The sequence below is a fragment of the Thiothrix nivea DSM 5205 genome, assembly GCF_000260135.1.
Taxonomy (GTDB): Bacteria; Pseudomonadota; Gammaproteobacteria; order Thiotrichales; family Thiotrichaceae; genus Thiothrix; species Thiothrix nivea.
Map to the genome: position 1 here is coordinate 3518693 of NZ_JH651384.1, position 115343 is coordinate 3634035.

Annotated in this window: 99 protein-coding genes, 1 tRNA gene, 2 rRNA genes, 1 other RNA gene and 4 pseudogenes (2 of these 107 running past the window's edge); 69 read left to right on the forward strand and 38 right to left on the reverse strand. The window is 54.8% G+C overall.

Annotation, left to right across the window (positions count from 1 at the left end; genetic code table 11):
- Both THINI_RS17660 and rrf read left to right on the forward strand, forming a co-directional pair.
- A 23S ribosomal RNA gene (locus THINI_RS17660) occupies positions 1–1120 on the forward strand; it begins 1709 nt to the left of the window's first position.
- A gap of 167 nt (positions 1121–1287) precedes the next feature.
- Positions 1288–1403 (forward strand): 5S ribosomal RNA (gene rrf / locus THINI_RS17665).
- 81 nt (positions 1404–1484) lie between these two features.
- Here the strand turns inward: rrf and THINI_RS23705 are convergent.
- From THINI_RS23705 to THINI_RS17695, 6 genes are all read right to left on the reverse strand, one after another.
- Entirely contained in the window at positions 1485–2309 is an 825-nt protein-coding gene (locus tag THINI_RS23705; protein ID WP_002709906.1) for a response regulator, read from the reverse strand.
- Positions 2310–2327: 18 nt separating this feature from the next.
- Entirely contained in the window at positions 2328–5264 is a 2937-nt protein-coding gene (locus THINI_RS17675; protein ID WP_002709907.1) for a hybrid sensor histidine kinase/response regulator, read from the reverse strand.
- Between the two features lie 4 nt (positions 5265–5268).
- Complete coding sequence (locus tag THINI_RS17680; RefSeq protein WP_245536641.1) at positions 5269–7032, reverse strand: methyl-accepting chemotaxis protein; 1764 nt, start codon at positions 7030–7032, stop codon at positions 5269–5271.
- Positions 7033–7114: 82 nt separating this feature from the next.
- Positions 7115–8374, reverse strand: a complete 1260-nt coding sequence (locus THINI_RS17685) for an ABC transporter substrate-binding protein (protein ID WP_002709909.1) — start codon at positions 8372–8374, stop codon at positions 7115–7117.
- 23 nt (positions 8375–8397) lie between these two features.
- Positions 8398–8871, reverse strand: coding sequence for a chemotaxis protein CheW (locus THINI_RS17690; protein ID WP_002709910.1), 474 nt, complete (start codon positions 8869–8871; stop codon positions 8398–8400).
- Positions 8872–8935: 64 nt separating this feature from the next.
- Positions 8936–9304 (reverse strand): response regulator, encoded by a 369-nt coding sequence (locus THINI_RS17695; RefSeq protein WP_002709911.1) that lies wholly within the window; start codon positions 9302–9304, stop codon positions 8936–8938.
- 221 nt (positions 9305–9525) lie between these two features.
- Between THINI_RS17695 and ffs the strand changes: the two genes are divergently transcribed.
- From ffs to THINI_RS17725, 7 genes are all read left to right on the forward strand, one after another.
- An RNA gene (gene ffs, locus THINI_RS24505) (signal recognition particle sRNA small type) lies at positions 9526–9622 on the forward strand.
- The gene (gene dnaX / locus THINI_RS17700; protein WP_342610114.1) at positions 9610–11361 is read left to right on the forward strand and encodes a DNA polymerase III subunit gamma/tau; all 1752 of its coding nucleotides are present in this window, start codon (positions 9610–9612) and stop codon (positions 11359–11361) included. The genes ffs and dnaX overlap by 13 nt, the downstream gene beginning before the upstream one ends.
- A 45-nt stretch (positions 11362–11406) precedes the next feature.
- Entirely contained in the window at positions 11407–11736 is a 330-nt protein-coding gene (locus THINI_RS17705; RefSeq protein ID WP_002709913.1) for a YbaB/EbfC family nucleoid-associated protein, read from the forward strand.
- A gap of 3 nt (positions 11737–11739) precedes the next feature.
- Positions 11740–12336 carry a recombination mediator RecR gene (gene recR, locus THINI_RS17710; RefSeq protein WP_002709914.1) on the forward strand — a complete coding sequence of 199 codons (597 nt, stop codon included), beginning with the start codon at positions 11740–11742 and terminating at the stop codon, positions 12334–12336.
- Entirely contained in the window at positions 12336–12680 is a 345-nt protein-coding gene (locus tag THINI_RS17715) for a histidine triad nucleotide-binding protein (protein ID WP_002709915.1), read from the forward strand. The genes recR and THINI_RS17715 overlap by 1 nt, the downstream gene beginning before the upstream one ends.
- Before the next feature lie 139 nt (positions 12681–12819).
- Entirely contained in the window at positions 12820–14508 is a 1689-nt protein-coding gene (locus tag THINI_RS17720; RefSeq protein ID WP_050988082.1) for a hypothetical protein, read from the forward strand.
- Positions 14508–15422, forward strand: a complete 915-nt coding sequence (locus THINI_RS17725) for an SMP-30/gluconolactonase/LRE family protein (protein WP_002709917.1) — start codon at positions 14508–14510, stop codon at positions 15420–15422. The genes THINI_RS17720 and THINI_RS17725 overlap by 1 nt, the downstream gene beginning before the upstream one ends.
- A 45-nt stretch (positions 15423–15467) precedes the next feature.
- On the opposite strand, the gene THINI_RS23710 is transcribed toward THINI_RS17725, so the two are convergent.
- Entirely contained in the window at positions 15468–17486 is a 2019-nt protein-coding gene (locus THINI_RS23710) for a choice-of-anchor L domain-containing protein (RefSeq protein WP_154724451.1), read from the reverse strand.
- A gap of 291 nt (positions 17487–17777) precedes the next feature.
- Between THINI_RS23710 and THINI_RS17735 the strand changes: the two genes are divergently transcribed.
- Entirely contained in the window at positions 17778–18860 is a 1083-nt protein-coding gene (locus tag THINI_RS17735; protein WP_040839547.1) for an SdrD B-like domain-containing protein, read from the forward strand.
- 19 nt (positions 18861–18879) lie between these two features.
- Here THINI_RS17735 and THINI_RS27385 read toward each other — a convergent pair.
- Positions 18880–20147, reverse strand: a pseudogene (locus THINI_RS27385) (ISAzo13 family transposase).
- Positions 20148–20368: 221 nt separating this feature from the next.
- Here THINI_RS27385 and THINI_RS17750 point away from each other — a divergent pair.
- The 3 genes from THINI_RS17750 (at position 20369) to THINI_RS17760 (ending at position 22808) form a co-directional block, all read left to right on the forward strand.
- A complete protein-coding gene (locus THINI_RS17750; RefSeq protein WP_040839551.1) occupies positions 20369–21190 on the forward strand; it encodes an SdrD B-like domain-containing protein in 822 nt (273 codons plus the stop codon).
- Between the two features lie 92 nt (positions 21191–21282).
- Positions 21283–21633, forward strand: a complete 351-nt coding sequence (locus THINI_RS25365) for a DUF11 domain-containing protein (RefSeq protein WP_281054680.1) — start codon at positions 21283–21285, stop codon at positions 21631–21633.
- A 260-nt stretch (positions 21634–21893) separates the two neighbouring features.
- Positions 21894–22808: an SdrD B-like domain-containing protein gene (locus tag THINI_RS17760; protein WP_040839554.1), complete on the forward strand. Its 915-nt coding sequence runs from the start codon at positions 21894–21896 to the stop codon at positions 22806–22808.
- On the opposite strand, the gene THINI_RS17765 is transcribed toward THINI_RS17760, so the two are convergent.
- Positions 22798–23676: an IS982 family transposase gene (locus THINI_RS17765; protein ID WP_002708892.1), complete on the reverse strand. Its 879-nt coding sequence runs from the start codon at positions 23674–23676 to the stop codon at positions 22798–22800. The genes THINI_RS17760 and THINI_RS17765 overlap by 11 nt on opposite strands.
- Positions 23677–23931: 255 nt before the next feature.
- Between THINI_RS17765 and THINI_RS26085 the strand changes: the two genes are divergently transcribed.
- From THINI_RS26085 to THINI_RS17790, 4 genes are all read left to right on the forward strand, one after another.
- Positions 23932–25356: an SdrD B-like domain-containing protein gene (locus THINI_RS26085; protein WP_081485879.1), complete on the forward strand. Its 1425-nt coding sequence runs from the start codon at positions 23932–23934 to the stop codon at positions 25354–25356.
- A gap of 238 nt (positions 25357–25594) precedes the next feature.
- A complete protein-coding gene (locus THINI_RS17780; protein WP_040839558.1) occupies positions 25595–27328 on the forward strand; it encodes a DUF11 domain-containing protein in 1734 nt (577 codons plus the stop codon).
- Between the two features lie 60 nt (positions 27329–27388).
- Positions 27389–28903 (forward strand): DUF11 domain-containing protein, encoded by a 1515-nt coding sequence (locus tag THINI_RS17785; protein WP_002709920.1) that lies wholly within the window; start codon positions 27389–27391, stop codon positions 28901–28903.
- 119 nt (positions 28904–29022) lie between these two features.
- On the forward strand, positions 29023–33417 hold the full coding sequence (locus THINI_RS17790) for an IPTL-CTERM sorting domain-containing protein (RefSeq protein ID WP_002709921.1): 4395 nt from the start codon (positions 29023–29025) through the stop codon (positions 33415–33417).
- A gap of 231 nt (positions 33418–33648) precedes the next feature.
- Here THINI_RS17790 and THINI_RS17795 read toward each other — a convergent pair whose 3' ends face one another.
- Positions 33649–33954: a hypothetical protein gene (locus THINI_RS17795; protein ID WP_002709922.1), complete on the reverse strand. Its 306-nt coding sequence runs from the start codon at positions 33952–33954 to the stop codon at positions 33649–33651.
- Between the two features lie 310 nt (positions 33955–34264).
- A complete protein-coding gene (locus THINI_RS17800; RefSeq protein ID WP_002709923.1) occupies positions 34265–34567 on the reverse strand; it encodes a hypothetical protein in 303 nt (100 codons plus the stop codon).
- Between the two features lie 365 nt (positions 34568–34932).
- Here THINI_RS17800 and mqo point away from each other — a divergent pair, with 365 nt between their 5' ends.
- From mqo to rraA, 3 genes are all read left to right on the forward strand, one after another.
- Positions 34933–36456 (forward strand): malate dehydrogenase (quinone), encoded by a 1524-nt coding sequence (mqo, locus tag THINI_RS17805; protein ID WP_002709924.1) that lies wholly within the window; start codon positions 34933–34935, stop codon positions 36454–36456.
- Positions 36457–36696: 240 nt separating this feature from the next.
- The gene (gene aceA, locus THINI_RS17810; protein WP_425358299.1) at positions 36697–38004 is read left to right on the forward strand and encodes an isocitrate lyase; all 1308 of its coding nucleotides are present in this window, start codon (positions 36697–36699) and stop codon (positions 38002–38004) included.
- A gap of 133 nt (positions 38005–38137) precedes the next feature.
- Positions 38138–38629: a ribonuclease E activity regulator RraA gene (gene rraA, locus THINI_RS17815; protein WP_002709926.1), complete on the forward strand. Its 492-nt coding sequence runs from the start codon at positions 38138–38140 to the stop codon at positions 38627–38629.
- Here rraA and THINI_RS17820 read toward each other — a convergent pair whose 3' ends face one another.
- From THINI_RS17820 to THINI_RS17840, 5 genes are all read right to left on the reverse strand, one after another.
- A complete protein-coding gene (locus THINI_RS17820; protein WP_002709927.1) occupies positions 38630–40219 on the reverse strand; it encodes a TRAP transporter large permease in 1590 nt (529 codons plus the stop codon).
- Positions 40216–40752, reverse strand: a complete 537-nt coding sequence (locus THINI_RS17825; RefSeq protein WP_002709928.1) for a TRAP transporter small permease subunit — start codon at positions 40750–40752, stop codon at positions 40216–40218. The genes THINI_RS17820 and THINI_RS17825 overlap by 4 nt, the downstream gene beginning before the upstream one ends.
- Positions 40753–41030: 278 nt before the next feature.
- Positions 41031–42086: an efflux RND transporter periplasmic adaptor subunit gene (locus THINI_RS17830; RefSeq protein ID WP_002709929.1), complete on the reverse strand. Its 1056-nt coding sequence runs from the start codon at positions 42084–42086 to the stop codon at positions 41031–41033.
- 125 nt (positions 42087–42211) lie between these two features.
- Positions 42212–42715, reverse strand: coding sequence for a helix-turn-helix transcriptional regulator (locus THINI_RS17835; RefSeq protein ID WP_002709930.1), 504 nt, complete (start codon positions 42713–42715; stop codon positions 42212–42214).
- 88 nt (positions 42716–42803) lie between these two features.
- Positions 42804–43355: a helix-turn-helix transcriptional regulator gene (locus THINI_RS17840; protein WP_002709931.1), complete on the reverse strand. Its 552-nt coding sequence runs from the start codon at positions 43353–43355 to the stop codon at positions 42804–42806.
- Between the two features lie 241 nt (positions 43356–43596).
- Between THINI_RS17840 and THINI_RS17845 the strand changes: the two genes are divergently transcribed.
- The 10 genes and pseudogenes from THINI_RS17845 (at position 43597) to THINI_RS23720 (ending at position 54249) form a co-directional block, all read left to right on the forward strand.
- Positions 43597–44787, forward strand: coding sequence for a hydrogenase small subunit (locus THINI_RS17845; RefSeq protein WP_002709932.1), 1191 nt, complete (start codon positions 43597–43599; stop codon positions 44785–44787).
- An 11-nt stretch (positions 44788–44798) separates the two neighbouring features.
- Positions 44799–45005: a hypothetical protein gene (locus tag THINI_RS17850; RefSeq protein ID WP_002709933.1), complete on the forward strand. Its 207-nt coding sequence runs from the start codon at positions 44799–44801 to the stop codon at positions 45003–45005.
- Between the two features lie 67 nt (positions 45006–45072).
- Positions 45073–45369, forward strand: coding sequence for a c-type cytochrome (locus tag THINI_RS17855; RefSeq protein WP_002709934.1), 297 nt, complete (start codon positions 45073–45075; stop codon positions 45367–45369).
- Positions 45370–45380: 11 nt separating this feature from the next.
- A complete protein-coding gene (locus THINI_RS17860) occupies positions 45381–46091 on the forward strand; it encodes an FAD-dependent oxidoreductase (RefSeq protein WP_050988083.1) in 711 nt (236 codons plus the stop codon).
- A 272-nt stretch (positions 46092–46363) separates the two neighbouring features.
- Positions 46364–47373: pseudogene (locus THINI_RS24520) on the forward strand (ISAzo13 family transposase).
- Entirely contained in the window at positions 47366–48133 is a 768-nt protein-coding gene (locus THINI_RS17875) for a DUF6502 family protein (protein ID WP_281054681.1), read from the forward strand. The pseudogene THINI_RS24520 and the gene THINI_RS17875 overlap by 8 nt, the downstream one beginning before the upstream one ends.
- Entirely contained in the window at positions 48123–49346 is a 1224-nt protein-coding gene (locus tag THINI_RS17880) for a DUF5666 domain-containing protein (RefSeq protein WP_002709935.1), read from the forward strand. Before THINI_RS17875 ends, THINI_RS17880 begins: the two co-directional genes overlap by 11 nt.
- A 99-nt stretch (positions 49347–49445) precedes the next feature.
- Complete coding sequence (locus THINI_RS26090) at positions 49446–49895, forward strand: c-type cytochrome (protein ID WP_002709936.1); 450 nt, start codon at positions 49446–49448, stop codon at positions 49893–49895.
- Positions 49895–51145, forward strand: coding sequence for an NAD(P)/FAD-dependent oxidoreductase (locus THINI_RS17890; RefSeq protein ID WP_002709937.1), 1251 nt, complete (start codon positions 49895–49897; stop codon positions 51143–51145). The genes THINI_RS26090 and THINI_RS17890 overlap by 1 nt, the downstream gene beginning before the upstream one ends.
- 146 nt (positions 51146–51291) lie before the next feature.
- Positions 51292–54249: a response regulator gene (locus THINI_RS23720; protein WP_081485880.1), complete on the forward strand. Its 2958-nt coding sequence runs from the start codon at positions 51292–51294 to the stop codon at positions 54247–54249.
- On the opposite strand, the gene THINI_RS17900 is transcribed toward THINI_RS23720, so the two are convergent.
- From THINI_RS17900 to THINI_RS17950, 13 genes are all read right to left on the reverse strand, one after another.
- The gene (locus THINI_RS17900) at positions 54241–57348 is read right to left on the reverse strand and encodes an efflux RND transporter permease subunit (protein WP_002709939.1); all 3108 of its coding nucleotides are present in this window, start codon (positions 57346–57348) and stop codon (positions 54241–54243) included. The genes THINI_RS23720 and THINI_RS17900 overlap by 9 nt on opposite strands.
- Before the next feature lie 10 nt (positions 57349–57358).
- Positions 57359–58549: an efflux RND transporter periplasmic adaptor subunit gene (locus tag THINI_RS17905; protein ID WP_002709940.1), complete on the reverse strand. Its 1191-nt coding sequence runs from the start codon at positions 58547–58549 to the stop codon at positions 57359–57361.
- An 86-nt stretch (positions 58550–58635) separates the two neighbouring features.
- On the reverse strand, positions 58636–58854 hold the full coding sequence (locus THINI_RS17910) for a hypothetical protein (RefSeq protein ID WP_040839570.1): 219 nt from the start codon (positions 58852–58854) through the stop codon (positions 58636–58638).
- 178 nt (positions 58855–59032) lie between these two features.
- Positions 59033–59356, reverse strand: a complete 324-nt coding sequence (locus tag THINI_RS17915) for an Hpt domain-containing protein (RefSeq protein ID WP_002709942.1) — start codon at positions 59354–59356, stop codon at positions 59033–59035.
- Between the two features lie 16 nt (positions 59357–59372).
- Complete coding sequence (locus THINI_RS17920; protein ID WP_002709943.1) at positions 59373–61181, reverse strand: response regulator; 1809 nt, start codon at positions 61179–61181, stop codon at positions 59373–59375.
- A 14-nt stretch (positions 61182–61195) separates the two neighbouring features.
- Positions 61196–63505 (reverse strand): hybrid sensor histidine kinase/response regulator, encoded by a 2310-nt coding sequence (locus tag THINI_RS17925; RefSeq protein ID WP_002709944.1) that lies wholly within the window; start codon positions 63503–63505, stop codon positions 61196–61198.
- Between the two features lie 15 nt (positions 63506–63520).
- Positions 63521–64366 carry an ethylbenzene dehydrogenase-related protein gene (locus THINI_RS17930; protein WP_002709945.1) on the reverse strand — a complete coding sequence of 282 codons (846 nt, stop codon included), beginning with the start codon at positions 64364–64366 and terminating at the stop codon, positions 63521–63523.
- A gap of 178 nt (positions 64367–64544) precedes the next feature.
- Positions 64545–64763, reverse strand: coding sequence for a hypothetical protein (locus THINI_RS26740; protein ID WP_002709946.1), 219 nt, complete (start codon positions 64761–64763; stop codon positions 64545–64547).
- A gap of 49 nt (positions 64764–64812) precedes the next feature.
- On the reverse strand, positions 64813–65850 hold the full coding sequence (locus tag THINI_RS17935; RefSeq protein WP_002709947.1) for a DEAD/DEAH box helicase family protein: 1038 nt from the start codon (positions 65848–65850) through the stop codon (positions 64813–64815).
- Positions 65847–66185 carry a CRISPR-associated endonuclease Cas1 gene (locus tag THINI_RS25790; RefSeq protein WP_002709948.1) on the reverse strand — a complete coding sequence of 113 codons (339 nt, stop codon included), beginning with the start codon at positions 66183–66185 and terminating at the stop codon, positions 65847–65849. The genes THINI_RS17935 and THINI_RS25790 overlap by 4 nt, the downstream gene beginning before the upstream one ends.
- Positions 66186–66450: 265 nt before the next feature.
- On the reverse strand, positions 66451–66705 hold the full coding sequence (locus THINI_RS17940) for a Txe/YoeB family addiction module toxin (RefSeq protein ID WP_002709949.1): 255 nt from the start codon (positions 66703–66705) through the stop codon (positions 66451–66453).
- Positions 66705–66962 (reverse strand): type II toxin-antitoxin system Phd/YefM family antitoxin, encoded by a 258-nt coding sequence (locus THINI_RS17945; protein ID WP_002709950.1) that lies wholly within the window; start codon positions 66960–66962, stop codon positions 66705–66707. The genes THINI_RS17940 and THINI_RS17945 overlap by 1 nt, the downstream gene beginning before the upstream one ends.
- 282 nt (positions 66963–67244) lie before the next feature.
- Positions 67245–67332 (reverse strand) — tRNA-Ser (locus THINI_RS17950).
- 202 nt (positions 67333–67534) lie between these two features.
- Between THINI_RS17950 and THINI_RS17955 the strand changes: the two genes are divergently transcribed.
- The 6 genes from THINI_RS17955 to THINI_RS17980 all read left to right on the forward strand — a co-directional run bounded on the left by THINI_RS17955 (position 67535) and on the right by THINI_RS17980 (position 74048).
- On the forward strand, positions 67535–68560 hold the full coding sequence (locus tag THINI_RS17955; protein ID WP_002709951.1) for a PilN domain-containing protein: 1026 nt from the start codon (positions 67535–67537) through the stop codon (positions 68558–68560).
- On the forward strand, positions 68550–69167 hold the full coding sequence (gene gspM / locus THINI_RS17960; RefSeq protein WP_002709952.1) for a type II secretion system protein GspM: 618 nt from the start codon (positions 68550–68552) through the stop codon (positions 69165–69167). Before THINI_RS17955 ends, gspM begins: the two co-directional genes overlap by 11 nt.
- On the forward strand, positions 69142–69939 hold the full coding sequence (locus tag THINI_RS17965; RefSeq protein WP_002709953.1) for a hypothetical protein: 798 nt from the start codon (positions 69142–69144) through the stop codon (positions 69937–69939). The genes gspM and THINI_RS17965 overlap by 26 nt, the downstream gene beginning before the upstream one ends.
- Before the next feature lie 123 nt (positions 69940–70062).
- Positions 70063–72330 (forward strand): type II secretion system secretin GspD, encoded by a 2268-nt coding sequence (gspD, locus tag THINI_RS17970; RefSeq protein WP_002709954.1) that lies wholly within the window; start codon positions 70063–70065, stop codon positions 72328–72330.
- Positions 72320–72712, forward strand: a complete 393-nt coding sequence (locus tag THINI_RS17975; protein WP_002709955.1) for a hypothetical protein — start codon at positions 72320–72322, stop codon at positions 72710–72712. Before gspD ends, THINI_RS17975 begins: the two co-directional genes overlap by 11 nt.
- A 136-nt stretch (positions 72713–72848) precedes the next feature.
- The gene (locus THINI_RS17980) at positions 72849–74048 is read left to right on the forward strand and encodes a hypothetical protein (RefSeq protein WP_002709956.1); all 1200 of its coding nucleotides are present in this window, start codon (positions 72849–72851) and stop codon (positions 74046–74048) included.
- A 3-nt stretch (positions 74049–74051) separates the two neighbouring features.
- Here the strand turns inward: THINI_RS17980 and THINI_RS17985 are convergent, their stop codons facing one another.
- A complete protein-coding gene (locus tag THINI_RS17985) occupies positions 74052–75095 on the reverse strand; it encodes an IS701 family transposase (protein ID WP_081485941.1) in 1044 nt (347 codons plus the stop codon).
- A 178-nt stretch (positions 75096–75273) separates the two neighbouring features.
- On the opposite strand from THINI_RS17985, the gene THINI_RS17990 reads away from it, so the two are divergent.
- The 22 genes and pseudogenes from THINI_RS17990 (at position 75274) to THINI_RS18095 (ending at position 96584) form a co-directional block, all read left to right on the forward strand.
- Positions 75274–75861 (forward strand): hypothetical protein, encoded by a 588-nt coding sequence (locus THINI_RS17990; RefSeq protein WP_002709957.1) that lies wholly within the window; start codon positions 75274–75276, stop codon positions 75859–75861.
- 259 nt (positions 75862–76120) lie between these two features.
- Positions 76121–76765, forward strand: a complete 645-nt coding sequence (locus THINI_RS17995; protein ID WP_169314644.1) for a peptidylprolyl isomerase — start codon at positions 76121–76123, stop codon at positions 76763–76765.
- A gap of 128 nt (positions 76766–76893) precedes the next feature.
- Positions 76894–77670 (forward strand): ABC transporter permease, encoded by a 777-nt coding sequence (locus tag THINI_RS18000; protein WP_040839576.1) that lies wholly within the window; start codon positions 76894–76896, stop codon positions 77668–77670.
- The gene (locus THINI_RS18005; RefSeq protein ID WP_002709960.1) at positions 77667–78938 is read left to right on the forward strand and encodes an ABC transporter ATP-binding protein; all 1272 of its coding nucleotides are present in this window, start codon (positions 77667–77669) and stop codon (positions 78936–78938) included. Before THINI_RS18000 ends, THINI_RS18005 begins: the two co-directional genes overlap by 4 nt.
- Positions 78922–79839, forward strand: coding sequence for a lysophospholipid acyltransferase family protein (locus tag THINI_RS18010; RefSeq protein WP_002709961.1), 918 nt, complete (start codon positions 78922–78924; stop codon positions 79837–79839). Before THINI_RS18005 ends, THINI_RS18010 begins: the two co-directional genes overlap by 17 nt.
- Positions 79823–80707: a class I SAM-dependent methyltransferase gene (locus tag THINI_RS18015; RefSeq protein WP_002709962.1), complete on the forward strand. Its 885-nt coding sequence runs from the start codon at positions 79823–79825 to the stop codon at positions 80705–80707. Before THINI_RS18010 ends, THINI_RS18015 begins: the two co-directional genes overlap by 17 nt.
- A 56-nt stretch (positions 80708–80763) precedes the next feature.
- Positions 80764–82104: a glycosyltransferase family 2 protein gene (locus tag THINI_RS23725; RefSeq protein ID WP_002709963.1), complete on the forward strand. Its 1341-nt coding sequence runs from the start codon at positions 80764–80766 to the stop codon at positions 82102–82104.
- Entirely contained in the window at positions 82089–84152 is a 2064-nt protein-coding gene (locus tag THINI_RS18025) for an HAD-IA family hydrolase (protein WP_002709964.1), read from the forward strand. Before THINI_RS23725 ends, THINI_RS18025 begins: the two co-directional genes overlap by 16 nt.
- An 18-nt stretch (positions 84153–84170) precedes the next feature.
- Positions 84171–84353, forward strand: coding sequence for a hypothetical protein (locus THINI_RS18030; RefSeq protein ID WP_002709965.1), 183 nt, complete (start codon positions 84171–84173; stop codon positions 84351–84353).
- Positions 84354–84355: 2 nt separating this feature from the next.
- Positions 84356–85258, forward strand: a complete 903-nt coding sequence (locus tag THINI_RS18035; protein WP_002709966.1) for a glycosyltransferase family 2 protein — start codon at positions 84356–84358, stop codon at positions 85256–85258.
- A 19-nt stretch (positions 85259–85277) separates the two neighbouring features.
- Positions 85278–86375: a glycosyltransferase family 2 protein gene (locus THINI_RS18040; protein WP_002709967.1), complete on the forward strand. Its 1098-nt coding sequence runs from the start codon at positions 85278–85280 to the stop codon at positions 86373–86375.
- Positions 86376–86672: 297 nt separating this feature from the next.
- Positions 86673–87101 carry a 50S ribosomal protein L13 gene (gene rplM / locus THINI_RS18045; RefSeq protein ID WP_040839578.1) on the forward strand — a complete coding sequence of 143 codons (429 nt, stop codon included), beginning with the start codon at positions 86673–86675 and terminating at the stop codon, positions 87099–87101.
- 16 nt (positions 87102–87117) lie between these two features.
- A complete protein-coding gene (gene rpsI / locus THINI_RS18050; protein WP_002709969.1) occupies positions 87118–87510 on the forward strand; it encodes a 30S ribosomal protein S9 in 393 nt (130 codons plus the stop codon).
- Between the two features lie 311 nt (positions 87511–87821).
- Positions 87822–88805: a porin gene (locus tag THINI_RS23730; protein ID WP_002709970.1), complete on the forward strand. Its 984-nt coding sequence runs from the start codon at positions 87822–87824 to the stop codon at positions 88803–88805.
- Between the two features lie 115 nt (positions 88806–88920).
- Positions 88921–89160 (forward strand): type II toxin-antitoxin system Phd/YefM family antitoxin, encoded by a 240-nt coding sequence (locus THINI_RS18060; RefSeq protein WP_002709971.1) that lies wholly within the window; start codon positions 88921–88923, stop codon positions 89158–89160.
- Between the two features lie 3 nt (positions 89161–89163).
- Positions 89164–89550, forward strand: coding sequence for a type II toxin-antitoxin system VapC family toxin (locus THINI_RS18065; protein WP_002709972.1), 387 nt, complete (start codon positions 89164–89166; stop codon positions 89548–89550).
- Positions 89550–90044 (forward strand): hypothetical protein, encoded by a 495-nt coding sequence (locus tag THINI_RS18070; RefSeq protein WP_002709973.1) that lies wholly within the window; start codon positions 89550–89552, stop codon positions 90042–90044. Before THINI_RS18065 ends, THINI_RS18070 begins: the two co-directional genes overlap by 1 nt.
- Positions 90045–90134: 90 nt before the next feature.
- Positions 90135–90604, forward strand: a pseudogene (locus tag THINI_RS18075) (transposase); the annotation flags it as partial.
- 27 nt (positions 90605–90631) lie between these two features.
- Positions 90632–91330: an IS701 family transposase gene (locus THINI_RS18080; protein WP_002709975.1), complete on the forward strand. Its 699-nt coding sequence runs from the start codon at positions 90632–90634 to the stop codon at positions 91328–91330.
- 43 nt (positions 91331–91373) lie between these two features.
- The gene (locus THINI_RS18085) at positions 91374–91952 is read left to right on the forward strand and encodes a Uma2 family endonuclease (protein WP_002709976.1); all 579 of its coding nucleotides are present in this window, start codon (positions 91374–91376) and stop codon (positions 91950–91952) included.
- An 85-nt stretch (positions 91953–92037) separates the two neighbouring features.
- Entirely contained in the window at positions 92038–95892 is a 3855-nt protein-coding gene (locus THINI_RS18090) for a DUF3683 domain-containing protein (protein ID WP_002709977.1), read from the forward strand.
- Between the two features lie 131 nt (positions 95893–96023).
- Positions 96024–96584, forward strand: coding sequence for a DUF2889 domain-containing protein (locus THINI_RS18095; protein WP_002709978.1), 561 nt, complete (start codon positions 96024–96026; stop codon positions 96582–96584).
- A 17-nt stretch (positions 96585–96601) separates the two neighbouring features.
- On the opposite strand, the gene THINI_RS18100 is transcribed toward THINI_RS18095, so the two are convergent.
- Positions 96602–97291 (reverse strand): response regulator transcription factor, encoded by a 690-nt coding sequence (locus THINI_RS18100; RefSeq protein ID WP_245536642.1) that lies wholly within the window; start codon positions 97289–97291, stop codon positions 96602–96604.
- 113 nt (positions 97292–97404) lie between these two features.
- On the opposite strand from THINI_RS18100, the gene THINI_RS18105 reads away from it, so the two are divergent.
- Positions 97405–98340, forward strand: a complete 936-nt coding sequence (locus THINI_RS18105) for an IS1595 family transposase (protein WP_002707056.1) — start codon at positions 97405–97407, stop codon at positions 98338–98340.
- Between the two features lie 28 nt (positions 98341–98368).
- On the opposite strand, the gene THINI_RS18110 is transcribed toward THINI_RS18105, so the two are convergent.
- The 7 genes and pseudogenes from THINI_RS18110 to THINI_RS18140 form a co-directional block, all read right to left on the reverse strand.
- Positions 98369–99772: an ATP-binding protein gene (locus THINI_RS18110; RefSeq protein ID WP_050988085.1), complete on the reverse strand. Its 1404-nt coding sequence runs from the start codon at positions 99770–99772 to the stop codon at positions 98369–98371.
- Between the two features lie 102 nt (positions 99773–99874).
- On the reverse strand, positions 99875–101509 hold the full coding sequence (gene tnpC / locus THINI_RS18115; RefSeq protein ID WP_002709980.1) for an IS66 family transposase: 1635 nt from the start codon (positions 101507–101509) through the stop codon (positions 99875–99877).
- A 35-nt stretch (positions 101510–101544) separates the two neighbouring features.
- Positions 101545–101913: an IS66 family insertion sequence element accessory protein TnpB gene (tnpB, locus tag THINI_RS18120; protein WP_002706841.1), complete on the reverse strand. Its 369-nt coding sequence runs from the start codon at positions 101911–101913 to the stop codon at positions 101545–101547.
- Positions 101913–102260, reverse strand: a complete 348-nt coding sequence (tnpA, locus tag THINI_RS18125) for an IS66 family insertion sequence element accessory protein TnpA (protein WP_002709981.1) — start codon at positions 102258–102260, stop codon at positions 101913–101915. The genes tnpB and tnpA overlap by 1 nt, the downstream gene beginning before the upstream one ends.
- A gap of 46 nt (positions 102261–102306) precedes the next feature.
- Positions 102307–103107 (reverse strand): annotated as a pseudogene (locus THINI_RS18130) (cache domain-containing protein); the annotation flags it as partial.
- A gap of 27 nt (positions 103108–103134) precedes the next feature.
- Positions 103135–104631, reverse strand: coding sequence for an IS66 family transposase (tnpC, locus tag THINI_RS18135; RefSeq protein WP_002707503.1), 1497 nt, complete (start codon positions 104629–104631; stop codon positions 103135–103137).
- Between the two features lie 77 nt (positions 104632–104708).
- Complete coding sequence (locus THINI_RS18140) at positions 104709–104921, reverse strand: hypothetical protein (RefSeq protein ID WP_154724454.1); 213 nt, start codon at positions 104919–104921, stop codon at positions 104709–104711.
- A 158-nt stretch (positions 104922–105079) separates the two neighbouring features.
- Here THINI_RS18140 and THINI_RS18145 point away from each other — a divergent pair, with 158 nt between their 5' ends.
- The 10 genes from THINI_RS18145 to THINI_RS18190 all read left to right on the forward strand — a co-directional run.
- Positions 105080–105856: an ABC transporter ATP-binding protein gene (locus tag THINI_RS18145; protein ID WP_002709983.1), complete on the forward strand. Its 777-nt coding sequence runs from the start codon at positions 105080–105082 to the stop codon at positions 105854–105856.
- Positions 105853–106572, forward strand: a complete 720-nt coding sequence (locus THINI_RS18150; RefSeq protein WP_002709984.1) for an ABC transporter ATP-binding protein — start codon at positions 105853–105855, stop codon at positions 106570–106572. The genes THINI_RS18145 and THINI_RS18150 overlap by 4 nt, the downstream gene beginning before the upstream one ends.
- Positions 106573–106603: 31 nt before the next feature.
- Entirely contained in the window at positions 106604–107815 is a 1212-nt protein-coding gene (locus THINI_RS18155) for an ABC transporter substrate-binding protein (protein ID WP_002709985.1), read from the forward strand.
- 63 nt (positions 107816–107878) lie between these two features.
- Entirely contained in the window at positions 107879–108766 is an 888-nt protein-coding gene (locus tag THINI_RS18160; protein WP_002709986.1) for a branched-chain amino acid ABC transporter permease, read from the forward strand.
- Positions 108767–108770: 4 nt separating this feature from the next.
- The gene (locus THINI_RS18165; protein WP_002709987.1) at positions 108771–109709 is read left to right on the forward strand and encodes a branched-chain amino acid ABC transporter permease; all 939 of its coding nucleotides are present in this window, start codon (positions 108771–108773) and stop codon (positions 109707–109709) included.
- 19 nt (positions 109710–109728) lie between these two features.
- Positions 109729–111372: an acyl-CoA synthetase gene (locus tag THINI_RS18170; RefSeq protein ID WP_002709988.1), complete on the forward strand. Its 1644-nt coding sequence runs from the start codon at positions 109729–109731 to the stop codon at positions 111370–111372.
- A gap of 122 nt (positions 111373–111494) precedes the next feature.
- Positions 111495–112247: an electron transfer flavoprotein subunit beta/FixA family protein gene (locus THINI_RS18175; protein ID WP_002709989.1), complete on the forward strand. Its 753-nt coding sequence runs from the start codon at positions 111495–111497 to the stop codon at positions 112245–112247.
- Positions 112248–112261: 14 nt separating this feature from the next.
- The gene (locus THINI_RS18180; RefSeq protein ID WP_002709990.1) at positions 112262–113191 is read left to right on the forward strand and encodes an electron transfer flavoprotein subunit alpha/FixB family protein; all 930 of its coding nucleotides are present in this window, start codon (positions 112262–112264) and stop codon (positions 113189–113191) included.
- A gap of 15 nt (positions 113192–113206) precedes the next feature.
- Positions 113207–114976, forward strand: a complete 1770-nt coding sequence (locus THINI_RS18185; protein ID WP_002709991.1) for an acyl-CoA dehydrogenase family protein — start codon at positions 113207–113209, stop codon at positions 114974–114976.
- 14 nt (positions 114977–114990) lie between these two features.
- Positions 114991–115343: the beginning of an electron transfer flavoprotein-ubiquinone oxidoreductase gene (locus THINI_RS18190; protein WP_002709992.1), read on the forward strand. 1306 nt of this gene lie beyond the right edge of the window; only the first 353 of its 1659 coding nucleotides appear in the window; it begins with the start codon at positions 114991–114993; its stop codon lies beyond the right edge, outside the window.

Sequence of the window (115343 nt, forward strand, 5' to 3'; positions counted from 1 at the left end):
AAAAACACAGCACTCTGCAAACACGAAAGTGGACGTATAGGGTGTGACGCCTGCCCGGTGCCGGAAGGTTAATTGATGGGGTTAGCTGCGAGGCGAAGCTCTTGATCGAAGCCCCGGTAAACGGCGGCCGTAACTATAACGGTCCTAAGGTAGCGAAATTCCTTGTCGGGTAAGTTCCGACCTGCACGAATGGCGTAACGATGGCGGCACTGTCTCCATCCGAGACTCAGTGAAATTGAAATCGCTGTGAAGATGCAGTGTACCCGCGGCTAGACGGAAAGACCCCGTGAACCTTTACTGCAGCTTTGCACTGAACATTGAACTTGCTTGTGTAGGATAGGTGGGAGGCTATGAACCAGGGACGCCAGTCCTTGTGGAGCCATCCTTGAAATACCACCCTGGCAATTTTGATGTTCTAACCTCGGCATAACAGTGCCAGGGACAGTGCATGGTGGGCAGTTTGACTGGGGCGGTCTCCTCCCAAAGAGTAACGGAGGAGCGCGAAGGTGTGCTAATCACGGTCGGAAATCGTGAGGATAGTGTAAAGGCATAAGCACGCTTGACTGCGAGACGGACAAGTCGAGCAGGTAGGAAACTAGGTCTTAGTGATCCGGTGGCTCTGAATGGAAGGGCCATCGCTCAACGGATAAAAGGTACTCCGGGATAACAGGCTGATTCCTCCCAAGAGTCCATATCGACGGGGGAGTTTGGCACCTCGATGTCGGCTCATCACATCCTGGGGCTGAAGCAGGTCCCAAGGGTATGGCTGTTCGCCATTTAAAGTGGTACGCGAGCTGGGTTCAGAACGTCGTGAGACAGTTCGGTCCCTATCTGCCGTGGGCGTTGGAGATTTGAGGGAAGCTGTCCTTAGTACGAGAGGACCGGGATGGACGAACCTCTGGTGTTCCTGTTGTCACGCCAGTGGCATTGCAGGGTAGCTATGTTCGGACGGGATAACCGCTGAAAGCATCTAAGCGGGAAGCCCCTCCCAAGATGAGATCTCCCTGGCTCCTAGAGAGCCCTAAAGGGTCGTTGGAGACTACGACGTTGATAGGCTGGGTGTGGAAGTGCAGCAATGTATGAAGCTAACCAGTACTAATTGCCCGTGAGGCTTGATCCTATAACCCGAAGCGGTCTGCTTTGGGGTCTGTAGTAGAACAGTATTAAAGTCCACAAAAGCGGAGTCAGCAAGAAGGCTGACGACGAAAGACACTTGCCTGAATGCTTTTCCGAATTGGGTGGTGGAGACCACAGTAGTGTATTCTCCACCGATACCCAGCCAGTTTGCCTGGTGTCCATAGAGCACTGGAACCACCTGATCCCATCCCGAACTCAGAAGTGAAACGGTGCATCGCCGATGGTAGTGTGGGGCCTCCCCATGTGAGAGTAGGTCAACGCCAGGCGCCCAAACCAAGCCCCGCTTGCAGTGACAATTGCAGGCGGGGCTTTTTTATGTTTGGCGTTTGGGGGTGAAAATGCCTGCATCAGCAGGCAAAGTTGGTCAGCCACTTGGATACCCGTTTCAGCGTTTGCTGGAACTGCTCATGTTTGACTGGTTTAGTCAGATAGGTTGATGCGCCAGCTATGACGCCCTGCACTTCATCCAAAGGGGATGTTTTACCGCTGAGCATGATGATTGGGGTTTTCTTCATGGTTTTGCGCGCCCGCATTTGTCGGCAGACTTCAAAACCATCAATGCCGGGCATGATGATGTCGAGAAAGATCAGGTCATATTGTTTCCAGGCTGATTTTTCCAGGGCTTCTTCGCCAGTTTCGGCAAATTCCGCCTTGATGTGGGCGTCGCGCAGCTCAATTTCCAGTTGTTTACGGATGGCTGCACTATCATCAACGACCAGCGCTGTGTAAGCATAGTCATCGGTTACAGTTTTTTCTTCTTTGGGGAGTGGGGCTTCTGGTTCTGGCGCTCGCTCTGGTTGTTGCGGGGGAGGAGCCGTATTGGTTTCCTCAGCGGTGTTTGGCAAGGGTATTTCTGCCGTCATAGGTTTTGATTTGAGGATTTGCGTGGCATCGTCAAGGGCGCGCATTACCCGGGTGACAAGCAGCGGGCGTTGCAGGAGCAAGTCACAAGGCAGGTTGCTGTCACCAATGCGGATGCTTACGGCATGATTGCTTGGCAGTTCGATATTATCTAGGCTGATCGCAATACGGGCATTGTCTAGATCAGCTTCAATGATGTAGTTTTTGCCTTGAGTGGCGCCGAAAGTGATGACACGCTGTATGATTGCCTGATCCTTGTCTGGTAACCCAAACAAATATATGCCGATGGCTTTCTGTTGTGCTGTTGGCATTGGTTTTTCTCCATGCGGTCAGGCAGCCAGTTGCGTCCTGAGCCATTTGTATAGTTGTGTTTGCAGGGTTTCTTGGTTGACTGGCTTGGTCAGATAGTCGTCAATGCCTGCTTCTTGCGCCATCTGCCTGTGTTTTTGGGTGCTGCGCGATGTGACCATGATAATCGGGATGTGGCGTTTTTCAGGCCAGATACGGATAGCTTGCGCCATTTCCAGACCGTTCATGCGCGGCATTTCCAGATCGGTTAGGATCAGTTGTATAGGCTGTTCGTGCAAATGTTGCAAGGCATTCAGGCCGTCAATGGCAGTAATGGGGTGATAGCCCATGTTCTCAAGCATCAAGCTGAGGGATTTACGGTTGCTAAGGGAATCATCAACAACCAGAATATGCGGGCGCTGTGGCGTGGTGTCATTGGCTGTTATGGTATTGCCCAAGGTGATAGTGCCATGCTCGAAATGACGCAACAGACGTAACAGATCCAGTACTGGCGCAACGCTCCCGTTGGCCAGGATGCACGCGCCACTGACGCCCTGTGTCAGGTTAAGCCAGGGCGTCAGGCTTTTGATGACAATGTCGCGTGGTGGCAGGATTTCATCAACATGTAGGGCATAAAGCTTGTGCTCGCTTTCAACCAGTAATAGCGAATGGCCTTTGCGCAAATCCGGCTTTTCTGTCTGCCAACCGAGTAAACGGGCCAGCTGGATGACTTCCAGCTTTTGCTCTTGATGGTGGATAAACCAGTTGTCGTTTTCCTGAATATGTTCGTGGTTCGCGGCATACAGCAGCTGATGGATGGTGTTGCCGGGAATAGCGACCAGCTTGCCCGCAGTGCGAACCAATAAGGCGTTAGTGGCCAGCAGGGTGATTGGAACCTGGACGCGGATGCTGGTGCCCTGACCAGGAATGCTGCTGATCTGGAGTAAGCCTTGCAGGTTTTCAACTGCGGATTGGACGACATCCATGCCGACACCGCGCCCGGAAATTTCGCTCACTTTGTCGCGGGTAGTAAAGCCGGGTTGGAGAATCAGGCGCAAAACATCTTCTTCACCAAGTGTTTGGCCTGCTGTGACTAGGCCACGCTCAATCGCCCGGGCGCGGATACGCTCGGTGTCAAGCCCTTGGCCATCATCACTCAGGGTCAGGTGGATCTGGCCGCCTTTTTGCTCAAAACGCAGCTCAATATGCCCTTCCTTGTCTTTGCCCAATGCCTTGCGTTCGTTCATCGCTTCTATGCCATGGTCGACAGCGTTGCGCAGCATGTGCAGGAGGGGCGCGGTCAGCCCTTGCAATATGTCAGTGTCGATTTGCAGGTTCTGGCCCTGGATGCTGATTTTGGCTGTCTTGCCAGTGCGGCGGCAGGTTTCACGCACGGTGCGTTCTACCCGCGCCACAATGGACTGGACGGGAACCAGGCGTGTGCGCAGGATGGCTTCACTCAATTGCCGCTGCAGGCGTTGTTGCCGGTAAATCTGTTCGGAAATCTGCCGGATTTGCTGTTGCAGGTTGTGGGTCAGCTCCCGGTTGTCAGCGACTGATTCGGTCAACAGGCTGGCGGCACTATGCAGGTCATTATAGGCTTCCATTTCCAGTTGGTCGAAACCGTCGGCATCCAGCCGTTTGGTATTGCTCGCGCTTAATGGCCGCGTTACCCGATTGGCGGATTGCTGGCCGATGGTTTCGCCTAATGTTTCCAGCATTTGCCGGATATGTTCATCCTGTTGTTGCAATTGTTTGCCAAATGCCAAGGTATGCTGGGCATGTTCAGCCACCTGGCTGGTGGAGGTGATTAGTTCTCCGGCAAGATTGAGCAGGCGCTGGACGGTTTCTATCGGTACGCTGAGGTGGGTGTTGCTGGTTGGGGGGCTGTGGCTGGTTTGCGGGGCGGGTTCGGCATTCTCGTCAGTTGCATTATCCTCTGCCAGGAAGTCTGGTGTTATAACAGGTATGGCTGGCGTGGGCTGATCTACCGTTGCTTCTGGTGTGGCAACAGGTTCTTGTTCGCCGGGTTGTTCGGTGGCAATCCGTTGTCCCCATGCGTCCATTTCCGCTAACAGAGTGGGGTATTCATCAGGTAGTGGCTTATGTTCCAGCAAGTGGTCAAACAGGGTGGCCAGGCAATCGGCAGCAGCTCCCAGGGTATCGCCCAGACCAGTGGGCAGGTGTCTGGCAATATTGAGATCCAGCAGGTCTTCCAGACGGTGGGTAAAGGAGGCAATGGCTTCAACCCCGACGACACCACTGGCGCCCTTGATCGTGTGTGCTAACCGGGAGGCGTGGCGCTTTTGCTCCGGCGTGCTGCTGCCGTTGGCAATCAAGTGGAGCAGGCGGGTGGCTTCGGTAACCTGGCCGGGCGTTTCTTGCAGGTAAGCGGCCAGCAGTTCGGGGTGGATGTCCGCATCCCAAGCCAGGGGATTTTCTGCTGCTTGCGGTGGCGGGGTGGCTGTGGCGTAATCTGCGCCAATGTCTGCCGGTTCCTGAGCTGGCGTTTCGGCGTGGAGTGCTTCAGTGTTTGGTGTTTCTGTGTTGCTTGCGTGGGGATTCTGGCGCAGGTTGAGCAGGAGTGTTTCCAGCATGGTGGGCGCAGGCGGTTCCGGCCAGTCTTCATGCAGTAATGCGGCGGTCAGTGTGGGGAGGTGCGTCGGCTCTTCCGGTTCACGCAGGGCAATGGCAGCCAGTTCCAGCCAGGTGAACAGTTGCCCGCCTTGCAGGAGTTCGAGGATGGCTTCCGGCAATGTTGCCTGGAAGCTGGCCAGCATCGTGTGCACCCATTCTACCGTTTGCTGCACGCCTTCCATGCCGTATATGGCGGCGGTCATGCTGAGGCGTTCGTATTCGGCAACAGCACTGGCTACTGTGGCGGTCATTTCTTCGGGGTCGTCAGCCAGTGGGTTGAGGCTGGAGAGTTGCAGTGCGACTTCTTCCAGCTCTTCGGCAAAGGCGATGGCGTCATCCATAAGCTTAGGCTTCCAGCTTGAAGACGTTGACCGATTTCACCAGGCGCTGGCCGTATTCCGCCATGTTTTGGGTCAGGCCGGTGAGGGAGAGCAGCTCTTTACCGGTGGATTGGGTGGCTTCCAGAATGCGTTCGGCGCGGGTTTGCAGGTTTTTGCTGATGGCAACCTGTTCGGCGGAGGAGGTGGCGATGCTTTCCACGGATGTAACCAGTTCGTTGGTGGCCTCCAGCGTGGCCTGCATTTGTTGGGCGGCTTCCTCTGCCAAGGTGGAGCCGTTGACAACCTGTTCGATGGTGTGTTCCATGGTGGCGATAGTGGTGTTGGCTTCTTGCTGGATGTTGCGCACTAGGGTGGAAATCTGGTTGGTGGAATCGCGCGAGTTTTCCGCCAGCCGCTGGATTTCTTCCGCAATCATGGAGAAGCCGCGCCCTGCTTCGCCTGCGGCGGTGGCTTGCATACTGGCGTTGAGCGCCAATACGGTGGTGCGCTCAGAGAGGTTGTTGATGACGTCGATGATCTGGCTGATTTCCTGGGAACGTTCGCCCAGCCGCTTGAGGCGTTTGCCGGTTTCCTGCACGGTGGTGCGGATACCGGACATGTTTTCCACCGTGCGGGCAACGGTTGCCTGGGCATGGCGGGTGGTGTCTGAGGTAGTGTCGGCAACCCGGTTGGCTTGTTGGGCGGACTGGGCAATAGTATCCAGCCGTTGCAGGATGGTGTCGAGCTGGGTGGCGGTTTCTTCGGCTTCGCTTTGCTCCAGCTGGGCGAGTTTGTTTACCTCCAAGGCGTAATGGTTAACATCCTGGGAGGTTTGCTCAACTGAAGTGGCGACTTCACGTACCTGTTTGAGTACGTCAGTGGTGTCTTCCGCCAACTGGTTGATGGCGTCTGCCAATGGGCCGGTAGCATCTTCGGTCACTTTGGCACGCACGGTCAGGTTGCGCTCGCTGAGGTCGAAAACGGCATCCAGCAAAGCACCAACCGATTGGTTGAGTTGTTGGTGATCGTGCTCAATTTTGGCTTCAGTCGTGATACGGTGTTCCACCATGCCATCGAAATTTTGCCCAAGTTCGGCTAGTTCATTTTTGCCTGTCAGCCCTACCCGAGCCTTGAGATCCCCATCGGAAATTCTGCGCATGGTGGACATGAGTTTGTTGATGGAGTCTGCGATGGATTTGTAGATGATGTACCCCAGTATCGCGCTGGCTAACGTACCTGCCAGTATCAATGCAACACTGATGGTCAGGAAGGATGAAACGCTTTTCTGTGCTGTAAGGAAGGCTTCTTCAGATTGTTTGATGTCACGTTCCACTTCCTTGTGGATAGTGTCACGTAGCGGCTTGGTGTCGGCTGCCAAGTCGTTTTGCAGATAGAGTTCCAGTTTGTTGCGGTCTTCTGTTTTGAGCAGTGCCGTGCCTCGTCCAATCGCTTCCAGCAACTTATCGACTTCAGCGAAGGCGGCGACTGTTTGTGGGTCACGGGCTTGAGATGTTTTGGCTTCTTTATAAGTAGGTAGAATGCTGCTGCTGATGTCGGCGGTCAGTTGGTTTAGTGTTTTCCGCCCATCTTCCCAGGTACGGCTGCCGATCTGTATTTCGTGCAGGAGTACGACATAATCACGCTGCATTCGCCGGATAATCTTGTTGCCTTTGTCGATGGCGACAACGCGGTTGTTGATGCCTTCCAGCGCGACCCTGTTTTGATTCAATGCGACGACGGCAAAAGCCCCAGTGATGAACAGGATGGCCAATGGTATGAGGATGAGCATATAAATGCGGCGCGCAACCGTCAGGTTACTTAGAAATGGGGCTCGTGGTGTTGCGGGGGTAGCCATAAAGTGTTTCCCTTGGTTAGTCCGTTGTCTTTTGTTTTGGGTTGAGCCAGCGTTGCCAACTGGAATCCTGCATGGCCTGCCATTTGGTGTCTGACAGGCTTGTCAGGACAACCAGGTCAGAACCCTGGTTGTCCTTGCTGAAATCCATATTCAATCCATCAAGGTTGAATTGTTGCCCCTTGAAGGTAGCCAGCAGGTTCCTGCGGGTGATGTCTTGCTCGGTGGTTTCCAGTTGCTGCAAACCGTGCACTATCAGTTTGCCTACGATATAGCCTTCTTGTGAAACATAACCATAGTTTTTGCCTAGCGCGGAGCGTGCCTCTTGTACGATTGGCAAGTCACTGTCTGACAATGGGACAACCTGGGTCATGATTACCTGGTCGTGGATATTGAACTTGTTCAGGACTTTTTGGAAATCATCTGCCCCAGTGAACGATACCGCGCTAAATATCCATGGCTCGGCTTTGCTGGAAGCATAGGCAATAAACCGGGCGATAGCTTCGTAAGTGCCGACGGTGACCACCAGTTTGCAAGCTACGCCGCTGCGTTGTTCCCAGGCTTTCAGGGAGTCGTAGCCATCACGGGCAATGAACGTGTTGCGGGTATAAGTGCCGACTGGCCCTATGTTGTTGCGGGCTGGCTCTGCCTCGTTGGCCTCAATGATCTTATCCAGCAGGGTTAGGGTATTTGCCATGTCATCATGGTTTTTCAAGGCTTCACGAATGCCGCTGACCCCCGCCATGCCGTAGGCGTCATTTTGCACATAAGCACAGACTTCAGTGGGGTTGATGCCATGTTTTAATGCCGCATCAATGACGGCCTTGGTTTCTTGCACATAACTTGCGCGGAAGTTGATAATGTCGCCTTGGCCAGGGCGCAACAGCCCGGCTCCCGTAAAAAAACCGACTGCCGGTATTTTTTGTTCAGCCAGTAAAGGCAGGACTGCGGCGGCAGTAGGTGTGCCGACATTGCCTGCGAACAGGAAAACCTTGTCGGCGGCCAGCTTTTGCGTTGCATCCAGAGCTTTTTCCGGGGTGTAGGAGTCATTCAGAACCTGGAAACGTAATTTGCGCCCTGCAACAGTCTGGTTTTGCAGGGCGGCTTCTATCCCTGCCTTCATGCCTTGCCCCAAACCGCTGGAGCGGCCTTCCAGATCCATTACGCCACCGATGATGATTTCCGAGCTGGTCACGCCATCTTCCGCGTAGCTGGTAGCAGTGCACAATAAGGCAAACAGCCCGACGGCCAAGAGTCGGTAACGGTTATAATTTTTCATGTATCCTCCCTGCATTGTGTTGTTTAGTTGGGATGTTTGTGCTGCTGTATTTGCCTCAACAATTTGCCATGGTCGGCTTTCAGCAGGGTCTGGCCACGGTGGTGCAGCGTATATGGAATCCAGCCAGGCAACGTAGCATCCTTGTGCTCTGTCAGGTCTTCCGCAGAAAGTTTCAGGTGGTTTGGGTAACCATCACAGGTCAACACGACGGGCGGAAAATGTGGATGCTGGAATAATAATAGCTGGCTAATGCCGGGCTTGGGGTTTCCCAGCACAACCTTGTGCATGTCGACAACCGGGTAAAGGTCGCCGCGCAAACTGACAAGGCCAGCACACCAAGCGGGCGCGAACGGAACCGGGTAGACAGCGGTGTCAGTCAGGATTTCAGCCAGTACCCCAGTTTCCATTAGGATCAGGTTGGGGCCTATGCGGTAACAGAAGCGGCTGCTGGCTAGGTCAGCCGTTGTCGGTGTCGTTTTTTGTTGTGTGCCTCCCACGCGGGTCTCCCTTGCCAGAATAAGGAATTTTTTCTAATGGTTTTTATCGTGCCTGATTGTACGCTTAAAGGGCAGCGATTTCCCGCAGCACATCCTCATCCTTGTAAGGTTTCACGATATAGGCATTCGCGCCAAGTTTCTGCGCCCATTGTTTGTCAACCGGGTTGGATTTACTGGAAATCATGATGACCGGTATGGCCTGGGTGGCCGGGTTGCGCTTCAAGGCACGGCAAGCTTGGTAACCATCGCCATCTTCCATGATGATGTCCAGCATGATCAGGTCAGGCAACTGGCTTTCCGCGAGGGACTTGGCTTCATTGCCGGATTGGGTGGGCACTACCTGGTAACCTGCTGTTTCCAGAATACGTGTCAGGTTGACACGCTCGGTTGCGGAATCATCGGCAATCAGGATTTTGCGTATTGCAGTCGACATGTTGTTCCTTTGGGAGTGAAGCGGCGGTAGCTGCTTGCAGTAAGTTTATTGTTTGTTTGGGGTTTTGCAAAAAATAACCGTCATCCACGTCTATAGTCAAATAGATTCTGTTGGGCAAACGGATTTCTGCAAACTGGTGGAAGATCATGGATAAATTGGCAAAGCTTGTCGACACCCGGCAATTCCGTCATAATCGCCCGTTCATTCGCAATGGTGGCCTGCGTTGGTCCTCCCGCGACGATAGGTGGTGAACCCCGTCAGGCCCGGAAGGGAGCAGCGGTAACTGCTGATTCGGGTGCCGGGATGTGGCTGGCGCAGGCTGCCACCCACTCAATAATGTCTATAATCACCCCATGAGTTATCAGGTACTTGCACGAAAATGGCGGCCACAGGACTTCCAGCAGATGGTTGGTCAGGCGCATGTGTTGCGTGCCCTGATGAATGCGCTGGAAGGTGACGAAGGCCATCAGCGCCTGCATCATGCCTACCTGTTCACCGGTACTCGTGGGGTGGGTAAAACCACGCTGGCGCGGATTTTCGCCAAATGTCTCAATTGTGAAACCGGGGTGACCGCCAAGCCCTGCGGGGAATGCCGCAGTTGCAAGGAAATCGCCGAAGGCCGTCACGTTGACCTGATCGAAGTCGACGCTGCTTCCCGTACCAAGGTTGAGGATACCCGTGATCTGCTGGATAACGTCCAGTACGCGCCGACCCGTGGCCGTTTCAAGATTTACCTGATTGACGAAGTGCACATGCTCTCCGGCCACAGTTTCAACGCGCTGTTGAAAACGCTGGAAGAGCCGCCACCACACGTCAAGTTCCTGTTTGCCACCACTGACCCGCAAAAACTGCCTGTCACCATTTTGTCGCGTTGCCTGCAATTCAACCTCAAACGGATGCCGGTTGACATGATCAGTGGGCACTTGGCCAATGTGCTGGAACAGGAAAACATTCCCTTCAGCGACAGTGCCCTGCGCCTGCTGGCGCGGGCGGCGGATGGCAGTATGCGCGACGCCCTCAGCCTCACTGACCAGGCAATCGTTGCCGGTGGTGGGGCAGTCAGCGAAGATGATGTGCAAGACATGCTCGGCTTGTTGCCGCACGAGCACCTGGTTAGCCTGCTGCAATCCGTGGCTGATGATGACGGTAAGCGGATGCTGGAAACCGTCACACAGATGGCGCAACTGACCACCGATTTCACCATGGCGGCAGACAGCCTGATTGCTCTGCTGCACAGCGTGGCAGTCCAGCAGGTTGTGGCGGGCGAAGAAGTGGATGCCGATGTAGCGGCGCTGGCGAAACTGCTTTCCCCGGCGGATGTACAGCTTTACTACCAGATGGCACTGCATGGGCGACGTGATTTGCCGCTGGCCCCTAACCCGCGTAGCGGCTTTGAAATGATGCTGTTGCGAATGCTGGCTTTCCGGATAGATGATGGCAAGGCGGCGCAAGCTTCTTCCAACTCGGCACAGGTCGAGAAAAAAAAAATTCTGATTGAAACATCTGCTTCAGAACAAGAAACTCCACCTAAAAAAGAAACCCCTCCTAACCTCCCCTTATCAGGAGAGGAACCGGGCGGCACTTCGCCTCTTGCCCCCTCCCCTGATAAGGTGAGGGTTGGGGAGGGGTTTCTTTCAGAAGGTAGAGGGGGGATTTCCCCCTCTACCAACGACTGGCACAACATCCTCCCCCAGCTAAACCTTTCAGGCATGGCGCTACCACTTGCGCAACACTGCCTGCTCGAAAGCATCGGGGAAGGGCAGATTACCCTGCTGCTGGATGAAAGCGGTTCCTCCCTGCAAAGCCCCCGTGCCGAAACCCAGCTGGCAGACGCGCTGGCCAAGCATTACGGGCGTGAACTGAAACTGTCATTCAAAGCCACTGCGTTGAAGGAGGAAACCCCGGAAAAACGCAGTATCCGCGAAGCTGCCGAAAAACAGGCCGCCGCAGAAGTGGCAATCAGAAACGATCCTTTCGTGCAACAACTACAGGAAGCCTTCGGTGCAACCATAGTGCCCGGCAGCATTCGCCCACGCACAGAAAACGACAAACTGTAGTACACTGCACAAAATCGAAAACACAATATTGAGGTAATACACATCATGATGGGTAAAGGCGGAATCGGCAACCTGATGAAGCAGGCGCAAAAGATGCAGGAAAACATGCAGAAAGCGCAGGCAGAGATTGCCGCCATGGAAATTACCGGCCAGTCCGGCGGCGGGCTGGTGTCAGTCATTATCAACGGCAAGCACGAGTGCAAGCGCGTCAGCATCGATCCCAGCCTGTTTGAAGACGACAAGGATATGATCGAAGATTTGGTAACAGCCGCTTTCAACGATGCTGTACACAAAGTGGAAGAAGCCTCCCGCGAACGCATGGCCGACGTGACTGCCGGAATGCCGATGCCGCCTGGCTTCAAGATGCCATTCTGATTTATGTCCGAGTCTTCGCTGCTCAGGGAACTGGTCGAAGCCTTGCGCTGCCTGCCAGGGGTAGGTGCACGCACTGCCCAGCGGATGGCCTTCCACCTGCTGGAACATGACCGGCGCAGCGGCGAACGGCTGGCGGAGGTGATGGGGCGGGCGATGCGCGACATCCGCCATTGCTCCCGCTGCCGTACCCTGACCGAAAATGAAACCTGCCGCATCTGTTCCAACCCGGGCAGGCAACGGGAACTGCTGTGCGTGGTGGAACACCCCTCCGACGTAGTGGCGGTGGAACAAGCCACCGGCTATCGCGGTTACTACTTCGTATTGGGCGGGCGTTTGTCGCCACTGGATGGCATCGGCCCCGAAGACATCGGCCTCGACTTGCTGGAAGCGCGGCTGGATGAAGATGAGGTGCAAGAGGTCATCCTCGCCACCAACCCAACTGTGGAAGGCGAAGTCACAGCCCATTACATCAGCGAACTGGCGGCTAGGCGTAATATTCCGGCATCACGTATCGCGCATGGCGTACCGGTCGGCAGCGAACTCGAATATGTCGATAGCGGAACCCTTTCCCACGCATTTGAAGGACGGAGAAAATACTGATGAGCAACTGCTTGTTCTGCCGTATCGTGGCAGGTGAAATTCCGGCGAAGATTGCCTATGAAGACGACGATGTGTTGGCTTTCCATGACATCAACCCGCAAGCGCCGCTGCACGTACTGATTATTCCCCGCAAGCATATTGCCACCATCAACGACCTGGCAACAGATGATGCGGAACTGGTGGGCAGGCTGTATCTGGCGGCAAAAAAGATTGCGGCGGAAGCCGGGTATGCGGAAGAGGGCTATCGTGTGGTGATGAATTGTGGGGCGGATGCAGGGCAGACGGTTTTCCACATTCACCTGCATTTGCTGGCGGGGCGGCATCTGACCTGGCCACCGGGTTAGGAAAGTTTGCTTCCAGACCAGGCAAGTTAAGTATCTCAAGGGCTAAGTAATGAAAATCCGATCAGGCATAGGGCTATGCCTCATTTCTTTGTGGCTGATAGGCTGCGGTGATGATAAGTCTGCATCAGTGACTCTTCCTGTGACCGACAAATACGCTGATACCAGTGCGCTGGCAAAGCCGGTAGCGGCTGAGGATTTGCGCAACAAGGTTCCAGAACTGGCGGCCTATTGGCAAAAGGTGCAACAGGCGTTGCAGGCCGACCCACCGGTATTGTTGCTGGATGACAAGGAGCTGACCAACCTACAAGCGCAACAGGCGCAAAAGCTGGCAGTGGCCAATCCCCAATTCCTGCAATTCACCCGCGATGAGCAGACCGGCGAAGCCCTGCGCAACGAAATTATGGCGGTGCGCAAGGCGCTGCCTGCCGATTTCAACGGCAATGCCGGGGCGTGCGCGCAGCTGGAATGCTGGCGGGTGGAGATGTACAGCCACTTCCATAATGCTTCCACCATTGCGTTTGTGGATGTGGCAGGGCAACGGGTGTTGGGCGTTAGCCGCCAGAATTTCGCCCAGCCGGATTTACCCGGGCATCTGGTGGAACTGGCGGCGAAAATCGCCAGCGCTTCACCGGAAATCCAAGCCATTTTGCAAGACCGTGACCGCCAGCCGGATAAGAAAGAATTCAAGACCGCCTTGCAGGACTCGATGTGCGAACGCTCCCACCACCTGTGCGTTGCTCCGACCTATGTGTTTGAAAACGATGCGTTGTGGGCAATTGTGGATCTGACCGAGGGCAAGCTGGTCGGTTCGCGCTGGACAGACCTCGGCACCAGTGGCCCGCGCACGGTAGTGACAGAGCGCAGTCTGGAAAACGAAACCACTTTCCGCAACTTCTGCGAAAAGGTCAATTCACTCGCACAGGATGGTTGGTCGATGGATTACGTCATCACCGGTTCGGATGGTTTGCAACTGACCAACGTCAAATTCAACGCCAAACCGGTGCTGAAGAATGCCAAGCTGCTGGACTGGCATGTCAGTTATTCCACGCGCGAAGGGTTTGGTTACAGCGACGCGATTGGTTGCCCGCTGTTCAGTGCGGCGGTGGTGATTGCCTATGATGGGCCAAAAACTGAGCCAATAGTGACGGACGGGCAGGAAGTGGGCTTTTCGGTGACGCAGGATTTCCGTCAGCCGCCTTGGCCGACGCCGTGTAATTACCGCTATGTGCAACGGTTTGAATTCTACAAGGATGGCCGTTTCCGCGTGGCGCAGGCCGATTTCGGGCGTGGCTGCGGCACCGATGGCACGTACCGTCCGGTGGTGAGGATTGATCTGGAAACTGGCACGGGGCAAACCGTGGCGGAGTGGGATGGTAGCCAGTGGCAAACCTGGGACAAGGAACAATGGCGTTTGCAGGATGATGCCAAGCTGACGTCAGATGGCTACCAGTACAAGGTTGTGGGCAAGGATGGTGCAGGCTACTACATCGAGCCGGGTAATGCGCAGTTTAGTGATGGTGGGCGTGGTGACCATGCTTTTACCTATTTCAGCGCCTACAAACCGGAAGAAGGCGAGCAGGATACGGTGACGCTGGGTTCCTGCTGCAACAAAGATTATAAGCAGGGGCCGGAGCAATTCATCGAGCCTGCCGAGCCGTTACAGGGCAAGGATGTGGTGTTGTGGTACGTGCCGCAGATGAAGAACGATGGCAACCCCGGCAGCGAATATTGCTGGGCGGATACGCGCGTCAAGGATGGCGTGCAGCATATCGAGGTATGGCCATGCTGGTCGGGGCCGATGTTCGTACCGGTAAAGGAGGGCGGGTAATGCGCAAGTTAACCGTCATGCTCACAGCAGCGGCATGGCTGACTGCCTGCGGTGGGCCTGATATGGGTAATTTCCAGCCGGGGATCGCCAACGCCTGTCAGGCCATGCCGCCGTTCATTGCCAAAACCGGCATCGGTGCACCGGTGGCGATTGATACCCTGCAACGTGGTTACACCGGTTTGCGTTTGCTGAATCCACAGGCGGGCAAAACATGGCAGCACCCTAGTTGGGACGATGCTGGGCATGTAGGTGCATTTGCGCGGGATGGCGCGGGCAATATTTACATCGCGCCCACGCCGGAAGTGAGTCTTGCGGAAAACCCGCCAGCATTGCAAAACCGTATTTACCGGGTGGATGCCCAGACAGGGGAAATGGCCTTGTGGCTGGAATTACCCGCAGTGGCTCCGCCGTCGCCTGCCAACCCGTTTGGTACGATGGGGCTGTTTTACGACTGTGATACCGACAGTTTGTACGCCAGTTCGCTGGCAGGCTCGACCCCACGGCAGGCAAACGGGCGTATTTACCGCATCCGGGTGGCGGATAAAACCGTAGCTGACCAGATGGACAATACCGATGCCATCGGGGTTGGGGTTTTCAACGGGGTAAAGCATAAGCGGCTTTATTTCGGCGCGGCGCGTTCCTCGGATGTCTATTCGGTGGCGCTGGATGCTAACGGGGACTTTACGGATGACATGCGTCATGAGTTCGCACTGGCAACCTTACCTGATGGCAATACCACCAGCGTGCGCCGTTTCGAGTTCGCCAACCGGCAGGGGCAGTATGTGATGCAGGCTAAGGAACTGGAATTCGGTTTCCGTCTGCCTGCTGAGAACAACCCGCACAAGCGGGTTTACCTGTTCACCTATCAGGCGGGGCAGGATAGCTGGCAGTTTGCTGCTATAGCGCCGGAGTGATGATGGGCGTGATCGAAGCCTGGTAAACAGGGTAGTGGCATTGGTTCATTCAGGAAGGCTACCATTGATAATATAATTGGCTGCACCGTTCCCATTGTCTGGATACTGCAAAACGTTGGCACGTAACAGATTGACATCATTGTCGGGGCCGCTGTAAATATTCATGCCATCCATGTTGAGATCCCCGTCGAGGTAGCCTTTTAGCCGGAGATTGCTGTTGCCCAAAATGTTTTCAGGGTGACTTAGTATCGCCCCCAGTATGGCATTAAGGTCATTGCCTGAACCGCTGGCGATAACGCTATTGTTACTGTTCACATCACCTGCCCAGAGTAGGGCGGCATGACTTTCCAGCAGGCGGGAATGTTTGCCGCTGACAGCGGTTTCCGGCAGTGTAAAGTCAACCGTTGTAGCGGTATTTGATAGCTGTAGCGGTGTTGCCGTCATAATGCCCAGATGGTTACGGTGGCGCAGGGTAACGTAGTAACGGCCTTCCTCGACATTCGGGATATGTAATGTGGTTTCATTCGTTTGCGGCTCGGCTACGTCACCATCACGCTGTATCAGGGCTACGCTTGCTGCTACCCGGATGGCAGGGTTGGTTTGCTCTCGCAGCTCCAACAGTACCCAATCGGTCGGGGCGTCATTGTCTTCCAACGCTGCTACAGCCGGGCTCAGCATTTCTGTGCCATTATGACCTAGCAAGGCGTAAGGTTGGGTTTGGGGGAGTAAACCCTGTTGCCGCAGTTTGTCCTGCATCAGTCCGCTTGCGTTGTCGTAGGGCCCTTGTAGTAGACCCCGTACTTTCAAGGTGACGTGTGGTGCTTCTGATGGTGTCAGGGTGACAGAGGCGGTATCGTCTTCGTTGGGGAAAGTAGCCTTGTTGAAAGGGGTGGAGTCTGGATCTTCATGGTCTGAATACAGGATTTCAGCAGAGGCTGTGTAGCTGGCCTCCTGGCCAATCTGCACGTTGAACGTAATGGATGTACTGGCAAGCGCACCGATGGGGCCTGTACTCCAAACATGGGTGGCAGGGTTATAGCTGCCTTCCCCGTCTTGGTTCAGGATGCTAATGCCTGCTGGCCATTCCAGCAGGGTTTGTACCTGTTCGACATCCGATGTGGTTGAGGTATTGGTGAGTGTGTAGGTGATGGCTACTGTGCCATTTTTTACCGGAGCCATGTTGCTGGCAACCGTGGTCAGTTCCAGATCCACGGGATGCGAGTCCGTGCTGTTCAGCCATTTGAAAAATGTGCCGGAGTCATAATTGCCGTCGCCACTGTCGGCAAGGGCCAGTTTGACATGATAGGTTTCTCCAGCGGTCAGCCCCGCCAACGGGGCTGTTATGGGCTTGGTGAATCCGTCCAACTGTAAATTGGCGTTGCCTGAGCCATTACCGTTATCATTGAAATAGGCACTATTGCCCAGGGTGCAGGCTGTGCCGTCTGCACGTATGCCAGCTGTGCCGTTGTTCACGTGATTTATTGTAATGGCATCTGAAGTGCCGGGAATAAAAGCTGCATTGCGGGTGCTGAAACCGGGGCCGGATACAAAGAGGCCGAAGCCGTCATTAAACTGGCTACACACATATTCCGGGTATTCTTCTGAACCAAACGACAAGACAAAGTTAAGCGTATCCCCGGTAGGAATCAGATCAAACTCGATAATGACCGGGTCGAATTTTGCATAAGGGCTTATGGAGACCAGATCCTGGTCAACATAGGGAGGGTCGGGTGTGACCCCAGAATAATCGGGCACACTATTTGGCCCCAGGAGTGAAGTCAGGCTGCCGGTTGTCATGAAAATGCCATCAGGAATGCCGATTACGGGGCCTTTACCGGCGGAGTCCAGCCCTCCGTTGAAAGTGCCGTATTGGTGGCCGGTAAGGCCTTTAGTGATTTTTATATTGCTGAGCGTCAGGCCAGGGCCTTGCAGGGCTGCCTGAAGTTCTGCAAGCGTTGCTGATTTGTGTAAGGTCAGTTGGGCGTGTGCGGTGGCCGTGCAAAAAAATAAGAAAAAAATTGGTAGCCATTTTAATACTGATTTATGGGGTTGCAGTATGCCCATGTTGTTCATTCCGGCTTGTCCCTATCGTTTTTATTATTTGAGCTTTTGTCATGTTGTATTGCTAATGATCCAATAAAATGCAGGAATCGAAAAGCTGGCCTGATAATCGGTAGGCGCAGGGTTCTGCTGCTTTACAATACAATTGATAACACCACTCTTCATTTTCTTGTTGTTTGGGTCAAGGGGGGATGGTAGGATTCGCAATCCTAACATTATGATAAAAAATATTAATAACAAATAAATTATTATTGCCAATAATTAACAGCAATAAAACAAATCGGATCAATATAAATGAAAGTACAGCCAACGCAATGGAGCCATTTGGGGCTTGGTGTCCTGCTATTCGCATCACAAGTTGTCAATGCGGATATTTCTGGTAAGGTTTTCCGTGATTTCAACGTCAACGGTGTAGTGGATGCCAATGAGCCGGGTGAAGCAGATGTCGTTATCAAGGCATTTGCGCCGGACGGTACAGAAGCTGCTTCCACCAATTCAGATACGGTCGGTTCCTATGTATTGGCGCTGGCAGGCGGCACAGAGTATCGCCTTGAATTTTCCTGGAGCAATAATGCCCTTAAACCGGGTGCGGGTGGCGGTACTTCTGTACAGTTTGTGCAAGATGGCACAAGCAATGTCGACTTTGCGCTGAGCAATCCGGCGCAGACCATCGCGCCCGGTGCAGTCCCACAGATTGTAACCGCAGTACACAGTGGCAGCATTCATTTTGGTGATGAATTTGTCTTGGCCACAATCCCAGAATCAGCGGGCTCTACCAGTTCGACCAGCATGAATGCCTATATGACGCCAGCTCCGACCGTTTCGGCGAAGGAAACGGAAATTGGTGCAATCTGGGGTGTGGCGCATGACCGTTTACATCAGCGGCTATTGGCTGGGGCATTTATCAAACGTTTTACACGTCTGGTAGGCAATCCGACCACCATTTACAGCGTTCCGGAAAATGGTGGCGTACCGAGTGTTTGGATCACGCTGGATAGTGCGCGGACTGACCCGCATGGGGCAGCGCCAGACTGGAGCCGGGATTTTGATGTTATCCCAAGCGTCGGTAAAGAGGGTCTGGGCGATGTCGATATGGCTGAAGATGGTAAAACGGTTTATACCATTGACCTGAAAACACGTGAATTGGTCAGCATTCCTGTCAATGCCGATGGGAGTGCCGGAACTCCTGAGCGTATTGCATTGCCGACAACCGTGGGGAATTGTACCGATAGCAATGATTTACGCCCTATGGGTTTGGGGGTGCGTGACGGTAAAGTTTATGTAGGGAGCGTGTGTACGGCTGAATCGACAGTCAGTGGCTTGCCGATTGACAGCACTGCGGCGCGCAAGGGTGACCCTGGGAAATTGTGGGCTTAGGTGATTTACCTCAAAGACATTACCCAAAAACAGGGCGAATCAGAATGTCCCATTTTGGTAAAGCAGCATTTCTTTCCAGCCTCGCCTCAACAGCCTCCATAGCTTTTTTGCTGAGGGTCACACCCTTCTCATAAACCTTGTGGCTGAATTCGACCATGGGGTTGATGCCTTTCCAGGTCATGGTTTTTGCCCATTCCAGCAGGGTTTCGGCATCCTTGAGCTGGGTGCCGTTCCAGTGTTGTTCCAGAATCCCCCAGCAGCGTTCAATCGGGTTGTACTTGCTGTGGTAAGGCGGGTAGTACAGCAGGTGGACTGTCTTACCGGTATGGTTGGCGAATTCCACCATGCGCTTGAGGAATTGCGTCCTGATCCCGCTGCTTTCCGGGCCATTGTCCGCTTTGATCTGGATGCACTGGCAGGCGTCCTTGTCAGCAGAAGGCATCTGTTCCCATACCCGGCACAGGGAATCCACGATGAAGTCACTGGTTTTGCTGGAACTGCCGAAGGTCAGGTAAACCTGCCCACTGTCCTCATCCAGTACGCCAAAAGGGATGTATTTCTCTTTGCAGCCCATCTCATGGTCAGCGGCTTTATTGTCACCCCGTGTTTTCCCGCCCCGTGAGTAGTCACCGATGTTGACGGTCGCCTTGCAGTCCATGCTCAGGCGTTTGACCGCCCCATCGGCAAACTGCCCATCGTTGGCCTGGATATTGGCGAAGATGGCGTCGGTTTCTGGAATTTTTTTTGCGGCTTGGCTTTCTCCACCTTGCGCAGGCGGTAGCCATTCCGGTTGAGTATCCGCGCCATGGTGCTGGGGGCGGGCACTTGTCCACCGCTGAAACCCATGGCCTGTAACTGCCGGATGGCTTCCGCCGCCGTCAGGCGGGTGTAGGCGATGCTGCTGCGGAATGTCGGGTCTTGCTGGCTATGTGCTTCCGCCAGCGCCAGCAAGGCGGCTGCCGCTTCCGGCTGGGTTTCCTCCCAGCGCTTCTGGCCACAATACGCCGCCTGCGCACCCACGCAAACCATGCCGCTGCGCTGTTCCTCCAAACCCAACTGCACCCCCTCCCGACCCCAGCCAAAACACCTTTCAGTCTGGCGGGCGTTGCCTGCACAATATTTCCGGCTCATGTCCGCCTGGAACGCACGGCGGGTGCTGCCAGACATTTTCGAGGCCGCCAGTTTCAGGTCGGCTATCTGGGATTCACTCAGGATCGGGTTAGCTGTTTGGGGTTCGGGGGGCATGGGGATAGGGACTCCGCTTGTCGATAAGACAAGTGTAGCCATTGCGGGGGAATCTTTCAGGGAAATCCCCTTATGTCCAGGTATGGGATGGCGCGACTGCTTTTTCTCCTGTTGTGGACTTCGCGCTCAATTATCCCCGTGGCTGTCTGAATAACGGCGGTATGGGCAATTGTACTACTTACGGTAATGCTGCCTGGCAGGCATGGACACCTGCTTATCCATTCAGTAATTGGAGCACGCATGCTAATGGCTATCCCCAGCCGATGCTGTCCGATATTGAGTTCACCCCTGAAGGTGACATGGTATTGGGTTTTGCTGACCGTTTCGGGCACATGGATGGCAGCTATGCGGTAGAACCCCCATCAGCTGCTTTCAGCAGCCAAGAATTGACGATTTCGGGTGATGTCCTGCACGCTTGCAAGACGGGCGACAGCACCTGGGTAATGGAAAAGATGATCTCCGGTGAAGCTGCCTGCAGTACGGCAGGGAAGGGTTATGATGCAAACAAGCAAAACACGATTGACGAATATTACTTTGAAGATGACATGGGTACGATTGCGCCGGGTAACCACGCTGATGTCGGCGATGGTGGTCTCGGGGTCGTTTTAGGGTCAGGAACCATTATTTCCAGTGTGATGGATCCGGCCCGTAATGCGCCCTGGAATAGTGACGGTAAAGATCCATGGCAATCGCATGGCTTGCACTGGTATGACGGCATGACCGGGGCTTTTGATAAAGGTTACGTATTGGTTGACCAAGGCCAGCCCAATGATCAGCCTGTGTGGGGTAAGGGTAATGGTTTGGGTGATGTTGAGGTTTTATACCCGCCTGCTCCGGTCGAAATCGGTAACCGGGTATGGCTGGATAACGATGGTGATGGTATCCAGGATGCCGGTGAGGCGGGGATTCCCAATGTAACGGTCAAGCTGCTTTCCGGCTCTGGCGAAATTGCATCGGCAGTCACCGCAGCTGATGGCACGTACTATTTTTCCAATGGGCGGGAACCTCGACGGCCAGCCGGGTTTACGGTATTACCCAGTTGCAGCCCAATGCGGATTATACGGTTCGTTTCCCGACAGCTGTGACAGTTTCGGGGACAGATTACCAACTGACCAATGCTAATGCCGGAGGGAACAACCTGCTGGATTCAAATGCCCCGGCTTCTGGTGATGTCTTGGTGAGTACAAATGATATTCCGGCTCCGGGGGTAAACAACCATTCCTTCGATGTTGGGTATAAGAGTGCCCCTGTTGCCACGGCAGATTTGTCTCTGAGCAAAACGGTTATGCCCACAAGCGCCAACCGTGGCGATACGGTGGTGTATACCCTGACAGTAACCAACGACGGGCCAGATGCGGCTACTGACGTGAAGATAACAGACAAACTTCCGGTCGGACTGACTTTCGTTTCCCATAATGGGGCCGGCCCTGGCGTGTATGACGATGGTTCGGGCGTGTGGGATGTCGGTACGGTCGAAGTTGGTGGGGCGAATGCTGTGAGCTTGCAGATCACGGCAACAGTCGATTGATGCCTAACAATAATGTTGAAAACTCAATAGTGAAAAATTGTGGTAATAAAGGCAGGGCTGCGGGCAACATTAAACCGTTGAAAGTAATTATTCATGTGGCGCTATAGTTTTATGATGAGTTTTCTAACCACTCTTCGGTTTTTTCTTGTTCAGTTAACAGGCAAATGATACGATTTTTACGATATAAAATATAAAAAGAACTACATGGTATTCTACTTAGGTGGCAATAATAACAATGGGTTAGGTAAATGAGAACAATAATGCAATCAAAAAAGTGGGGGCATTTGGGTTTGGGTATCCTGCTTCTTTCCTCGCAAGCTGCCCACGCAGATATTTCCGGCAAGGTTTTCCGCGACTTCAACTCAAATGGTGTGTTTGATACCGGGGCGAGCTTTAATGAAGTGGGTATGGCGGGTGTTACCGTCAAGGCATTTGCTGCTAGTGATCCTGTTAGCACGCCGACATCAACTGCAACGTCCGGGGTAAATGGTAGCTATACCCTTACGGGGCTGACTGGTGGAGCCAGTTATCGTCTGGAATTCTCCTGGGCAGAAAGTTGGCTTAAACCCGGTGTTGCAAGTGGTACGACGGTGCAGTTTGTGCAGGATGGTATCAGTAACGCAGATATGGCAGTCAATAACCCTGCGCAATACTGTCAGGCTAATCCTGAAGTGGCGACCACCCGCATGATTCCTGATGACAAGGTGGATAAGCCAACGGTGCTGAGTTTTGACTACGATAGTACGGGCGATGATCGTAGTACGCTGACTGAATTGGCACATGGTTCTGATCATATAGGCTCTACCTGGGGTGTGGCTTACCGCCGTGACACCAAAAAACTCTACGTCTCTTCGGTATTGCGTCGTCATACCTCTGAAGGTTCATTGGGTTTTGGGGGTATTTATGAACTGGATGCAAGCAATTCGGCAGCTGCCCCCGTCAACTGGCTATCAATAACAAGTGCCGGTTCCATGACTAATCCGCGGGGTATTCCCGGTGATGGTAGCCCCAGTCATGATGTTGAGGCTTATCAAAAGCTTGGAAAAATGTCTCTGGGTGACATCGATATTTCTGAAGATGGCAAAACCTTGTATGTCATGAACCTGAATACCCGTTCTCTGGTTCCGGTCGATATTGATACCAAACCTGAGTTTTGCATAAACCTTATGCCGTGAGCATGACTTCTTCCATTGCCCATTTCAAGGACGGCTTTTTGGGTTGCCACGTATAGGCAATCAGGCCACAAATCAGATTGACCATGAAGTTGGCGATGCTGCGATGCCGGGTATGCTCAATCTGTGAGATATTTTTCAGTTGGTCGTTGACTGTCTCAATCAGCGCCCGCTTACGCAATAGCAGCTTGTCTTCCAGGGGCAGCAGTTGGTTCTTCATGTTTTTGCGTACCCGTGTGATCAGTTGCAAACCTTGTTCCATCAGGGTTTCAAACAACTTTTTGGAAATGTAGCCCTTGTCACCGAACAGTTTGCCCACCAGTCCGCGCGCCAGTTTGGGGACGGGCGCGCGGTCATCGGTATTGGCGGGTGTTATCTGGAAAGCCAACAACTCCCCCCGGTCGTTGATGACCAGATGCAGTTTGAAACCGTAAAACCAGCCCGTTGAGGTTTTGCCGCGTTTCGCCACCTTTTTGAACACTTTGTGGCTGTGGATACGGCGGTTGTGGCATACCGCAATGGAAGTGGCGTCCACAAAACTGATCCCGGTTTGCTCGCCACGCCGCCCCATCAGGTAAACACACAACGGGATCAAGGCGGTCGGTGTCAGGTAAACAAACCGGGAGTAGCTGACCAGTTCCGGGAAGGCCGAATGCAGCTTGTCCCGCTGGTACAGGTAGTAATGCTTGAAACAGCGGTAGCTGGAGCGGTGGAAATACACCAGGATCGTCATGATTTCACTTAGCGCCAGCTGCTGTGTACGCTGGCGCTGGCGTTCACCGCTGGCCAGTTGGCGGCGGTTCCACTCCGGCACGAACTGCTGGCAAAAATCGTCTATGTCGCAGAATAATTCCAGTAAGCTGTCTTCCATGGCTTCCGTTCCTTTGGCTGTTTGGTGGTGTGGTTATCTCAAACATACCATGGGGACGGAAGCCTGCCCCGCTTAAGCAAAACTCAGGTTACCAAAACTCAGGGAACGCCTATCCCAGTTGGTGATCCAGGTTGTGCTGCTGCCGACGATATACGGCCTTGGGCGGTCAAGGTACAGGACGGTGAAGTCTACGTTGGCGTGGTTTGTTCCAACGAAAGTGTTGGCAGCATTACCTCAGCGTTTAAAGCTTACGTCATGAAACTGTCAGGCAGTAGTTTTACCTCCGTTGCCAGTATGGCGCTTGATTATGAAAAGGATTGGGCAGAATTTGGAGAATACCCAAACGAGGATTCTTGTGAATCCCATCGCGGATGGTTCCCATGGACTTCCGACACGGCTGCATTTACCAGTTTTGCTGGGTGTCGTACTGATTATCCTAATGTAGCGGTTCATCCTCAGCCGATTTTAAGTGACATTGAGTTTGATGTGGACGGTTCCATTATTCTTGGTTTGCTGGATCGTTTTTCTATGCAAACAGGTGCTGGCAATTATGCGCCGGATGCAGCCAATAACGATACTTATGGGGCATCTGCAGGTGGTGATATTCGGCGAATTTGCAACGTTAATGGAGCTTACGTTGCAGAGGGAGGGGCTGGCTGTGCCTTTAATGGTGGGCAGACTCTTAGCCTGAATAATGAGTTTTATGTTGGCGATCATATCCTTTACAGCTGGGATGGTCAGGTTTCCAGTATTGAGTCAGCGAATTCCGAAACATCATTGGGAAGTCTTGCTTTAAAACCGGGTAGTGGTGAAGTGCTCTTGAATGTCTACGACCCGGTCGATGATTTGACGGGCAGTGATACCCGCTGGGGAACCAATGGCACCAAATGGTTGAGCAATACTACCGGTGAAATGCGTGATGTATTTGAAATTATCAGTATATCGGATACAGACTTTGGCAAAGTGTCCGGCTTGGGGGATCTGGAACTGATGTGTGACCAGCCTCCAGTCGAAATCGGCAACCGTATCTGGCGTGATACCGATGAAGATGGCATTCAGGATGCTGATGAAGCGGGTATCGATGGCGTTGAAGTCACGCTGACCTGTGGTGCTGACACGGCTACGGTTACAACAGCCAATGGCGGCCAGTACCTATTCTCCAGTGCCAGCAACGCCACTTTCCTGGAATCCGGCAAGACCTGCACCATCGTGGTCGCCAGCGGGCAAACACCGCTGGATGGCCTGGCTGTCACCACTCAGGACGCGGATGGTGTGACGGACAACAATGCCGCCACGGATTTGCGTGACTCTGATGCTAATGGGGCCGGGCAGATCGTCATTACCCTTGATGGTGTCGGCGCGAATAATCATACATTGGATATTGGTTACAGAACGGCTCCGGCGGCATCGGCTGATGTGTCTTTGACCAAGACGGTTCAGCCGACTGCCAGCAATCGCGGCGATACAGTGACCTATACCCTGACAGTGACCAATGCCGGGCCGGATACGGCAACGGGCGTGGTGGTAACTGACAAGCTTCCTGCTGGCCTGATGTTCGTTTCCCATAACGGCGCCAGCCCTGGAGTGTATGACGCCTTAACAGGCGAGTGGAATGTCGGTACGGTCGAAGTTGGTGAAGCGAATGCTGTTACCTTGCAGATCACGGTAACGGTCAATTGATGACGGTGACATTGCAGTGAAAATGCAGAAAATGCCAAATCGAGTGTATGGTCTACCGTTCTTCGGTTACTTATGTTCGTTTGACCATTTTGGTGGTAAGATTTTCCCCAGTTTGCGATTGAAGAAAAATAGTATTGCTTCCACCATGCAATAGCGCGGTCACTGCACCGGTTAAAATTATAAAAACAATACGAATCGGAGATTCCTGATGAGGGACGTTTCTTTATATAAGAGAGAAATGCCGCGCGCCAAAAAGCTGGCGCTGGTTGTTAGTGTGTGTGGCCTGTTGGCATCGCTAATGGTTTCTGCCGCAGAAACTGTCAGCACCAGTTGTGCGCCGGTCATGACGCCCATCATGGTTAACGGTGATCGTACACACGCTGATGTCGCCAGTCGTGTAGCGGTTCTTGGCTTTGACTACGATGAACGCGGGACTGCAACGCCGCCGTCAACCCAACTGGAGCTGGCGACAGCCGCTGAAGTCGGCACGACCTGGGGAACAGCCTATAATTCTGTTACCAAAAAATATTATGTGTCCGCCTTTTTGCGCCGTCATGCGGATATCTCGCCAGGTGGTCTGGGCGCGATTTACGAGATTGATGTCAGTGATGTTTCAGATTCCGCTTCCATTGGCGAACCCGTCTTGTGGATGGATCTGAACTCGGCAACACACCTGGGGGCCGGTGCTACCTTGTTTCCTTCTGAAACTGCCGCCAATCGTGGGCTGACCGGGCCGAATGACCCCAGTCGCGATATTTGGGCCTATGAAAAAGTCGGGCGTCACGGTCTGGCCGGTCTGGAGCTTTCTGATGATGGAACCACCCTGTACGCGGTTGACATGACGAATCGCCAGTTACTGGTGATTGATGTGGCAAGCAAGTCGGTCAGTGCGCGCTACCCGATAACCGACCCCGGCTGTGCGGGCGGAGCGGGGGATGTGCGTCCTTTCGGTGTGGATTACCTCAATGGCGAGGTTTATGTCGGCGTGACCTGTTCCGGTGAAACCAATCAGTCGGATTCTGAGGTTAACTCCTATGTCAGCAAGCTGGACGGAGGTGGCTTTACTCCGGTGGTTAGCGATGTACTGCAAAAATCCGATATCAGCTGGCTGATTACCTATTGGCAGGATGACCCCATGTTCGGTGCTGCTTGTGACGGCAATAACAATGCGCCGAGCAAGTCTACACCAATCATTACGAACATGGAGCTGGATGAAAACGGCAATATGCTGATCGGTGTTTCCAGCATTCATGGGTTCCGTTTCGGCTGGGCAAATTACTATCCTACCGATACCTGTAATGACCTGGATGACTGGACGAATTTTGGTTACCTGATCAGGGCGACGCCATCAGCCTCAGGTTGGACACGCGAATCAGACCCGACGGATGAAAACACCGGCTTTTTTGGTTGGGGCGTCAATAATGGCGACGGTCATAACCGCAGTTACATCGGGGGGCTGGCGGTCACGGATTGCTCCGGGCAGGAAGTGGCGATAGCCAATATTCAGGATCCCATCAGCCCGGTCAAAGGGGGAGTGCGTTTTGTGCGTACTGCCGATGGTCAGCAGGAAGCGGCCACCAATAACGGCGATACGGATACGGATACCCGAACCAACAGCAGCAAGCGTTTGTATGGTGTCGAGTGGGGCAAGTCATCCGGCCTGGGCGATATTGAATATCTGCATCCTGCACCGGCTCTTGAGGTGGATGTGCAGCTATCCAAAACGGTATCGCCGAAGTCAGCCAAATCAGGTGATACGGTGGTTTACACCCTGACAGTTACCAACGCCGGGCCTGATGCCGCAACAGGCGTGGTGGTGACGGACAAGCTTCCTGATGGTCTGATATTCGTCTCCCATGACGGAGCCAGCCCGGGAGTGTATGACGCCGAAACAGGCGAGTGGAATGTCGGTACGGTCGAAGTTGGTGCAGCGAATGCTGTTATCTTGCAGATCACGGCAACAGTCAAATGATGACTAACAACAATGTTTAAAACACGATAACGAAAACCTGAAACAAAGAGAGTGATAACAATGACAAAAACAACCAATATCAAGGCTATGTTGCTGACTTTCTGCGCTGTTGGCGTACTGGCGGCAGCAAACCAATCCTGGGCTGCTGGTGATATTGCCAACTGTGCGCAAGTAACTGCTACTACCGAGACTGATGTAGACTCCACCCCTGATAACAAAGCAGATACAGCCGCTATTCTGGCGGCAGTAACGGGCGCTACCAATGAAGACGATGAGTCCTGCGCCGTCCTGACAGTCGAATCCATCTACGACTTCGGTGATGCGCCCGATGATTACGGGACTACCGGCGCAACCGCAGCCAAGCATGAAATTATCCCTGGCCTGAAACTGGGCGGCACTGTTGATTTTGAAACCGATGGCCAACCTGGTGTCGATGCTGATGGCGATGGTATTGATGAAGACGGCGTAACCGGCTTTACCAACCTGCAAGATGGCTCGGCAGTGACACTGCAAGTGACTGCGACCAATACCACGGGTAGTGATGCAACAGTGGGCTGCTGGATTGATTACAACAACGACCAGGCATTCGATTCCTCCGAATACGCTGAAGCAAATGTCCCAACCGGTAGCGATGGCACAACGCCTATTCCTGTTGCCATGCCAGCAGTTCCGGCTAATGCCAGCACCACCATGCCGAACGGCACTTATGCCCGCTGTCGTCTGACCACCGACACCATGGATGGCACCAACGCAACTGGCTTGCTGTCTGACGGTGAGGTGGAAGACTACAAAGTCACCTTTGCAGCCCAACCAGTCTTCGACCTGGCATTGGTCAAACGTGTATCCACTAGCCAGACCATGCCAATTAAACGTGGCGATACCGTTACCTTCACCATTGAAGTGATCAACCAGGGCAATGTTGAAGCCAAGGATGTTGTGGTAAGCGATTACATCCCGACTGGACTGACGTTGGCTGATACCAACTGGACTGCCAGTGGCAATACTGCAACCCTGGTTACCGCTATCCCGTTAATTGCTGCTGGCGCTTCCGAGACTGTCACAATCAGCTTCACGGTCGCAGAGTCTGCAATGGCTGGTGAATTGACCAATGCTGCGGAAATCAGCTCAGCCAAGGACGGCAATGGCGACCCGGCCACTGACGTGGATTCCGTCCTGAATGCAAACCCAGGCGATAACACTGTGGTTAAGGATGATGAAATCAACGAAAACGGAACCGTCCCCGGTGAAGACGATGATGCCAATGATGAAGCCAAGATCACGGTTGTTGTTGACCCTGAAGTTGACATCAACTTGGTCAAAACAGTCACTGACATGAGTGGCAGCCCGATTACCACCATCCGCCGTGGTGAACAGGTGAAGTATGTCCTGACCGTGACCAACGACGGCCCTGACATTGCTACCGGTGTTGTTGTCAAGGATGTGTTGCCAGCAACCCTGCAATACGATTCTGACGATGGCGCGGGCGCGTATACAGGTGGTATCTGGACAGTAGGTGAAGTGACCGTTGGCGCAGCCGGCAGCAAAATGCTGACCATTACGGCAACTGTCAAGTAACCTGCCTCTCTCTTGCCAGAAAAATGGCTGGCGGCATCCATAGGGGATGCCGCCAGTTTCAGGATGGGAAACAAGCGAAAGCGAGTCAATAAAAATTATAATTCCCCAAGGTATCAAGCATGAAAATAACAAAGCTTTCTGTATGCGTGTCGATGGTCGGGTTACTGGCTACGCTACCTGCCGCGTATGCAAACGAAATCATCACTAACTGTACGCAGGTCACTGCGACAGGTGAAGGTGATCTGGACTCCACCCCGAACAACATGGTTGGCGAGACCGTTGCGGAAGATGACGAGTCCTGCGCCAAGGTGATGATTCCTTTTGATTACGGCGATGCGCCGGATCCCGCCTACCAAACCCTGGACGCTAGCGGCGGCGCACGCCATCAGTTGGGGACGGATGTTTTCCTCGGCCAGTGTGTTGACGGCGACAGCGGCCTGCTGCAAGGTGGCGCAACCGCCGATGACGCCGATGCAGGCTCCCCGGTCTATGGCACTTGCGCTACGGCGAGTGACGAAGATGGTGTCACCTTCGGCGAGTTGCGCGTCGGCGAAACCGGCGCTACGGTCGAAGTCATTGCCAGTAAGGACTGTAAACTCAATGCCTGGGTCGACTGGAACGTCGATGGCAATTGGGGTGGCACTGCCGAACAGGTGTTCCTTAACCAGCAATTGACGGCAGGCACCAACAGCCTGACGCTGAATGTACCGGCCTTTGCCGTGCTGGGCGATACCTACGCCCGCTTCCGTTGTTCAACCGTCGGTAATGACGGCATCGGCGGCGAAGCGGCTGATGGTGAAGTGGAAGACTACAAGGTCAGCATTCTGGAAGCGATTCCGGTCACGCCAGTTTCTGTTGGCAACACCATCTGGATTGACGCCAACGAAAACGGCTTGCAGGATGAAGGTGAAAGCCCACTGGCTGGCGCCACCGTCACTCTGCTGGACAAAGACGGCAACCCGGTCAAGAACCTGGACGGCAACAACGTCACCGCCATCACCACGGTGGCCGACGGCAAATACCTGTTCGATAACCTGCCGGAAGGTGATTACATCGTGCGGGTTACCCCACCATCTGGCTACCAGGTTACTAGCGGCGGCGCGGACGTGGATGGCAACCCGGCCAACGACGACAGCAACTGTGCCGTGGTTGGCAGCAATATCCAAACCCAACCCTTCACTCTGACAGCGGGGATGGAGCCGGACGTTGGTGCAGACGGCGACGGCACGGATAGTAACCTGACGGTTGACTGCGGCTTCTACCAGCCACCGGAACCGACCCACAGCATCGGTAACCGCGTCTGGGTTGATGCCAACAACAATGGCCTGGCGGACGTTGGTGAAAACCCGGCGATTGCTGGCATCACACTGGAACTCAAGGGTTCTGACGGTTCAGCCATTGCTTCCGCCCAGACTGACGCAGAAGGGCGTTACCTGTTCAGCGGCCTGAGCGCTGGCTCCTATCAGGTCTGCGTGGCCGCCAACAACTTTGCTACCGGCGCATTGCTGGAAGGTTACACCGCCAGTACCGGCGGCAATGTGACAGACGCCAACACTGACATCGACGGCGACGACAACGGTACGGACGATACCAGCGTTGGCTTGTGTACCAACCTGGTTGTCCTGAACGATCAGGAACCGCTCGACGAAATGACTGCGACCGGTAATGACGGTGATGATGGCGTCGGCACTGATGACAACCGCTCCAACCTGACAGTCGACTTCGGCATCGTGCCACCTGCACCGGCCACGCCAGTCTCCGTCGGTGACTATATCTGGGTTGATGCCAACGAAAATGGTTTGCAGGATGAAGGCGACGGTCTGCTGTCGGGCGCAACAGTCGCCCTGTTGGACAAAGACGGCAACCCGGTCAAGGATCTGGACGGCAATACCGTAACCGCAGTCACCACCGGTGCGGATGGCAAGTACCTGTTCCGCAACCTGCCGGAAGGCGATTACATCGTGCGTGTTGCCCCACCAGCTGGTTACCAGGTGACTACTGGCGGTGCGGATGTGGACGACAACCCGGCCAACGACGACAACAATTGCGCCGTGGTCGGCAGCAATATCCAAACCCTGCCATTTACCCTGACGGCGAGCATGGAACCTGATGTAGCCGCAGACGGTGACGGCACAAACAGCAACCTGACGGTTGACTGTGGTTTCTACCAGCCACCAGCACCAACCCACAGTATTGGCAATATGGTTTGGGTGGATAACGGCGCGGGCAAAGCTGCCAATGCCAACAACGGCACCAGGGATGCAGGCGAAGCGACAGTAAAGGATGGCGTAGTTATGGAACTGCTGGACAAGGACGGCATAGTCATCCGCGAAGTGCAAACCAGTGACGGCTACTACCTGTTCAGCGGTCTGGAAGCTGGTGATTACCGCGTGTGCGTTGCCCACGGCAACTTTGACCTGGGGCTGTTAGCCGGTTACACAGCCAGTAGCGGTGGTGACGAAGCCGACGTAAACAGCAATGGCGACAACAACGACAACGGTGACAACGATACCCAGAATGGTCTGTGTTCCAATGTCATTACCCTGAACGACCAGGAGCCAACCGGTGAAACCCCAACTGCCAGCGGTATTGCCGGTGATGATGGCCAGGGTACGGAAGACGCCCGTTCCAACCTGACAGTTGACTTTGGTGTCATTCCGCCAGTCATACCGGTTTCCGTCGGTGACAGCATCTGGATTGATGCCAACAAGAATGGCGTGAAGGATACCAGTGAAACGGCACTGTCAGGCGCTACCGTCATCTTGCTGGACAAGGATGGCAACCCGGCCAAGGATCTGGATGGCAACAACGTTACTACGGTTACGACCGGTATGGATGGCAAATACCTGTTCGATAACCTGTCGGAAGGTGGTTACATCGTGCGGGTTACGCCACCATCCGGCTACCAGGTTACTACCGGTGGCGCGGATGTGGATGACAACCCGGCCAACAACGACAACAACTGTGCCGTGGTCGGTAACAATGTCCAGACCGCGCCCTTTACCCTGACGGGGGGTATGGAACCTGACGTGGCCGCAGACGGTAATGGCAAGGATAGCAACCTGACGGTTGACTGCGGCTTCTTCCAGCCACCCGCACCGACCCACAGTATCGGTAACATGGTCTGGGTTGATAATGGTAATGGCCAATTCGATGATGGCGAAGTTCGCCCCAGCGGTGTCAAGGTCGAGCTGCATGACAAGGATGGCAACCTGCTATCCAGTACCCTGACCGCAGGTGGTTACTACCTGTTCAGTGGGCTGGATGCTGGCTCCTATCAGGTCTGCGTGGCTGCCAGCAACTTTGATGCAGGTGGTGTCCTGGTGGGTCATACCCCCAGCACGGCCAGTGATGAAACCGATGCCAACAGCGATGGTGACGGCAACGACAACGGTGACAACACGATTGCTGATGGCCTGTGCTCCAACCTTGTTGTCCTGGATGACAAGGAGCCGAAAGGTGAATTCCCGACTGCCATTGGCACTGCCGGTGATGATGGGCAGGGCACGGATGATGCCTTGTCCAACCTGACCGTCGACTTCGCGGTACTGGCTCCTACACCGCTTGCAGTCGGTAACCGTATCTGGTTGGACAGCAACGGTAATGGCGTCCAGGATGCCGATGAGCCGGGTCTGGCCGGGGCAACGGTAACGCTGAAAGACAGCGCCGGTAATGCGGTGGTCGATGTCGACGGCAACAATGTTGCGCCGCAGACCACGGGCGCGGATGGCCTGTACCGTTTCGACAAGTTGCTGGAAGGCGAGTACATCGTGTCTATCAACGCACCAATCGGTTACTCCCCAACAACCGGTGGCCTGGATGTGGACAGTGACGCCAGCGACAAGGACAGCAACTGCCGCATCAACTCGGTCAGCGGAGTGTTTGACACCCTGCCATTCAACCTGAAGGCAGGAACTGAGCCAGACACCAGTGCCGACGGGGATGATACCAACGGTAATATGACGGTTGACTGTGGCATGGTACGCCCGCTCAAGCTGGGCAGCCGTATCTGGCTTGACCTGGATGGCGATGGTTCACAGGATGAGGGTGAACCAGGCATAGCGGGCGCGACTGTTACGCTGCTAACTGCGGATGGCAACCCCGTAACCGATATTTTCGGCAACCCGGTTCAGCCTATGGTGACGGATGCAGATGGTAACTACGCTTTCGGTAACCTGCGTGAAGGTTCCTATGTGCTAAAAGTGACGCCGCCTGCGGGTTACATGCCAACAGTCCTGGCGCAGGATCCAAACGATGATGACAGCACTGACAGCAATGGCTTCATGGATGCCGAAGGGAACCTCATTACCCAGCCGATTAGCTTGACGCCGGGTGCAGAACCGGATGAAGGCGGCTATGCAAACCTGACGGTTGGCTTCGGTCTGGTTCCACGTGTGACGGATGAAATCCCGCCCATGCAGGTTCCAACCCTCAGCCAGTGGGGCATGGCGATCCTGAGCATGTTGCTGGCGGCAGTAGGGTTCTCCCGCCGTCGCCGCGATGACCAGGGTTGATGCCTGATCCTGCATGAAACTGGATATGGCCGGTTCTTGTGACCGGCCTTTTTCTTTGTGGAAGTTGCAGGCAAGCAAAAGGCGGGCTTAGTTGCCCGCCTTTTTCCAATATTCTGGGAGCTGGCGACAGGAAAGCCCAAACCTGCCGCCGTTAAATTCCGCTTACCAGCCCTTAACCATAAGCGGAATTTGCTCCGTTTTTTTATTAAACTGTTTTATGGGTTTAATGTTTTAAAAACCCGTGCGTTCATGCGTCCCAAACGTATGTGATGGTAGCCGTACCCGCAGCAGTGACGAAGCAGTAGGGACTGAAATGGCCCCATGCGCTACGTTTTCACTAGGGGTAATAATGTAATCCGGCACACCGCACAACGTGTCACTGTTGGCATGAAACGGGTGGCCGATCTCATCCATGGCTTCAAACACCGTGAAGTAAGAATGCTGGTGGCGTTCGGACTGGAAGCGCGCATTGCGGCACGCTTCCGCAAAAGTTCTATGTGTTGAGTGATATGTTCCGTCCAGAAAAACTTTGAACATGATGAAGTGACTCCTGTTTGCCGTTCATGTTGTCATGGGTAAAGAGTATGTTATTCAGACAGCCTCAAGATGTGACGGAAAGCACACATTAAAATACTCGACAGTTAAAAATATTTATTAAATTTATCTTTTTACTTATGGTTTATAGGGATTTTAATTGTTGCAGAATAAAAAAAAGCGGAGGTGGAACCTCCGCTTTCAGGTTTGTCTTTATGGCTCCCAATGTTAGCCCATACGCTGGGTGCTTAAAGACTGTCGATTAGCGGGTCAGCCCACCCGCTTTAGCCCTTGATGCTTATTGTTTTGTTGTTTAGTGTCCCCGAATAGGTTTGCCTGATGCGGCAATCAGGCTTGCAAGTTTGGCAAGCCCGGCTTTCCGTCCGGTATCTGTTTGCATGGTGACAACGTGGGGCGCGATGATGTAATCAGGCACACCCTGTAACGTTGCCCGTTCGCCATCCAGTAACATCATTTCTTCGCCCTCATCACCAGCCTCGAATACTGTGTAATAAGACTGTTGGTGCTTCACTGCCTGTTGGCGCGCGTAGCGGCAAGCACTGGTAAATGTTTGGTGTGTGGAATCATACACACCATCCAGATATACGTTGAACATTGTTAGCTCCTGTTATTAGTCCCTGTGTGCAAACAGAATATGCAAAAAAAAGTGGGCAGAATGTGATGGCGGACACACTTCATTCTTTTTGTGTGGAAAAATTTTTATTGGCTATTTTTCGTTCTTATTAGGGTTATCATTATTTCCAACTATCATTATTAATTAAACTAATAAATAAGAAGAGCCTGGCTGGCAAGCCTCAACTTGACTAAAATGTTGCGATGCCGCATTCTTCTTCGCTTGCTGTAACGTTTTTTGCAAAATTGTCGACAATCGTGCAAAAATCTTATACGAATGGGTAGAAATCAAAGCCTTTCCCGTTCTATTATTCTGCTTTTGTCAATACCTTGATGATAAAGGATTATATGGCTGTGAAGAATGTAAACGTGTTGCTGGTTGGGGGCGGTATCATGAGTGCTACCCTTGGAGTGTTGTTAAAACAGCTTGACCCATTGTTGACAATTAGCTTGGTAGAAAAGCTGAATGATGTCGCTGAAGAAAGCACCTCTGGCTGGAACAACGCAGGCACTGGTCACGCGGCCTATTGCGAACTCAACTATACGCCAGAAAAGCAGGACGGCAGCATCGACGCCAGCAAGGCTTTTGCCATCAATGAATCCTTTGAACGCACCTTGCAATTCTGGGCCTGGCTGGTACGTCAGCAGGCATTGCCACAACCCTCAAGCTTCATTAACCCGACGCCACACCTAAGCTTCGTCTGGGGGGAAAAGAACGTTGCGTTCCTGCGCAAGCGTTTTGCCGCCATTGGCGATCACCCCATGTTTGCGGGGATGGAATACAGTGAGGATCTTGAGGTCTTGCGCGAATGGATACCACTGGTCATGGAAGGGCGTGACCCAACCCAACCAGTGGCGGGAACCCGCATCAAGCACGGGACGGATGTCAATTTCGGTTCCCTGAGCCGCAGCATGGTCGGCTATCTGCAAGCCCAGGATAATGTTGACTTGTTGCTCAAGCATTCTGTACAGGAGCTGGAAAAACAGTCGGATGGCAAATGGCGGGTGACGGTGCGGGAAGCAGGTTCGTTTACCAGCAAATACATCATTGCCGATTTTGTCTTCCTCGGTGCAGGCGGTGGTGCTTTGCCACTGTTGCAAAAATCCGGCATCGCCGAAAGTGTCGGTTATGGTGGTTTCCCGGTCAGCGGCCAGTGGCTGGTATGCAAAAAGCCCGAAATCGTCAAGCAGCATCTGGCCAAGGTGTATGGCAAGGCATCCATCGGCGCGCCGCCCATGTCTGTGCCGCATCTGGACACCCGTATCATTGATGGGGAAAAAGCCTTGCTGTTCGGGCCATTCGCGGGTTTCACCACCAAATTCCTTAAGCAGGGGTCGTTCCTGGATCTGTTTGCCTCCATCCGCCCCAACAACTTGTGGCCAATGCTCAAGGTCGGTTTGGGCAGTTTCGACCTGATCCGCTACCTGGTTACCGAAGTGATGCAAAATCATGCCGACCGCATGAATGCCCTGCGCGAGTATTTCCCCAATGCCAGGGATGAGGATTGGACGCTGGCAACGGCGGGCCAACGGGTGCAAATCATCAAGAAAGACCCGCAAAAGGGCGGTAAGCTGGAATTTGGTACCGAAGTGATCAGCGCTGCCGATGGCTCATTGGCGGCACTGCTGGGGGCGTCACCCGGTGCTTCCGTCACCGTAACTGCCATGTTGCAAGTGCTGGAAAAGTGCTTCCCTCAGCAAATGGCTACACCTGAGTGGAAGGCTCGGCTCAAGGACATGATCCCCTCCTACGGCGAGTCACTGGTGGATAATGTGAGTCTGCTCAAACAGATACGTCATGACACATTGTCGACATTAGGTCTGCTGGAAGCGGAAAAAGCCCCCCGAACACCTGTGCAGGCTATGGCTTAACTATTGATTCAGACAATAGTGACAATTGAATTAATTTTATTGTCGACACTTTGGCTGTCGAATACCATCAGAAAGACAGCAATCACGAAAATTGTTGACACATAATCGAGAGATTCGCAATAGCGGACACGAGAGAGGAAGGCAGGCTATCGACAGATAGCTCGTAGGCAATAGCCTGAAGCATTTTATTTTACCGGTTTCGTTCACTTTTATCTGACTCTGAGGAGACTTTACATGACTATGACTCGTGAAGCGCAAATTGCAGCACTGAAAAAAGACTGGGCAGAAAACCCACGTTGGGCAAACGTCAAGCGCGGTTACACTGCGGAAGACGTAGTGCGTCTGCGCGGTTCCCTCCAGCCTGAATACACGCTGGCCAAGCGTGGCGCAGAAAAGCTGTGGGAAAAAATCAACGGCGGCGCGAAAAAGGGTTATGTAAACGCATTCGGCGCAATCACTGCTGGCCAAGCCATGCAGCAGGCCAAGGCTGGTCTGGAAGCTGTTTACCTGTCCGGCTGGCAGGTTGCTGCTGACGGCAACACGTCCGAAACCATGTACCCTGACCAATCCCTGTATGCGTACAACTCCGTACCTACCATGGTTCGTCGCATCAACAACACGTTCCAGCGTGCTGATGAAATCCAGTGGTCTAAGGGCGTCAACCCTGGCGACGAAAACTTCATCGACTACTTCCTGCCTATCGTGGCTGACGCGGAAGCCGGTTTCGGCGGCGTGCTGAACGCATTCGAACTGATGAAGAACATGATCTCTGCCGGTGCAGCAGGCGTTCACTTTGAAGACCAGCTGGCTGCGGTCAAGAAGTGCGGCCACATGGGCGGTAAAGTGCTGGTTCCAACCAACGAAGCAGTTGAAAAGCTGATCGCTGCACGTTTCGCGGCTGACGTGATGGGTGTTCCTACCATCGTTCTGGCACGTACTGACGCTGAAGCGGCCAACCTGCTGACCTCCGACCACGACGCCAACGACAAGACTTTCCTGACCGGCGAGCGTACTGCTGAAGGCTTCTACCGCGTCAAGAACGGTCTGGAACAGGCTATCAGCCGTGGTATCGCTTACGCACCATACGCTGACCTGGTCTGGTGTGAAACCGGTACGCCTGACATCGGCTTCGCGCGTGAATTCGCCCAAGCGGTACAGGCTGCGTGCCCTGGCCAGATCCTGTCTTACAACTGCTCGCCTTCCTTCAACTGGAAGAAGAACCTGTCTGATTCCCAGATTGCTTCCTTCCAGGAAGAGCTGTCCGCGCTGGGCTACAAGTACCAGTTCATCACCCTGGCTGGTATCCACGTCAACTGGTACAACACCTTCCAGTTCGCGCACGCTTACGCTCGCGGTGAAGGCATGAAGCACTACGTCAACATGGTTCAGGAACCTGAATTCGCTGCCCGTGAGCAAGGTTACACCTTCGTATCTCACCAGCAGGAAGTGGGTGCTGGCTACTTCGACGACGTTACCACTGTCATCCAGGGTGGTGCTTCTTCCGTAACTGCACTGACTGGTTCTACCGAAGAAGAGCAGTTCCACTAAGCAGAAAGACCCTCACCCCAACCCCTCTCCCGGAGGGAGAGGGGCTTAAGATGTCCTCCCTTTTCTTGCTCCCCCTCTACCTCTGGGAGAGGGGGCTGGGGGGTGAGGGTTCCCCCTTCCAGGAGCATTCCTCATGCAAGATTTCAAAACAGCTGACCTGCTGGACGCCAACGAAGACAAACCCCTGCAAATTGTGCAGCCGGGTTTCAGCAACTACGGTGGCCGCAACAAGTTTTCCGGCGAAATCGTTACCATCAAGATTTATGAAGACAACTCACTGGTGCGTGAGCTGGTTGCCGAAGATGGCAAGGGCAAGGTGCTGGTCGTTGATGGTGGTGGTTCCACCCGTTGCGCGCTGCTGGGCGACATGTTGGCGGAAAAAGCAGTCAAGAACGGTTGGAATGGCATTCTGGTCTACGGCCTGATCCGCGATTCCGTTGACATCGGCCAGATGGATCTTGGCGTGAAATCACTGGGCACGTTGCCGCTGAAGAGCGTCAAGCGTGGCGTGGGTCTGCGTAATGAAGTGGTGCGTTTCCATGACGTGACGTTCACGCCGGGGCATTACCTGTATTCCGATGAGGACGGGATTATCGTGTCTCCCGTCCCCTTGCTCGGTGAATAATCACTTGTCCAGTTGAAACTGGATTTCGCCACTCGGTGGTTTGGTAGGCTCCTGCGGTTTGGTGGGGGCTTGCCCATCCAGTTGGAACTGGATTTCGCTGCCGCCGGAACCTGAAACCGGTGCATCATTCTCAATCGTGAAATTGATTTCCTGCCCTTGCTGCATCGGTGCATGACCCTTGTCCAGAAATGCCGTCACCAATCCCGGCGAGAACATCACAATCAGGGTCATGATCATTTGCAGGATCACCCACGGGATCGAACCCCAGTAAATGTCGCTGCTTTTCACTTCCTTGGGCGCAACCCCGCGCAGATAGAACAGTGCAAACCCGAACGGCGGGTGCATGAAGGAAGTCTGGATATTCACGCTCAAGGTAATGCCGAACCAGATCAATGCCCCTGTGGCTGCGGCCTGCTCATTCCCATTCATGCTTGCCAGCAGAACCGGTGCCAGGATTTTCTGGGCAACAGGAGCCAGCAGTGGCACCAGAATGAACACGATCTCAAAAAAGTCGATGAAAAACGCCAGGAAGAAAATGAACAGGTTAACGATCAGCAGGAAGCTCATCCAGCCGCCGGGCAAATCGGAAAACAGGTGTTCCACCCAGAAACCGCCATCCACACCCTGAAACACTACCGAAAATGTGGTCGCGCCGATCAGGATGAACACCACCATCGACGTGATGCGGGCAGTATTTTTGTAAGCCTGCTGGATCAGGCCCCACCATTCCGCCGTGCCGCCCAGTTGCTTGCGGCGCAGGAAGGATAGCAGCACTGCGCCCATTGCTCCCATTGCGCCGGATTCGGTCGGGGTAGCAATGCCTAGCATGATGGTTCCCAGCACCAGGAAAATCAGTACGGCGGTAGGGATGATGCCGCGCAATGCCTTTTTCCATAGTGCCGCCCCTTTCAGCGTAATCTGGTCTTCGGGGATGCCGGGCAGCCAGTCCGGCTTGATACGGGTAAGGAAAAACGTGTACAGCATGAACAGGCTGATCTGCATCGCCGCCGGAATCCATGCGCCCAGATACATGTTGCCCACATCGGCGCTAGCGGTCGGCGTTTTCAACTGATCGGCAAGAATGATCAGCACCAGCGACGGCGGCACAATCTGCGCAATGGTGCCTGAAGCGGCCAACACCCCGGTGGTGTAACGCATGTTGTAGCCGTAACGGATCATCACCGGCATGGCGATCATCGCCATCGCAATCACCTGTGCTGCCACTGTGCCGGTAATCGCGCCCAGCACAAAGCTCACCAGAATGACCGAATAGCCAAGTCCGCCACGCACCCGCCCGAACAATTGCCCCATCGAATCGAGCATGTCCTCGGCCAGTCGGCTGCGTTCCAGTACTGCGCCCATGAAGGTGAAAAACGGTATCGCCAGCAATAACTCGTTGCCAATGACATTGCCAAAAATACGCTGTGGGATGGCTTGCAGGAATGCCTCGGTGAAAAAGCCCATTTCAATCGAAATGACGCCAAAAAACAGCCCAACCGCCATCAGCGAAAACGCGACCGGGAAGCCGACGAGCAAAAATAGCACCAGTCCGGCAAACATCAGGGGTGGCATGTATTCCACTGGAATCATTGCTCCGGCCTCTCGTAATGGGTATCTAGCTGCACATCACCATGCAGGGCGGCAAAACGTTTGATCAGCTCTGACACGCCTTGCAACATCAGCATGAAAAAGCCCAGCGGCAGTATAAACTTGATCGGGTAACGGGGCAGGCCGCCCGCATTACTGGAATGTTCGAGGATGTCCCATGACGGCAGGAACAGGGTCTTCCACGATAGCCACGCAAACAGGGTGCAGGCAGGCAGCAGGAAAAACACCAGCCCGAAAATGTCGATCCACAAGCGGGCGCGGTCGGATACATGCCCGTAAATCAGGTCGACCCGCACATGCCCGTTTTGCCGCAGGGTGTAGGAAGCGCCCAGCATCACGGCAGCGCCAAACAAATACCATTGCAGTTCCAACGGCCAGTTATCGCTGAGGGAAAAACCGTAGCGCAACAAAGCATTGCCTGCACTGACCACGCAGGCCAATAGGATCAGCACGTTGGCAATGCGCCCGAACCAGCCATTGAGGGTGTCAATGGCGTGGGAGAGGGTTAGTAGCATAGTGAAATTATCCTTGCTTTGAGGTGCGGAAGCTACGCGCTGATGAATAGGGGGGCTTGCCAAGGTAGGCAATCCAGGCGTTGGTGTCCAGTGGACACATCAGCCTAACTCCCGTCTATCTTCAAATGTCCCTATGTGACTCACGTATCAACTTGCCTTCCCAGCAAACCTGCCAATGCTGCTAATGGGGAGGCTGTGAATGCCATATATGATAGCGCAAATACATGACATGTCAGAATCCCTCTAAACAGTAACAAATCTCGGATATTTGAAGCGGCTTACTCCCCGCCTTCCTGCCATTTGGCCTTGAGCGCGGCCACGCCCTTGACGGCGACCTTGCTGCCGGGGTCAAGGCCGGAAACGCTGGCATCTTCGCCGCTCTGCTTGAGTACCTTGATCGGGGTGGGGATGAAGCCTTCTGCGGTTTCCACAAATACATGCGCACTGTCCCCAACCCAGGCAAGGCTGCTGGCGGGAACGTGCTGGGTGGAACCCTGCTGCTGAGCTTGACCGAGAATTTTCACTTTCACTGACTGGCCGGGGTGCAGGATGGTGTCCGGCTGGTTGAGGTCGGCGCGTACCAGCATGTTCTGGGAAGCATCCAGCGCCGCTTTGAGGATGGTGATTTCGCCCTTGAGGCCGGTGTCAGCAACTTCAACCTGCTGGCCGGGGCTGAGTTGGTGGGCCTTTTCGGGCGAAAGGGGAATTTCCAGCCCCAGTTTGAGCAGGTTGCCGATCTTGACCAGTGCTTCGGGGGCTTCGACCCGTTGGCCGGGTTCGACCATGGTTTCCACCACCCAGCCGTCGATGGGGGAGGTCAGGGTGATTTCGGTGTTTTCATCGTCGGGTTTTGCACCCAGCAAGCGGATAGTGGCTGCCGTTGCCTCCACGTCGGCTTTGGCCAGCGCGACTTCATTCTGGGTTATTAGCCAGGTATTTTTTGCGATCAGCCCCTGGTCTGCCAGTTTCTGGTCACGGGCGGCATTACCCGCCGCCAGTTTGTATTTCAGGTTGGCTTGCACGTATTGCCGCCGCGCTTCCACCAGATCGGGGGAGGACAGGCTGACCAGTGGATCGCCAGCCTTAATGGCTTCACCGGATTGGTGGCGCAGGCTGGTGACCAGTCCGTCGGCGGGCGCGCCCAGCACCCGGACACTATCCGGCGGCAGGATGACCCTGGCGGTGGCTTCCATACCCAAGCCTTCAGCGCCGGAGGATACCGGGGCGGATTCGATTCCCATGGCGGCGCGTTGCTCGGGTGGTATGGGCAGCAGGTCGGCGGCCTGGACGAGGGCGGGCAGGGAGATTAAAAGTACAAGCAGTGTTTTGATCATGGGGCTGATGAACTCTTGGTGCATGATATTTAAAATATGCAACCGAGTTTATTAGCTTTTGCTAATGAAATGCAGGCGGCAAAGGGTCAGTAAAGCGGGTTTTAGGGCATTTGCCCTACCGTTGGTCAGCCGAGAAAGTCCTCAAAAAACCATCCCGCGAACTCATGCCGTCCGTTGAGGCCGGATTTGCGGTAAACGGCAATGGCCTGCTGGCGCACCGTCTTTTCCTTGGTGTTACGGATACTGGCGATTTCCTCAAAGCTTAGACCCTTGAGCAATAACAGGGCGATTTCCTTTTCGGTGGGGCTGAGTTCCCATTCGTCCAGTTGTTGGTGAATAAGTTCCAGATAACCTTTGCCTGCCTGTTGCAGTTTCTGGTGCAGGTCGGAAATGCGGGTGTGCGAATGGTTGAGCTGTTGGCTTAGGGTATCGATTTCCCGGCGTTTGCGCTGGTTTTCCCATAACAGGTAACCGACGCCAACGAAGGAAATCAGTACCACCATGGCATCAACACTCATGTGCAAGATGTTGCGGTCGGCTTTCTGTATGTCGAGCGCAAAACCGTAAGTATGTAGGACGGCTACGATGAGCAGTAGGGCGATGATGAAGAGTTCTTTGCTGTGAAACATGCGGTGCTGGTGTTCATGGCCTGATGATAATTAGGAATTCTAGGTAATCCGGCAGGGCTTGGCCATGAAAAGGGTCAATCGGGGGCGCTTATTGCAGGAAATCTTCGAAGAACCAGGCGGCGAACTCATGTCGCCCGTTGAGGCCGGATTTGCGGTAGATGGCGGTGGCTTGTTGACGGACGGTTTTTTCCTTGGTATCGCGCACGTTGGCGATTTCCTCGAAACTCAAGCCTTTCAGCAACAGCAACGCCACTTCCTTTTCACTGGGGGTGAAATCCCAGGCACCCAGTTGTTCCTGGATGACTTCGCCGTATTGGCGGCTGGCCTGTAACCGTTTGTTGTCGAGTTCGGACAGGCTGGCACGGGTTTCATCCAGCGTCTCACGGGTGGCGGAGAGGTCGGCGCGGGTGGTTTTCAGTTGCTTTGCCAAGGTATCAATTTCGCGGCGGCGCTGGCGGACTTCCCTGATCAGGTAACTGATGCCGGAGAGTGACACCAGGATAATCAGTGCTTCAAGCACCAGATGCAACTGGTTGTGGTCGTCTTCCTGCATGTCATGGTAGAAGTCGATGCCGTTCAGGAAGGTGATGCATACCAACAGGATAACGAATAGGGATTCCTTGCTGCGAAACATGCTCATGGTTCTTTGGTCTGTATTGTAAATCTCCAGTTCAGTTCGACAGTGTAGGCAAGTTCCCTCCTGTTATCCATGCTTGCTTCACTTCAGAATACCCTGCCGTCACGCAACGCCCCTTGCCAGGAACTGACGCATATCAAGTTTTTGTGCTTTTTTCAGTTTGGTTTCATGGTTTCGTTTTAAATTTCAGGTATGAAGATGGGAAGAAGAAAGACGCAGAGATCTTCTGCGTAGGAGTGGGATCATGGAAAGTGCAGGCGTTGCAGCTTATGTTTCCCGAAAAAAAGTGACCCGGCGTGCATTCCTGAAATACTGTGCGCTGATGGCTGCGGTGCTGGCCTTGCCGCCCAGCGCCATTCCTGCCATGGTGGAAAAACTTCAGCAGGGGTTACGGCCTGCCGTCATCTGGCTTTCTTTTCAGGAATGTACCGGATGCACGGAATCCCTGACCCGCTCATACGCCCCCAGCATCGAAGCCCTGATGTTTGATTACCTTTCCCTGGATTACCACCACACCTTGCAGGCTGCGGCAGGGGAAGCAGCGGAAGCCGCCAGGTTGGAAACAATGCGGAAGTTTGCCGGTCAGTACCTGCTGATTGTCGATGGCTCAATACCTGCTGCCGATAATGGCGTTTACTCCACCATGGCGGGCAGAACCAATCTGGATGTCTTGCGGGAATGCGCTGCTGAAGCCGCAGTGATTATTGCTGTTGGCAGTTGCGCCGCGTTTGGCGGGCTGGCTGCCGCTGCCCCCAATCCCACCGGAGCCAAAAGTGTGGAAGCTCTGATGGCGGAGGGGCGGATTTCCAGGAAACCGTTGGTTAACCTACCGGGTTGCCCGCCGCTACCGCTGGCTATCAGCGGTGTGCTGGCGCATTTCCTCACCTTTGGGCGCTTGCCTGATCTGGATGATTTGAAGCGGCCACTCAGCATTTACGGCAATACCGTACATGACCGTTGTTCCCGTTACCGTTATTATCAGGACGAAAAGTTTGCGGAACATTTCGGCGATGAAGGCCACCGCAAAGGCTGGTGTCTGTACAAACTGGGCTGTAAGGGGCCGGTTACCCACAATGCCTGTTTCATCCACAAGTGGAACCAGGGAACCAGCTCCCCGGTTGAAGCGGGTCACCCCTGCCTGGGGTGTTCCGAGCCGGGTTTCTGGGACAAGGGCGGGTTTTACCGGAGTCTGGATGCTGAGGCCATCTCTTACTCACCAGTTGCCGAATCGCCTGATGAAGCCATTGAAGCTGGGCGGCAGCTTTATGAAGACAATTGCATCTATTGCCATTCGGCTGACCCGACCGGTTTTAAAACAGTGCCAGACAAGGTTCCCGAGGTATTGCGTGCCGGAACGGTGCGCGCCCACCGGAGCTTCCAATTTTCTGACGATCAGCTCGACATCCTGGGGAAATACCTGAATTCACAACAGTAGGGGTGATAGCCATGCAGTCAGGCCGGAAACATTTACCTTTGTTTGTCATGTCCGTGGTGTTGTTGTCTGTCGCTGTTGCGGACGATGGTGCTGTTGTCACCGTTGCTCTGCCCAAGGCGGAGGTCTTTAAGATTTCAGTCAAACTGACACGGCATCCGGCAAATATCTCATATAAAAAGTATTTGACTTCAATCAATGTGATGTATGCTGATATGTGATGCAAGCAAGTAATGAAACCCCAATAAGTTTGCAGACAATACAATAATCAAACGGGAGAATTCCCCAATGAAACACCTGTTGATCCCGGCAGCATTCGTGTCACTGCTGCTACCCGCTTTTGCTGCGGCAAATTCCGCTACCCTTGGCCACCCCGGTCGCACGCTCGCTGCCAACTGCTTCCAATGCCACGGTACGGATGGTTCCGGCCTCGAACATCTGGCAGGCAAAAGCCGCTCCAGCATCGCCAACGAAATGCTGGAAATGCAGTTTAAATCCCCTGGCAAGGAGATCATGAATGTCCACGCCATGGCCTATACCGACGAAGAAATCGCGCTGATTGCCGATTACTTTTCCAAACAATAAGGGGTAGGCAGATGATGGATCGTAGAAAATTTCTGACTCAACTGGGTGTCGGCGCTTTGGGTATGGCTCTGTCAGGCTCATCGCTGGCTGAAGATGGCCGTAAACCGAAAAGTAGCAAATCAGGCGGCAAAACTACCACAACAGCCAGTGCTGCCATGATGCCGGGCAACACCGGTGCCAATGGCCGGGTTGTCGTTATTGGTGGTGGCATGGCGGGTACGACGGTTGCCAAATACCTGCGACTGTGGGGTGGAACCGGCGTTGAGGTAACGCTGGTTGAGCCCAATTCCACCTATTATTCCAATATCTTCAGCAACATGGTGCTGACCGGCGAACGTAGCCTCAGCCAGTTGTCTTTTCAGTACAACGCACTGGCCAGCAAATACGGCGTCAAATGGGTTGCCAAATCGGTGGCGGCCATTGACCCGGTGAGTCAGGCGGTCATGCTGGATGATGGCAATTCACTGCTGTATGACCGCTTGGTGATTGCGCCGGGTATCGAGTTCGACAGCTTGCCGATGTCCGGCACGGCTTCCGCGCAGGCAAAGGTGGTACATGCCTGGAAGGCCGGGGCGCAAACCACTTCCCTGAAAAACCAGCTTGCGGCCATGACCAGCAAGGATACCTTTATCCTGACGATTCCGGCCAAGCCTTACCGTTGCCCACCGGGGCCGTATGAGCGCGCCTGCGTGGTAGCCGATTACCTTAGGGGATTTCCCTGAAAGATTCCCCCGCAATGGCTACACTTGTCTTATCGACAAGCGGAGTCCCTATCCCCATGCCCCCCGAACCCCAAACAGCTAACCCGATCCTGAGTGAATCCCAGATAGCCGACCTGAAACTGGCGGCCTCGAAAATGTCTGGCAGCACCCGCCGTGCGTTCCAGGCGGACATGAGCCGGAAATATTGTGCAGGCAACGCCCGCCAGACTGAAAGGTGTTTTGGCTGGGGTCGGGAGGGGGTGCAGTTGGGTTTGGAGGAACAGCGCAGCGGCATGGTTTGCGTGGGTGCGCAGGCGGCGTATTGTGGCCAGAAGCGCTGGGAGGAAACCCAGCCGGAAGCGGCAGCCGCCTTGCTGGCGCTGGCGGAAGCACATAGCCAGCAAGACCCGACATTCCGCAGCAGCATCGCCTACACCCGCCTGACGGCGGCGGAAGCCATCCGGCAGTTACAGGCCATGGGTTTCAGCGGTGGACAAGTGCCCGCCCCCAGCACCATGGCGCGGATACTCAACCGGAATGGCTACCGCCTGCGCAAGGTGGAGAAAGCCAAGCCGCAAAAAAAATTCCAGAAACCGACGCCATCTTCGCCAATATCCAGGCCAACGATGGGCAGTTTGCCGATGGGGCGGTCAAACGCCTGAGCATGGACTGCAAGGCGACCGTCAACATCGGTGACTACTCACGGGGCGGGAAAACACGGGGTGACAATAAAGCCGCTGACCATGAGATGGGCTGCAAAGAGAAATACATCCCTTTTGGCGTACTGGATGAGGACAGTGGGCAGGTTTACCTGACCTTCGGCAGTTCCAGCAAAACCAGTGACTTCATCGTGGATTCCCTGTGCCGGGTATGGGAACAGATGCCTTCTGCTGACAAGGACGCCTGCCAGTGCATCCAGATCAAAGCGGACAATGGCCCGGAAAGCAGCGGGATCAGGACGCAATTCCTCAAGCGCATGGTGGAATTCGCCAACCATACCGGTAAGACAGTCCACCTGCTGTACTACCCGCCTTACCACAGCAAGTACAACCCGATTGAACGCTGCTGGGGGATTCTGGAACAACACTGGAACGGCACCCAGCTCAAGGATGCCGAAACCCTGCTGGAATGGGCAAAAACCATGACCTGGAAAGGCATCAACCCCATGGTCGAATTCAGTCGCAAGGTTTATGAGAAGGGTGTGACCCTCAGCAAAAAAGCTATGGAGGCTGTTGAGGCGAGGCTGGAAAGAAATGCTGCTTTACCAAAATGGGACATTCTGATTCGCCCTGTTTTTGGGTAATGTCTTTGAGGTAAATCACCTAAAGCAGATTTATGTGGAAGTATCAGAAGACCTACTGAAAGCCAGCGGAGAACGCCCGACAACCTCGCGTATTGCCATTGCCACCGGCCTGACGCGCAAGGAAGTCGCCCAATTGCGGCAGGGAGCGGACGAAAATGACCTGATGATGCCTACCGGCAGTTACAACCGAGGGTCACGGGTTATGACTGGCTGGTTACAGGATACCGAATTCCTGGGGGCGGATGGCAAGCCTGCCGTTCTGCCCATACAAGGGGAAACAGGCAGTTTTGCCGCCCTGGTCAGCCGTTACAGCGGCGACATGCCTTACCGGGCGATGTTGCGTGAAATGGAACGGGTCGGGGTTGTTTCCGCCGACGATGATTACGTGCAACTACTGGGGGGTGGTTACATCCCACACGGTGATGAAGATGAAAAGCTGGGCATTTTGGGGACAGATGTTTCCGCCCTGATTACCACCATTGACCACAATCTGAAGGTAACAGACCGTCAGCAGCTGCATTTCCAGCGCAAGGTCAGCTACGACAACCTGCCGCTTGAAGCCTTGCCTGCCTTCAAGGCAATGGTCAGCCAAGATGGGATGGATTTGCTCATCAAGTTCAACCAGTGGCTGGTTACGCAAGACAGGGATAGCAATCCGCAGGTCAAGGGAAGTGGGCAGATGCGTGCAGGCGTGGGCATTTACTATTTTGAAGAGCCTGTCAGCGCACAGGTGGGTAAAGGAAAAACGGATGAAGATTAGAACCCTGTTTGTCACCCTGTTTCTGGGCATGTTGCTGTCAGCGTGTGGTGCTGGCGTCTTGCAACTTGCTAACGGCGGGATTGGCGGAACCGGTATTTCAGCCGGATCCATCACTGCATTTGGCAGTATTTTCGTCAATGGGGTGGAATACGAGGTGGATCAGGCCACCTTTACCCGTAACGGCCTGATGGCTGGTGGGCAGGGCGAATTCAATGTTGGTGAATACGTCACCGTCAAGGGAACAGTGAACCCTGATGGCATCACCGGTACAGCGACCGAAGTGGCATTCAGCAGCGAATTGAATGGCACGGTGACTGGCGCATCCACCGATGGCGTCAACATACAGGTGCTGGGGCAGGCAGTGCGCACCAATGCGCTGACCGTGTTGTCAGGCTTCAAACAGTTGATAGACCTGCTGGCAGGCAATGTGGTGGAGGTTTCCGGCGTGCGCGATGCACAAGGAGTACTGGTCGCTTCCAGCATCCGGCTGGAGCAGGGCAACTACCTGCCGGGTGACACGCAGGCGCTGAAAGGCCCGATTCTGCAAGTCGATACCCAGCGTAGCACTGTGCTGATCGGTGGTTTGACGGTGGATTATTCCGGTGCCGCACTGCTTGGTTTCACGGCTAGTGAGCCTGAAGTTGGGCAGTATGTCCGTGTCAGGAGCGTGCAGGCGGTTGCTGGGGCACAGTTGGTTGCATCCGAGCTGGAACTGCAAAGTGCTGGCTGGCAGTTTGAGGAAGGTGAAAAACTGGAACTGGAGGGCGTGGTGACCCGGTTTGCTTCTGTCAACGATTTTGCCGTCAACGGTGTTCCGGTTGTTGTCAATGCAGGTACGCAGTTCGAGCACGGTTCCGCCAGTCAGCTTGCCCTGAATGCGCTGGTCGAAGTCGATGGGCAAATCAATGCCAGCGGCGCAATCGTAGCCGAGGAAGTTTCCATCAAGGAATCCATTTCCAGCGGGATTGATGAGCTGAGCGGCGCGATTACGGCAATCAACCCATCCGCACAGGAATTTACCTTGGCGGGCGTCACCATCATCGTTGACAGCTCGACCATCTGGGAAGATGAAAGCGCTTATGGCGTCAGGCAGATGAATTTCACCTACTTGCAAATGGGGGATTTTGTGGAGGTGGATGTCAAACCGCTGGATAACGGCAAGCTGCTGGCGTTGCGGATCAAGCGCGAAGACGGGGAAGACGAAGACGACTGATCCGCATGTAAGGTTTTAAAGATACCCCGGTGTTGCGACCACCGGGGCATGAACGACTTACCCAGCGTTTGGGTAAGCACTTGGTAAAAGGAGATAGCGATGAAAGCTAGTATAAACATTCCCTTGGCGGTTGTGCTAGGGGTGGTGCTCAGCGCCTGTGGCGGCTCTGCCACCAGTAGCAGTGGGGACTATGATTCCGGCACAACGGGAACAGGAACCACAATTTCTACCAGCACCGGCACGACGGGGACTACAACCACCACAACGGGCAGCGGCACTGCCCCCGCCATCAATGCCCCGGACGGCGCACGCCTGTTGGCCTCGCAATGTTTCCAGTGCCACGGCACCAATGGCAGTTCCGCCAGCGGTATTGAAAGCATTACCGGTGAAAGCTCGGCAGAACTGGTCAGTGAAATGCTGGAAATGAAATACAGCACCGATGTGGACATCATGCATTACCAGGCCAAAGGTTATAGCGAAGACCAGATCCGCTCGCTGTCAGCCTATCTTGCCGCACTGCCCAGAAGCGCCAACGGAGGGAATGACTAATGGCTAATCTAAATCGCCGTCAATTTTTGCAAACCCTGGGGCTGGCTTCGGCGGCCACGGCTGCTGCCGCGTTTCCGGGGGTTATCAAGGCCGCCACCGGTCGTCCACAGGTGGTGGTGATCGGTGGCGGGTTTGCCGGGGCAACAGTAGCCAAGTATCTGCGCTACTGGTCGAATACTGTCGATGTGACCCTGGTGGAACCCAACACGACGTATTATTCCCCCATCCTTAGCAATCTGGTGTTGAACAACCAGCGTAACCTGGGGCAGATCAGCTTCAGTTATAGCACCTTGGCGCAGAAGTATGGCATCCAGGTCATCCATGACTGGGTGGACAGCATCAATGCCCCCAACCAGTCGGTGCAACTGCGCAACGGCACGACCCTGAATTACGACCGGCTGGTGATTGCACCGGGGATCGAGTTCATGGATGTGCCGGGGCTGGACAGCAACAAGGTTCCCCATGCGTGGAAAGCGGGGGCGCAAACCACCTTGCTGCAACAGCAACTGGCGGCTATGCCTGTGGGCGGCAGTTTCGTCATCACCATTCCGGCTACCCCTTACCGTTGCCCGCCGGGGCCGTATGAACGCGCCTGCGTGGTGGCGGACTGGCTGCGCACCAACAAGCCCGGTTCCAAAGTGACCGTGCTGGACGCTAACCCGGCGATCGTGGTTGAGCCGACCATTTTCGGCAATGCGTTTGCCAGCTATGGGGTGGAGTACGTGCCGAATGCCGTGTTGCAAAGCGTGGATTCCGACCAGCGCGTGGCGAAAACCAATCTGGGTGACTTCAAGGCTGATGTGCTGAACGTGATCCCGCCGCAACAGGCCGGGGCTATCGTCCTGCAATCCGGGCTGGCGAATGTGGGTGGGCGCTGGGCAGGGGTGAATCCGCTGAGTTACGAATCCACCGCCGTGCCCAACATCCACATCATTGGCGACTCGCAAGGCACCGGGCAACCCAAGGCCGGGCATATTGCCAATGCGGAAGCCAAAGTGTGCGCGGATGCAATTTTGCGCCTACTGTCCGGCAGCCAGCCTTATGCCGCACCTGTCACCAATTCGGCCTGTTACAGCCCGATTTCGGCCAGCACGGCTTCGTGGCTGACGGCGGTGTATGCCTATGATCAGGCCAGCGGCGCAATGAAGCTGGTGCCGGAATCGTTTGGCGCGGCAGCAGCGCCTTCCAGCAAAAATTACAGCCGTATGTTTGACTGGACGACCAATTTGTTCAATGACACGTTTGCTTGAGGTGTTGTTCCCCTGAGGCTTGTTGTAGCCACCGTTCGCGGTGGCTTTTTTCTGTCGGTGCTTTTCCATTGCGATATGGTCAGAACCCTGTCGCGGTTGTATAATTTTATTTAATCAATTTATAACTATAAAGAATTACAGGGATCATGATGAGCATATCCACTTCCCCGGTTTCGGATCAGGCGGACACCGACCAGACACTCATGGCGCTGGTAAACAAGTACAAGGCTATCGTTACCGCCATGAGCGATCTGGTATTTGTGCTGGATGCGGATGACCACATTATTGATGCGCACTGCCCCTCGCAACATGCATTGGCATTGCCAACAGAAAGCATTGTGGGCAAAAGTTTCCATACCTTGATACCTGCCGCAGAATTGCACCATGCTTGCGCGGCAGCAGTCCGCAACAGTGGGAAAAACCGCCGTTATGAATATTCCCGGCTGCTGGAAGGCAAGGAACACTGGTTTTCGGTGTCGCTCAACCTGCATGATGACGGGCACAGCGTCATTGCCGACATCCGCGACATTACCCAGCGCAAATTTCAGGAACGGGAAGCCCAGGAGCAAAACCGGCTGTTCAGGATCATCACGGAAAACATGCAGGATTACATCGGCGTGTTGGGGTTGGATATGCGCCCTATCTATGCAACGCCCGCCCTGTTCAAACGCCTGGGTTATTCAGCGGATGAATTCAACACGCTGGCGTATGAAAAGCTCATGTGCCCCGACTCATACGCGCGTTTCCTGCATCTGGCGGAAGAGCACCTCTCCCCGCAACGGCTGGCAGACCCGCACTGCGACATCAGGTTTGACATTACCCTGAAAATTATCCGCAAGGATGGCAGTACCTACTGGTGCCACAGTGACAATCAGCTGATCCGCGATGCCGAAGGCCGCCCGGAGTATATCCTGGAAGTTGGCCGCGACATCACCGCCCGCAAGCAGGCCGAAGACATGCTGCTGCGTAAGGACAAGCTGCTGCAATCGGTAGCCGCCGCCGTGCAAACCCTGTTGTCGGAACCGGATATTGAAATAGCGGTGCAACAGGCAATCGCTTCGGTAGGTCAGGCGACGGGTCAGGATCGGGTATACCTGTTTGAATACCATCAAGACCCGGCCAGCGGCGAAAACCTGATGAGCCAGCGCTATGAATGGGCGGGTGAGGGCGTCAGTATCCAGCTTGACAACCCGGCATTGCAGAACCTGTCGTTTGACCAGCTATTCCCGCGCTGGTACGGGCTACTCTCGCAAGGCAAGGTGGTGGCAGGGCGGGTAGCCGAATTCCCCGCCAGTGAACGCGCCATCCTGGAGCCGCAGGAGATCCTCTCCCTGATTGTGCTGCCGGTGAATGCAGGCGGAAACTTCTGGGGTTTCATCGGCTTTGACAACTGCCACGAACATTACCCGTGGGGGACGGAAGACCGCGCCATCCTGCAATCCCTGGCTGCGTCTTTCGGTTCCGCCATCATGCGCCACCGTTCGGAAGCCATTCTGCGTGACACCAATGCGCGGCTGGAACAGGCCACCGAACGCGCCAATGCCGCCAGCAAGGCCAAGAGCCTGTTCCTGGCCAACATGAGCCATGAAATCCGCACGCCGATGAATGCCATCACCGGCCTCAGCCACCTTGCGCTCAACACCAGCCTGAACCAGCAACAGCGCGATTACATCAACCAGATCCAGAGCGCTTCCCAGTCACTGTTGCGCATCATCAACGACATCCTCGACTTCTCCAAGATCGAAGCAGGCAAAATGGTGCTCGAACAAGCGCCCTTCCTGCTGGAAGACGTGCTCGGCAGCGCCATGATCCTGCAACGGCAACGCGCCGGGGACAAGGGCATCGAATTGCTGCTGGAACTGCGCAATACCTCGCTGGTCGGCGATAGCGGCAGTTTTGCCGGGGATGCGCTGCGTCTGGAGCAAATCCTCACCAATCTGCTCACCAACGCGATCAAATTCACTGACGCAGGCGGTCATGTGCTGGTGTGGGCGGATGTGCTGGAAAACACGCCCGCCCGTTGCCGCCTGCAACTCTGCGTCGAAGACAGTGGTATCGGCATGAGCGAGGAAACCATGCAGGGGCTGTTCCAGGAATTCACCCAGGCGGACGATTCCACCACCCGGCGGTATGGCGGAACCGGCCTCGGCCTGAGCATCGTCAAGCGCCTGCTGGATCTGATGGGCGGCAGCATCCGCGTCAGCAGCGAGCCGGGTCAGGGTTCCCGTTTCAGCATCGACTTGCCGCTGGTGCGCACGCAACAGACCATTATCCGCCAGCCGCTGCACAACCTGCACGTCTACAAAGCGTTGGTGGTGGATGATCACGCCCCCGCGCGCGCTGCCATGCAGCGTATGCTGATGCATTTCAACATCCAGAGCCTTGCCGCCAGCAGCGGCGAGGCAGCCCTCGACATCCTCCGCCAGGGCGGGGCGATTGACTTCATCTTTACCGACTGGATAATGCCCGGCCTGCGTGGTGAAAAACTGATGACAGCATTCAGGGAACTGCCGCAGGCACAGCAGGCGTCCATCGTGGTGGTATCCGCCTATGACAACAGCGAAATTCATGAGCTGTGCAGCCAGCAGCAGGTCGATTATTTCCTGTCGAAACCGGTTCTGCCCCGTGATATGGAAAAGTTCCTGCGCCAACGGGGCAAACGCAACCATGCCAAAACGCCGACGGCAGAGGACGCCGCTTCCCCGCTGAAGGGTTTGCGCATTCTGGTGGTGGAAGACAACCCCATCAACCAGCTGATTGCTTCAGAAATGCTGGCCCAGTTCGGCGCGCAGGTGGATGTTGCCGATAACGGCCAGGAAGGCGTCGACAAAATCACCGCCAACCCGGATGACATCCCCTTCGATGTGGTGTTGATGGACATCCAGATGCCGCTGATGGATGGCTATGCAGCCACCCGCGCCATCCGCAAACTGCCGCGTTTCCGGGAGCTACCCATCATTGCCCTAACCGCCAACGCCATGGTCGAAGAAAAGGAACACTGCCTGAGTGCGGGCATGAATGCCCACGTCGCCAAGCCGTTCCAGCCGGAAGAGCTGCTGCAAACCGTGCTGGAACTGCACTGCGGACATGCAGCCTTAGCTTGATGTGTGGCGGGATTTCCAGATCAGGTAAACCGCCGGAACCACCAGCAACGACAGCAGCGGCGCTGTCACCATGCCTCCCACCATCGGTGCGGCGATGCGCTGCATTACGTCGGAACCCGTACCACTGCCCAGCATGATCGGCACCAGACCGGCGACAATCACTGCCACCGTCATGGCTTTGGGGCGCACCCGCATCACCGCTCCCTCGAAAATGGCGTCACGCAAATCGGCCAGCGCGAGTTTTCCATCTGCCTGATGCCGTTTCCACGCATTGTCGAGGTAAACCAGCATAATCACACCAAATTCCGCCGCCACACCCGCCAGTGCAATAAAACCGACCGCAACAGCAACCGAGAAGTTGAAGCCCAGCCACCACACGAACCAGATGCCACCCGCCAGTGCAAATGGCAGCGACAGCATGACCACCAGCGCTTCCACCATGCTGCGGAAGGTCATGTACAGCAGCACGAAAATGATCAACAGGGTGGCAGGCACCGCCAGCAGCAGCTTGTCTTTCACCCGCAGCAAATACTCGTACTGCCCCGCCCACGCAATGCTGTAACCGGCTGGTAGCTTGATGTCTTCCGCCACTTTCGCCTGCGCAGCCTTGAGATAGGAACCAAGGTCAACGCCGCGAATATCGACGAATGTCCAGCCATTCAACCGCGCATTCTCGGTCTTGATTATCGGCGGGCCTTCCGTGACCTTGAAATCGGCCACCTTGCCCAGCGGAATCTGTGCGCCGGATGGTGTTACCAGTGGCAATTCCTTCAGCTTGTCGATGTCATCACGCAGGTAACGCGGGTAACGCAGATTGATGGGGTAACGTTCCAGCCCTTCCACGGTCTGGGTGACATTACTGCCCCCAACCGCCGAACTGATCAGGGTCTGAATGTCAGCGATGTTGAGGCCGTAACGCGCGGCGGCTTCACGCCTGGGGGTGATTTCAATGTAGCGCCCGCCGGAAACACGTTCGGAAATGACCGAGGCGGTACCTTCCACATCCTTCAGCACGCTTTCCAGTTGCGCGCCGATTTTTTCGATCTGCTGCAAGTCGGGGCCGGAAACTTTCACCCCAACCGGTGTTTTGATACCGGTTGCCAGCATGTCGATGCGGGTCTTGATCGGTTGTACCCAGGCGTTGGTCAGACCCGGAAACTTCACGGTTTTATCCAGTTCCTCGATCAGCTTTTTCAGGGTCATGCCTTCCCGCCATTCAGACTTGGGCTTGAGCAGGATGGTGGTTTCAATCATGGTCAGCGGCGCAGGGTCAGTAGCGGTTTCGGCACGCCCGACCTTACCGAATACACGCTCAACTTCCGGCAGCGTCTTGATCAGGCGGTCGGTCTGGATCAGCAGTTCCTGCGCCTTGCCGATGGAAACACCCGGCAGCGTGGTGGGCATATACAGCAGGTCGCCTTCTTCCAGTTCCGGCATGAATTCGGAACCGATGTGTTGCAGCGGGTAATACGCTGAAGCTGTCAGCGCTACCGCCACCAACAGCGTCAACCACGGCTTCCAGAGACAGGCACGCAGTAACGGGCGATACAGCCAGATCAGTACTCGGGTCAGCGGGTTACTGGTTTCCTTGGGCAATTTGCCACGGATGAAATAGCCCATCAGCACCGGAATCAGCGTGACAGACAAGCCCGCGGCTGCGGCCATCGCGTAGGTTTTGGTGAAAGCGAGTGGTGCAAACAGACGGCCTTCCTGCGCTTCCAGCATGAAGACCGGAATAAAACTGAGAGTGATGATAAGCAGGGAGAAGAACAGGGCGGGGCCGACTTCACTGGCGGATTGGGCGATGGTTTCCCAGTGATCATGCCCTGCCTCCTTCCGCTCCAGATGCTTGTGTGCATTCTCAATCATCACAATCGCCGCATCCACCATCGCGCCGATGGCAATCGCAATACCGCCCAGTGACATGATGTTGGCGTTGATACCTTGTTGGTGCATGACGGTGAAGGCAATCAGCACACCCAGCGGCAAACTGACGATAGCAACAAAGGCCGAACGCAGATGGAACAGGAACACCAGACACACCAGCGCCACCACCGCGAATTCCTCCAGCAGTTTGTGGCCAAGGTTTTCCACCGCGCGATCAATCAGGCCGGAACGGTCGTAGGTCGGGATGATTTCCACACCTTCCGGTAAGCCTTTTTTCAATTCTTCCAGTTTGGTTTTGACGTTGGTTATCACTTCACGGGCGTTTTCGCCGTAACGCATGACGACAATGCCGCCGACCACTTCGCCTTCACCATCGAGTTCAGCGATACCCCGGCGCATTTGCGGGCCGATGCGCACAGAGGCAATATCACGCAGCAATACCGGCACACCGCTTTGCTTGTCGACCATGATCGGGATGGTTTCGATGTCCTCAACTTTGCTCAGATAGCCTTTGGAACGCACCATGTATTCGGCTTCGCCCAGTTCCAGTACCGAGCCACCCGCTTCCTGATTGCCGTTCTGGATGGCCATTTTCACTTCACCCAGCGTCAGGCCGTAGGCACGCAGGCGTTGCGGGTCGACCACCACCTGATACTGCTTGACCATGCCTCCGACCGTGGCGATTTCCGACACCCCCGACACGGTTTGCAGTTCATACTTGAGGAACCAGTCCTGCAAACTGCGTAACTGGGCAATATCGTGCTTGCCGGTCTTGTCGATCAGCGCGTATTCGTAGACCCAACCAACACCTGTAGCATCTGGCCCCAAGCGCGGCTCTACCCCGGAGGGTAATTGGCTGGCCGCTTGACTCAGGTATTCCAGCACCCGTGAACGCGCCCAGTAGATGTCGGTATCATCCTCAAACAGCACATACACATACGAGTCACCAAACATGGAATAGCCACGCACCACGGTAGTTTTGGGCACGGAAAGCATGGTGGTGGTAATCGGATATGTGATCTGATCCTCCACCACCTGCGGAGCCTGCCCAGGGTAGCTGGTTTTGATGATCACCTGTACATCGGACAGGTCAGGAATCGCATCCAGCGGCGTGCGCAGGGTGGAAACCACGCCCCACGCCGCCAGCAGCAAGGTTGCTATCAGCACCAGAAAACGGTTCTGGATGGAGGCGCGAATAATCACTGTCAACATGGCGACCTCCTTATTCCGCGCTCATACGGCGGAAGCTGGCTTGCAGGTTGCTTTCGGAGTCGAGCAAGAACTGGCCGGACACGACGATTTCATCACCTGCCTGCAAGCCGTCCAGCACTTCTACGTAATCGCCGGATTTCAGGCCGGTGGTAATAGAAACGGGTACATATTCACCTTCTGCCAGCATTTTCACCACCCGCGCACCGTCCTCGGCGGGAATGATGGCCTCTTTCGGAATCGCCAACGCCTTGCGGGTGGCATCGTAAATACGTACATCGACGAACATGTTGGGTTTGAGTTTGGCGTCCTTGAGGTCAAACTTGATGCGGGCTTTGAGGGTACGGGTCTGGCCGACCAGATCAGGGTAAATGTAATCGACCTTGCCTTCCCAGGTATGGCGGGGCAACGCATCGGTGCGGATTTCGGCCATGTTGCCGACTTTCACCGCATCCATCTGCTGGTCGAACACGTCCACCAGCACCCACACGGAATCGAGGTTGGTGACGGTGTAAAGCTCGGTTTCGGGGCCGATGTACATGCCCTCGCGCGCGCCGATATTGGTGATGACGCCATCCTGCGGAGCCAGCACCGGCACGCGACGGATGGCTTCGCCGCTGCTGCGCAGTTTGCTGATGAGGCTTTCCGGTACATCCAGCAGGCGCAGCTTGTTTTCAGCGGTGGCCAACAAGGATTTCTGCCCGGCTTCCGACATCAGGTGGGCGGTACGTTTGGCGACCAGCAGCTCATGTTGCGCTTCCAGAATGTCGGGGGAATAATATTCCAGCAGCACTTCGCCCTTTTTCACCGGATCACCGGCGGCGCGGGCGTTAAGCACTTCCACCCAGCCTTTGGAACGGGCGTGGACATGTTCCAGTGCATCTTCGTTGTAGTTGATGTAACCGACTGTGTTGGTGATGCGCGCCATGCGCCGTTCACCTGCCTTGGCGGTGCGGATGCCCATGCTTTGCGCAGTGCTGGGGCTGACCTGTACGGCGGGTGTGCCAGCGGGCGTATCCTGGCTGGCGTGGTCGTGGTGTTCCTGAAGTACCAGATCCATGCCGCAAATGGGGCATTTGCCCGGCTCGTGCGCTGTGATCTGCGGGTGCATCGGGCACATGTAAAGTTCTTCTGCGGCAAACGCTGCTGGTGTGCCGGACAGCAATAAGCCCAGCACGAATATCAAGGACAGAATGGTTTTCATCGGTTTACCTGTCGATCTTGCAATCTTCACCTCCCCCTTTGCAAAAGGGGGAACGAGGGGGATTTCGGGCGCAAGCCCTCTACCGGTCAGGCAATCGGTGGGCGAATGATGGTTTCGTGGCGCTCGGCCAGCGGGGTGGGAATGGCAATCTCGGGCGCAAAATGCGGCGCAGGCTGCAACAGCGGGATTTCCGGCAGGCTCAACACAAACTGGCTGTGCTGGAACTGGTCGCAGTGGCAATCACCGTTCTTGGCGGTTTGATCTGCGCCGGAAGCGTGGTGACAGTGTTGCTTGTCCATTTTCATGTGATCGCAGCAGTGGTGCGCGGGCATAGGTTGTGTGGACGAGGCTGTTTTCAGGTGACAACAAACCGTACTTGCTGACCATACAGGGAGGGCAGCCATCAACAGAATCAGGAATGTCACCAGATGTTTTCGCATTTAGCCACTGTAGCAGCATCGCTACTGTTTGGGAATGGCGGGGTTACGCGGCTTCCTGCAAGGCTTCCAGGGTCATGGGGTAGAGCCGTTCCAGTCCTTCCACCATGTCGCTGACGCCTTCCGGGTCATTGCTTTCGCCCTTGTGCTGGAGTTGCTTGCAGATTTCGGCCATGTGTTCAGCGCCCAGGCTGGCGCAGGAGCCTTTCAGTTTGTGGGCGGCCTTGCCCATGCTTGGCAGGTCGCCACTGTCTGCCGTTTGGCGGATTTCGGCCAGCAGGGCAGGGGTAGTGTCGCCAAACATGCTGATCAGGCGCGGCAGGATGACGGCAGGCAGGTGTTGCAAGGTTTCATGGGCTAACAGTTTCATGGTTTTTCTCGTTTTTTTACGGATTTTTATGGGCGGGGAAACAGCGCTGCAAGGCTGCCGCGACTGTTTCCGGGAGTATGGGTTTGCTGATGTAGTCGTTCATGCCCGCATTCAGGCATTCCTGACGGTCGCCTGCCATGGCGTTGGCAGTCATGGCGATGATGACGGGTTGGCGCTCGGGCAGGAAGTTGGCGCGGATGCGGCGGGTGGCTTCCAGCCCGTCCAGTTCCGGCATTTGCATGTCCATGAAGATGACATCGTAATGGCGTTGTTGCAGTGCCCGAAGCGCCAGCAGGCCATTTTCCACCACATCGGCTGTGTAGGCCAGCTCTTCCAGGATGGCGGTAGCAACAACCTGGTTGATGGGGTTGTCTTCCGCCAGCAGGATGGCAAGCGGCAGGCGTTCACCTGGCTTGATGCGGGAACATTCGGGGCGGGTGGCTGCCAGGCTGGCTTCGCCCAGGGCGGTCATCAGGCTGTCGAACAGGCGGCTGCGGGTAATGGGTTTGGTCAGGTAAAGGTTGTACAGTTCCCGCACGCTTTCCTTGGGATGCCGGTCATTGGGCGGGGCAATCAGGATCATGGGCAATTCCTGTTTGCTGAAGCGTTTGCGGATGTATTTGCCCAGTTCCAGCGGTGCGTCACCCGGCAGGTTGCTTTCGATCAAGGCAAGGTCGTAGGGTTGGCCGACCGCAATCCGGCTGATGGCGTCAGCACTGGTGTGCACGGCGTCGGTGGATGCGCCCCAACCACGGCAGAAATCCCTGAGTGCCTGGCAACTGGCGGGGTTGTTTTCAACAATCAGGATGCGCTTGTCAGCAATGCCGGGAATGTTTTTCAGCAGGTAGGGCTTGAGCGTGCCATTGGCCTTGCGGGTCTTGATGGTGAAATGGAAGCGGCTACCAATGCCGAGGGTGCTTTCCACCCAGATACGCCCGTCCATCATGTCGATCAGGTGGCGGGAAATGGCCAGACCGAGGCCGGTACCTTCATGGCGTTGTACCTGTTTTTCATCCACGCGGCTGAACTGTTCGAAAATGCTGTCAAGGCGGTTGGGTGGGATGCCGGGGCCGGTGTCATTGATCTGGAATTCCAGTTCGTATTCATCGCCATGATGGCTGCGGCTGATGACAAAAATGGTCACTTCGCCGCTGTCGGTGAACTTGATGGCGTTGCCGATCAGATTGGTGAGGATTTGCCGCAGGCGCACCATGTCCCCTTCGATGAAGTCGGGGATGGAGGAGCCGACGGCGAAAGCCAGCTCCAGGTTTTTTTCCAGCGCTTTGGCGTGCAACAGGTTGAGGATGTCCTCAATGGCGGCGCGCAGGTCGAAAGCTTCCCGCTTGAGGTCAAGCTTGCCTGCTTCGATCTTGGAGAAGTCGAGCACGTCATTGATCACGGTCAGCAGGTGTTCGCCGCTGAGGTGGATGCTTTCCACGAACTCGGATTGTTTTTTGCTCATGGGGGTGTTCATCAACAAACGGGTCATGCCGATGACGCCATTCATGGGGGTGCGGATTTCGTGGCTCATGGTGGCAAGGAAACGCGCCTTGGTTTTGACGGCTTCCTCGGCAACGTGTTGGGCTGTTTTGGCTTTGTTGATAATGCCCCCCATCGTCTGCAACTGTCTGGCAAAGCGGTAGCGGGTGATGGTAAGGGAGATGTTTGCCCCTAATATGCCCCATGGCAACCAATTACTGATAACAGACGGGAATGCTCGTGGTTGCAGCAAGGCAAACGCCATTGTTGTCAGCGTTACCAGCATTAGCCCGTCCAGGATACAGGTCAGGAGACAGATCCGGCTGGTGTGGCGGAATATATTCATGGCGGCTACTTGCTCTACACCCGCTCGGGCTGCCGTGGCAGGCTGGGCAGTGAGCGTTGCAGGGCGGTTTCGATCGCTTCCGGCAGGATCGGTTTGCTGATGTAATCGTTCATCCCGGCGTTTAGGCATTGTTGCCGGTCGCCTTCCATGGCGTTGGCGGTCATGGCGATGATGACGGGCTGGCGTGCGGGCGGGAATTCGGCGCGGATGCGGCGGGTGGCTTCCAGCCCGTCCATTTCCGGCATTTGCATGTCCATGAAAATGACATCGAAGGGCTTCTTGCGCAGGGCTTCCAGCGCTTGCAGGCCGTTTTCGGCAATTTCCGCCTTGTAGGCCATTTCGTCGAGGATGGACGCAGCCACGATCTGGTTGATGGGGTTGTCTTCCGCCAGCAGGATGGCCAGTGGCAGGCGCTCGCCGAGTTTGAGGCGGGATTGTTCCGGGCGAGCGGTGACGAGGTTGAGTTCCCCCATCACGGTCATCAGGCTGTCGAACAGGCGGCTGCGGGTAATGGGTTTGCTCAGGTAAAGGTTGAAAATTTCCCGCACGCTCTCCTTGGGGTGCGCGTCATTGGGGGGGGCGATCAGGATCAGCGGGAATTCGTGCTTGCTGTAGCGCGTGCGCACGTATTTACCGAAATCCAGCGCGGAAGCATTCGGCAGGTTGCTGTCCACCAGGCCGATGTCGAAGGCATGGCCGCTGGCTATGGCCGCGATGGCTTCGCTGCTGGTGCAGTATGCCCTGACCGTGGCTCCCCAGCCGGTGCAGAAATCCCGTAGCGCCTGATGGTTGGCCGGGTTGTTTTCAACAATTAGGATGCGTTTGCCGACAATTTCCGGAATGTCGGGGTGCAGGAAGGGTTTGAGCTTGCCTTCGCCCTTGCGTGCGCGGATGGTGAAGTGGAAGCGGCTGCCAACGCCCAGGGTGCTTTCTGCCCAGATACGCCCGTCCATCATTTCCACCAGGCGGCGGGAAATGGCCAGCCCCAGACCGGTGCCTTCGCCGCGCCGTGTCAGGGCGTTGTCGGCCTGGCTGAACTGCTCGAAGATGCTTTCCAGCCGCTCTTCCGGGATGCCGGAGCCAGTATCGTTGATCTGGAATTCGAGTTCGTATTCGTCGCCATGATGGCTGCGCGGCATGACAAACACGGTGATTTCACCGCTGTCAGTAAACTTGATGGCGTTGCCGATCAGGTTGGTGAGGATTTGCCGCAGGCGCACCACGTCGCCCTCGATGAACAGCGGGATGGTGGGGCCGACGGCGTAAGCCAGTTCCAGGTTTTTTTCCAGCGCCTTGGAAGTGAGCAGATTGAGCACGTCTTCGATGCAGGCGCGCAGTTCCAGCGGTTCGTGTTTGAGGTCGAGCTTGCCTGCTTCGATCTTGGAAAAGTCCAGCACGTCGTTGATGACGGTCAGCAGGTGTTCGCCGCTGAGGTGGATGCTTTCGACAAATTCAAGCTGTTTCTTGTTCATGGGCGTGTTCATCAGCAGGCGGGTCATGCCGATGACGCCATTCATGGGGGTGCGGATTTCGTGGCTCATGGTGGCGAGGAAACGCGCCTTGGTTTTCACCGCGTCTTCCGCTACGGCTTGGGCGTGCTGCGCCTTAAGGATCAGTTGCTTGAAGTTGCCGGAGAAGTAGAAACGGCTGACCAGCAGACCCGCAATCAGCAAAGCCGTTACCCACGAAGCGCGTTGCTTGATGGTTTCCAGCCGTGTTGCCATCTGGGCGGTGCTGTTGCTGGTGGCGTCGATGGAGTGCTGGATGGTGCTGACAACTTGCTGCGCGGCTGCGTCGTCCAGTGACTCCAGGGTTTCCATCAGTTCGCGGGCGTCACGGGCAGTGTCATGGGCATCGCGCGCCAGTTGCTGCCAGTGCCCGGGTGACAGGGTGTCCAGTTCATCGGCAAGTCCGGCCATGATGCCGGTCAGTTCTTCCAGTTGTTCCCTGAGTGCTTCACCCGCGTTGGCAGGCCAGACGGCTGTCAGGTTTTGGTATTCTGCCAGCAGTTCGGTGGATAATTCGTGCAGGTGGGGTAGTTGTTCCCGGTCACTGTTGGGGTTGTTGGCAAATTTGAAAAAGGCTTCGTCCAGGAGGTCGTAGGCTTCACGCTGGGCATCAATCCGCGTTTCCAGCTCGATTTGCTGAAGGAAAGAGGCTTTGGCGTCCTGTAACGCTGCGGTAGCTTCTTGCTGGTGTTGCCGCGCCTTGCTGGAAACGTCACTGAGGCTGAACCATAACAGCATGGCAATCACCCCCAGCATGATGCTCAGCAGGGCGGCGTCAATCAGTTGCAGCCAGCGCAGGTTGGTAAAAATACGCATGTCGGTAGGGCGTGCCTAGAATTTGAAAAGAAGCGTGCCGGAGGTGAAGTGGCGCTCATTGTCATCATGGTCAAATACCGCAATGGCTGCCTTGATGCTGGAACCCTGGATCAGTTTGGCGTCGTCGGCGTACTGCGTGTCCAGCTTGCGGCTTTGTTCCAGATGCCATTTGCCGTCTTTCCAGATGCCTTTGGCCTTGACATCATCCATGCTGGCTTGCATGACCGCCCGGGGCAGGTATTTGGGCATCAGATCCTGCTGCTTCTTGAAATAGCGCTTGGTTTCATACGGCTCTTCGCCCGCGTCGCTGGGGCGCTGGATGTAGAGGCTGGAGCCATCCGGCAGTTCGGCCTTGTAGGATTCCTGCATCGGTTGCTTGCTGATGATGGTCATCTTGTCGTGGGCAATGCCAATCGGGTTGGTGCGGCCTGCTTTCCAGTTCCACATGTCGGCCTTGAATTCCTTGCCGGAAAACCAGTTGGCGTCGTAATCGCCTTCCATAGCCCACTCAATGGCGAAACGGTCTTCGCGTTGCGGGCCTTCCACGTATTTCTGCTGGGCTTCATCCCATACGTGCGGTTTGTGCTGGGTATCTTCCGTGCTGTCGTCCCATTCGCTGTAGAGGAACACTTCGTCACCGAATATACCGGCTTTCAGGAATACGGTTTTGGTTTGTTCCGGATGGTTCAGGTAAGTAAGGGGGATGTCGACGCCTGCGACATCCCTCCAGTCATCCGCTGAACCGTCAATTTGCGGGGCGGCCTTGAGTTTACCGACAGTGATGGTTTGCATGTCAGCGTGGGCGGAAAGCGGTAGCCCACAGCAAAGGGTGATGGCTATTCCTGGCAGGTAGCGTGTCATGCGCTTGTTCCTCGTTAGTATTGTTGTGATTGTCCAGCAGCGCTTGTGCTTGTTAGTTCTTTGATATTACCATTAGTTAATATTATTGTGAATAAAATCTGGATGCTTGTACCAACCGGATTCTTTACGCCTGAACGCATACAAAAAATAAAAGTGACAATCTACACGATCACCTTGCTCACATCCCCCAAATACCCAAAGACCTTTCGCCCCGGTTTACTTGCCGCTGCCAGATTTTTTCATCCCATGACACATCCGGACGGCGGTCGAAAATAACCAGATGGGCTTCATCCGCGCCGCATTGGTCGGCATAACCAGCCGTTTGTTCCACGCCTTCGGCAATCGTGCTGTCCAACGATTTGTGCAGGATTTTCAGCTCCAGCACGATGCGTTGCACTTCACCGTAAAAACCTTGCGCCTCATCAAGTGGCCATTCGATAAACAGGTCAGGTGCTGTAAGTCAACTCGCGGGGAATGACTTCGCGGTAAATACGGTTGGCAATTTCCATCACCGGAAAACGCCGGATCAGCCCCAAATCCTCCACATACAACAGATCATCGCTAGGCATGTCGCCCGTTGCCAGCGCGTTACCTGCCAGCAAACGGCTGATGACGGCATGTACCCTCGGCTCACGCAGCTTGTCAGCCAATTGGTCAAGGTGCGTGGCGCGTGAATAAATCAGGCGTTCGCGGGCGGCACGGTACTGTTCCAGGGTTATCGGGGTGCTGCGGTCACGGGCGGCCTTGTCTTTCCACGTCAGCTCATGCCCCATCGCATTGACGAGCCAGGGCTGGCCGTGCGTGTCTTCCCACAATTCAGGGAAAATGGCAGGGTCGAAAACCTGCCCGGTTTCAGCGATATGCTGGGCGTACAGTGCTTCCGTTTCTGCCTGACTAAAACTGCCCATGCGCAAGGATTCCGCCTTGATGTTGAAAGCGCTACCACCGGTAATGATTTCGTTGTGGCTGGTGTGGATGCGGTAATCACGCACATCGCGCACCCCGCACAAGATCACGCTTTGCGCAAACGGTACACCGGGGCGGCCAATGTAACCATCGCGCAACTGGCGCAACAAGGAAATCAGCGTATCCCCCACCAGCGCATCCACTTCATCAATCATCAGCACGATAGGCTTGTCATTATCCTTCGCCCAACGGCTGAGCAACTCCCGAAATGCACCAAATTCTGCGTGAATTTCCCAGACGGATTCGCGCCACTCACGCAAACGTACATCCTTGAGGCGGTTGGCCGCGCCTTCCACCAGGCTGCCAACAATCGCTTTCATGCCACCGGCAACATCGTTGCGCGCCGCTTGCGCGGACTCTACGCCCATGTATAGCGCGGTGTATTCCCCTGATTGGTTCAGTACATCCATCATCGCCAGCAATGTTGAGGTTTTCCCGGTCTGGCGGGGCGCGTGCAGTACGAAAGACTTCTCTGCCGCAATCAGGTAACGGATTTCTTCCCAATCGAGCCGGGTCATGGGGTCAATGCAGTAATGTTTATCAGGGTGGACGGGGCCTGTCGTGTTGAAATGTCTGGGCATAAGGAGCTACCGGGCTTGCGATGCGTACAGTATAGTCGATTCCAGTGCAGCCCCCCAGTCCATCCCCACTCCGAATCCTCCCCATCCCCAACCCCTTCCCCCGCAAGGATGGCCCATTCCCGATAAAACAGCGGTCTGGCCGCCTTGCTCAAACGACAGCCTTCCGTTTCCCGGTAGTAAAAGCTTTCCGGGGTCAGCTCCGCCAGCCGGTTGGTGGCAAACAGGTCGACACTGCTACGGAAGATTTCCAGCACATCCAGCGCCAGCCACACGCTGCTCTCCACCAGCGGGTTGTGCCGTAAATCACCAGCATCTCCAGCAGGTTGATAGAAACTGCAAGTCCCTAAATCTGCATCCAGCCAAGTGCCTATAAGGGTTGGGTGCAGGTGTGGTAGTGCATATTTTCACGCCCTTTAATTCCCGTAGGTGCGGAGGGGGGGTAGTGTGCGGCTCGGGTGCTTAGAAAGGTTCCAGGCGGATGCAAAAAGCCGGGGCTTGCCCGGCTCTGGTGGTGTGGGTGGTGGGTCAGGCTACGCCCTAATAGTGATAACGGCATTGGGCAATATACAGATGGTCACTTTCCACTTTGTAAACTATCCGGTGTTCTTCGGTAATGCGCCGTGACCAATACCCAGCCCACTGGTGTTTAAGGGGTTCGGGCTTGCCCACGCCTTTAAACGGATTGCGCTTCATGTCTTTGATCAGGTCATTAACCCGCTTCAGTATTTTTCGGTCGGTTTGCTGCCAGTGCAGGTAATCATCCCTGGCATCATCAGCCCAACATAGCAGCATCATTCCACCTCCACGATGTCATGCACTACGCCCCGCCCTGCTTCCAGTTGGGCAATTGCCCTGTTCAGGCGTTCGGCATTTTTCGGGCTTGCTGCAAGGTGTGCGGTTTCCACATAAGCGTTGTATTCATCCAGGGAGATCAGCACTGCCGCCGTGCCGTTCTGCCGGGTAATCAGCAGTGGTACACGGTCTTGCTCCACCTTGTCCAAGGCGCTCGACAAGTTTTTTCTAAAAGCTGAATAACTGATTGCTTCCATTGTTCACATCCTGATTTTGTTGGCGAGTACAAGTTATTGTACCCACTTTCAGGCCGTGAATGTGTTCAGGTTTTCTTCTGCTGCATCAGCCTTTCGGTGCTTGCTGTGAATTCAGCATTGTTTGTATCCTCTTGACGGTGGGTCATGGATACAAACTCTAGTACAAACATTTCGATGGGATGGTATGGCAGGTTATGGGAGGGTGTGACAGCAAAAAGCCCTTACAGATTGCGGCCTGTAAGGGCTTTTTGGGAGTTCATGACACATCATGGAACTGAATAATGGCGGAAAGGAAGGGATTCGAACCCTTGATACGTTGCCGTATACACACTTTCCAGGCGTGCTCCTTCGACCACTCGGACACCTTTCCGCAGTTGCTTTGCCGTGGCAAAAACAAGGGCGCAATCGTAACGCAGGAGCGGTGGCTTGTAAACTGTGTATCCAGACATTTCTGGCGAGTACATTTGGTCGGGTTGTATTCGACACCTGTAGTCGGGTAGGTTAGGATCGGCAGTGGGGTTTACCATACAAAAATAATAGCCATGTCATTTATTCCGAAATTTCAAACATTCATGCGCTGGTGGGGCGAAGGTTTATACGAAAGCCTACCCAATTCGGTGCGCAAACTGTTCCGTGCCGAATTGCCGCGGCTGGTATTGCAGGTTCGTGATGGCCAACAGGCTGATGCCCTGTGGGTGCAGGATGGTAAGCCACAGCAGCGGGGTAGCCTTTCCTTGCAGGACGCAAGCCAGCACTTGCCAACACTGTTGCCGGAACAGGCTAGAAACAAGCCCTATCAGGTAGAACTGCGGCTGGGCAAAGGCCAGGTCTTGCACTTGCAACACTACTTTCCGGAAGCCGTCAGGGAAAACCTGCAACAGGTGGTGGGCTATCAGCTGGATCGCTTGACGCCATTTACGGCGGAAAATGCCTGTTTTGACGCGCGGGTAGTCCAGCACGAAAGGAACCGCAAGGAGGTGTTGGCGGATATTTATGTGCTGCCCCGACATGTCGTGGAGCGCCTGGAGGGGCAGTTACAGGCTCTGGGTGGCAAGGGGATGCAGATCCTGTCCGTCGATGGCGCTCATCCGGATATCAACCTGACCGCTTCCCAGGATGCGCGGCAAGCGCAGGGCTGGTCGATGATCCCGTTGTATTTCTTTCTGGCGGCACTGGTGCTGTCGTTGCTGGTTCCGCTGGGCTACAAATACCGGCGGCTGGGGCAGGTCGAAACGGCGCTGGCTGATTTGCGCCAGTCCACGGCGGAGCAACTGGCGGTACGTGACAAGTTGCTGGAAGCCGAAGATGCCCTGAAATTTCTGGAAGACAAGCGTCGGACTTCCCCGGTAGCCCTGGATGTGGTGGAAAAGCTTTCTACCGACATCCCCGAGCATACCTGGCTGGAACGCCTGGGCATCCAGGGGGGCAAGCTGGAAATCCGCGGCGAATCCGGCAAAGCACTAACCTTGATCGACACCCTGGAAGAAGCGCCGGAGTTCTCGAATGTGCGCTTCAAATCGCCCGTTACCCGCAACAAGGAAAATGGCCGCGACCGATTCCACATTGAAGCCACCCTGGAGGTTCCCCATGCTGAATGAAGCCGTGTGGCGGCAACACCAGAAACTGTTGTCATGGGGGTTACTGGCCTTGTTGCTGGTGGTGGTGGTTTTCCTGTTCATTATCCCGCTGGCGCAAAAATCGCTGGAGTTGAGTGAGCAGATTGACAATGGCTACCAGCAATTGTCCCGTTTCCGGCAGATGACGGTGGCGACACCGGAATTTATGGCGGAATACGAACGGGTGCGGCAGAACGGGCTGGACAAGCTGTTTTACCCGGCAGGCATGACGTCTGCCCAGGTAGCCAAGGAATTGCAGAAACACCTGGCCACGGTCATCACCCGCGACAATGGTGTATTGATTAGCTCCGAAGTCATGGATGATCAACCGGATGAAGCCGAAGAACAGAATTCCGTGTACCAGCAGGTCATGGTCAAGGCGCTTTTCCAGGGCGACCCGGAATTGTTGCGCGAAGTGTTGCACCAGGCATACCGGGCGCGTCCGCTGATTTTCGTGGAAAGCCTGGACATCAAGCCGGTGGAGGGTGATGCAGGTGGCCAGCAACAGCTGGTCAAGGCCGAAGTACAGATTTCAACCTATTGGCGCGGTGGGGAGGTAAAGAATGATCAACCTGACGAAACTGATTAACCCACCGATCCAGCCCCTGTTATGGGGCAGTGGCATGGTCATGCTGGCGCTGGGTACGTGGAGTATCCTCAGCTTGAAAATGCTGGATGAAAATGGTGCGAGCCAGGCCACTGACATCAGCGTGAAAATTCCGGATGCCAGCGTGCTGGATACGCCTAACCTGAATGCCTACCCACAGATGGTGCAGGCTCCCTTGTTCTGGGAAAGCCGCAAGCTGTTTGTGCCGGAACCGGTCACGCCGGAACCGCAAATCGTCACGCCGGTTGACACTACCTTGCCGCAAGGCCGCCTGATCGGGATTATTGATGTGGAAGGCAGTCTGTTTGGCATCATGGAAAATGCTGCGGGTGGCAGTGTCCGTCTACGGGTAGGGGATTCGTGGGGAGCCTGGAAAGTTACCGGCATTGACCCCGACCGCTTGCTGCTGGAAGTGGGCAACCAGCGTCAGGATATCCCTTTGGTGGCGGATTTTGCTGCTCCCCAGGAGAATCCGCGGGTGGTGCAAGCGCGGGCAGCAGCAGCCCAACAAAAAGCCCACCAGCAGGCGCAGCGTCAGCAACAGGCAATGCCTGCTGGCCAAGCGCAACCGTTTGCCAATGCCGTTGCGCCAGCAGCAACAGCAGGTTTGCCGTTCCCTGCTGATGCGGAAAAGCAGCCGCCAGCACTGTCGGTCAATGAGGCTCTAGAGGCTCGCCAGCGCCTGATGGCGGCGCGCTGGGGAGCCTTGACAGGAGAAGACGCGGCAGCCGCCCAGCCGCCCACCAGTCAATAATTTCAATCTATCCGATGAAGTGCACTTCTTATTATCGTAATAAACTATTACTATGAACCAAACGTCTGGTGATTTCTGGTAATCAGGCGGCTAAATAAAAAAAATAAGAAATGGGGTTTGCTTGTGAATTACAGGGACAGCATTATAGGGCTGGTGAGTGTAGCGGTATTGATGTCCGCCTGCACTTCCATCAAAGGTAGCCCGGGATACCGCAGCAATATCAAAAACAAAGGCTTCCAGCGCAGCGATGCAATCAGGGAGCTGGAACCTGCTGCGGTTGGATTATCACGCCCGGTACTGCATCCAACGGATGACGGTGGCATTCAAGCGGTTGGCTATCGGGAAGAAACACCACCCGCGACGCCAGCGTGGGATTCCATGCCAAGCGGCTCGGTCACTACCCCCCAAGACGACAAAGATGTGGAACTGATCTTGGGTAGCCAACAATATTACCGTTCTGACATTGCGGCTCCCAGCACCCGGAGCGGCAAATCATCCGGCGAAGCTGGCGTGGCACTGAATTTTGAACGCGCCAGTATCCGCGAAGTCGTCAAGGTTGTGCTTGGCGACATCCTCAAGGAAACCTATACGGTAGAGCCGGGTGTGGAAGGCGAAGTCACCATCAACTCGACCGACCCGATTCCGCGCGAAAGCCTGATCCCGACACTTGAATCCCTGCTGCAATCACAGGGTGCGGTGCTTTACCGCGATGACACCGGCAATTACCGGGTGGCTGCCCGCGCCAACCTCAAGGGGCGGGGCATGATGCCGTCCACCGGCGGTAAAATCAAACCCGGCTACAGTATGCAGGTTGTGACCTTGCGTTACATACCTGTCACCGAAATGCAGAAAATCCTGGAGCCAATTGCCAGCCCCGATGCGTTTGTGCGGGTTGACCCGAACCGCAACATGATGGTGTTGGCCGGAACCAGTTCCGAACTCGCCAACCTGATGGCTACTATCAATACCTTTGATGTCAATGTGCTGAAAGGCATGTCGGTGGGCATTTATCGCCTGAAAAACGTGGAAGTGTCGGTCGTCGCCAAAAACCTCGACGCCCTGTTTGGGGAAAGCGGCAACAGCCCCATGGCTGGTATGATCAAGATCATGCCGATCGAGCACATGAATAGCATCATGATCATTTCCGCCAACCCGGATTACCTGCGCGACATGAAGGACTGGGTAGACCGCTTCGACCAAGTAAGCCAGACGGCAGGGCAGCAGTTGTTCGTGTATCAGGTGCAGAATGGCGATGCCGAACATTTGGCGGACATGCTCAACCAGATTTTTGGTGGCAAGAAGAGCAGCAGTAGCAATGGGGCATTGCCTGGCAGTAATACCTCCAGCCTTGCGCCAGGTCTGGATGCCGCCACTGTCGGTGCTGATGGCAAGCCGGTGGCAGATCCGGTCAAAACCATGCTGGGGGGTTCCGATGGCGGCGTCACCATCAACCCGGATGCAGAAGTGCGTATCGTCGCTGACAAGATCAATAATTCCTTGATGATTATGTCGAATGAGGATGCCTACAGGCAGATCCTGGAGTCGCTCAAGCGCATCGACGTGATGCCTATGCAGGTGCAGGTGGAAGCTTCCATCATGGAAGTGACCCTGACGGACGGCCTTGAGTATGGCTTGCAATGGTACTTCAAGAACAATGGCAATGCCTTTGGCGCGAACGGTTTGGGTGGTTTGAGTTCCGGTAGCAACGGTTACACAACACCGGGTGGCTTCTCTTTCTCGGCCACGCTGGGGGCCGACCGGGTGATGGGGGCGCTGAATGCATTGGCGCGCCAGTCCAAGGTTCGGGTACTGTCTTCACCATCGATCCTGGTACTGGATAACCAGACGGCTTCCATCAAGGTGGGGGATCAGCAGCCAGTCTTTACCGGTAGCCTCTCCACCCCGAATGGTAATGGCACTAGCCTGACTACGGCTACCACCGTGCAGTACAAGGACACAGGCGTATCCTTGCAGGTCACGCCGCACGTGAATACCAACGGCTTGGTGAAGATGGACATCCAGCAGGACATCACCGACGTGGGTGAAGTTGATTCCGCCACCGGTAACCGCAGCTTCCTGCAACGCAACATCAAGAGCAATGTGGCGGTCAAGAGCGGCGAAACCATCGTGCTGGGCGGCCTGATCCGCGACAACAACACCGAGGGGCGCAATGGCGTGCCGGGTCTGAGCAATGTGCCCGTTGTGGGCAGCCTGTTCAGTGGTAACAGCAAAGGTGGTAAGCGTACCGAACTGCTGGTGCTGATCACGCCAACGGCCATCAAGGATCAGCGCGATCTGGTCAAGACTGGCGAAGAAATGCGTGACCGTATGCGCCGCCTGATGGATGGCGACAAATTCTTTCCACAATTGAGAGGGCAATATGTTGAATAACAAGTTTTTCGGTGTGCTACTAACCGCTTCCCTGCTGACGGCCTGCGGTTCTGGTGAAGATGTGTTGGGCAAGGCGGCGGAAGGGCGTTGGAATGCTTTGATCAGTGGGGATATGCAAGCCGCTTATCAGTACTACACCAAGGCTTTCCAGGAAACTACCCCACTGGATATGTTCAAGCACAAGGTACATAGCGGCTTATGGAAAAAAGCCGAGGTCACCAAGGTGACCTGTACTGAGCCTGGCAAACGCTGCGATGTGGACGTGGAAGTCACGGCAGCAATCAGGATGAGAGGGTTAAAGGAACCCATGGAAAGCAGCGCGACCTTGCACGAGGTCTGGGTCAAGGATGGTTGGTTTTCAGATTGGCGGTACGTGAATTGACGAATGGGCGCATAAATTTTTTATTTGATTCGGTATAATTCATTTAACGCTTGATTCTGGCCAAGTGTGTGATAGAAAAATCCAAACTCCGTTAATTAACCAAAAATGAATGACAATAAAGACAGGAGGCACGCAAGTGTTTAAGAAAAATAAGATTGCCCTCAGCGTTGCGGTTGGGGTTATTGGTGCCGTTGGCATCATGACAAGCGCCCAAGCGGTGCATGTCAATCCGGATGGGACGGGGCAGGTGCTGCTTTTTCCTTACTATAATGCCAAGGAAAACTATGTAACCAACATTAATCTGGTGAACTCCACTGACGAGACCAAGGCAGTCAGGATCAAGTTCCGTGAAAGCAAGCATAGTAAGGATATGTTTGACTTCAATATCTATATGTCGCCCAATGATGTCTGGACAGGGACTTTGAGGCAAAGTGCAGAGCCGGATGAAAACGGCAAGTATGTGGCATCTTTACGTACAACAGACCGGAGTTGTACCCTCCCGGTAAGAATGGCGGCCACTTGTGCAGATGGGAAATGTGAAACCATTCAAAATTTCCATGGTTATCAATACTATAAAGATGCATCAGGTAGTCCGATGTTGGATGCCTCAGATACTCAGGAAGGGTACATCGAAGTTATTGAAATGGGTGTGGTAACAGACGCTGGTGTACAGGCGGATGTTGTTCATGAGGATGGTGAGCCAGTCAACTGTAAGGCGCTGGAAAAGAAATACTGGGCGTCTAATGGTATTTTCACCTTGGCTCCAACCAAGGATCAAAGTCAGGCAGGGATCTCTGCCCCAACAGGTGGGCTGTTCGGTGAAACAGCAGTTCTCAACCTGCAAACCGGGACTTCTTTTGCTGTGGAACCAGTTGCCATTGATAACTATACCAATAGCATTGAGGCGCAAGTTAGCCCGGGCTACAAGCGGTTTATTCAGAAATTGCGCACCAACTGGAAATATGTGCCCCAACATACTCGTCCAGACGATGATTACTTGTTTGACCTCCCATCGCTCGCAAGTGGTGATGTCACAACCAGTAACATTTTGAGAACCGGGGTGACGGGTGCGGCGGAAATGGTCGTGACAACTTGGAAACAGTTTGACCATGATCCGAGTTCAGAAAGTGAACTGGATGTATCTGGAAATCCAGTCAAAGTATTGGATCCTCCCGTTGTAGGTCAACGCATTCCGGGTGATAGCCCCGACAATAACCTTTATGGTGATGATGACGTCACTACTGCATCTGGCGTGAACCCTTATCCGATTGCCCATATCCTGGCGACGAATGCGGTGATGAATGAATATTTCCTGGATCCAACCAATAGCTATTAGGACTTACGCATTGACGGCGGCCTGAAATTGTGGGTTGAGGTGCTGCTTGCCTTGCATGAAGCGGCTGACAAAAGCAGCCACAGCATCCGTGTACAAGTCGCGTTGCCATTGGTAGGCGTTGCTGATGATGTCAACAAACTGCATCTGTTGCAGGTGGACATAGCTGCACAAGGCGGCAAAGATATGGTTACGTATCGGGACGTTGCCGCGTACCTGGAATTTCTCGATATGGCAGACCTGCTTGATCATGCGGTGGTATTGCTCAATCTGCCAATGCTGGTCATGCAGGGTCTGGAAATCCGCTTGCTGGAAGGTGTCATAGGCGTCAGCATTCGGGAGGAAAACCACGTAATGGCGCAGTTGGTCTTTTAACTGCGTCCGAAACAGCTTTACCTCGCCAAATTCGCGTAACCAGACCCTCAGCCCGTCAGCAGGGATGTCCAGTTTCTGTACCTGCACCCATGACCCCTTTTCGGTGGATACCCGGCGGTTGCTTTCCACAGCGAACAGGAACCCCATGCGGTGGTTTCTTACCGTTTTGAGGTTGCCCACACAGGAATACCAGCTATCCCCGGTCATGAAGGCGGGTTGCAGCCCCCATGCCAACACGTCCTCCAGCATGTCGAGGAAATAATCATTCTTGGTCTTGCCCTCTGCCTTGTCATACACCCGGTAGTTGACCGGCAGGCTGCGCCCTTGCGGGTCACTGTAATACAACGTGATCAGGTTCAGCCCCTTGACCACCCGGTGGTGCTTGCCTGACCAGAAGTGTCCAACCAGCTCCATATGCTGGCTGTAGGGTTTGTCCAGCGTACTGTCATCCACATTCAATGTCCCGCCCACCAGGTTCAGCAGCCGCGATGCTTCGTTGAACAGGTCTTTTGGCTCATAGGCTTCCCGCAACAGGAAGCGGTTTACACTGTCATGCGAGATGCCCATCACTTCCGACAGGCGGGTGCAGGTGCTTGATTTCGGTTCACTCATCAGAAACCCCATGTACATTGGCAGGGTGCAATTGGCTGTCGGTGGGCGTTTGGGCCTTCTTATCATTGGCTTTTATGTCGCGTGAAAAACTTATTCCTGACACAGACAGGGCTGCTTCGTCAATGCGTAAGTCCTAAGCTATAATGGTCATACGGACTGGGTTGTGACTTTCCCAATGAAAAAATATGGGGTGGCCTGGAAGGGAGACCTGACTGGTAGCAAGACTTCTCTGGACACTGTCATGACTGACCGGGATGAATTTGATGAACCCCTGTCAACTGACTCAACCCAGCCTGTCATTGTTCGCGAAATGTCATTGCGTGATAAGACGACTGTTTACGCGCGAGTCGATGGATTTGACCGTGAGGAACAGCCATTGGGTTGTGATGGTTCATTTGGCTTCTCTCCGCCTATTCTTGCAGACAAGAAGATGTGTGACTGGACGGAACTGGAGCGTGAAGTTAACGTGATTAACTTTAAGACTACAGATAACGAGTATGACAGCAGTTATTCTGTATTGTCAGGAACCGGACAAATCGAGGAGTCTTTGCCGCCACGTAGGGTGTTGAATGTTGGGCCGTATCTGAGTGGATGGGCGCGGTTGTCCTTCCCAGGTTATGATTTGTCTGCATATCATGATGGAGCAACAACTTATGGCCCTGGTGGCTCAGTGAATCCTCTGCCAACCAGTGAAATTTATCAAGGGGTTCCCGTCATAGGTGCGGCCTTTATCTCTGGTAAGGTTGTTGAAGGGAGCGCTGACGAATTTGGTAATGCAATTCCTCACAAATACAATCGGACTAAGAGTAGCGTTGATATCCTTTATTAAGGTGATTCGCCGCGTTAGTTTTATTTGAAAACTAAGGTTAGGGGGCAGGGTTTATTCCTGCCTCCGCCGTGATGCTTGCTTTATGGGGTTTATTGCTATGCGCCAGAAAATCATTTTGGCATTCTTATGCTCTTTTTCATTGTTAACTATTGCTGTCGCTGATGAAGCTGCTATCAATAGTGTGCCTGATGCTGCTACGGCTGAGGCTGAAAAGAATTTCTTCACTGATACTCTTGTCCAAGATGGCGTAAAGCGTGGTTTGGACAAAAGCCCTGAACTGGCTGAACGGGTCGAGCAATTCCGTAAGGATCAGCTTGCCCACATGGCTCTGGAAGCCGCTACCGATGAGGGGATGCCTGATTTTACCGCCCGAGCTCAGGAACTTTATCAGGCGCGTCTGGAAAAACAATACGATTTGCCATTGCGCTTGCGTGTCCGGGTGTTGGAAATGAACGTGCCAGAGGGTAAAGAAGCTGAAATCCGCGCTCAACTTGAAGACATCCGCAGCCAGGTCACCAGCGGCAAGTTGGAGTTCCAGACAGCGGTGATGGAGCACAGCCAGGCCGGTGATTTGCGGCTTGCCCAGGGTGATAGCTATTGGTTCCGTAAAGGGCAAAAGTCTGATGCTTTCTTCACGTCGGCGGAATCTCTGTCAGCGGACAAACCGCTGGGGGAAGTATTCATAGATGGGAGTAAGGCATACCTGTTGGGTTTCCTGGAGCGCAAGGAAGCTGAAGTCCGTTCCTTTGATGATGTTAAGGCCGAAATCATTGCCGAACTGCAACAGGAATACCGCAAAGATCGCCAGGCGGTATTGCTGGATTCCTTACGCGAACAGTACAAGCAGGAATCTGGAACTACAGCCAATGCAGAAGCTGGGCTGGCTCACAACGAAATAAAATGATCTGACTTTGCTTTCTTTGACTGGTGACTGTCTGCCAGACAACACTTGTTGCCATGACAAAAAGGCCAAGGATGGCCTGTTTTTGGATTGGCGTGAAACTGGGGCGTTGCCAAAACTGGGGGCTATCCATGGTAAATGCAGCCAACCTGACACTGGTTTGGCAATTGCTGCGGCAAGACTTGCGTGGGCGTTACGCAGGGACTGCGCTGGGCATATTCTGGCTGTTGGCGCAGCCGTTGTTCATGCTGCTGGTATATGCGTTGGTATTTGGTGAAATTCTGCAACTGCGGCTTGGAACTGCAACGGATTCCAGCCTGTTTGCTGCCTGGCTGTTTGCCGGGCTGAGCGTGTTCAATGCGTTGGCAGAAGTCTTGACCCGCGCGCCCGCGATTCTTACCGAGCGGCGTGAGCTGTTATTAAACTCCCCTTTGCCTGCCGGACTATTGCCGCTGCTACCGGTGGGTTCCTCCGTGGTGTTGGAACTGTTGTCGGTAGGGCTGTTGTTGTTGTGGCTGTGTTTCCAGGGGCAGTGCCATTGGCAGTTTGTGTTGTTTTACCCCCCATTCCTGCTGGTGCGGGTGCTGTTTTCGCTGGCGTTTGCTTATGCGCTGGCGGTGCTGGGCGTGTTCCTGCGTGACCTGCGTCAGATGATGCCGCCACTGTTGACGGTGTTGCTGCTGGCCTCCCCCATCGTTTACCCCCTGAGCGCTGTACCGGAGCGGTTTTATGCTTGGTTTGCGTGGAACCCGCTGGCACAACTGGTGCAAGGCTACCGTGCCGCCCTGCTGGATGGGGCGTTCCAGTGGGAAGTTTTCACTGCATTGGCGTTGCTGGCCTGCCTGTTGCTGGCGTTTGCCCTGTGGCTGTTCCAACACCTGCTAGCGCGGGCAAGGACTGTCTTATGAGCGCTGACTGGGCAATCCGCCTGCAACAGGCAGGCGTTACTTACCGGCGTTATGCGCATCCACGCGACGCGCTGCTGGAATGGGTGTTGCGGCGTCCGCGCCACCAGCCGTTCCACGCCTTGCAGGGGTTGGAACTGGTGTTGCAGGCAGGTGATTCACTGGGCGTGGTGGGTGACAACGGTGTGGGAAAAAGCACCTTGCTGAAAATGCTGGCGGGAACTTTGCCACCAACTGCTGGCGTGTGCGAAGTCCGTGGCCGCCGTTCCGCCCTGTTGGAGCTGGGAACCGGCCTGCAACCGGAATTCAGTGGTGTGGAAAATGCCCGCATGGGGCTGGCGTTACGCGGCCTTGACCATACTGCCATTGAATGCAAGCTGCCGGAAGTGCTGGCGTTTGCTGAACTCGGCGAATTTGTCCACCAGCCAGTGAAAACCTGGTCCAGCGGGATGGTGGTACGGCTGGTATTCGCCGTTGCCGCCGTGATCGAACCGGCAGTGCTGATTGTGGATGAGGCGCTGTCGGTGGGCGACCAGTATTTCCAGAAAAAATCCCTCGACCGGATGCGCGCCATCCTCGGCAATGGCGCAACCTTGGTGTTTTGCTCCCACAACCTATACCAGATTCGGGAAATGTGCCGTCAGGCCGTGTGGCTGGAGCAGGGCAGGGTACGGATGCTGGGGGATGCGCAGACGGTGGTGGATGCGTATCAGGATAATGTGCGGGGGAGGGGAAATAATGTGGATGAGGGAAGAGGGCAGGCACGGGGGCTTGCCCCTACATGTTCCTCCGTAGGGGCAAGCCCCCGTGCCTGCCCATCTTCGCCGTTTCTCAGGTCTGTCACCCTCAACCGCGATACCTACCAAACCCACGGCCCCTTCTCGGTAAGTATCCGTGTTGCGCAAGGCGACCGCCCGCTAGCCGACATCCACGTCGGCATCGTCATCCGCCGTAACGACGACATCCAGTGCTACGGTATCAGCACTTTGCACGATGGGGTATACATGCAGCCGCTGGGCGATGGGGTGCTGGCAACAACCTTCGTCATTGACCGCTTGCCGTTGCTTTCCGGCGAATATTGCCTGGAGGTCTGGCTGATCGACGCCAGCGGGGTGCATGTCTACGACTCGCGGGAACGCTGCTGCCATTTCCGGGTGCAACAGGCGGGGCAGCAGCAAGGGGTCGGCATGGTATGGCTGCCGCACCGCTGGGAATCGCCCACCGTAACGCTTCAGGCAGGGGAGGTGCGGGAACATGCGCTGGCGGAATGAGGATTTTGCCGTCCGATACAACCTGTTATTCCCCCTGTATGCCCACCTGCCGCCAAGGCTGGGCTACGCGCTGGCCGCCCACCAAGCCGGTTTTTTCCGCCAGCAGCGCACGCAGGAAGAAGCCATGATCCGTAGCCAGATGCAGGGCGCATTCCCTGATGCCAGCGCTGCACAACTGGATGGCTGGCTCAACGATTACTACCGGATGGTCGAGCAGGAAGCACTGGATACCTGGTACTTGCAGCATCAGCCAATCAACCGCATTGTGGAATTGCAGGGGTTTGAAGCAATAGCACAGGCTCGCCGGGAAGGCAAACGGGTATTGCTCACCGGCGGCCATTTCGGGCGCTTCTGGATGGCGGGGCCGGCCATGCGGGCGCTGGGGCATACTACCGGCACCATTACCCGCGATGGTGGTGACGAAAATGTGCATGGCTTGCACCCGGCGGAATACCGTTACCGCCTGTTCAAGCTGCAACGCTTGCAGCAGGCGCTTGGTGGGCCATTCCTGGTGGAAGGCGGCGACTTGCGGGCACTCTACAAAGCCCTGGATGATCACCTGATTGCATTGATTTTTGATGTTCCATACACGGAAGCGCATAAAGGCAGGGTGACAGCTAATTTTATAAACGGTACTATTGACCTGCCTGCCGGTATTTATCGAATCGCAAAAAAAACCAAGGCAGTGATCGCGCCGTTCTTCATGCGTGATCGGGAAAACGGTCGGGTTCGGGCGGAGTTTTCAGCATTGCTTGACCCCGATGACTTTGACGAAACCGCGTTGATGGCAGCGCTTGCCAGCCAACTGGAACAGCGGATCCGGGAAAGCCCCGGCCACTGGTGGTTATGGCCCGCATTGCCTTTGCTACGGAGCAATAACAACAATGAGTCAGATAGATAACCCCCCCTCTCTGGACGAAAATCATTCCCATAGCCAGATTGTTAAACGCATCCCCCGTTATGCCCAGGTACTGGAACTGGGCTGTGGCGACGGCAGTATGTCGCGCCTGTTGCGGGAGCGCTGCCAGGCTCACATCATCGGCATCGACCATGACCCGGAAAGTGCCTGGCGGGCGCAGCCTTACTGTGATTACGTGTTCACGGAAGACTTGGATGACCCGCACAGCCTGGATGCGCTGGAAGGCGAAAAGTTTGATGTGGTCACGTTGATCGATGTGCTGGAACACCTGAAACACCCCAGAGCATTGTTGCAACGGCTAAAACCTTTGCTGCTGGATGAAGGGCAGGTGCTGCTGTCAGTGCCGAATGTCGCCCATGCCTCGGTGCGGCTGGAGTTGCTGAATGGCCATTTCGACTATGAAAAAGCCGGTATCCTGGATGGCACGCACCTGAAATTTTTCACCCTGAAAAGCATCCAGACGTTGTTGGCAAATTCAGGCTATGTGGCCAGCGACGTCGATTACACCTGGCACGACCTGCCGGATGAGGTCATTGCCCACTACCTGCGTTCCGCTGGCATGGAACCGACGGCGCAAGCATTGGCAAAATTCCACGAGCCGGAAGCGATTGCCTATCAATTCATTATATCTGCCATGCCGGACACTCTGGCGCTTCCTGAACAGACCAGTGGGGTGGGGAAGGCGCTCAAGCCGATGGATGCTTCCTGGCGTAGTTGGGGCAGGGTACACACGGAACTGGCGCAGGCGCAGGCAGAGCTGGAACGGGTGTATGCGACCCGCAGTTGGCAGATGCTGCGGCGCGGGGCAACAGCCTGGCGAAGTATTCAGTCCCGATTCACCCTGGGTTGATACACTGCTGTAAGAATAAATAGCACTAATAAGAAAGGGCTGGGGTATATTGTGCAATGAAACGGCAGCACGCAAACAAAAAAGTCAGTGTGATCCTGCCGGTTTACAACCACGAACGTTGGGTAAAACAGGCCATCGACTCCGTGCTTGCCCAATCCTTTCCGGTGCACGAGCTTATCATTATTGACGACGCCTCGCAGGATGCTTCCTGGGAGGTCATCCAGTCCGCTTGCCAGTCGACGCAAGACATCCGTATCCATTGCTTGCGCCATGCAAGTAACCAGGGCGCGCCTGCCACCCTCAATCAAGGCTTGCAGCTTGCGCAAGGCGATTACCTCGCCATCCTCAATTCTGATGACGTGTGGGATAAAGACCGCCTGCAATGGCTGGTGACATTGGCGGAAGCCCAGGCACTGGATTTCATCAGCACCGATGTTGCGCTGCTGGATGCCGATTCCAGCCCGGCAGAACAGCAAGAGCCGCATTGGGTTGGCTGGTTTGAGGGGCTGAAACAGGATTATGCCGTACACAGCGACTTGTGGGCGACCTTATTGCGCGGTAATTGCCTGATTACGACCTCCAATTTCTTTTTTCACCGCCGCGTATACGAATGCGTCGGGGAATTCGCTGATTTGCGCTACGTGCATGATTATGACTATGCCTTACGGGTGCTGCTGGCCGGGTTTCAGATGCGCTTGCTGGTGGGGGAAAAGCTGCTGGGGTATCGCCTGCACGGTGCTAATACCATCCGTGAACGGCCACTGGCGGCCATTGAAGAAAACATGCGCCTATTGCTGAGCTGGTTGCCCGCCCTGCATGAGGTACTGGATGAACAGCGTTTGCAGGGGCTGGAAATTCAGCTGAAGGATTTATACCGCTATACCGGCGAAGAATGGCTGACCGTTGTGCACCAGCGCTTGCTGGCCAGGGAACAGGAGCTGTTTCCGCTGATCAGCGACCGTGATGGCTGGATAGCCGAGCGTGACGCCTGGGTGGCGGAACGTGACGCGATTATCCAGCAACAGGCGGAACATCTGGCCGAACGCGACGCCTGGATAGCTGAGCGTGACGGGATGATTGCGGACATGCAGCAACACCTGATCGAGCAACAACAATGGGTGTGTGAGCGTGATGACTGGATAGCCGAACGCGACGAAATGATTCGTCAGCAGGCAGAACATCTGGCCGAGCGCGACCGCTGGGTGCGTGACCGTGATGGCTGGATAGCCGAGCGCGATGCCTGGGTGGCGGAACGTGACACCATCATCCGTCAGTTGCGCGGGCAGCAGCAGGCATTGCTGGACAGCCGCGCATTCCGTTTGGGGCAAGCGCTGTTAAACCCGTTGCGCCGTTGCCGACAGGTTGTCGTGGGGGGTGGGTCATGCCTGAAAAACTGATCCTGCGGGACTGGCGCAGTATCCGGGCGTGGCTGGAACCACGTCTGCCGCATATCCGCTATATTTCCGTAGACATTTTCGACACCATCCTCGGGCGTTATGTGGGCGACCCGGCGGAAGTCCAGCACGCAGTTTGCCGTCTGGTAGGTGAGCGTGCCGGTATTGCGCCGGAAACGGTCTGGCAAGCTCGCCAGCAGGCCGAGCAGGCGTTGCGCGCGGAAGCCGTGCAGGCAGGTTTCGACCACGAATGCCGCTACAGTGAACTGTTGCCCCGCTGGCTGGTTGGGATGGGGCGGGGGAAAGACGCCGAACTGGCAGCCTTCATTCGCCAGACTGAGTTGGATTTGGAAGCTGCAACCCTCTACGTCAAACCCGACGCACAGGTATTTCTCGATTGGGTGCAGGAGCAGGATGTTGAAATCATCGCCATGTCGGATATGTACCTGGATGGCGAACTGATCCGCGAACTGTTGCGCCGTAAGGGAATGGTGGACTATTTCGCCTTCATCTACGTGTCGGCGGATTTTGGGCTGGGCAAATACAGCGGTCGCCTGTTTCAGCAAATGCTCAAGGTCAAGGGGGTGGAAGCCAGCCAGGTGGTGCATGTTGGTGACAACCCGGTATCCGACCGGCGCATGGCTTGCCGGGAAGGCATTCAAGGCATCTGGCTATATGAAAAGGCCGATCTGCGGCGGCGCGAACGCCAAGCGTTATCCGCCCGCATGGCGCAGCGGGGCGGTATTTGGCAGGGGAGGCACTTTTTTGAATGCGTGCAAACCCGCAGCCAGCAGCAGGATGGCCTGAACCCACGGCATTTCTTTTTCCGCTACGGGCGCGATGTGCTGGGGCCGGCCTTCAGCGTATTCATGCAGGGCTTGCGGGAACGTTTGCAGCAGCAGGCTGAATCCGGCGAACCGGTGGCCAAGCTGTTGTTCGTGGCGCGCGACGGCTTCCTGTTTGAACGCATGTATCAGGCGTCTGGCGCGGGCATTCCATCGGAGTATGTGTACTTGTCACGGCGGGTGATTACCGCAGCCTCAACAGCGGAAGGGCTGAGCCGGGAACAGGCGGTGGTGGCTTTCTACAACCCCAAGCAGCGAGGGCTGGAATCAGTATGTAAAGTTTATGGCCTGCCACAAGCCGCCTTGCAGCCGCTGGCCAGGGAACATGGGTTTGAGGATTTCGCCGCACCCATCCATGACTGGGAAGATACGCGGTTACACCATTTTCTGCGCGATTATCGGGTGCAGGCCATTGTAAGGCGTGCCGGGCAGCGGCATCGTGAGCGGTTGCAGCGCTATCTGGAACAGGTGGGCTTTTTCCAGCATCGGCGCGTGGCGCTGGTGGATATTGGCTGGAACGGAACCGTACAGAAGTTCCTTAAACAGGCGTTTGGGGCGCGGCGGGACTTCCCGATCCTGCATGGCTACTACTTTGCGTTTGTGCCCAAAATGTATGCGGATTTCGGCGATAACAATGTCTGCGAAGGCATTGTGCATGATTCGCGCCGGGGCAATGCCTGTGAGCGCATTCCGGCGGAGTTCGAGGAAATTTTTGAGCAGGGCGCACGTTCGCACGAGGCGACTACCATCGGTTACCGCGAACATGAGGGTATGATCCAGCCGGTGCTGAAGGCGGATGCTGCACCTGACCGTCAGGCGGAGCTGGATTGCAATGTGCTGGTCATGCAGATGCAGCAGGGGATTATGCATCACTGGGAACATTTCCGTGCCGTTCAGAGATTGACCGGTTATGACAGCCAGCAGTTGTTGCCTTACGTGCATGGTTTGCTGGAACGTGCGGTTGTGTACCCGCAGCAGGAAGAAATCCGCCAACTGACCCGGCTGGTGCATACCGAGGATTTCGGCCATGACCATGTACTGGAATTGGGAAGCCGCTCCCTGCGCTGGCGTGACCTGTTGCGCCCGCGCCAACTGATGCGGCGTCTGGAATTGAGCGCATGGCGCTATGCGCTGTTTGGGCAGATGCCTGCTGGAATCGCCAATTTCGCGTTCCGCATGGTGTATTTACATACTGTGAAAAAATAATAATCAACAGGAGGGGGTATGGTGCTGAGTCCGGCCAAATTGTTTGTGTATGCGCTGGCGTTCCGTTTTTCGTCGGGGCGCGGGCGTTGTTTCAGCCCGGGGTTGAAAGCCATGTTGGTGTGGTATGCCACCCGCTTGCGGTTGTTTCTGTTTGACCGTTCTGCCGCCAAATGGTGGCGCGGGCAGCTTGAGCGTTACTGAGCATGGATACGCCCAAAGTCCAGATATTGCTGTCGACCTGGAATGGTGAACGCTGGCTGCCGGAATTGTTGCGCTCGCTGGAGCAGCAGACATTTCAGGACTGGCAGTTGCTGATCAGGGATGATGGCTCCACTGACCGTACCATTCAGATCCTGCTGAAATGGCAGGAGGCCAACCCGCAGCGCTTGAGCGACCTGTTGCTGGATGGCACGCACCTGGGCAGCAAGCTGAGTTTTAGCCGTCTGGTGCAGGCCAGCACCGCGCCTTGCCTGATGTTTTGCGACCAGGATGATATCTGGTTTCCGGAAAAGGTGGAGTTGCAATGCACTGCCCTGCGTTTGCTGGAGGGGAAGTTCGGCAAGGAAAAGCCCCTGCTGGTGCATTCCGATCTGGCAGTGGTGGATGAGCGCAAGGAACTGCAAGCTGTGTCATTGTGGGAATACCGCAACTTCAATGTGGGGCAGCGCAAACAGGCGTATCTGCTGAATAACGTTGTCACCGGCTGCGCCAGCGCCTTCAACCGCGAGGCAGCGCGGCTGGCATTCCCTGTTCCCCTGTACGCGATGCAGCACGACCGCTGGCTGGCGCTGGTCTGCGCATGGTTTGGGCATATCCAGCCGCAGCCACAACCGACCTTGTTGTACCGCCAGCATGGCAGCAACCTGCTGGGTGCGGAACCCGGTGGGCTGTCAGCCTTGGGGGAGCGGGTCGACGCCTGGAGCAGGCAGGCAGATGCTTTCCTGCAACGCTTTGGCAAGCAACTGGATGTGGCTGATTATCGGTTGGTGGAAGCGGTGGCCGGTTTGCGTTACATACGTGGTTGGAAACGCCGTCAGCACATTTTGCATCACCGTTTGTTCAAACAGGGCGTGCTGAGGAACCTGGCTTTGCTCCTGTTTGCCTGAATAGTTTTGGGGATAAACCATGAAAACAATAACAGAGCGCCCTGATGTGGCTGTCATCGTCCTGACCCGTAATGCTGGGCGGTTGTGGCCGGAATGGATCAAATGCCTGCAAAACCAGACTGTCCGTGCGGGCCGTTACCTGGTAATTGATTCCATGTCGACCGACCACACGACAGAACTGGCGGTGGCAGCGGGTCTGGAAGTGTGCCTCATCCACCCGGATGACTTCAGCCATGGCGGAACCCGGCAGTTGGCGGCGCAACTATGCCCCGATGCCAGCCTGTTGGTGTACCTGACCCAGGATGCGATCCTCCGCCAGGCGGATTCGCTGGCAAACCTGTTGCAGCATTTTGATCAGGATGAACAGGTCGGCATGGCGTATGGTCGCCACCTGCCGCGTGCAGGCGCGGATTTGCTGGAATGCCATGCGCGCGGTTTCCAGTATCCGGCGGTTTCATCCGTGCGTGACCGTGACAGTTTCAAGGCCATGGGTTATCGCGCCGCTTTTGCTTCGGATGTGTACGCGGTGTACCGGGCCAGTGCCCTGCGCAGTATCGGCGGTTTTCCCCAGCGCATCATCGTCAGTGAGGATAGTTACGTCGCTGCGCGTCTGTTGCTGGCTGGCTGGAGATCGGTCTATGCGGCGGAAAGCACGGTGGAACACTCCCATCGCTACTCGCTGTTGCAGATATTCCGCCGCTATTTCGATGTGGGGGTGTTCCATGCCTCCGAGCAGCCGCTGATGCAGGCGGTGGGCGCGCCTGACCGGGAGGCGGGGAAATATGTGCGTTCGCTGATTGCTTATCTGTATGCGCGCCAAAAGTGGTTGTTGCCCCTGGCTGCGTTGCAAACCTTCGTCAAGCTGGTCGGGTTCCGTTTGGGCAAGCGTTATCAGCAATTGCCGTTGCCGGTATGCAGGATGATCAGCGTGCAGAAAGCGTACTGGTCAATGGATGGCTGGTTGGGGGAGGGCGTATGCAATACGCCCCTACAGGTGGGTATGGGTAGTAGGGGCGTATTGCATACGCCCTATCCGGGTGCAGCCAGGCAGGAAAAAAGTCAGAAAATGACAAAATTTTTATTACAGAATGTTGACAAAGAAAAATTGGAATATTAGTATATTCTCATATTGTTGATTACCGAATTAACACTCCTCCATCCTCCTTTGGTGGTAATTGCGCGGCTCAGTTGAGTCGCGTTTTTTTTGTCTGGAGGAATGGTTTGCTGGTTTTTCATGCGTTTGTTCCGATTTTGTGCCTCCCGTTTTGGGCGAGGCTTTTTTTTGCTTGCAGCCAGCAGCAAATACTTGAGAAATGGCAGCGCTTCCCCTAAAATGCCGCGTTTCTTTATTCCCCCGCCTGTTCAAGGTTTGGGGCGGATCGGCAAAACAGATTTAAGAAGTGGATTGAGCAAGATGAAAACATTCAGTGCAAAGCCAGCTGAGGTCAAACGCGACTGGTACGTCGTCGATGCCGAAGGCAAGGCGCTGGGCCGTTTGGCCACCGAAGTTGCGCGCCGTTTGCGTGGCAAGCACAAGCCGGAATATACCCCACACGTTGATACCGGTGACTATATCGTCATCATCAATGCTGACAAGGTGGGCATTACCGGTAACAAGGCTAAAGACAAGATTTATTACCACCATACCGGTTACATCGGTAACATGCGTGCTTTCTCATTTGAGAAAATGCAACAGCGTGCACCAGGCCGTGTTATCGAAATGGCGGTCAAAGGCATGTTGCCAAAGAACCCACTGGGTCGTGCCATGTACCGTAAGCTGAAAGTTTACGCAGGCGCAGAACATAACCATCACGCACAGCAGCCTCAGGCGCTGGAATTCTGATCGGGCAGGAATCAAAATGGCTGAAACACAATATTATGGGACTGGTCGCCGCAAATCTTCCGCCGCTCGCGTTTTCATGCGTGCAGGCAGTGGTAACATCACGGTTAACGGCAAGGCTTTGGGTGACTTCTTTGGCCGCGAAACCGCCAGCATGGTGGTGCGCCAGCCGCTGAACACCGTCGACATGGCTGACAAGTTCGACATCAGCGTCACTGTTACCGGTGGTGGCATGACTGGCCAGTCCGGCGCGATCCGCCTCGGTATCGCCCGCGCACTGTTACAATATGATGAAGGTTTGCGTGGCTCGCTGAAGTCTGAAGGCTTCCTGACCCGCGACGCACGTAAGGTTGAACGTAAAAAGGTCGGTTTGCACAAGGCTCGCCGCGCTACCCAGTTCTCCAAACGTTAAATTGCTGGGGGAATTTCCCGCTTTCGGGATGCTTCCTTCTGTATCTGCAAAGCCACAGTGTATGATTACCTGTGGCTTTGTTGTTTCCAGATGCCTGAAATTGAAGGTTTCTTGCCGGTTGTCAGTCATGCCTTTTTTGTTAATTAATCATTGTGGCGTTTCTGCAACATTTGCGGTAAACTTTGTAGCGTATTTGCAAAATAGCTGTTGCAAGACGCTGGCAAGGGATGTATAAATACATTCCGTCAGATTGAACAAAATCGAAATTAAATCTTAATGACAGGACAAACCTTCTAAATAGGAGTCGACTCATGAAAAAAATGCTTGTAATCGCAGTTGCTGCTGCTCTGGTTGCCCCTGCTGCGGCAATGGCTGATACCACCCTGTACGGTAAACTGCACGCTTCCGTTGGTTCTGTTGACAATGGCGCTGGCTCTGAAACTATCGTTGAAAGCCATGCTTCACGTTTGGGCGTCAAAGGTTCCACTGAGCTGGACAATGGCCTGAGCGCTACTTACGGTCTGGAATATGGTCTGAACCTGGATGGTGATAGCAGCCGCGCACTGAGCGCCCGCAATACTTTTGCTGGTGTTAAAGGCGGGTTTGGTGAAGTTCGCATCGGTCGTCACGATACTCCAGCTAAACTGGCTACTGCTGGTCTGGATGCATTCGCTGACACCTACGGCGCAATGGAAAACATCATTGCAACTGATGGTCATCGTGTAGACAATGCTGTTGCTTATATCAATAAGTTTGGTCCGGTTGGTTTTGCTATCGCCCATTCAACTGCGCCTCTTAATGAAGATGTTGGTGCTGCTGTTGATACCGCTGCTAACACTGCGATGGTTAACTATGGCAATGGCCCCATGTATGCTGGCTTGGGTTATACCGATGTGAAAAATGTGGGTTCCACTGCAAACTTGGGCTTGGGCTGGAAAGCTGAAGCTGGTCATTTTGCTAACTTGGTTTATGAACAAGCTGAAGGCGATGGTGCAAATACTGCTGCGGTAGCATCTGCTACAGGCATCCCTGCTGCTGGTGCAAAAGACACTAACGTCTATGTCGCGGGTGGCTACAAGACTGGTGCTGCTACCTTGAAGGTCGGCTACGGCGAAGGCAAACGTGATGGTGCTGGTAAAGAAAAACAGACTAGTGTTGGCGTAGACTACAGCTTGGGTAAAAAGACTTCTGCTTACCTGTTGTGGAACGAAGACAAGAATCTGTCCCGTGCAGCGGTTGAAGCTTCTACTGACAAGCAAACTGCTACTGTTGTTGGTATCGTCAGCGAATTCTAATCCTTCGGGTTTGGAACAAAGCTAGTGGAAAAGGCTCCTTCGGGAGCCTTTTCTCGTTGTGGGAGTGTACCTGTTCATCTATGATGGGGTCATGTAGTGAACTAGGTTTTTGATCATGTTATATCTTAATATCCACGAGGCGAAAACGCATTTGTCCCGTTATCTTGAGCAACTCTTGCAAGGTGAGCGTATTTTCTTGTGTAAGCGTAATATACCCATTGCAGAGATACGCGCACTACCCAAGCCTCTTCAGCAAAAACGCCCAATTGGTTTGGCAAAAGGCGAGTTTACTGTACCAAGCCAGTTTTTTGAGCCGCTACCGGATGATGTGGTGATGGCATTTGAGGGGCATTGAACGATGCGGCTGTTATTGGATACCTGCGCGTTTTTATGGCTGATTTCCGATGATGATAATTTGAGCCAAACAGTGCGTGATCTGTTTCAAGACCCACAGAATGAAGTGTTTTTGAGTGCCATTTCACTGTGGGAAATAACGGTCAAATACCAACTGGGCAAGTTGCCCTTGCCGGAGCATCCGCGCCATTACATACCCCGCCAGCGTCAGGAGCATCAGATTGAACCCTTGAGCTTGCACGAAGATGCTATCCAGCATTTGGGGAATTTGCCAAGTATCCATCGAGACCCATTCGACCGGATATTAATCTGCCAGGCTCTTCAAGAGGGGTTGGTGTTGCTCACGCCAGACCCGTTGATCCAGCAATACCCTGTCAAGGTTATCTGGTAATGGTTTTGAATGTTGTCCGTCAATGCCAGCCATGCACCGCCTGTTGCGATGGCTGGGTGCAGATGAATATCCGTGGTGCGGGTGTCTATCCCGGTTGCCCTTGCCCGCACAGTACCGGCAAAGGGTGCGATGACTACGCTAACCGCCCGGTTGACCCCTGCGACAATTTCAACTGCGGCTGGATCATTCCTAACAGTCCGCTACCCGACTGGATGAAACCCAACGAAGCCAAAGTCATGCTGCTGTTCAACAAGCTCCAGTGGCGTGGCCTGCCGGTTGATCTTGCCGTGCCGGTCGGCAAACGTATTCCGCCCCGTGCCCTCAACTGGCTCAAACAATTTGCCGAAAAGCATGGCCGCCCACTGCTTTACACCGAACAGGTCGTGGTAAATGGCAAATTCCAGAAAGACCAGCAGACCATTGCCTATGGCCCACCTGAATTCCAGCAGGAAGTGATGCAAAAGGTGGCGCAAGGCCAGAGGCTGTGGCGGTGAGGGTCTCCCATCAATTGCCGAAGTCGAACCTTATGGATATTATGGAACTGATGTTACGCAGCAAGCTATCTGCCCAGCTATATTCAGAGGATGAACCAGAACCGCCTTGACCTCTACACGGACTACCTGAGCGTCACTTTTGGCTACGCCACCGCGACCGGGTTGTCCAACATGCTGGATGGCGGCATCAGCCATGATGCCATCAGCCGCTTTCTGTCAGAACGGGAGTACACCTCCAAAGATTTGTGGAAGCAAGTCAAAGGCATGGTCAGGGAGACGGAGTCAGAGGATGGGGTGCTGATCATTGATGATACGGTGGAAGAAAAGCCCCACATGGACGAAAACGACCTGATCAGCTGGCATTATGACCACTGCCTGGGACGTAATGTGAAAGGGATCAACCTGTTGAATTGCCTGTACCATGCGAATGATGTCTCCATCCCGGTAGCGTTTGAACTGGTGCGCAAGCCCATCCGCTACTGCGACCTCAAAACCCGGAAAGAAAGGCGGTGCAGTGAAGTCACCAAAAATGAACAGATGCGATTGATGATAGATCAGCAATTCCCGGTCAAAAAACACCTAACATCATGATTTTAAAAGATATTATCTCGAATTTTTCACAGTTATACGTGAAATTTTCTCTTGTAAATCATAGTGTTAAGCGTCACCGGGAATTGCTGATGATAGATACCTGCCTGCAAAACCAGTTGAAATTCTCGTGGGTGCTGGCCGACATCTGGTTCGCCTCTACTGAAAACATGGAACACATCAAACAAACCCGGCAAAAGGACTTCATCATGGCGCTGAAAAGCAACCGGCTGGTGGCCTTGAGCGAAGCTGACCGGAAGAAAAAACGTTACACCCGGCTCGACCAACTGGAATGGCCGGAGCAGGAAGCCGTCACGGGCTGGCTGAAGGGGCTGGATTTCCCCGTCAGGTTGGCCCGGCAAGTCTTTAAAAACAAGGACGGTAGTGAAGGCATCCTGTATCTGGCCTGTAGCAAGCTGGAAGCTGAGTGGGACAAAATCACCACAACCTACCAGAAACGGTGGAAAGTGGAGGTCTTCCATAAATCGCTCAAGTCCAATGCGGCCTTTGCCAAATCACCTGCCCACACTGCCAGGACGCAGGCCAACCACCTGTTCGCCTCCATTGTCGCAGTGTTCAAGATGGAGTGTTTGACGGTCAGGAAAAAACTTAACCACTTTGCCTTGAAATCCAAGCTGTACATCAAGGCCATACGGACGGCATTTGACGAGCTACAGGCTTTCAGGGCTGCTGCGTAACATCAGTTATGGAAAGCACATTAGTTGGCTCACAGGTAAGGATATGGGTGCGTTAAAACAAGCCATCACCTACACCGCTGCCGAATATCTGGCGATGGAGCAGGCCGCAAATTTCAAAAGCGAGTTTGTGGACGGTTATATTTATGCCATGTCCGGCGCGAGTGAGAACCATAATCTGGTCACTGCGAATATCGGCAGTTACTTTCACAGTCTCTTGCGTGGTCAGCAAGCCTGCCGTGTGTTCATGAGTGATATGCGTCTGGAACTGAACGCGGGGCAGTGTTATTACTATCCCGACGTCATGCTGACCTGCGAGGGCAAGAGCGATGACCCTTACCACAAACGTAACCCCTGCCTGCTGGTGGAAGTGACATCACCCAGCACCAAGACCGTCGATTACCGCGAAAAGCTACGTCATTATCTGGCAGTCCCGTCGCTGCGGTATTACCTGATTGCAGCCCCCGATGTGCGTAAGGTGGAATATTTCCAGCGCAATGCGGAAGGGCAATGGGAAAGCAGTATTCTGGAAGAAGATGAAGTCTTGCTGATGGACTGTCCGCCTGTCCATTGCGGTTTGCGTTTGCGTGATGTCTATCTGGATATGGATGTTCCCGAACGTTAGATTTCTGAGCGACTAAAGCCTTCGTCTTACGTGGGTTTTTTTCAATGCTGCGGCGCGTTACACTACGCATCTTTGCCAAAGCCGTATGAATGCCATGACTGTCATGCACCCGATCCGGGAAATTCCTTACAACTACACCTCATTCTCCGACAAGGAAATCGTCCTGCGCCTATTGGGCGCGCGGGCGTGGGAAATCCTGCAAGGGTTGCGTGAAAAGCGCGAAACCGGCATCTCCTCCCACATGCTGCTGGAGCTGCTCGGTGATATGTGGGTGGTGCTGCGCAACCCTTATATCCAGGATGACCTGCTGGAAAATACCGACCGTCAGAAATCCCTGATCGACACGCTATGCGAACGTGTCGGCAAGATCGAGGAACGCGCTAAAGGCAATGTCCTGACGCTGGAACTGGTGCAGATTGCCCGTCAGGCGCTGAACGATTTCTCCGACAGCTTCAAGAAACATGCAGCCCTGCGTGAAAAAGCCCGCAAGCGCCTGCAAAAAATCACCCGCAAGGACAATATCCAGTTCGATGGTCTTGCCCGTGTTGCCCACGTAACGGACGCAACCGACTGGCGCGTGGAATTGCCGTTCGTGGTGCTGACGCCGGATACCGAAGCCGAAATGGCCGCATTGGTGCAAGCCTGTATCGAGCTTGGCCTGACGGTCATCCCACGCGGTGGCGGCACTGGCTACACCGGCGGCGCGATCCCGCTGGATGCCCGCAGCGCCGTCATCAACACCGAAAAGCTCGAATTCATCAGCGAAGTCCGCCACCGCAATGACCTGCCGGGTGTAGACAAAACCGTGCCGGTAGTACGTACTGGGGCAGGGGTGGTGACCCGCCGTGTTTCCGATCTGGCAGGCAAGCATGGGCTGGTGTTCGCGGTTGACCCGACCTCGCAGGACGCCTCCACCATCGGCGGCAACATCGCCATGAACGCAGGTGGCAAGAAAGCCGTACTGTGGGGAACCACCCTCGACAACCTGCTTTCCTGGCGCATGGTGACGCCGGATGCCGACTGGCTGGAAGTCACCCGCCTGAACCACAACCTCGGCAAAATCCACGACCAGCAAACCGTGCAGTTTTCCGTGCAGCGTTTCCAGCCGGATGGCAAAACACCCAAGGGCGCGGCAGAAACCCTCACCTACGAAGGCCGCTATTTCCGCAAGGAAGGGCTAGGCAAGGACGTGACCAACAAATTCCTCGGCGGTTTGCCCGGTATTCAGAAAGAAGGCTGTGATGGCCTGATTACCTCCGGCGAATTCATCCTGCACCGGATGCCGGATCAAATCCGCACCGTCTGTCTCGAGTTCTACGGCACCGATTTGCACGAAGCCGTGCCTGCCATTGTCGAAGTGAAAAACTACCTCGACAGCCGCACCGACGTGCTGCTTTCCGGCCTCGAACACCTCGACGAACGCTACGTCAAGGCGGTGAAATACACCCCGAAAGGCGCGCGCGGCATGTTGCCGAAAATGGTGCTGATCGCCGACATCGTGAGCGACGACGAAAAAGCCGTGGCCGAATCCGCCGCCGAAGTGGTACGCCTCGCCAATGCCCGTAACGCTGAAGGTTTCATCGCCATCAGCCCGGAAGCGCGCCGCCAGTTCTGGGCAGACCGTTCTCGCACTGCCGCTATCGCTGCCCACACCAATGCCTTCAAGATCAACGAAGACGTGGTGATCCCACTGCACAACCTGGCGCGTTACACCGAAGGCATCGAAACCATCAACATCCGCCAGTCGATGCAGAACAAGCTGCGCATGATCGACGCGCTGCTGGAGCACTTGGCGGGCGACCTGCCGGAACTGCGCACTGTTGCTGGCTATGAGGCCAGCGCGGAGCGCAGCGCCATTCTCGCCAACAAGGTCACACACGCCACCGCTTTCCTGCAACAGCGCAAACGGCGTTGGGAACAGATTCTGGCCAACTTCGACACGCCTGCCGCCGAACATCAGGATTTGCTGGATGAAACGGCCAAAGCTGCCCAGCGCCCGACCGACCGGGTGATTGACCTGTTGTTGCGGCGCGAGTTGCGCATTTCCTACCGCAAGGAAATCCTGCGCCCCTTGCAGGAAATGTTTGCTGGGCGCGAACTGGCTCCGCTGTTGCAAGCGCTGGAAAAGATCCACGGGCGCATCCGCACCAGCCGCCTGTTTGTGGCGCTACACATGCACGCGGGTGATGGCAACGTTCACACCAACATTCCGGTCAACTCCAACGACTACGACATGTTGCACGAAGCTGAGCGTATGGTGGATGACATCATGGTGCTGGCGCGCGATCTGGATGGGGTTATTTCCGGCGAGCATGGCATCGGCCTGACCAAGTTCCAGTATCTGGATGAGCGCGAAATCAACGAGTTCGCCGGTTACAAACAACAGGTAGACCCGCAGGGGCGTTTCAACAAGGGTAAGCTGTTGCCCGGTTCTGGCTTGCAGAATGCCTACACGCCATCCTTGCGCCTGGTGGAACGCGAGGCTCTGCTGCTGGAACACAATGAACTCGGCGCACTTAATACCGACATCAAGGATTGTCTGCGTTGCGGCAAGTGCAAGCCGGTATGCAATACGCACATTCCGCGTGCTAACCTGCTGTATTCGCCGCGTAACAAGATTCTGGCCACCGGCCTGATGATTGAGGCGTTCTTGTATGAGGAGCAGACCCGGCGCGGCATTTCCATCCGCCACTTCGACGAGATGAATGATGTGTCCGACCACTGCACGGTCTGCCACAAGTGCGTCACGCCTTGCCCGGTCAACATCGACTTCGGCGAAGTCAGCGTGCGGATGCGCAGCATCCTGCGTGAGCGCGGCAAGAAAAAGACCAGCCCGGTGACGTGGGCATCAATGCAGTTCCTCAACCTGAAAGACCCGACGCAAATCAACCTGATGCGTACCGGCATGATCAAGTTCGGCTACAAGGCGCAGCGTTTTGCTTACAAGCTGGCGAAAAATGTCGGGCTGGTGGGGAACGGTCATCCGCCTGCCGCCACGCTGGGCAAGCCGCCGATCAAGGAACAGGTGATCCAGTTCGTGAAAAAGCCGCTGCCGAAGGGGCTTCCGGCCAAAACTACCCGAGCTATGCTGGGGTTGGAAGACAGTCAGGTGATCCCGATCCTGCGTGACCCCAACAAGGAACGCGGCGATGCGGTGTTCTATTTCCCCGGCTGTGGTTCCGAACGCCTGTTCAGTCAGGTGGGGCTGGCGACGCTGGCGACGCTGTACGAAACTGGCGCGACCACGGTGCTGCCACCAGGCTACCTCTGCTGTGGCTACCCGCAAAATGCGGGCGGCGATTTGAAGAAGGGCACTCAGATTTCCACCGAAAACCGTGTACTGTTCCATCGCGTCGCCAATGCGCTCAGCTATCTCGACATCAAGACTGTGATCGTGTCCTGTGGCACTTGCATGGATCAGCTGCTCAAGTACGAATTCGGCAAGATTTTCCCCGGCTGCCGGTTGCTTGACATCCACGAATACCTACTGGAAAAGGGTATGAAAATGGATGGGGTGAGCGGCATCCAGTATGTCTACCACGACCCGTGCCATTCGCCGATGAAACAGGTTAACCCGCTGAAAGTGGCTCAGGCACTCACCGGTTCCAATGTGGTGCTGAGCGACCGTTGCTGTGCGGAAGCGGGAACCTTCGCTATCAGCCGCCCGGATATTTCCAGCCAGCTGCGCTTCCGCAAGACGGAAAGCCTTAAGGCGGGCATTAAGGATTTGACGGGTGCGGAAACGGCGCAGAATGGCAATGTGAAAATCCTCACCTCCTGCCCGGCCTGTCAGCAGGGCCTGTCGCGTTACGCTGATGATACCGGCGCGGAAACCGACTACATTGTGGTGGAGATGGCGAACCATCTGCTGGGCAAGGACTGGCAGTCTGGGTTCGTCGATAAAGCCACGCATGGCGGGCTTGAGAAGGTGCTGCTCTAGAGAGGTAACGACTGCTACACCGTTGGTGTAACTGCGACGGATGTAGTGCTGCAATATTTCGTTACACTCACGCAATAGTCGTGAAATTTTGTTCCTCTACCATTGGCGCATTTTCTGATGAGTAGCCGTTTATGCCATTATCCAAATCTGTACGCCGCAAGCTAATGCACACCCGCGTTGTAACCTGTCACGGTTATCAGCGTGATGATGGGCTTTGGGATATTGAAGGCCATATGGTCGATACCAAACCTTATGCCTTCAACAGCATTGAGCGCGAGGGTGGTTTTATTGATGCCAATGAGGCACTGCATGATATGTGGGTGCGCCTGACGCTGGATGGTGATTATAAGATTCACGCCATTGAGGCAGTAACCGATTGGGCGCCATTCACCGGTTGCCCGCGCGCGTCAGCCGTTTTTCAGGGGTTGGTTGGTGTCACGATTGGCAATGGCTGGATGCGCCTGATCAAGGAACTGATGGGTGGGGTGCGTGGTTGCACCCACTTAACGGAATTGCTGGGGCCGGTTGCAACCACTGCTTTCCAGACGATCATGAGCAGCAATCCAGGTTTTTATGGCGATGCGGCAGGTGTCCTGACAGAGCCTCCTCCTTATATCAACAGTTGCCACGAACTGCATGAGTCGGGCGTGATAGTGAAAACGCTTTGGCCGCAGTTTTACAGGCCTGTTTAGGAACAAATACCGCTTCTTTAGTGCCAATCCACATCGCTCATCAACATATAACCAGCACCGTATACGGTTTTGATCAAGTTGGGTGTCTTGGGGTCGGTTTCCAGCTTTTTACGGATACGTGACATCCGTACATCAATACACCGGTCAAAGGTGTTGTTATCGTGGCGCATTGGCAGTAACTGTTCGCGTGAGAGGATTTGTTTGGGGGCTTTCAGCAGGCTAAGTAGCAGTTCCGCCTCCGCAGTACTGAGAATTTCCTGGCTGCCGTTTTGCCCTGACAGGGTTAGGGTGGCTGGGTTGAAATTCCATCCGCCGAATCGGGCCTGCTTGCGTGGGCGGTCACTCAATTGGTACGTGGCCATTTTTTCCATTCGCCGTAGAATGCTGTTGGTGCGGGCGAGTAATTCACGTGGGTCAAATGGCTTGCTGATGTAGTCATCTGCCCCCAGTTCCAACCCCAGTACGCGGTCAGGCAGACTATTGCGGCCTGATAAAATGATAACGCCTGTCTTGCAACTATCCCCTAGTTGGCGTATCAGGCTCAGGCCGTCCATATCAGGCAAGCCCAAATCAACAATCATGAGATCCGGTTTTTGTTGCCTCAGGATATATTGTGCTTGTGAGCCTGTCTGGAAAGTGCGGACGGTATAATTGAATTTCTGTAATTCTCCACTGACCAGTTTACAAATCTCGGCTTCGTCATCCACAACATAAATCAGTTTAGGCTCAATATGCGTTTCAGGGTCTTGTTTTCCCCGGCATTGCAAACGTGATGGATAGCGGTAAAGTTAGTCATTTCCGATAGCCAAGGAGAGGCTTTATGACCTCGCTCATCAGTATTTCCAGCCTGACCAGTGATGCCGCCTGTTTCGAGCAAGTCCGTTCCGTGCGTTGGCCTAATGGGGTGATTTGTCCGCACTGCGGTTCACAGGACACTATCCGTCGAGGCAAGGATGACACCCAGCAGGAACGCCAGCGTTACCAGTGTAAGGATTGCCAAAAGCGTTTTGATGACCTGACGGGAACGGTGTTTGAAGGCCACCACCAGCCGCTGAAGGTGTGGGTGTTGTGCCTGTACCTGATGTCGTTGAACCTGTCCAACCAACAAATCGCCCGCGAATTGGGGTTGAACAAGGATGATGTTCAGGCGATGACGGAACAGTTACGGCGTGGTGTCGAGAAAAAAACGCCAGTAAACCTGTTTGGGAATGTTGAATTTGATGAGGTTTATGTCAAGGCTGGACACAAGGGAAACCCCGAAGCCGTCGCGGATGCTGGGCGTGAAGGTCGCCGCCGCGCCCTGAAAGGTGCGCCGGGGCGTGGGACACTGGAAAAGGACAAACCACCCATTTTCGGCATGATCCAGCGTTCCGGGGAGGTCGTGATCCGTATGCTGGCGAATGTGAAACAGACGACGATCAAGCCGTTGATTGTGGAAACGGTGGCAGCAGGCACGCTGGTCTACACCGATGAGTACAACATTTACAGCCGATTGGAAGAATGGGGCTATGCCCACAAAACCGTCAACCATGGCGCAGGCGAATATGCCCGTGACGAAGATGGTGACGGTTTCCATGAAGTCCACGTCAATACGATGGAAGGTTTTTGGTCACTGTTACGCTCATGGTTACGACCTCATCGGGGGATCTCACAAGAAAAGCTACCGTGTTACCTTGCATTCTTCGAGTCTCTTCACAACATCAGGAAACGGGGGCAAGCTGCCTTACAGTCCTTGCTTTCGCTGCTGTTGGGATAAGACCCTGAAACGCATATTGAGCCTCAGTTTATTGGTTTTCATGGTTTTGCTCCTCCTTTTGTGCTGCTTGCCAAAGCGCCTGACCTAGGCTGTGCAGATCAAACGGTTTGTGTAATAGCGGAAAGCGGATGAGGTGAGGCTCTGCCAGGCCAGCTTCACGGTAATGGCCGCTTATCAGTAAAATCACGCTTTGTGGTTTTGTTGCGTGAAGTCGAGCCGCCAATTGGCGGCCATCCAGGCTGCCTGACAGCATGATGTCCGTTACCATGCCATCCAGGTTGGGTAGGGTATTGATCAGCTGTAACGCTTCATCCGCATCAGGTGCTTCAGCGACGCGCAGGCCGAGCTGCATGAGTTGCGTGCGGATGACCTTGCGTACATCTGCATTGTCTTCCACCAGCAAGAACAGTTTGCCACCCAGTATGGCCTGGGCATGGGAAATGTCCCTCAGGGGGTGTTGCTGGGGCGGGCTTGGATTATGGCTGGCTGGTAATAGCAGGGTAATGCAAGCCCCGCCGTCCGGCTGGTTACTGACCCGGATATAACCATTGGACTGTTTGACGAAACCGTAAACCATACTCAAGCCTAAGCCGGAGTTGGTTGTTCCCGATTTGGTGCTGAAAAACGGTTCAAAAGCCAGTTTTAAGGCTTCTTCGCTGAAGCCAGTGCCTCGGTCGCAAACGCCAATCTCCACGTAATGGCCGGGCGTGACTGGCTCATCATAGCCATCCGCTGCCGTGATGTGCTGTTGGCAAGTGTGAAAGTGCAATGCCCCTCCTCCAGGCATGGCATCACGGGCGTTGAGTGCCAGATTGACCAGGGCACTTTCCAGGTGCGAGGGGTCAACGTGCGCTGGCAAGGGGGAGCTGTCATTCTGGTAAACCAGTGCAATCTGCGCAGGCAGGGAACTGCGTAACAGCGCAATGGTTTCGCTCATGAGCTGTCCAACATTGACATCAACGGGTTGCAGTGGCTGGCGGCGGGAAAAAGCGAGCAAACGCTGGGTAATATCGGCGCTACGCCGGGAGGCTCGTATCGCCGGGGTGAGGAAGTCATCCAGCCCGGCAGTCTGCTGGTAGCGGTCGCGTGCCAGCAGCAGGTTGCCTAAAATGACGGATAGCAGGTTGTTGAAATCATGGGCAAGCCCACCGGCCAGCTGCCCGACAGCATTCATGCGCTGGGCGCGGGCATTGGTTTCCAGCAATTCTTCAGTGCGCTGTTTGACTTGGGTATCCAGTGTGTCAATGTTGTTTTTCAGGCGTTCCACCATGCCGTCAAAGCTTTTGGCGAGCAGCCCGATTTCATCATTGTCATGAATACCACTTTTGGCCGTCAGGTCGCCTTGACTAACTTTGAGGGCTGTACTGGCTAACTGTTCGAGCGAATGGGTAACCCGTCTGGCAAAGATATAGGCCAATACCGTTACCCCCATAATGCTCAATACTGCCAGAATCAGCAGGCGTTCACTGAGTGTTTCCGAACTGCTGCGTAATTCGTCCAGATATACAGATGAGCAAATGTACCGTAAGCGCCGTTAAATCGCCCTACTTGCCCTTGTCAAAAAAGGGACTTTTTTCGCACATTTCTCCAGCGGCACATTCCATGGCAGGAGGGCCTCCCATTTTTCCAGGGTGTCGGCCTGGGCGATATGCTCCAGCAGATAGCGGATATAGGCATACGGTTCGAGGCCGTTGGCCTTGGCGGTTTCAATCAGGGAATAACAGGCGGCGCTGGCGCGCGCGCCATGCGGGGTGTCGGCAAACAGCCAGGCTTTGCGGCCCACGGCAAAGGGGCGGATGGCGTTCTCCGCCAGCACATTGCTGATATGCAGGTCGCCGCGTTGGCAGTAGCCACTCAGGTATTCCCACTGGTTGAGGCAGTATTCCATCGCCTTGCGGGTGAGGCCGCCTTTCATCACCTTGCCGACCTGCGTTTCCAGCCAGGTTTTCAGTTCGTTGAGCAGGGGCACGCTCAACTGCTGGCGCAGGCGGTATTTCTCCGCCGTGTCCAGGCCCTTGATGTTGTCCTCGATGCGGTAGAGCCTGCGGATCATGCCCAGGGCAATATCCGCCAGGGTGGGTTTGCCACGGGCCTGTTTGCCGCCCGCCGCCTTGACGGCCTCCACGAACTTGCGGCGGGCATGGTCCCAGCAGCCAATGCGGGTGATGGCGTTGTTGCGGCACACGGCGGCGTAACCGGAATAGCCGTCGGCCTGGAAAATGCCGTGGAAGTCCATCAGTAGGCGTTCGGGGACGCTCCCCGCCCGGCTGGGGTCGTATTCAAACAAGACCGCCACCTGGTTCGGCGGGCCGCCCCGCACCACCCACATCCATTTGTCGGCCTGGGCGGTTTTGCCGTCCTCCTTCAGCACCTGGATGCGGGTTTCATCGCCTTGCAGGTAAGCGCCGCTGTTCTGGGTTTCGCGCAGCAGGTTGAGCAGGGGTTTGAAGCTGTCCTCCAGACGGATGATCCAGTGGGCCATGCTGCTGCGGCTGAGTTCCGCGCCGTGGCGTTTGAAAATGCCCTCCAGGCGGTACAGGGGCAGGCCATCGGCGTATTTGGCGATGATGACCTGCGTCAGCAGGTTGAGGCTGGCATGGCATTTGCCCAACGGATGGGGCGGACGGGCGGCGGCGACCAGCGTTGGCCCGCCATCTGCCGTTGCCGGGGCGGGATCCTGGCTGGCCCCGGCGGCAAACACGGCTTTTTCCTGCCAGTATTCCAGCACCACCAGTTGCGCCGGGATGTAGTCCAGCTCTTCCTTGACCTTGGTGAAAAACGTGCGGGTCGCCCCGGCTTTTTCCGCATCACCCAACAACAGCTCCACCCGTTGGCGCTTCAGCCCGGGCGGGAAGCCGCGCTGGCGTTGGCTGGGGCGGGGCCTGGCGGGTTCCGCCTCCGGCAGTCGTCCGGCGATGTCCTCCAGCGCGGTTGCCAACTCGGCTTCATCAAACAGGTCAATCTGGAAGGGGAGCTTTTCAGACTGGGCGCTAAACCGCTGTATTTTGGCCAGGCGCAGCATTTCTTCCAGGAGCTGGATATGGTGGTCACGCTGTTTCAGGACGGCGGCAAATTCCGCCTCTTGCTGCGCCAGCAACTGGCGCAGGCGGGCAGCGTCCAGGTCGCTATGGGATGTGGTTTTGGGGGCTGGCGGCGGTGCTAAATCCATGGGTTAAATGATAACAAAATCATCAGGATAAGTCGCTAAAACAGCGCCCCGTAGCACAACTTTTTATGCCCTTTGAGCAGGCTGATGTCATAACCGTCCAGCAGCCAGTTGATCTGCTGGGCCGTCAGCGCCATCACCCCGCCATCCCCCGTTTGCGGCCAATGGAACTTCTCTTCCGCCAGGGCTTTGTAATACAGCACAAAGCCATTGTCTTCCCAATACAGGCATTTGATTTTCGTGCGCTGGCGGTTGGTGAAGGCGTACAGCGCCCCGGCAAACGGGTCGTGGCCCAATTCCTGCGCCACGATCGCCGCCAGCCCCTGGGCGGCCTTGCGGAAATCAATGGGCGGGCGGTAAAGGTAAATGTCCGGCATCTCCCCGGCGGGGCGGAAATAACGGGCCATTACAACTGCCCCAGCAACCGGCGCAGCAAGGCCACATTGCCGGGGTGGATATTCCTGATCACCAGGCCATTCGGCAGGGACAGCTCCAGGCCATCGCCCGTCCGGGCGTCTGTCCCCGGCTGCGCCGGGCGGACAGTCACGAAACCGGAAGGCTCTGGCAATACCGGGCGTTTGCCATCCCCGGGCGGCTTGCCCGCCGTACCGCATAATTTGCGCCGCCAGTAGACAAAGCCGTGGTAACTCAACTGTTCCTGTTCACAATACTGGACTCCGGAAAGGCCGGAGGACTGGAAGTGTTGGAGCTGGGCTTGCCAGTACGCCAGACGCCCATCTTGACCTGGATTCATCGTGTTCTCCCATGCAATCTGTTGCTGATGGGCTGAGTGTCCGGGATTACGTGGGGCGCTGAAAGGAGGGGGATTTAGAAGCGCTTACAATGTACCAATCAAAACCTGGCAGGTAGCGCACAAGGGATAATTTTTCGTAAACATAGTTGCCGGGGTCTGTTGGTTTGTCCCACTTGTAATGAAGCTCCTTGCCCGTGTCAGCCACGGCTTTCAAATCATCGGTGATAGGGTTTTGACTTAAAGGGTTCTTGAGGTCAGGAATACGCAAGCCATCAATATTGGGGTTAGGGTGTACTAAAATGCGGCTGTGTGAATCAAAGACAAACAAATAGCCTGTTTTGGCAACTTTAATTTCAGCAAGTGCTTCGCGTAATTCGCGCAACGCATTTTCCCGGCGGAGTTTGACTTCTTTGCTTAGGTCATCCAGATAAACGCCTGCGCCAATGACAAAGCCCCATTGTGGATAATTCTTGACATAAGACACCTTGTCTAATGGTTCCGCCTGCTCCAGGCGATTCCATTTGTATTGATAAAAACCCTCACCCTCGGCAATGGCCTGTTTGACAATATTGGGCAGGATGGGGTTTCCGGCTTTGTCACGTATCCCGGCTGGGTCTTTACCATGAAAGCGTGGGTCTGGGTGTGATAACAGGACACCTTTGTCATCAGCAATCCAGATGTAATCTTTATTGCCATAAGTAAAGTCGCGGATCACATCAAAGGCTTGCTGGCGAACTTGTGACAGGGGAATGCCCTGTTGTTGCGCTTCACGGAAGCGTGTATTCAGGTACGACTCTGTAATGGAAACGGCCACTTTGAGCTGTTGGTGGTGGGTCTCCAGGGCTTGTGCTTGGTAATCCTCAACGGTAAGCGTTCACGCCATTTGTAGCGGTTTGCGGGTACAGACCTGCCCCAAGGGGAAGCGCACGGCGACCGGCTTATGAGCCAAGCCTTGGGAGCACACATAGCGCATCAGGGTTGCCATATCCATCCCCAATTGCCGGGCAGTCCCCAACACGGTCAGCACGGTTGGCCGGAACCTGTCCCCTTGTGCCGACTGGCTGGCAAAACTGGTCTTACGCCATTGCACGTAGGGGCGGATCACCCGTTCAGCGCGGTTATTGGTGAGGGGAATGCGTGTATCCTTGAGGAAAGTCCAGCACATGGCCTCATCTTTACGGAGATGTTTGCATTGGTTGCGGGTGCGTTTGCAGTTATCCAATGCTTCGCCCAGGCTGAGGGTGGCCTGGAAGCTGCGGCGCAGGCGCAGTATCCGCCGCCGGTAGCGTGCCGCCCCTTCGGGGTGCTGTTGCCAGCGGTGATGGGTGCGGACGGTGGCGCAGGCAATCAGCAGCAGGCGTTTGCCAACCATTCCCCCTCCGCCACAACGCCCGGCCATCTTGCGGAAGTGCCGGATCAGGTGTGCCCAGCACAGTTGCCGCCGTTCGGGCGGGACATTGCCGTAACCGCTGAAGTGGTCTGTCACCAGATAACCGGTAAAACTGCCCAACAAGGCATCGGCGGCAGCCTTGCCGCGTGAGTAATGGGTCATGAAGTACGTGACGGTGTTGTCCGCCAATGCCCATAACCAGTAGGTGTTCGTGCCACGGTAATGGCGGGTTTCATCGGCATGGCAGACCGCCTGCCCACGCACATGCTCACCGACCTGACGGTACAGCGGCCCCATCCACGGGATGGATTTGCCTTGCGCTTTGCTGATCGCCCCGGTGCTGAAGCGCACCTGCCAGACTTCCCACAACAGGAGCTGGGTTTGGCGCATCGACAGGCGAAACTGTCCGGCCAGCACCACAATCCAGGCAATCACACCCGCACCCATTTGCCCGCTGGGGACCCAGTCCGGCCACTGGCTGTGGTGTTGGTTGCCGCAGGATTGGCAGACACCGTGGTAAAACTGGTGCTCCGTCACCTCGGGTGGCGGCGGAGGGGCGATGTCCGTGACCTGATGGCGGTAAGGGTTTTCCCAGTCAACCGCCACTGCCCCACCACAGGCGCAGGTGCTTTCCGGGAAATACTGTTCAGTGCGGGTCACTTGTTCGGGGGGATATAACGCCCGTTCGTGGCGTGGATGGCCGGGTTGCCCGCCATGCGGGCGGCCACTCCCCTTGCGTTTTGGACGGGCTGCCCGTTGTTCCGGGCTGTCTGAGGACGGCGGTTTGGAGCTGTTGCGGGAACTGCTGCCCAGTTTGGCCACCAGTTCTTCGAGCTGTTTTTGCAGCGTTTCGACTTGCTGTTCCAACACCACTACCCGTGCCGCTTGCTTCTCCAACCCGGCTATCCGTTCCTGTTGGCGCACGATCAGCTGATGTGCTTCATCAAGGGTGGTCGGCAGTGGGTGGGCTAGGGCTGGCAAGGGGATAATGGCTCGTTATTGGGATGGGGTGAATTTACTATAAAATCGCTGCAATGCCTATCAGAGGGCGTGAACGCTTACTCCTCAACGCTGGTATACATGCGGTTGGCAATTTCAAACACATTATTGAGGGCAAGACGGCTGGAATTTCTCTCTATTTCAAATACTTTTTGCTTAATAAGTGGAACGGAATAGACATAAGTGATGAAAAAAGTAATCAATGTCAACCCTAGGATGGCGATGAAAAAGCGCCGGGACAGGCGTGATTTCAGGGGTTGAAAATAGTTCACGCACGCTTCCTGTGGGTGGTTCAACATCGGTATGCATCAAAGTGTAACATCAGACACCTCAAAAAAGTGCATTTGCAATAATTCGTTACATTTCAGCAACAGTGCCGCAAAAATACCTTGTTAGCCTTTTGGATCATTGATCTGGGAGGAGTCAATCGATGAGCAATAATGCCAGTGACCATATACTGGAAACCCGACATTTAACCAAAGAGTTCAAGGGTTTTACGGCGGTGGATAATGTCAGCCTGAATATTCAGCGTGGGCATATTCACGCCCTGATTGGCCCCAACGGGGCGGGTAAAACCACTGTATTCAATCTGCTGACCAAATATTTGACTCCGACTTCCGGGCAAATCCTGTTTAACGGCAACGATATTACCCCGGTGGAAGCATCGGCTATTTCCCGGATGGGAATGGTGCGCTCTTTTCAGATTTCTGCGGTATTTCCACGCTTAAGTGTTTTGGAAAATGTACGTATTGCCTTGCAGCGCAAGGAAGGTAATAGCTTCCATTTCTGGCGGTCTGAAAAGGTGCTGGACAAACTCAACGGGCGTGCCGAGGAATTGCTGGATGCGGTGGGTTTAGTGGATTTTGCCAAATCCATTACGCTGGATTTGCCTTACGGGCGCAAACGGGCGCTGGAAATTGCTACGACTTTGGCTCTGGAACCGGAATTGCTGCTGCTGGATGAGCCTACCCAGGGTATGGGGCATGAAGATGTGGATGTGGTGGCCAACCTGATCAAAAAAGTTTCCGTGGGGCGTACCATCTTGATGGTCGAGCATAATCTGCATGTGGTTTCCAGGTTGGCTGACCGCATCACAGTGTTGCAGCGGGGAGCCGTTCTGACCGAAGGCAATTACGCCACGGTATCCGCTGACCGGCGTGTGAAAGAGGCCTATCTGGGCGTGGCCGCAGAGGAGGTAGCTGTATGAGTCTGGACGGCAAGGGCGATGAGAAACTGCGTATCCAGGACTTGCACGCATTCTATGGCGAGTCGCACATCCTGCACGGTATTGACCTGCACGTAAACAAAGGGGAGTTGGTGACGTTGCTGGGGCGTAATGGCTCAGGGCGCTCCACGACCCTCAAGTCCATCATGAACATGGTTGGGCGGCGTTCTGGCAGCATTATGGTTAATGGTACGGAAACCATGCATATGGCAGCGCACCGTATCGCACATTTGGGTATTGGTTTTTGTCCTGAAGAGCGCGGCATATTTTCCAGCCTTAATGTAGAAGAAAACCTGATGTTGCCGCCTTCGGTGCGCAGCGATGGCATGAGTGTGGAAGAAATTTACGCCATGTTCCCCAATTTATACGAGCGCCGTTTTAGTCAGGGTACGCGCTTGTCAGGCGGGGAACAGCAAATGTTGGCCTTGGCGCGAATTTTACGTACAGGTGCCAATATCCTGCTGCTGGATGAAATTACCGAGGGGCTTGCCCCTGTGATTGTGCAGAAACTGGGTGAAGTGCTGGGTAAACTGAAACAACGCAATTTGACGATTTTGCTGGTGGAGCAGAATTTTCATTTTGCGGCCCCATTGGCTGACCGGCATTACGTTATGGAACACGGCCATATTGTGGAAGAGGTGCAGCAGTTTGAGCTGGAGGATAAACGTGGCCTGCTGAATACCTATCTGGGCGTATAAAACCTTAACTATTTTATCAGGAGAGAAGAGGATGAGCATGAAGAATGTAATGTTGGCAACAGCTATTGCAATGGCATTGGGGATAAATAGCGCATATGCAGAGGGTATTTCCGATGACAAGGTTAAAATCGGCGTGATGGCTGATATGGGGGGGACTTACGCGGATGCCTGTGGAAAAGGTTGTGTGGCTGCCATTGAAATGGCTGTTGCCGATTTCGGTGGTAAAGTATTGGATAAACCTATTGAGGTTATTTCAGCGGATGACCAGAACAAGCCGGATATTGGTTCTGCTACGGCACGTGAATGGGTCGACAAGGAAAAAGTGGATGCAGTCGGCGGGATTGTATCTTCGGCCGTCGGTTTGGCGGTAGGCCAAGTGTTAAAAGACGCGAAAAAACCTATGCTGATTTCCACGGCAGGTAGCCCGGCATTTTATACCAAGGCGTGTTCCCCGTTTAATGCGCACTGGACTTACGACGTCGTCGCGTTGGCCAATGGTACGGTGAAACCTCTGGTGGCAGAAGGCAAGAAAAAATGGTTCTTTATTACCGCTGATTATGAATTTGGTAATGCCCTGGAAAAGGCATCGACAGGTGTCATTGAGAAAAATGGTGGGGAAGTTGTGGGTGGTGTCAAAGTTCCGTTGGGTACGACAGACTTTTCCTCTTATATTTTGCAAGCCCAGTCAGCAGGGGCTGATGCAGTGGCATTCGCCAACGCAGGCAAGGATTTTGTGAACTCGTTAAAGGCTGCGCATGAGTTTGGCCTGGATAAGAGCGCCACAATGGTGGGTTTGCTGGTGTTTGCTTCCGATGTTCAGGCGATTGATCCAGCGGTGATTGGGGATATGAATCTGACTACCGGGTTTTATGGCGAAATGGATGATAAAACCAAGGAATGGTCAAAGCGTTACAAGGAAAAATTTGGCAAAACACCCGGAATGGGTCAGGCAGGGGCTTACTCATCGGTCATGCATTACCTGAATGCTGTGCAGGCAGCCGGTACGGATGAAGGTGAAGCTGTGATGGCAAAAATGAAATCCACCAAGCCTGATGATTTCTTTGCACGTAATGCCGAGTTGCGTGCTGATGGGCGCATGGTGCATGACATGTATTTTGCCCGTGTGAAAAAAGCGGATGAACGTGCCAATGAAGATGATATTTTCGAGGTGAAACAAACACTGGCAGGTAATGATGTATTCTTGCCGATGTCTCCCGAGTGTGATTTTGGCGCTAAGAAGTAAAGCGTGACAAGGGTGTTGATGATTCTGTCAGCACCTTTCCATTTATCATTCAAAGGTGGTTTTATGGAGACATTCCTCGGCATCAACCCCGCTGCTTTGTTCGGCCAATTGTTGGTTGGTTTGATCAATGGTTCGTTTTATGCATTGTTGAGTTTGGGTCTGGCGATTATTTTTGGCCTATTGCGCATTATAAATTTCGCCCAGGGTGCTCTGTATATGATTGGTGCATTTCTTGCGTGGCTGGGTCTACACTATTTAGGTATCAATTACTGGGCTGCGCTGATTTTAGTGCCTGTAGCGGTTGGCCTTTTGAGTATCGTGATTGAACGTGTTTTGATTCGTCCGATTGCGCATGAAGACCATTTGTATGGTTTGCTGCTGACATTCGGCGTGGCATTGGTATTGCAAGGTCTGTTAACCCACCTATTCGGTTCTTCCGGTTTGCCATATTCCATTCCAGAAACGCTGGCTGGTGGGGTCAATATGGGTTTTATGTATTTGCCTGTTTATCGTGGCTGGATCATTCTGGTTTCCTTGTTGGTGTGCTGGGGGGCGTGGTGGACGATTGAAAAAACCAAGTTGGGTGCTTATTTACGGGCCGGTACAGAGAATTCACGTTTACTGCAAGGTTTTGGCGTGAATGTGCCATTAATGGTGACATTAACGTTTGGTTTCGGTGGCGCACTGGCGGGTTTGGCGGGTGTTTTGGCTGCGCCTATTTATTCTGTGAGTCCTGATATGGGTTCCAATCTGCTTATTGTTGTATTTGCCATTGTGGTTATTGGTGGGATGGGGTCTATTGGTGGCGCGATTCTCACCGGTATCGGCATGGGCGTTATTGAGGGCTTGACTAAGTATTTTTACCCTGAGGCATCCAATACCGTTATTTTTGTGGTGATGGTGCTGGTGTTATTGCTCAAACCGGCAGGTTTGTTCGGGAAGGAGGCTTGAATCCATGATGATGAATTTCCTGCATAGCCGTGTATTCATTTGGTTATTGCTGGGTGTTGCTCTACTGATGCCGTGGGTCATGTATCCGGTTTTTTTAATGAAGGTCTTGTGTTTTGCCCTGTTTGCCAGTGCCTTTAACCTGTTACTGGGTTTCGTTGGTATGTTGTCGTTTGGCCATGCTGCTTTTCTGGCAACCGGTGGTTATGTGACCGGATATTTTATGTCGCAATTTGGTTTGAGTACCGAAATGGGCATTTTGCTGGGTACTGCTGCCGCAACATTGCTGGGTTTTATCTTCGGCAAACTGGCAGTTAAACGGGAGGGTATTTATTTTGCGATGGTAACGCTGGCGCTGGCGCAACTGGTTTTTTTCTTGTATATCCAGGCGCCGTTTACGGGTGGCGAGAATGGTTTGCAAGGCATTCCGCGTGGCAAGCTGTTCGGCGTTATCGACATGAATAACAACAGGGTGATGTATTACTTTGTGCTGGCAGTATTCCTGTTTGGGTTCTGGTTAATCCACCGCACGATCCACTCCCCCTTTGGGCAGGTTTTAAAAGCGATCCGGGAAAATGAGCCACGTGCCATTTCCTTGGGTTACAACGTCAAACAATACAAGCTGCTGGCATTTGTTATTTCAGCTGCCTTGTCCGGTTTGGCGGGTTCTACCAAAGCACTGGTGTTTCAGCTGGAGTCGCTGACAGATGCGCATTGGCATATGTCGGGTGAGGTCGTGTTAATGACGCTGCTGGGGGGAATGGGGACAGTGTTTGGCCCAATCCTGGGGGCAGGTGTTGTGGTTGGTATCCAGAACTTCTTTGCGGGCGGTGAGTTTGGCAACTATGTCCACATCATTATGGGAGCCATTTTTGTCGTGTGCGTGCTTTTGTTCAGAAACGGTATTGCCGGTGAGTTTAACAAGTTCGTGAAAAATAATTTCTAGGATGCAGGAGGAGATGGACATGTCCGAAATTAATATCTACAGCCAGCATTTGGAACAGGTCGCGGCAAATTACGAAGCGCTTAGCCCGCTGACGTTTTTGGAACGCGCCGCCAGTGTCTTTCCTGAGCGGATTGCGGTGGTGCACGGTGAGGTACGCCGTACCTGGGCTGAAACATATCGCCGCTGCTGCCAGTTGGCGAGCGCCTTGAGCCAGCGTGGTATCGGGGTCGGTGATACGGTTTCCATTATTTGCCCCAATCTGCCGGAACATTTTGAGGCACATTTCGGCGTTCCCATGGTCGGTGCGGTGCTGAATTCCATCAACACCCGTCTGGATGCAGCATCGGTGGCTTTTATCCTCAAACATGCGGAGGCCAAAGTCCTGATAACCGAGCGCGAAATGGCCGCTGTCGTCAACCATGCACTGTCCCTGCTGGAAGATGATGAGTATCCGCTGCCATTCGTGATTGATATTGATGATCCCACGTTTGTGGGGGGCGCGTTGCTGGGGGATGTGACCTACGAACAGTTCATTGCGGCGGGTATCCCGGGGTTTGCATGGCGTCGTCCTGATGATGAATGGAATGCCATCAGTTTGAACTACACCTCTGGTACAACGGGCGACCCCAAGGGGGTGGTATACCACCATCGTGGTGCACACCTGAATGCGGTCAGCAACGTGCTGTCATGGGGGATGCCGAACGGTGCTGTCTACCTGTGGACGTTGCCGATGTTCCATTGCAATGGCTGGTGTTTCCCCTGGACGGTCGCAGCTGTAGCCGGGACGAATGTGTGCTTGCGGCATGTGCGTGCTGATCAAATCCTCGCAGCGATCAAGGCTGAAAAAGTTGACCACATGTGCGGTGCCCCCATTGTGCTGAGCATGATGATGGGAGCGCCAGCGGAACAGAAAGCCGGTATCAGCCATCAGGTTAAAGTCATGACCGCTGGTGCGCCACCACCCGCCGCCGTCATTCAGGGCATGGAGGAAATGGGTTTTGATGTCACCCAGGTCTACGGTTTGACGGAAACCTATGGCCCCTGCGTCGTGAGTGAGTGGCAACACGACTGGGATGGCTTGCCCATTGCCGAACGCGCCCGCCTCAAGGCGCGGCAAGGCGTGCGCGTCCAGTTGCAGGAAGGTTTGATGGTTGCTGACCCAGCCACGCTGGAACCCGTTGAGCGTGACGGTGAAACCATCGGCGAAATTTTCATGCGCGGCAATATTGTCATGAAAGGCTACCTGAAAAATCCCGCAACCACGGCTGCCGCGTTTGCCGGTGGCTGGTTTCACTCTGGGGATTTGGCGGTTTGGCATCCCGATGGTTATGTCGAAATCAAAGACCGTTCCAAGGACATTATCATTTCCGGCGGTGAAAATATTTCCAGTATTGAACTGGAAGATACCCTTTACCGTCATCCTGCGGTTCAGGATGTTGCCGTCGTCGCCCGCCAGGACGAGAAATGGGGCGAAGTACCCTGTGCATTCATCAAGTTAAAGGATGGCGCAAACTTGAGTGAAGAGGATGTGATCGCGTATTGCCGTGAAAACATGGCGCGTTTCAAAGTTCCCAAAAAGGTGGTCTTTGTTGATTTACCCCGTACCTCAACAGGGAAAGTCCAGAAATTTATCCTGCGGGAGTGGGCGCAGGCAGCCGATTAAACGTGGTTTATAACCGGGCACTGACTCCTCATCTGAATTGCCCGTTCTGCTTGGGGGTGGTGGTACACCCCCCTGTTTTTGCGTCTGCTGAGTGATGCCGAACCAACAAGAAGGATTGTGTGATGAAAATAGTCGTAGCCGTCAAACGGGTGATTGATTACAGCGTGAAAGTCCGCGTCAAACCAGACAACAGTAACGTTGACCTGAGCAATGTGAAAATGTCGACCAACCCGTTTTGCGAAATTGCCGTGGAAGCTGCGGTGCGCTTGAAAGAGTCTGGTGTAGCAAGTGAAGTCGTGGTGGTTTCCATTGGCCCGAAACAGGCGCAAGAGCAGATCCGCGCCGCGCTGGCGATGGGCGCAGACCGTGGGGTGTGGATCGAAACCGATGATACCGGGTTGAACCCCCTGAGCATTGCCAAGTTACTGCACAAGGTTGTACAAGACGAACAACCGGGTTTGGTTTTGCTCGGCAAGCAAGCCATTGATTCCGACAACAACCAGACCGGGCAAATGCTTTCCGCATTGTCTGGCTACCCGCAAGCCACCTTTGCTTCCAGGGTTGTGGTTGCAGATGGCAAAGCGCAAGTCACCCGCGAAATTGACGGTGGCTTGCAAACCTTGGGCGTGACCTTACCTGCGATTGTCACCACTGACCTGCGTTTGAACGAGCCACGTTACATCAAGCTCCCTGACATCATGAAAGCCAAGAAGAAACCATTGGTGGCAACTTCAGCGGTGGCTTTAGGCGTCAGTATGACGAATACCGTGACCTTGTTGGCTGTCGAGCCACCGGCTGAGCGCAGTGCGGGGGTCAAGGTCGATAGCGTGGACGCGCTGCTGGATTGCCTGAAAAATCAGGCGAAAGTGCTGTAAGGGGAGGATTTCATATGACTATTTTGATGATTGCCGAACACGATAATGCCAGCCTCAAGCCAGCGACCCTGAATGCTTTGGGCGCAGCGCAGCAAATCGGTGGTGAGATTGATGTCCTGGTGGCAGGTAGTGATTGCCAGGCCGTGGCGCAAGCAGTGGTGGCGGTGGCTGGCGTGCGTACCGTCCTGGTGGCGGATAATGCCGCTTACGCCCAGCAGCTGGCCGAGAATGTCAGTCAGTTGGTGGCAAAACTCGCGCCGGGTTACAGCCATGTCCTTACCCCGGCAACGACCTCGGGCAAAGATTTCATGCCCCGCGCGGCAGCCTTGCTGGATATGAACATGGTCGGTGATGTGATTGGGGTGGTTAGCCCTGATACCTTCAAACGCCCGATTTACGCGGGCAATGCGATTGCGACAGTGCAAAGCCATGACCGCATCAAACTGCTGACCGTGCGGGGTACGGCGTTCGATGCGGTGGCTGCCAGTGGTGGTAGTGCTGCGATCGAGAAGGTGGGTGAGGTGTTTGCCGCTGACAAGACCACTTTCATTGGGGCGGAAATTGTCAAATCCGACCGCCCTGAGCTGACGGTGGCCAAAGTTGTTGTGTCTGGCGGGCGCGGTTTGGGGTCTGGTGAAAACTTTAGCCTGATTTACCAGCTTGCCGACAAACTGGGGGCTGCGGTGGGGGCATCGAGGGCAGCAGTCGATGCGGGTTACGTGCCGAACGACATGCAAGTCGGGCAAACTGGCAAAGTCGTTGCGCCTGGCTTGTATATTGCGGTAGGCATTTCCGGCGCGATCCAGCATTTGGCGGGCATGAAAGATTCCAAGGTGATTGTAGCCATCAATAAAGACCCCGAAGCCCCGATCTTTCAGGTGGCCGATTATGGCCTGGTGGGGGATTTGTTCACCGTCATCCCGGAACTGATTGAGAAAGTTTAAGCAGGAGCATTACGCATGAGTTACGTACACCCTTATCAAGATGCTGAATTCGTTTTGCGTCATATTGTCGGTTTCGACGCGCTGTGTACCGATGCGGGGCTGGATGAAGTCAATACAGACCTCGCGGTGGCGATACTGGATGAGGCAGGCAAAATGGGTACTGAAGTCCTCGCGCCACTCAACCGGGTAGGGGATGCAAACCCTGCGAAATTGGGTGGGTCGGGTGTAGAGCAGTCACCGGGTTTTAAGGAGGCTTATTCACAATTTGCCGAAGCAGGCTGGTTATCGCTGACCGTGCGTGAAGAGTTCGGCGGGCAAAACCTGCCAAACGTCCTGGGTACTGCCGTGAATGAAATCTGGCAGTCCGCCAATCTGGCTTACGGCCTTTGCCCACTGTTAAGCCAGGGGGCGATGGAAAGTATCGCGCATCATGCCAGTGCTGCGTTGCAACAGGCTTATTTGCCGAAAATGGCAACAGGTGAGTGGACAGGTACCATGAACCTGACTGAGCCAGATGCAGGCTCGGATTTGGCCGCTGTTAAAACCAGGGCCATTGCCGAAGGCGACCACTACCGCATTTCCGGGCAGAAAATCTTTATTACCTGGGGTGATCATCAAATGACACCTAATATTGTGCATCTGGTGCTGGCGCGCTTGCCGGATGCGCCAGCGGGCGTCAAAGGCATTTCCCTGTTTATCGTGCCCAAGTTCATGCTGGATGAAAACGGCGAGCCGGGCGAGCGCAACGCTGTGCAGTGCCTGTCGCTGGAACACAAGTTAGGTATCCACGGCAGCCCAACCTGCGTGATGGAATTTGATCAGGCCGTCGGTTATCTGGTGGGCGAAGCCAACAAGGGTTTGTCGTATATGTTCACCATGATGAACCATGCCCGCCAGTCTGTGGGGTTACAAGGGCTGGCCATTGCCGAGCGCGCTTATCAGCAAGCCCGCCAGTATGCCAAGGAACGCCTGCAAGGCACGCGCCGTGACGGTTCGCGCATTCCGATTATCCAGCACCCGGATGTGCGCCGCATGTTGTTGACCATGAAAGCTTGTATTGAAGCAATGCGGGCATTGGCTTTCACTGCGTCGGCTGAAATTGACCGGGCGCGTTATGCGCAGGATGCCACGCAAAAAGCCCTGCACGCGGCACGGGTGGAGCTGTTGACGCCGATTGTCAAAGGCTGGCTGACGGAAATGTCTCAAGAGTTGACTTCCCTGGGGATTCAGGTTCATGGCGGCATGGGGTATGTGGAAGAAACCGGCGCGGCACAGCATTACCGTGATGCACGCATCCTGACCATTTATGAGGGGACAACCGGAATTCAGGCGCTCGACTTTATCGGGCGTAAAACCCTGGCCGATCAGGGGGCAGCTTTATTAGCCCTGCTTCAGGAAATGGATCAGGTTGCGGATGAATTGCGTGAAATAACCTACCCCGACCAACATGTCTGCAAAGGTTTCGAGAATGCCCTGGGCATGGGGGTGGAAGCCCGCGAATGGGTATTGAGCCATGCTGCGGATGACGCACATTTTGCTGGTAGCGCCAGTGTCAACTTCCTGATGTTGTTTGGTTATTTGTGCGGTGGGTGGTTGTTGGTCAGTGGCGCGCTACAGGCCAAAGCGATGCTGGATACGGGCGCAGGGGATACGGATTTCCTGCAAGCCAAATTATTGAGCGCCCGCTTTTACTGTGAGCATGTTTTACCGCGTACAGGGGCTTGCCTGGCGGCGTTGAAAGCCGGTAGTTCCAGCATTATGGCGATGTCGGAAGACCAGTTTTAGACGAGGGGCATCCCATGGAAAATCATGAACGTGATGCGATGGCATTTGATGTTGTGATCGTCGGCGCTGGCCCTGCTGGGTTGGCGGCGGCGTGTCGGCTCATGCAGCAGGCGCAGGATGCCGGGCAGGAACTCAGTGTGTGCCTGGTCGAGAAAGGTTCAGAAGTCGGGGCGCACATCCTGTCTGGCGCGGTTATTGAAAGCCGCGCCCTGGATGAATTGTTCCCTGACTGGCAGGCCATGGGAGCACCGCTCTCTGTGCCAGTGGTGAAAGACGAGTTGCACCTGTTGCGTGATGCGCAGCGTTCGGTACAGATTCCACATGCGCTGATCCCCGCCACCATGCACAACGACGGCAATTACATCGT

What these genes read in the sequence shown, in the direction of transcription:
- THINI_RS23705 (WP_002709906.1), bottom strand. Translation starts at nt 2,309, where the DNA reads ATGCCAACAGCACAACAGAAAGCCATCGGCATATATTTGTTTGGGTTA.
- THINI_RS17675 (WP_002709907.1), bottom strand. Translation starts at nt 5,264, where the DNA reads ATGGATGACGCCATCGCCTTTGCCGAAGAGCTGGAAGAAGTCGCACTG.
- THINI_RS17680 (WP_245536641.1), bottom strand. Translation starts at nt 7,032, where the DNA reads ATGCTCATCCTCATACCATTGGCCATCCTGTTCATCACTGGGGCTTTT.
- THINI_RS17685 (WP_002709909.1), bottom strand. Translation starts at nt 8,374, where the DNA reads ATGAAAAATTATAACCGTTACCGACTCTTGGCCGTCGGGCTGTTTGCC.
- THINI_RS17695 (WP_002709911.1), bottom strand. Translation starts at nt 9,304, where the DNA reads ATGTCGACTGCAATACGCAAAATCCTGATTGCCGATGATTCCGCAACC.
- THINI_RS17705 (WP_002709913.1), top strand. Translation starts at nt 11,407, where the DNA reads ATGATGGGTAAAGGCGGAATCGGCAACCTGATGAAGCAGGCGCAAAAG.
- recR (WP_002709914.1), top strand. Translation starts at nt 11,740, where the DNA reads ATGTCCGAGTCTTCGCTGCTCAGGGAACTGGTCGAAGCCTTGCGCTGC.
- THINI_RS17715 (WP_002709915.1), top strand. Translation starts at nt 12,336, where the DNA reads ATGAGCAACTGCTTGTTCTGCCGTATCGTGGCAGGTGAAATTCCGGCG.
- THINI_RS17725 (WP_002709917.1), top strand. Translation starts at nt 14,508, where the DNA reads ATGCGCAAGTTAACCGTCATGCTCACAGCAGCGGCATGGCTGACTGCC.
- THINI_RS23710 (WP_154724451.1), bottom strand. Translation starts at nt 17,486, where the DNA reads ATGGGCATACTGCAACCCCATAAATCAGTATTAAAATGGCTACCAATT.
- THINI_RS17735 (WP_040839547.1), top strand. Translation starts at nt 17,778, where the DNA reads ATGAAAGTACAGCCAACGCAATGGAGCCATTTGGGGCTTGGTGTCCTG.
- THINI_RS17750 (WP_040839551.1), top strand. Translation starts at nt 20,369, where the DNA reads ATGCTGTCCGATATTGAGTTCACCCCTGAAGGTGACATGGTATTGGGT.
- THINI_RS17760 (WP_040839554.1), top strand. Translation starts at nt 21,894, where the DNA reads ATGCAATCAAAAAAGTGGGGGCATTTGGGTTTGGGTATCCTGCTTCTT.
- THINI_RS17765 (WP_002708892.1), bottom strand. Translation starts at nt 23,676, where the DNA reads ATGGAAGACAGCTTACTGGAATTATTCTGCGACATAGACGATTTTTGC.
- THINI_RS26085 (WP_081485879.1), top strand. Translation starts at nt 23,932, where the DNA reads ATGAAACTGTCAGGCAGTAGTTTTACCTCCGTTGCCAGTATGGCGCTT.
- THINI_RS17780 (WP_040839558.1), top strand. Translation starts at nt 25,595, where the DNA reads ATGCCGCGCGCCAAAAAGCTGGCGCTGGTTGTTAGTGTGTGTGGCCTG.
- THINI_RS17785 (WP_002709920.1), top strand. Translation starts at nt 27,389, where the DNA reads ATGACAAAAACAACCAATATCAAGGCTATGTTGCTGACTTTCTGCGCT.
- THINI_RS17790 (WP_002709921.1), top strand. Translation starts at nt 29,023, where the DNA reads ATGAAAATAACAAAGCTTTCTGTATGCGTGTCGATGGTCGGGTTACTG.
- THINI_RS17795 (WP_002709922.1), bottom strand. Translation starts at nt 33,954, where the DNA reads ATGTTCAAAGTTTTTCTGGACGGAACATATCACTCAACACATAGAACT.
- THINI_RS17800 (WP_002709923.1), bottom strand. Translation starts at nt 34,567, where the DNA reads ATGTTCAACGTATATCTGGATGGTGTGTATGATTCCACACACCAAACA.
- mqo (WP_002709924.1), top strand. Translation starts at nt 34,933, where the DNA reads ATGGCTGTGAAGAATGTAAACGTGTTGCTGGTTGGGGGCGGTATCATG.
- aceA (WP_425358299.1), top strand. Translation starts at nt 36,697, where the DNA reads ATGACTCGTGAAGCGCAAATTGCAGCACTGAAAAAAGACTGGGCAGAA.
- rraA (WP_002709926.1), top strand. Translation starts at nt 38,138, where the DNA reads ATGCAAGATTTCAAAACAGCTGACCTGCTGGACGCCAACGAAGACAAA.
- THINI_RS17820 (WP_002709927.1), bottom strand. Translation starts at nt 40,219, where the DNA reads ATGATTCCAGTGGAATACATGCCACCCCTGATGTTTGCCGGACTGGTG.
- THINI_RS17825 (WP_002709928.1), bottom strand. Translation starts at nt 40,752, where the DNA reads ATGCTACTAACCCTCTCCCACGCCATTGACACCCTCAATGGCTGGTTC.
- THINI_RS17830 (WP_002709929.1), bottom strand. Translation starts at nt 42,086, where the DNA reads ATGATCAAAACACTGCTTGTACTTTTAATCTCCCTGCCCGCCCTCGTC.
- THINI_RS17835 (WP_002709930.1), bottom strand. Translation starts at nt 42,715, where the DNA reads ATGTTTCACAGCAAAGAACTCTTCATCATCGCCCTACTGCTCATCGTA.
- THINI_RS17840 (WP_002709931.1), bottom strand. Translation starts at nt 43,355, where the DNA reads ATGAGCATGTTTCGCAGCAAGGAATCCCTATTCGTTATCCTGTTGGTA.
- THINI_RS17845 (WP_002709932.1), top strand. Translation starts at nt 43,597, where the DNA reads ATGGAAAGTGCAGGCGTTGCAGCTTATGTTTCCCGAAAAAAAGTGACC.
- THINI_RS17850 (WP_002709933.1), top strand. Translation starts at nt 44,799, where the DNA reads ATGCAGTCAGGCCGGAAACATTTACCTTTGTTTGTCATGTCCGTGGTG.
- THINI_RS17855 (WP_002709934.1), top strand. Translation starts at nt 45,073, where the DNA reads ATGAAACACCTGTTGATCCCGGCAGCATTCGTGTCACTGCTGCTACCC.
- THINI_RS17860 (WP_050988083.1), top strand. Translation starts at nt 45,381, where the DNA reads ATGATGGATCGTAGAAAATTTCTGACTCAACTGGGTGTCGGCGCTTTG.
- THINI_RS17880 (WP_002709935.1), top strand. Translation starts at nt 48,123, where the DNA reads ATGAAGATTAGAACCCTGTTTGTCACCCTGTTTCTGGGCATGTTGCTG.
- THINI_RS26090 (WP_002709936.1), top strand. Translation starts at nt 49,446, where the DNA reads ATGAAAGCTAGTATAAACATTCCCTTGGCGGTTGTGCTAGGGGTGGTG.
- THINI_RS17890 (WP_002709937.1), top strand. Translation starts at nt 49,895, where the DNA reads ATGGCTAATCTAAATCGCCGTCAATTTTTGCAAACCCTGGGGCTGGCT.
- THINI_RS23720 (WP_081485880.1), top strand. Translation starts at nt 51,292, where the DNA reads ATGATGAGCATATCCACTTCCCCGGTTTCGGATCAGGCGGACACCGAC.
- THINI_RS17900 (WP_002709939.1), bottom strand. Translation starts at nt 57,348, where the DNA reads ATGTTGACAGTGATTATTCGCGCCTCCATCCAGAACCGTTTTCTGGTG.
- THINI_RS17905 (WP_002709940.1), bottom strand. Translation starts at nt 58,549, where the DNA reads ATGAAAACCATTCTGTCCTTGATATTCGTGCTGGGCTTATTGCTGTCC.
- THINI_RS17910 (WP_040839570.1), bottom strand. Translation starts at nt 58,854, where the DNA reads ATGAAAATGGACAAGCAACACTGTCACCACGCTTCCGGCGCAGATCAA.
- THINI_RS17915 (WP_002709942.1), bottom strand. Translation starts at nt 59,356, where the DNA reads ATGAAACTGTTAGCCCATGAAACCTTGCAACACCTGCCTGCCGTCATC.
- THINI_RS17920 (WP_002709943.1), bottom strand. Translation starts at nt 61,181, where the DNA reads ATGAATATATTCCGCCACACCAGCCGGATCTGTCTCCTGACCTGTATC.
- THINI_RS17925 (WP_002709944.1), bottom strand. Translation starts at nt 63,505, where the DNA reads ATGCGTATTTTTACCAACCTGCGCTGGCTGCAACTGATTGACGCCGCC.
- THINI_RS17930 (WP_002709945.1), bottom strand. Translation starts at nt 64,366, where the DNA reads ATGACACGCTACCTGCCAGGAATAGCCATCACCCTTTGCTGTGGGCTA.
- THINI_RS17935 (WP_002709947.1), bottom strand. Translation starts at nt 65,850, where the DNA reads ATGACCCGGCTCGATTGGGAAGAAATCCGTTACCTGATTGCGGCAGAG.
- THINI_RS17940 (WP_002709949.1), bottom strand. Translation starts at nt 66,705, where the DNA reads ATGCTGCTATGTTGGGCTGATGATGCCAGGGATGATTACCTGCACTGG.
- THINI_RS17945 (WP_002709950.1), bottom strand. Translation starts at nt 66,962, where the DNA reads ATGGAAGCAATCAGTTATTCAGCTTTTAGAAAAAACTTGTCGAGCGCC.
- THINI_RS17955 (WP_002709951.1), top strand. Translation starts at nt 67,535, where the DNA reads ATGCGCTGGTGGGGCGAAGGTTTATACGAAAGCCTACCCAATTCGGTG.
- gspM (WP_002709952.1), top strand. Translation starts at nt 68,550, where the DNA reads ATGCTGAATGAAGCCGTGTGGCGGCAACACCAGAAACTGTTGTCATGG.
- THINI_RS17965 (WP_002709953.1), top strand. Translation starts at nt 69,142, where the DNA reads ATGATCAACCTGACGAAACTGATTAACCCACCGATCCAGCCCCTGTTA.
- THINI_RS17975 (WP_002709955.1), top strand. Translation starts at nt 72,320, where the DNA reads ATGTTGAATAACAAGTTTTTCGGTGTGCTACTAACCGCTTCCCTGCTG.
- THINI_RS17990 (WP_002709957.1), top strand. Translation starts at nt 75,274, where the DNA reads ATGACTGACCGGGATGAATTTGATGAACCCCTGTCAACTGACTCAACC.
- THINI_RS18000 (WP_040839576.1), top strand. Translation starts at nt 76,894, where the DNA reads ATGGTAAATGCAGCCAACCTGACACTGGTTTGGCAATTGCTGCGGCAA.
- THINI_RS18005 (WP_002709960.1), top strand. Translation starts at nt 77,667, where the DNA reads ATGAGCGCTGACTGGGCAATCCGCCTGCAACAGGCAGGCGTTACTTAC.
- THINI_RS18010 (WP_002709961.1), top strand. Translation starts at nt 78,922, where the DNA reads ATGCGCTGGCGGAATGAGGATTTTGCCGTCCGATACAACCTGTTATTC.
- THINI_RS18015 (WP_002709962.1), top strand. Translation starts at nt 79,823, where the DNA reads ATGAGTCAGATAGATAACCCCCCCTCTCTGGACGAAAATCATTCCCAT.
- THINI_RS23725 (WP_002709963.1), top strand. Translation starts at nt 80,764, where the DNA reads ATGAAACGGCAGCACGCAAACAAAAAAGTCAGTGTGATCCTGCCGGTT.
- THINI_RS18025 (WP_002709964.1), top strand. Translation starts at nt 82,089, where the DNA reads ATGCCTGAAAAACTGATCCTGCGGGACTGGCGCAGTATCCGGGCGTGG.
- THINI_RS18030 (WP_002709965.1), top strand. Translation starts at nt 84,171, where the DNA reads ATGGTGCTGAGTCCGGCCAAATTGTTTGTGTATGCGCTGGCGTTCCGT.
- THINI_RS18035 (WP_002709966.1), top strand. Translation starts at nt 84,356, where the DNA reads ATGGATACGCCCAAAGTCCAGATATTGCTGTCGACCTGGAATGGTGAA.
- THINI_RS18040 (WP_002709967.1), top strand. Translation starts at nt 85,278, where the DNA reads ATGAAAACAATAACAGAGCGCCCTGATGTGGCTGTCATCGTCCTGACC.
- rplM (WP_040839578.1), top strand. Translation starts at nt 86,673, where the DNA reads ATGAAAACATTCAGTGCAAAGCCAGCTGAGGTCAAACGCGACTGGTAC.
- rpsI (WP_002709969.1), top strand. Translation starts at nt 87,118, where the DNA reads ATGGCTGAAACACAATATTATGGGACTGGTCGCCGCAAATCTTCCGCC.
- THINI_RS23730 (WP_002709970.1), top strand. Translation starts at nt 87,822, where the DNA reads ATGAAAAAAATGCTTGTAATCGCAGTTGCTGCTGCTCTGGTTGCCCCT.
- THINI_RS18060 (WP_002709971.1), top strand. Translation starts at nt 88,921, where the DNA reads ATGTTATATCTTAATATCCACGAGGCGAAAACGCATTTGTCCCGTTAT.
- THINI_RS18065 (WP_002709972.1), top strand. Translation starts at nt 89,164, where the DNA reads ATGCGGCTGTTATTGGATACCTGCGCGTTTTTATGGCTGATTTCCGAT.
- THINI_RS18070 (WP_002709973.1), top strand. Translation starts at nt 89,550, where the DNA reads ATGGTTTTGAATGTTGTCCGTCAATGCCAGCCATGCACCGCCTGTTGC.
- THINI_RS18080 (WP_002709975.1), top strand. Translation starts at nt 90,632, where the DNA reads ATGATTTTAAAAGATATTATCTCGAATTTTTCACAGTTATACGTGAAA.
- THINI_RS18085 (WP_002709976.1), top strand. Translation starts at nt 91,374, where the DNA reads ATGGGTGCGTTAAAACAAGCCATCACCTACACCGCTGCCGAATATCTG.
- THINI_RS18090 (WP_002709977.1), top strand. Translation starts at nt 92,038, where the DNA reads ATGAATGCCATGACTGTCATGCACCCGATCCGGGAAATTCCTTACAAC.
- THINI_RS18095 (WP_002709978.1), top strand. Translation starts at nt 96,024, where the DNA reads ATGCCATTATCCAAATCTGTACGCCGCAAGCTAATGCACACCCGCGTT.
- THINI_RS18105 (WP_002707056.1), top strand. Translation starts at nt 97,405, where the DNA reads ATGACCTCGCTCATCAGTATTTCCAGCCTGACCAGTGATGCCGCCTGT.
- THINI_RS18110 (WP_050988085.1), bottom strand. Translation starts at nt 99,772, where the DNA reads ATGGGGGTAACGGTATTGGCCTATATCTTTGCCAGACGGGTTACCCAT.
- tnpC (WP_002709980.1), bottom strand. Translation starts at nt 101,509, where the DNA reads ATGGATTTAGCACCGCCGCCAGCCCCCAAAACCACATCCCATAGCGAC.
- tnpB (WP_002706841.1), bottom strand. Translation starts at nt 101,913, where the DNA reads ATGGCCCGTTATTTCCGCCCCGCCGGGGAGATGCCGGACATTTACCTT.
- tnpA (WP_002709981.1), bottom strand. Translation starts at nt 102,260, where the DNA reads ATGAATCCAGGTCAAGATGGGCGTCTGGCGTACTGGCAAGCCCAGCTC.
- THINI_RS18145 (WP_002709983.1), top strand. Translation starts at nt 105,080, where the DNA reads ATGAGCAATAATGCCAGTGACCATATACTGGAAACCCGACATTTAACC.
- THINI_RS18150 (WP_002709984.1), top strand. Translation starts at nt 105,853, where the DNA reads ATGAGTCTGGACGGCAAGGGCGATGAGAAACTGCGTATCCAGGACTTG.
- THINI_RS18155 (WP_002709985.1), top strand. Translation starts at nt 106,604, where the DNA reads ATGAGCATGAAGAATGTAATGTTGGCAACAGCTATTGCAATGGCATTG.
- THINI_RS18160 (WP_002709986.1), top strand. Translation starts at nt 107,879, where the DNA reads ATGGAGACATTCCTCGGCATCAACCCCGCTGCTTTGTTCGGCCAATTG.
- THINI_RS18165 (WP_002709987.1), top strand. Translation starts at nt 108,771, where the DNA reads ATGATGATGAATTTCCTGCATAGCCGTGTATTCATTTGGTTATTGCTG.
- THINI_RS18170 (WP_002709988.1), top strand. Translation starts at nt 109,729, where the DNA reads ATGTCCGAAATTAATATCTACAGCCAGCATTTGGAACAGGTCGCGGCA.
- THINI_RS18175 (WP_002709989.1), top strand. Translation starts at nt 111,495, where the DNA reads ATGAAAATAGTCGTAGCCGTCAAACGGGTGATTGATTACAGCGTGAAA.
- THINI_RS18180 (WP_002709990.1), top strand. Translation starts at nt 112,262, where the DNA reads ATGACTATTTTGATGATTGCCGAACACGATAATGCCAGCCTCAAGCCA.
- THINI_RS18185 (WP_002709991.1), top strand. Translation starts at nt 113,207, where the DNA reads ATGAGTTACGTACACCCTTATCAAGATGCTGAATTCGTTTTGCGTCAT.